Here is an 85,019-nt window from a genome sequence, read left to right on the forward strand (position 1 = left end):
CGAGCCGTGGCTGCTGGCCCGGCGGGGGAAGACCGGCTCCTGAGCGGTTACGGCTTCGCACCTGTCGGCGGTCCGGCGGTCCTGTCTAGGATTCCTGCCGGGTAACGCTCGTTAACGGGCGCCGTCGACCGACAGGGGTGCAGCCATGACCGTCACGTCCGAGCAGCGGTACGGGGAGTTCGTCGTCGTACGGCGGCACGAGGGGCAGGACCACGTCGCCGAGCTGGTCCTCGACCGGCCCAAGGCCATGAACGCCGTCTCCACCGACATGGCCCGCTCCATCGCCGCCGCCTGCGAGGCGCTCGGCGCCGACCGGGACGTCCGGGCCACCGTCCTCACCTCCAGCCACGACCGGGCCTTCTGCGTGGGCGCGGACCTCAAGGAGCGCAACTCCTTCACGGACGCCGACCTCGTACGCCAGCGGCCCACCGCCCGCGCCGCCTACACCGGGGTCCTGGAGCTGCCGATGCCGGTGATCGCCGCCGTGCACGGCTTCGCCCTCGGCGGCGGCTTCGAACTGGCCCTCGCCTGCGATGTGATCGTCGCCGACGCCACCGCCGTGGTCGGACTGCCCGAGGTGTCGGTGGGCGTCATCCCGGGCGGCGGCGGTACGCAGCTGCTGCCGCGCCGGGTGGGTGCGGCGCGCGCCGCCGAGCTGGTGTTCAGCGCCCGCCGGGTCGAGGCGGCCGAGGCGCGCGAGCTGGGCCTGGTGGACGAGCTGGTCGAGGCGGGCCGGGACCGCGAGGAGGCCCTCGCGCTGGGCGGCCGCATCGCCGCCAACTCGCCGGTCGGGCTGCGCGCGGCCAAGAAGGCGCTCCGGCTGGGCCAGGGCCTCGACCTGCGCGCGGGCCTGGAGGTCGAGGACGCGGCCTGGCGGTCGGTGGCCTTCTCCGGGGACCGGGCGGAGGGGGTGGCCGCGTTCAACGAGAAGCGGCGCCCCGACTGGCCCGGCGAGTGACGACGCGCGTGCCTCACGCAGAGTGAGCACAAGGCGAAGGAATAGTTGAAATTAGTTACGCATCAAGCTGATCAAGTCATTCAAAAGGGGACAAATCTACATAAACTGTAGAAATGGGTGGTGACGATGTGCGGCTGCGGGCCGTGGTTTCGCTGGCGCAGACCATGGCCGCGGCCTACACGCCGCGTGATTCGTGGCGGGCGGCGGCGCTGGGCGCCTGCGAGGCGCTGAGCGGCAGTTTCGCCGCGCTCTCCGTGTGGGAGCGGGACCGGGGCAGGCTGCGGGTGCTGGTGAACGCGGGGCAACGGGCCGACGGGGAGGAGGAGTTCCCCGAGGAGGAGGCCTATCCGGTCCATGAGTTCCCGGAGATCACCGAGTTCCTGCACGAGCGGTGGGCCGGCGGCGGCGAGCCCGACGCCTGGGTGGAGACCGCCGACGGCCTGCCCGGCGCGGGCGGTCCGGCGCGCGGGGCCCGCCCGTACTGCCACCAGCGGGTCGCCGCGCTCCGGCGGCGCGGCCGGGGCTGCTGCGTGGTCGCGCCGATCGTGCTGCACGGCCGGGCGTGGGGCGAGCTGTATGTGGCGCGGCCGGCCGGGCAGCCCGTCTTCGACCGGGCCGACGCGGACTTCGCGACCGTGCTCGCCGCCGTCGTCGCCTCCGGGATCGCCCAGACCGAGCGCCTGGAGGAGGTCCGCAAACTGGCTTTCACCGACCCGCTGACCGGTCTCGCCAACCGCCGCGCGGTCGACATCCGGCTCGACGAGGCCATCGAGCTGCACCGCGTCGACGACACCGTCGTCAGCCTCGTCGTCTGCGACCTCAACGGCCTCAAGGCGGTGAACGACACCCATGGCCACGCCGTCGGCGACCGCCTGCTGGAACGTTTCGGCTCGGTGCTGTCGCTGTGCGGGGCGATGCTGCCCCAGGCGCTGGCGGCCCGGCTCGGCGGCGACGAGTTCTGCCTGCTCGCGGCCGGCCCCCCGGCGGACGCGGTGGTCGGCGTGGCCACCGAGCTCTGCGACCGGGCGGCGGTGATCGAGCTGGGCGACGGGGTCGCCTGCGGGGTCGCGTCGACCGGCGATCCGATCGGCCCGGTGCGCTCGGCCCGCCGGCTGTTCCGGCTCGCGGACGCCGCCCAGTACCGGGCCAAGGCGGCGCGCTCGTCGGGGCCCGTGGTGGCCGGGCGGGACGGCGAGGTCATCCGGCTCGCGGACTCCCCGCCGAAGTCCGCGCACGACCGGCGCAGGCTGCGCGGCAACAGGCCGTGAGCGGCGGCGGCCCCGGGCTCAGCGGTCTCGGCGCGACGGCCCGGGGGCTCAGTGCGGCGGCGGCATCGGGGTCAGGGCGTTGCCGATGGTGCAGCCGCCCTCTCCGGGCATCCGCTGGATCCGGGCCGGAGTCCACACCTCGGTGGCGCCGGGCCGCACATGGCCGAGGAGGCAGTCCTGCGGGTCGTGGCCGTCGCCCTTCACCGACAGGAGGACGCCGACCCGGTCGGCGTCGGCCTCCACCTCGGTACGGATCGCCGCGTCCAGGTCCAGCGCGGCGACCGCCCGGCGGACCTCGGCCTCGTCCACCCGGCCGCCCTCCGGCACCCGGGGCAGCTTCGCGCGGAGCTCCTCGTACGGCAGCCGGGGCGGTTCGGGCGGCGGGGCGAAGGTGAGCCGGGGGCCGTCCGGGCAGTCCACGTCGCGCGGATCCTCGCGCCACTTCGACTTCGGCGACACCCGTATCGCGAAACAGCGCCGCACCGTGACCGGATCGGGGTCGAACATCTCGTTGTACGCCGAGCCGGACGTGCGGACGGTCACCTCGATGCCGTCCCCGTCGTGGGCCGAGGCGCCCTTCACCCGCAGCACCTCCACCCCGTCGACGCGGGACACGGCGTACCCGGCCTCCTCCGCCGTACGCGGACGCTGGCCGTGGAGCCGCTCGCCCGCACCCCTGGCCACATCTCGTGCCGCGTCCGTCGCCTCGCCCTCGGAGGACTGGAGCACTCCGCAGCCGGAGACGGTGAACAGCAACAACGGGGCGAGCAGCAGGAGTCGGCGCACGCGTGCGGGATTCCGGCAGCGCGCGCGGCGGGCAAGCCGCCTCCGTGCCCGGCCGGTGCCGTAAGGGGTCCGGCGCGGTACCACTAGTGACATGAAGGGTTTCAGTCCGTACGCTGCTGAATATGGATATGCACACTGTTGTGGTGGGGACGTCCGGAACCACCGCCGAGGACGTCGTCGCCGTGGCCCGCCACGGCGCCCGGGTCGAGCTCTCCGCCGCCGCCGTGGAAGCGCTGGCCGCCGCCCGTCTCATCGTGGACGCGCTCGCCGCCAAGCCCGAGCCGGTCTACGGCGTCTCCACCGGCTTCGGCGCGCTCGCCAGCCGCCACATCAGCCCCGAGCTGCGTGCGCAGCTCCAGCGCAACATTGTCCGCTCGCACGCGGCCGGTATGGGCCCCCGCGTCGAGCGCGAGGTGGTCCGCGCGCTGATGTTCCTCCGGCTGAAGACGGTCGCCTCCGGTCACACCGGCGTACGCCCCGAGGTCGCCCAGACCATGGCCGACGTGCTGAACGCGGGCATCACGCCCGTCGTCCACGAGTACGGCTCGCTCGGCTGCTCCGGCGACCTCGCCCCGCTCTCGCACTGCGCGCTCACCCTGATGGGCGAGGGCGACGCGGAGGGCCCCGACGGCACGGTCCGCCCGGCGGGCGAGCTGCTCGCCGCGCACGGCATCGCCCCGGTCGAGCTCCGCGAGAAGGAGGGCCTGGCCCTCCTGAACGGTACCGACGGCATGCTCGGCATGCTGGTCATGGCCCTCGCCGACCTGCGTAACCTCTACACCTCGGCCGACATCACCGCCGCCCTCTCCCTGGAGGCGCTGCTCGGCACGGACAAGGTCCTCGCCCCCGAGCTGCACGCCATCCGCCCGCACCCCGGCCAGGGCGTCAGCGCGGACAACATGCTGCGCGTGCTGGCGGGTTCGGGCCTGACGGGGCGGCACGCCGACGTCACAGGCGACGCGCCCCGGGTCCAGGACGCCTACTCGGTGCGCTGCGCCCCCCAGGTCAACGGCGCGGGCCGCGACACCCTCGACTACGCGGCCGTCGTCGCGGGCCGCGAACTGGCCTCGTCCGTCGACAATCCCGTGGTCCTTCCCGACGGCCGGGTCGAGTCCAACGGCAACTTCCACGGGGCGCCCGTCGCGTACGTCCTGGACTTCCTCGCGATCGTCGCCGCCGACCTCGGCTCGATCTGCGAACGCCGCACCGACCGGCTGCTCGACAAGAACCGCTCGCACGGCCTGCCGCCGTTCCTCGCGGACGACGCCGGGGTCGACTCGGGCCTGATGATCGCCCAGTACACGCAGGCCGCCCTGGTCAGCGAGATGAAGCGGCTCGCGGTCCCGGCCTCGGCCGACTCGATCCCGTCCTCCGCGATGCAGGAGGACCACGTCTCCATGGGCTGGTCCGCCGCGCGCAAGCTCCGTACCGCCGTGGACAACCTGGCCCGGATCGTGGCCGTCGAGCTGTACGCCGCCACCCGCGCCGTCGAGATCCGCGCGGCCGAGGGCCTCGCCCCCGCCCCCGCCTCGCAGGCCGCCGTGGACGCGCTGCGGGCCGCCGGCGCGGAGGGCCCGGGCCCGGACCGCTTCCTCGCGCCGGACCTGGCCGCCGCCGACACGTTCGTACGGGAAGGGCGCCTGGTCGCTGCGGTGGAACCGGTCACGGGACCGCTGGCCTGAGCCGCCCCCGTACGTACGTAAGAGGGCTGCCGCACCGGGGGGCGCGGCAGCCCTCTCGTGCGTACGGGATCAGAGCGCCGGGCGCGTACCGGCCACGGAGCGGCGGACCGAGTAGGTGACGAAGGCGGTGCCGAGGCCCAACAGGGCGGTGCCGCCGACGAGATACGGGGTGGTGTCCGCGCCGGGACCGGTGTCGGCGAGGCGCGCCTCCGAGGCGTCGTCAGGGGCGCCGGCGGCCTGCTCGGCGGCCGCGCGGTCGGCGGGGGCGGCCGGGACGGACTTCGGGTGGTTTGCCCCGGTCTCCCCGGTCGCGTTGGCCGACGGGACGAACCAGAGAGCGGCCAGCAGCGTGCCTGCGGCGGTGGCGGTCAGCAGTGTGCGACGAGCGACGGACACAGATTCGATCCCCTTGCGACAACCATGAGTTAGCCCCGTGGGCCGATGCTAAGCAAAGCAGCGGGTCGGTGGAAAGTCGTGGCCTCGCCGAGCCTTACGCTCCGGCCTATGAGCACAGAAGAGACATCCAGGTTTGTTCGACTTCGCGTGGAGATGGTGCTGGAGGTCACCGACCTCGACGCCCTGACCGGCACCGCCCTCGAATCCATCGCCGCCGAGTACGGGGATCCCGTGGCGGCGGTCGCCGGAACCGACACCGCCGAGGAGCGGATGCATGCCGAGGCCACGGTCCGGGCAGACGGTGCAGAGGCCCTCGCCTCACTGGTCGACCCCTTCGACCTGGTCAGCGAGGTGCCCGGGGTCGAACTCGCCCAGGCCTCCTGGAGCAGCGAGAGCATCGAGTACGACCCCGACGCGGAGGGCTGGGACGACGCGGACGACGGCGACGAGGACCTCTTCCTGCCACAGGACGAGGGCGACGAGGAGGGGTACGGCGACGCGGTCGCGCACAATGGGAAGAACGACGGCGAGGACGGTGACCCCGCGCAGCGGGTGTGACGTGTGAGAACACCGGCCCCGGCCCCGCTCACCCGCGGACCGGGGCCGCGCCGTGCGGCGACGGAAAACCGGGGCCCGATCGCGGGAACCACCGCCCGCGCGGCCGCGTCGATGAGTGGTGTTCCCCACATCTGTCGTGGATGCGGAACGGAGCACCCTTTCCGGGTGTTCTTGGAACATTGACGGGGAATAGCCGCCTGGCGGCCCCGTCCGGGGATTTTGGGGAATCGGCAACGATGGAGAAGCGTGTGATGACGGACAGCAAGCGGCGCAGGGGCCTTATGGCCATGTCCGCACTGCTCGGCGGCGTGCTGGTGCTTTCGGCCTGTACCGACGACGGCGACAAGGGCGGAAAGACGAGCGCCGGGAGTTCGGAGTCGTCGCAGCAGGAGGTGGACAAGGCGGCGGCCGAGGACGCCTCCGAGGCGCAGATAGCGATCAAGCCGAAGAACGGCGCGACCAACGCCAGCATCAACAACGCGGCCCAGGTCACCGTCGCCAAGGGCAAGCTCACCGAGGTCGTCATGACCACGGCGGACGGCACCCCGGTCGAGGGCACCCTGGCGGCCGACGGGTCCAGCTGGAAGCCCGCGGGCCAGCTGGAGCGCTCCACCACGTACAAGATCGACGCCACGGCTGAGGACTCGAAGGGCCGCAAGGCCCACGAGAACAGCTCCTTCACCACCGTCTCGCCCGACAACAGCTTCATCGGGAACTTCACCCCCGAGGACGGCTCCACGGTCGGCGTCGGGATGCCCGTCTCGATCAACTTCAACAAGGCGATCACGGACAAGAAGGCCGTCCAGGACGGCATCACCGTGACCTCCAGCAGCGGCCAGGAAGTCGTCGGCCACTGGTTCAACTCCCAGCGCCTGGACCTGCGCCCGCAGGACTACTGGCAGGGCGGCTCCACCGTCACCCTGAAGCTGGCGCTGGACGGCGTCGAGGGCGCGGACGGCGTCTTCGGGGTCCAGCAGAAGACCGTGACCTTCAAGGTCGGCCGCAACCAGGTCTCGACCGTCGACGCGAAGACCAAGACGATGACGGTCACCCGCGACGGCAAGACGATCAAGACGATCCCGATCTCCGCGGGCTCCCCCGACAACCCCACGTACAACGGTCAGATGGTGATCTCCGAGAAGCACAAGGAGACCCGGATGAACGGCGCCACCGTCGGCTTCACCGATGACGACGGCAAGGGCGAGTACGACATCAAGGACGTGCCGCACGCCATGCGGCTGTCCACGTCGGGCACCTTCATCCACGGCAACTACTGGGGCAAGGGCATCTTCGGCAACGCCAACACCAGCCACGGCTGCGTGGGCCTCGCCGACGTGAAGGGTGCGAACGACCCGAACGCGCCCGGCGCCTGGTTCTACGACAACTCGATCGTCGGCGACGTGGTCATCGTCAAGAACTCCCCGGACAAGACGATCTCCCCGGACAACGGCCTCAACGGCTGGAACATGAGCTGGGCCGAGTGGACGGCCGGTTCCCAGGCCTGATCCACGGCCTGATCCACCGGACCCGCCCGGTCCACCCGCTTTCCCCTCGCACCACCCCCGTCCCCGCCCGAAGGCGGCGGCCCCGGAACACTCCGGGGCCGCCGCCTTCGGCGTTGGGGGAGGCAGTTCGAGTGGGCATGACCTCCGAGGTAATCGACGCCCTCCGCCCCGCCCGGCAGCATCGTGGGTGTCCCGCAGAACACCCCGCCCCATGACGGAGGACCGGACCATGACCGCGTACGCCATCGCCCACCTGCACCCCGCCGACGGCCCCGTCGAGGACGAGGTGCTGAGCTACATCGAGCGGATCCAGGCCACCATGAAGCCTTACGGGGGCCGCTTCCTGGTGCACGGCACCGAGGTGGAGGTGGTGGAGGGGGCCTGGCCCGGTGGGCTGGTCGTCGTCGGCTTTCCGGGGGTCGAGGAGGCCCACGCCTGGTACGCCTCGCCCGCGTACCAGGAGATCCTGCCGCTGCGTACCCGGCATCTCGGCGGTGACGTGATCATCGTCCCGGGCGTCGGCCCGGAGTACGACGCGTCGGCCACCGCGGCGGCGATGCGGGCGGCCCGGGACCGCACGGCCCGGGACCGTACGGCACAGGAGGCGGAAGACCGGGCTCAGCCCGTACGCTCCTCCGCCACCGCCGCCCGGTAGTACCGCAGGTCGCTGCGCCGCACCTGGCGCACCCCCGCGAGGTCCTCGTGCGGTTCCGCGGGGCGGCCAGAAGGGCGCTCGGCGGGGCCCGGAGCCGTTGGGCCCCGGAGCCGGCGCCAGGGCTGGCACGGCAGCCAGAGGAGCCCGTACAGCCAGCGCAGCACCAGCCGGCGGAACCCCGGACGGCCCGCGTCGGGCAGCCGGATCACCCGGACGCCCATGATCAGCTTTCCGGCGCTCGCGCGGACGGCCATCGTCAGCAGCACCTGGTTGGCGAACGACAGCGCGATCAGCTGCACGACCAGCAGGGCGACCGCGCGCCCCGCCCCGCCGGCGTTCAGGCAGGACCGCACCAGCAGCCCGACGGCCAGCAGGCACAGATAGGCGTCGAGCCCGACCGCCAGATAGCGCCGCATGTCACCCGTGCCCTTGGGGATGCGCGGCTGCCTCCTGGGCGCCGGGGCGGGATACGCCGAGGGGCGGGCGTACGCCGGGTACGCGGCCCGCGGAAGCGTGTGCCCGTACGGCGGCGGGGGCGGTGGCGCGGGTGGGACAGGACGGGGACGCGTGGGGCCGGTCCCGGCCCGGCGCGGTCCGTACAGCGCCCGTAACTCGTCAGGAGGCTGACCTCTCCGATGCCCCCGCGGCTTCGTCATGGGGGCATCATGACTGATCGTCAGGCGGGGTGTCCCTGTTCCTGGCGGGTAACTCCCGTGCCCCGGCCTTGTTTTCACGGGACCCTTACGGTTGCCGGTCCTGGGCCGCGCGGATGCCTCGTTCCCGGTCGGCCCGGGAACGGCGGGGTGTAGCCCGCTCCACCCCCGATACGGGGGCGCTCTCCCTCCCCGCGGCGGGCCCCGGCCGACAGACTCGGAGCATCACCGACCACGGAGGCATCGCCGTCATGAAGTCCCTGCTCTGGCTCGTCCTGTCCGCCGCACTCGCCGCCAACGTCTTCCTGAGTCTCGCCGTCGAGGAGAGCGGCCTCCAGATCGCCCTGAGCGTCGCGGCGGGCGTCACCGCGATCGCCTCCGGGGTCGGGCTCTGGATGCTGCGCGACCCGCACGAGAGCTGATCCGGAATGTGACCTTCGCCACTCGGAGGCCGTGGGCGGGGTGCGGGCCCGGGGTGCGCGGTCCGCCCGCAACGGCGGTTCGGAGGACGGCGCAGCGCCCGGCAGGGCGGTCGGGACGCTGAGCAAAACGCCTGATCATGGTCAATATATGGATGGTCCTCGAAGATCATCGGGCCGCACTGGAGAATCGGACCGTACGACGGTCATGCGTATCGCCCGGCCGGGCGACGGCCGCGCGGTCCTCCCGAGCGGGAGTCCGCGGGGCTCCGGCGGGGGAGGCGGACCGGTGGCGCTCTCCGGGACGGGGGCGCCGACGCGCACGAGCCCGACCACGGAAGGTCAGAATCAGATGCCGGTCATCCCCGACTCGCCCGACTCCGCCCGCACGCACGACGCCGCGGCCCGTGTCATCGAGCCGCTCTACGCCGAGATCCTGCGCCGCAACCAGGGTGAGCAGGAGTTCCACCAGGCGGTCCGCGAGGTCCTGGAGACGCTCGGTCCGGTGCTGGCGCAGCGCCCCGAGTTCGTCGACGCGCGCATCATCGAGCGGATATGCGAGCCCGAGCGCCAGCTGATCTTCCGGGTGCCGTGGTCGGACGACTCCGGCGACATCCACGTCAACCGCGGCTTCCGGGTGGAGTTCTCCAGCTCGCTCGGCCCCTACAAGGGCGGGCTGCGCTTCCACCCCTCGGTCAACCTGGGCATCGTGAAGTTCCTCGGCTTCGAGCAGATCTTCAAGAACGCCCTCACCGGCATGCCCATCGGCGGCGGCAAGGGCGGCGCGGACTTCGACCCCAAGGGCCGCTCCGACGCCGAGATCATGCGGTTCTGCCAGTCCTTCATGACCGAACTCCACCGCCACCTGGGGGAGTACACCGACGTACCGGCCGGTGACATCGGCGTCGGCGGCCGCGAGATCGGCTATCTCTTCGGCCAGTACAAGCGGATCACCAACCGTTACGAGTCCGGCGTCCTCACCGGCAAGGGCCTCGGCTGGGGCGGCGCACAGGCCCGTACGGAGGCCACCGGCTACGGCACGGTCCTGTTCACCGCCGAGATGCTGCGCAGCCGGGGCGAGTCGCTGGAGGGCCAGACCGTCGCGGTCTCCGGCTCCGGCAACGTCGCCATCTACGCCGTCGAGAAGGCCCAGCAGCTCGGTGCGACCGTGGTGACCTGCTCGGACTCCGGCGGCTATGTCGTCGACGAGAAGGGCATCGACCTCGCTCTCCTCAAGGAGATCAAGGAGACCGGCCGGGGCCGGGTCTCGGAGTACGCCGAACGACGCGGCGCACACGCCCGGTTCGTGCCCGGTACGGGCGTGTGGTCGGTCCCCGTGGACGTGGCCCTGCCCTGCGCCACACAGAACGAACTGCACGAGGCGGACGCGCTGGACCTCGTGCGCAACGGGGTCAAGGCGGTCGCGGAGGGCGCCAACATGCCCACCACCCCGGAGGCGGTGCGGGTGTTCCAGGAGGCGGGCGTCGCGTTCGCCCCCGGCAAGGCGGCCAACGCGGGCGGGGTCGCGACGAGCGCCCTGGAGATGCAGCAGAACGCGTCCCGGGACTCGTGGACCTTCGCCCACACCGAGGAGCGGCTCGCCGAGATCATGCGGCACATCCACGACTCCTGCTACACGACCGCCGAGCGGTACGGGAGCCCCGGCAACTACGTGGTGGGCGCGAACATCGCGGGCTTCGAGCTGGTCGCGGACGCGATGCTGGCGCAGGGCCTGATCTGACGGTACGTCCGGCTCCGGCGTCGGCCGGCACCGGCCGACGCCGGAACCGCTACCCCGTGTGGGCGAGCCGCCAGGTGTCGTCTCCCCCGCGCGGGGGAGCGGGTTGGCTCGCGCGGGGGATTCCTCGTCGTGCCTGCTCCGCGAGGGTGGAGTCATGACGCTGAAGATCCTTCACCGCCCGCCGTCCGTCGACGACACCGAGCGGCCCGTTCCCCGCTGGGCGATGCGCCTGGCCTACGCGTTACCGCTGTTACTGCTGCCGGCGTGCCTGTGGCGGCTGCCCTTCGCCGTGCACTACACGATGGGGCAGGAGGCTCAGGACGGCAGCCTGCCGGCCTACTGGCTGAGCATCCCGTACGTGCTCGGGCTCAGCGTGCTGACGGAAGTGATCGCGATCCTGACCATCGGACTGGTCCGGGGCTGGGGAGAGGTGGCGCCCGCCTGGATACCGCTCATCGGCGGCAGACGCGTCCGGCCGATGGCGGCCGTCGTCCCCGCCGTACTCGGCGGCCTGATCCTCACTTTCCTGTTCACCGCCGTCCCGCTGGGCGACAACCGCGACCTCACCCTGCACGGCGTCGTCGACTCCATCGGGTACACCAACGGTGCCTGGAACGGGCTGGCGACGGCTGTCGGCACCCCTCTCGCCGCTTGGGGACCCATCACCATCGCTCTCGCGATCGCCTACTACCGTCGCCGGCGGTAGTACTCCGCGCAGCCTGTGTTCAGGAACAGCACGACGGCGAACACCCCGGCGGCGACCGGGTGCCCCGCCCCGTACACCGCCGCCGCCGCACCACCGCCGAGGACCAGTGTCTTCACCGCCAGCACCCCCGCGAGCGGAGGCCCGAACCGGGCGCGGGGCGCGGCGAACAGCCCCCACAGGGTCACGGCCGCAGCTGGCACCCCGAGACCGAGCAGCACCGATACGAGGACTCCGTCCATGGCGGTGAAGCCCCACCAGGCGAGGCAGCCGATCGCCGCGAGCTCCAGCAGGAAGGCGAGGACTTCGTTGGCGGCGAACCAGGGGCGCTGCCGGAGCACGTGCGGATCGTGGTGCCCCGCACGCCCTGCGGCCTGACGTTCTCGCCTCATCCTGACCCCCCTGAAGAGAACCCGCTGTCGGTCGGGACGATAGCCCGGGCGTGACCACGACGTCCGCCCTTGCCCTTCGGAACCGGCGGGCTGTCACGCGACTTCGCCGTCAGCAGATCCGCCCGGAGCGCAACGCCGGGGCCGTGTTGGGGCGGTGCCGCGCTCCTAGGCTGGGGCGGTGAGCATCCGAGCGACGAACCAGGCCGACGTGATCCCTCTGCGCCCGCTCCCGACGGCGGCGTCTCCGGCGATCCCCGCGACGCCGGAGCTGCCGGGCCTGCCCCGGGAACCGCTCTGGCGTGACCTCGTCGGAGAAGTGCTGCGCCGTGAACGGCTGGCGCAGGGGCGGACGTTGAAGGAGGTGTCCGAGGCGGCCCGGATCTCCATGGCGTACCTCTCCGAGGTGGAGCGCGGCCGCAAGGAGGCCTCCTCCGAGGTGCTGGCCGCCGCCGCCCAGGCGCTCGGCCTGAGACTCGCGGACGTCCTGGCGCTGGCCGGGGAGCGGCTGGTCAGTATCACGGCGGTGCGGTCCCGGTCCCGGTCCGGGGTCGGGTCACTGGGGGCGGCGGGCGGTCACCGGTCGGTGCGGACGACGGGTCCGGCCCGTCCGACTCGTCCGGCCGGTCCGACGGGCCCGATGGGCGGCGTGCTGCTGGCGGCCTGACCCGGGGCGGGTGTGAGGAGGGCGTTACGGGTGGGCCCGCCCAGCAGCCGGGAGGGGTATTACGTGCGGTCGCCCGGCACCCGGGAGGGGTGTTACGGGCGGTCGTGGTCACCCCGGGGTGCCTGGTCCGCGAGGGCTCGTAGCTCGGCGGCGACGGCGGCGTGCCGTTCGCGTGGGATGTCGTGGCCGACGCCCGGCTGGAGGACGAGCCGGGCGTCGCGGATCGCGGCGGCGGTGGCCCGGCCGGCGGAGGGCTTGAGCAGCGGGTCGTCCGTGCCGTGCAACACCAGGGCGGGGAGGCGCAGTTCGGGCAAGGGCGGGCCGTTCCAGGGGGCGCCGATCTGGCGGGACTGGGCGTCCGGGTCGGCGATGCCGGTGTCCACGTCGGCGGTGATCCGCGCCAGGGCCTCCGCCTCGTCGAACGGGTAGCCGGGCGAGGCGCAGAGCCGCGCCACCGCGAGCCCGGTCGCGATCCGCCCCGCCCGGTCCCGGGCGGGCTTGACGCGGGCGAACTTCGCGAGGGTGCCGAGCCGCAGATGGCGGAAGGCGGCCAGCCCGCCGACATCGCTGGGCAGCGCGGCGGACGAGGTGAGCGTGCGCACCCGGTCCGGGTGGCGCAGGGCCACGCGCTGGGCGACGACCCCGCCCAGCGAGTGCCCGAAGAGGTGCGCCGACTCCCAGCCGAGCGCGTCCAGGACGGCGACCGCGTCGTCGGCCATGTCCTCGGCGGTGTAGGCCGCACCGCGGCCGGCGGCCAGTGCGGCGAAGGGGTTGCCCCGGGCGGCGGGTTTCGGCAGCCGGGTGGACTCGCCCGCGTCCCGCTGGTCGTAGCGGGCGACGGCGAACCCGGCGTCGGCGAAGGCCGCGCACAGCTCGCCGGGCCACCAGTGCCGGGAGACCGCAAGACCCATCACCAGGAGCAGCGGCTCGCCGTCCGCGCCCTCCTGGAGCCGGTCGTGGGCGAGCTCGACCGCACCGTTGCGGGCGAAGCGGCGTTCGGTCCAGGTCATGACGGGCTCCTTCGGCGCCGGGCGGCAAAATACTGCGAACGATGTTCGCGGTATTAGACTACAGGCCGGTTCAGAACGACCGAGGGGAAGGTGCGGACCGTGGCCGACCGCGAGACCCGGCCGACGACCGTCTGGTCACGTCCCGTGCGGGGCGCGCGCGGACCCGCACCCGAGCGGAGCCGTGCCGAGATCACGACGGCCGCCCTCGCCCTCGCCGATGCGGAGGGCCTGGCGGCCGTGTCGATGCGCGCGCTCGCACAGCGGCTGGGCACGGGGCCCGCCTCGCTCTACCGCTACGTGGGGAGCCGGGACGAGCTGCTGGACCTCATGGAGGACGCGGTGGCGGCCGAGCTGGACCTCTCCGCGGCCCTCACCGGAGACTGGCTGGACGATCTCGTCGGCCTGGCCCGCCAGTCCAAGGCCGCGCACGTCCGGCACCCGTGGCTGGCCGATCTGAACGACCGGCGCGGCGAGGTGCTGGGCCCGCACGCGATCGACTACCTCGACCACGCGCTCGGCATCCTGGCCCCCGCGCCCGGCACCGCCGGGCAGAAGCTGGAGGTCATCGGCCTCCTCGGCGCCCTGACCACCCTCTTCGCCCGCCGGGAGGCCCTCGCGGCGGACACCGAGGCCCCGCCCGCCCGGGCGGCCCACCTGGCCGCGGTCGCCGCCGAGGGCCGCCACCCGCACCTGCTCGCCGCTCTCACCGCGGCGGACGCCCCGCCCCCGGCCGGCCCCGACGACCGGGACGCCCTGTTCGTACGGCTGCTGCGGCGGGTGGTTCCGGCGATGCTGACCGGCTGACGCAGGGCCCCGGGCAAGCGGCCCGGAGACTCCTGCGGCCGGGCGGCCTGGCTCAGCCCTCGGCCGGGGCCATGCCGATCGGGCGGGAGGCGCTAACGCCAGCCCTCCAGGGCTCGTTCGGCATTGTCAATCAGCTCCTTGTAGGTCACCACTTCGACGCGGCTCATGTGAGTGTTAAGGGTGCGCAGCGCTTCGTTGATTTGCTCTTCGGGTACGTCTGGCTGCAGGGCTGGGTGTCCGATAAGGACGACAGCGCTGGCGCGCCGAGTTTCGATGTTCAATTCCTTCCGAATCCGAATCCGGTGTTCGTCCAAGCCGACTAGGTAGTTCACTGCCTGGCTTACTGCATCGTGCACCTCGGCCGTCGGTACCCAGCATCCTCGGTGCTTCTTGACGAGCGGGCCGTGGAGGCTCATGGAGCGCTTCAGCTCAACGATGTGAAGGGCGCCGTCACCGCGTATCAGAGGAATGTCAACTTCATCCCCTGGGACAAGCCTGCGTTGCACCGCTTGGCCGACGAACTGCCCGCCGAAGATCCAATGCTGGCCGTCCAGTGCTCGTTGCAAGTCGCTCTCACTTGCTCTCGAGTCCTCCGCCACGTCACGGAGCACTCTGATGCCGCGTCGACGGCGCTGCACCTTTGCCGCTTCGATCAGCAGCTGCCCTTCCCTGTCCGCTGCCAGAATCTCCAGAGACTCGGGGGACATCACGATGCGACGGGCGGCTTTCTCAGGGTCCTCCACATCAACTCGCTGCGTGAAAACCTGCTCGAACCATGCTGCAACCTCAGCGCTACCTCGAAGGATCTGATAGCGCCCTTTGCGCTCCTGTGACTGCTGCATGTAACGGGCGTCCCGGCCTATGGCCGCGACGTGCTCCAGAACTTCTCCGGCTGTTGCTTCGGGATGCTCCAGGAGATAGCTGCTGCCGAGCTGCGAGAAGTAATTCAGCGTCGAGGAAAGAGTCCGGGCTGCGTAATCTTGGTGCGAGCTCAGTGGTTGTGTCGACCGCTGGAAGAGGTTGTATTTCTCCTCGAAGTCCGGCCGCAGAATTCTTCCTTCGGCGTAGTCGAGAGAGTCCTGCACGAGGTGCACTATCTGCCACTCGTTCGCAGTCGCTGCTACCGAGCGCACTTCCTTGAGCAGCACCACTAGGGCTTGGCCCCCTTTGCGATTACGACTCGTTCCGGAATTCATGTGTCGGGACACGGAATTGAGTGCGTCCTTGACGCGGGTGTCCCCGGCTCGTTCAGCAACCTGCCTTAGCTGCAACTCCAGTGCATAATCAGATCTGACACTCATGGCACGATTCTGGGGCCTGGCACTGACAGTCGAGGTACGCGCTGCCCACTGCATCAGGACATGCCAGCACCACGTTCCGTGTCGCTGGCATGTCCGGCGAAGGACCCTCAGCCCTCGGCCGGGGCCACGCCGATCGGGCAGGAGACTCCCGTGCCGCCGATGCCGCAGTAGCCGCCCGGGTTCTTGTCCAGGTACTGCTGGTGGTACGCCTCCGCCGGCCAGAACGGGCGGCCCTCGGCCGGGAGGATCTCCGTGGTGATCTCCTTGTGGCCCGAGGCCGTCAGGACCTTCTGGTACGCCTCACGGGACGCGTCGGCGGCCGCTGCCTGGGCGGGGGAGTGGGTGTAGATCGCGGAGCGGTACTGGGTGCCCACGTCGTTGCCCTGGCGGAAGCCCTGGGTCGGGTTGTGCGACTCCCAGAACAGCTTCAGCAGCTCCTCGTACGACACGACGGCCGGGTCGAAGACGACGCGTACCGCCTCCGTGTGGCCGGTCAGGCCCGAGCAGGCCTCGTCGTACGTCGGATTCTCCGTGTAGCCGCCCTGGTAGCCGACGAGCGTCGTCCAGACGCCCTCGGTCTGCCAGAACTTCCGCTCCGCGCCCCAGAAACAGCCCAGCGCGAAGTCCGCCACCTCCAGACCCTCGGGATACGGGCCCACCAGGGGGTTGCCGAGGACCGTGTGGCGGGAGGGGACGGTGAACTCGGGGACGGGGCGGCCGCGCAGGGCCTGCTCCGGGGTGGGGAGCTCGGGGGTGCGGCGGTTCAGGAACATGCGGGGGCTCCTCCGGGGGTCGGTGTTCGGTACGTACAACACGGGAGCGGCCGCCGGGATTCCGAGGCGGGGGCGGGGGCAGGAGCTGGGTGCCTGTTCCGGCCGTTCAGCTGGTAGCCCTGGTGGCCCCGACGCTCATCCCGTGGCCCCGGCGACATCCGCCAGGGCCCGTGCGAAGCCCCGCGTGCGGGCCGTCTCGTGGTTCCGGTGCCACACCAGCGCGAGGGCCGAGTCCGGGAGGCCGGTCACCGGGACGAAGGCCACCGCGTGGCTGCCGTAGTAGTCGGCCGTCGGGTCGCACAGCAGCATCGCGCCCCGGTCCGCCCGCACCAGGGCCAGGCCCTCCTGGAGACTGCTCACCGCCGGACCGGCCGGAATCGCGCGGCCTGCCGGTGTGGCGGCCGGGGCCTGGGCCAGCCGCCAGTACTCCGGGGCCGCCCCCTGGACGCCGATGAGCGGGCTGCCCGCCAGGTCCTCGGCGTCGATGCCGGGGCGACGCGCGTACGGGTGCCGGTCGGAGACGGCGAGGGTCAGCGGACGGGCGGAGAAGACCGGGCCGAGCACCAACTCCTCGTCCCGGACCGGCATCAGCACCACCGCCGCGTCCACCTCCCCGCGGTGCACCGCGCCGAACGGGTCGGAGAGCGGGATCTCCACGATCTCGGCGGCGCAGTCGGGATGGCCGTCCCGGAAGGCCACGACCGCCCGCATGAACGGGTCGTTCGCCGTCCCCTGGAAGCCGACGCGGAACAGCCCGCCGACGCCGCGTGCCACGTCCCGGACCTCGTCGATGGTCGCGACGATCGCGTCGAAGGCGGGCCGCAGCCCGGCGTGGAGCTGTTCGCCGAGCGGGGTGAGCCGGACCCGGCGGCTCGTGCGGTCGACCAGCCGTCCGCCGATCCTGCTCTCCAGCGCCCGCAGCAGTTGGCTGATCCGGCTCTGCGAGAGGTACAGGCGCTCTCCGGCCCGGCCGAAGTGGAGCTCCTCCGCCAGCGCGAGAAAGGCCTCCAGTTCCCGGATCTCCGGATTGCTCACCCGTCTCCTCCCCCTTCTCCGCGCCACCGGCCGGATCCATTGGTCCAGCTCATAGAAGGATGAGAGTTCGGCCGTTGTTCCCGGCCTCCGGCCCCGATTGGCTGAGGACATGACGCAGGTTCAGGAATCCTCAGGCGCCCGGGCCGCCCGCCCGGCTTCCCCGAGCAACGGCTGGTGGGGTGTGGCCGCCCTCGCGCTCGGCACGTTCACCGTGGTCACCTCCGAGATGCTGCCCGTCGGGCTGCTCACCCCGATGGGCCGCTCGCTCGGCGTCCCGGAGGGCGTGGCCGGTCTGACGCTGACCATCACCGGCCTCGTCGCGGCGCTCTCGGCCCCGGCCCTCGTACCGCTGCTGGGCCGCGCCGACCGGCGTACGGCCCTGTGCGCGCTGGTCGCCGTGCTGCTCGTCGGCAATCTCGGGGCGGCCTGGGCGCCGGACTTCGGGACCATGGTCGTCGCCCGCGTGCTGGTCGGCATCGGCATGGGCGGCGTCTGGGCCGTCGCCGCCGGGCTCGCGGTGCGTCTGGTCCCGGCGCGATCCGCCGGCGCCGCCACCTCCCTGGTCTTCAGCGGCATCGCCGTGGCGTCCGTCCTGGGCGTCCCCGCCGGTACGTACCTGGGCGCTCTCGCGGGCTGGCGCGCCGCGTTCCTCGCGGCCGCCGGGCTCGGAGCCGTGGTGCTGGTCGCGGCGGCGCTCCTGCTGCCCCGGCTGCCCGCGGAGCGCGCGGTTCCGTTCGGCGGCGTACTGCGGCTGACCCGCGACCCGGGATTGCGTACGGGGCTTGTCGTCGTCGGCTTCCTGGTCACCGGGCACTTCGCCGCGTACACCTACGTCAGGCCGGTCCTGGAGGACGTCTCCGGCGTCGGCGCGGGCACGATCGGCGTCCTGCTCCTGGTGTACGGCGTCGCCGGTGTGGCCGGGAACTTCCTCGCCGGGGCCGGAGCGGCCCGATCGCCGCGCAGGACCCTGCTGATGATCGGCGCGGTCCTGGCCCCCACCGTGGCCGCCCTGCCCTGGCTGGGCTCTTCCCCCGCCCTCGCGGCCGTACTGATGGCCGTCTGGGGCCTCGGCTACGGCGGTGTCTCGGTGAGCACGCAGACCTGGGTCCTGCTCGCCGCCCCGCACGCCCGCGAGGCCGCCTCCTCGCTGTTCGTCGCGGTGTTCAACGGAGCCATCGCGCTCGGGGCGCTGGCCGGCGGACTGGTGGCGGACGGCATCGGGATCACGGCCGTCACGGCGACGGGCGCGGCGCTCGTGGCGGGCGCGCTGGTGACCGTCGCGGTGGGCCGGGCCCCCGCACCCGCACCCGCCCGCGCCAAGCCGTGAAGCCGTGAAGCCGTGAAGCCGTGAAGCCGTGAAGCGTACGGAGATCAGTGCGGCAGCGTCGCCGGGCTGCCGCCGTTCGCCTCGTACCCCGCGACCGCCAGCGCCCGGTAGACCGTGTACTGCGCGGCCGGGTCCGGGCCCGCCGTCCACGGCAGCGCGCCCACGTGACCGTCGATCCGGACCAGCTGGTGCATCGCCTCCGACCAGCGCTCCATGTGCACCAGGAACAGCACCAGGAGGTGGCGTACGTGGGCCAGCATCGGATCGTCCGGACGCGCCGCGTGCACCGCGAACATCGCGCCCTCGACCGCCTTGGTCACCACCTGACCGCGGTAGAAGCCCTGCACCAGGTTGACCTCCGGCAGATGCTCGTACACCGCGAACAGGGGCAGCGCCGCGAGCAGCGAACCCTGCGGGGCGCGGGCGGCGGCGGCCGTGGCGAACGCGTCGGCGTCCGCGCGCGAGCCGTGCCACTTCTCGCAGTGGAAGTGCAGCGCCGCGATGTGCGCGCCCATGTGCGCCGGGGCCCGGTCGATGATCTTCGCCCAGAGCTGGTCGAACTGCTCGGGGGTGTAGTTCAGGCCCCGGGCCACCGCCAGCTCCACGATGTACGGAACGGGGTCGCCCGGCGCGAGCAGGGCCGCCTCGCCGCAGACCGTACGGGCCTCCTCCAGGATGATCCGGAAGTCGTCGCTGCCCGCCGCCGAGGACCGCCACGCCTGCTGCACCAGGAACTCCGCGTGCACCGCCGCACCGCCCGCGTCCTTCGGCGACTCCGCGCGCCAGGCCCGCAGCCAGGCGCCGCCCACCCCGGGCCGCTGCGCCAGCTCCAGCGAGGCCGCGCCCGCGAAGGCCTGGATCCGCTGCCAGCGCACCTCGCCCTCCTTCGGCGTCCCTGCCAGCAGCTGGGCGGCCGCCCGCCAGTCCTGGGTGCCCTGGACGACGTCGAGCACGTCCAGGAGGTCCTGGTCGGGGCCCGGCATCCGGACGTCCAGCTCCTCCTGGCGGGCGAAGCCGTACGTGTCCGGGTCGGCGGCGTCCGGCGAACCGGGTTCGACCTGGCGGATACCGCCCCGGCGACGCATGACCCAGGGGCCGATGATCGCCGCGAGCATGCACATCGCGAGCAGGAACAACAGAATCTCCATGGCCCCATTGTCCCCGGAGTGGCGAGTGGCCGGTAAGGGCCCTCTTCACGAACTACGCTCGGCCCCATGAGCGACCAGCACAGCTTCGAAACCCTCGCCATCCACGCGGGGAACACCGCCGACCCCCTCACCGGCGCGGTGGTACCGCCGATCTACCAGGTGTCCACGTACAAGCAGGACGGCGTGGGCGGACTGCGCGGCGGATACGAGTACAGCCGCAGCGCCAACCCGACCCGCACCGCCCTGGAGGAGAACCTCGCGGCCCTCGAAGGCGGCCGTCGCGGTCTCGCCTTCGCCTCCGGCCTCGCCGCCGAGGACTGCCTCCTGCGTACGCTGCTGACCCCCGGCGACCACGTGGTCATCCCGAACGACGCCTACGGCGGCACGTTCCGGCTGTTCGCGAAGGTCGCCGCGCGGTGGGGCGTGGAGTTCTCCGTGGCCGACACCTCGGACGTGGCGTCCGTACGGGCCGCGATCACCCCGCGCACCAAGGCGATCTGGGTGGAGACCCCGTCCAACCCGCTGCTCGGCATCACCGACATCGCCGCCGTGGCCCAGGTCGCCCGGCAGGCCGGGGCCCGCCTCGTCGTCGACAACACCTTCGCCTCGCCCTACCTCCAGCAGCCCCTGGCGCTCGGCGCGGACGTCGTCGTGCACTCCACCACCAAGTACATGGGCGGCCACTCCGACGTCGTCGGCGGCGCGCTCGTCGTCAGCGACCCGGAGCTCGCCGAGGAGCTGGCGTTCCACCAGAACGCCATGGGCGCGGTCGCCGGACCCTTCGACGCCTGGCTCGTGCTGCGCGGCATCAAGACGCTGGCCGTCCGTATGGACCGGCACACCGAGAACGCCACCAAGGTCGCCGACCTGCTGACCCGGCACCCCAAGGTCTCCCACGTCCTCTACCCGGGTCTGCCCGAGCACCCCGGCCACGAGGTCGCCGCCAAGCAGATGAAGGCCTTCGGCGGCATGGTGTCCTTCCGCGTCGCGGCCGGCGAGGAGGCGGCGGTCGAGGTCTGCAACCGGGCGAAGCTCTTCACGCTCGGCGAGTCCCTCGGCGGCGTGGAGTCGCTGATCGAGCACCCGGGCCGGATGACGCACGCCTCCGTCGCGGGCTCCCTGCTGGAGGTTCCGGCCGACCTGGTCCGGATCTCCGTCGGCATCGAGAACGGCGACGACCTGCTCGCCGACCTCACCCAGGCGCTGGGCTGACCCTGCGGACATGACAGGGGCGCCCGCCGGCTCCGGCGGGCGCCCCTCGCGTTCAGACGCCCACCTTCTCGTCCTCCAGCATGCCCTTGATCTGTTCGCGCAGTTCGGGACCGTCCTGGTGTCCGTGGACCGAAGCGGCGTGCTCGCTCGCGGCCCGGACGACCTCGTCCTCCTCGCCGACGATGGTGAGGGTGCAGTCCGTCTCGCTCGGATACTTACGGCAGTCCGCGATCTTCCTGGTCATCACGGCCTCCTCGGCTCGTACGACGACCGACCTCTCCAGCGTAGGCCTCCCGCGCCCGGACCCCAACGCCTCACCAGCCCTCCAACGGCGGTGTGACCTGGGCGGGCTCGGTCGCCCACGGCTGCTCGACGCCGACCCAGACGAGGAACGCGGCGAGCGCCAGGCCCAGCAGCCAGGCCGCCGTACGGCCCACCGCCCGGCGCAGCCGCAGCCGCCGTCCGCCGTGCCGGACCGCCCGGGCGACCAGGTCCGGCGGCAGGGCCGGATGCGGGCCGTCCAGCATCCGGCGGACCTGCTCCTCACGCGGATCGCGGCGGTCGGCGCTCACGGCGTCACCCGGAAACCGGATGCTGACGCCTGCCCGGGCCCGCCGGCCGTACCGCGCGCCGCCCCGGTCGTCGTGCCGGTCGTCGTGCCGTTCCCCGCCCCCGTAGCCCCGCGTCGGGGCCCGCCCGCCCGCAGCGACGCCACCGCGCGGGCGCACACCGCGCGGATCCGGTCGGCCGGCAGCCCCAGCAGCGCCGCCGTCTGGTCCTCGCCGACCTCCTCGTACATCCGCAGCACCAGAACGAGCCGCTCGATCGGGGTCAGCCGGTCCAGCAGACCGCCGCGCGGCCGCTGATGGCGCCGGGCCTCCCGGGCGAACCGGAGGGCCAGCTCCCGGCGGGCCAGGTCGTAGGGGTCGCCGCCGCGCAGCCGATCCCAGCCGGCGTAGGTACGGGCGAGCGCCGCGTGCAGCAGCCGCTCGGCCCGTACGTACGCGCCCGGCGGCTCGGCCGGTTCGCCGGTGAGCAGCGTCGCCGTGTGCAGCAGGCGCCCGCCCGCGCCCGCCACGAAGGCCTCGAACTCCAGGGCGCGGAGCCGGTCCCGATGGGTCGCCCGCTCTGCCATGGACCACATACGAGCCCCGGTGCACCGCCCCGGTCAAGAGCCCGGACGCGGCCGGTGCGCGCGGGCCGCGGCCGTCAGTCGGACTGCGGCGGCTGGTGCGCGGCCTGCCGGGCGGCCAGCGAGCCGTTGAACCGGGTGAGCAGGGTGCAGAAAATGTCCCGCTCCTCCTCCGTCCAGCCGTCCGTCACCTGGGACATCAGCTCGCGCCGCGAGGCGCGGACCTCGTTCAGCCGGGCCTGACCGCGCGGCGACAGCTGGAGCACCACGGCCCGGCCGTCCTCCGGGTGCGAGGTGCGCTTGACCAGCCCGGTGTCGACGAGCGGCGCGACCTGCCGCGTCACCGTCGAGGAGTCGATACCCATCCCGGCCGCCAGCGCTTTGACGCCCATCGGACCTTCCCGGTCGAGCCGGTTCAGCAGCAGGTACGCCGCCCGGTCCATCGAGTTGCGGACCTGGCCGACACCGCCGAGGCGGGTCTGCTCGGCACGGCGGGCGAAGACCGCCACCTGGTGCTGGAGCGAGTCCAGCAGGCGGTCGGGGCCCGGGTGTTCGGGGGCGGCGCCCCCGGAAGGAGACGCAGCAGTCGTCATGTCCTGAGGGGGCATGGCCGGGGGCTCTCTTCAGTGCGGTGTCGGATGGGTGGGGGACAGAGTACGCGGCCCCGGGGCAACGCGTACCAGTGCCGCACAAAGCTGCGGACACCACCGCAGGCCGCCATGAGACAAGTCTGCCGCGTGCTCTTCGAGCTGCAAGACTTGCGGACATGAGCTTCCGCGCGACCGCCCCCCACCCGGCCCTGATCCTCGACGACGTCCGGGGCGCGCAGAAAATGCTGTCCGGGGTGGCCCGGGTGACCGCCCTGGAGGGCAGCCGCCATCTGACCGAGCTGGTCCGCGCCCCGGTCCACCTCAAGTGCGAGAACCTCCAGCGCACCGGCTCCTTCAAACTGCGCGGCGCCTACGTCCGCATCTCCGGCCTCACCCCGGTGGAGCGGGCGGCCGGGGTCGTCGCCGCCAGCGCCGGGAACCACGCCCAGGGCGTCGCGCTCGCCTCGTCGCTCCTCGGCGTACGCTCCACGGTCTTCATGCCCGTCGGAGCGCCCCTGCCCAAGGTCGCCGCGACCCGGGAGTACGGGGCCGAGGTGCGGCTGCACGGCCAGGTCGTCGACGAGACCCTCGCCGCCGCCGAGCGGTACGCGGAGGAGACCGGCGCGGTCTTCATCCACCCCTTCGACCACCCCGACATCATCGCGGGCCAGGGCACCGTCGGGCTGGAGATCCTGGAGCAGTGCCCGGAGGTCCGCACGATCGTCCTCGGCATCGGCGGCGGCGGGTTCGCCGCGGGTGTCGCCGTCGCGGTGAAGGCCCTGCGCCCCGACGTCCGGATCGTCGGCGTCCAGGCCGAGGGCGCCGCCTGCTACCCGCCCTCCCTGGCCGTCGGGCACCCCGTATCACTCGACGCCCCGGCCACGATGGCCGACGGCATCAAGGTGGGCCGCCCCGGCGACGTACCGTACCGGCTGGTCGAGGAGCTGGTCGACGAGGTCCGCACGGTCACCGAGGACGAGCTGTCCAGTGCGCTGCTGCTCTGCCTGGAGCGGGCCAAGCTGGTCGTCGAGCCGGCCGGGGCCAGCCCGGTGGCCGCGCTGCTCAGCGACCCGAAGGCGTTCCGGGGGCCGGTGGTGGCGGTGCTGTCGGGCGGCAATGTCGATCCGCTGCTGATGCAGCGGATCCTGCGGCACGGGATGTCCGCGGCGGGCCGCTATCTGAGCCTGCGGCTGCGGCTCACCGACCGCCCGGGGGCGCTGGCCGCCCTGCTGGCCTCGCTGACCGTGGCCGACGCCAACGTCCTCGACATCAGCCATGTGCGCACCGACCCGCGCCTGGGACTGACCGAGGCCGAGGTCGACCTGCATCTGGAGACGAAGGGCCCGCAGCACTGCGCCGAGGTCGAGGCGGCGCTGCGCGCGGCGGGCTACCGCGTGATGGGCTGACCGTCCGCTTCGCGCCGATTGGCCGGATCTCGTTATTCGCCGCGCGGTGGAGCCCCGCGAATCCTAGGATCGCGAATAGGCCACGTACGGGTGCGGTCAGCCGCGATGACGGGGGAGTTCCGCTATGCCAGGTGCGATCCACGCCGAAGGTCTGGTGAAGACCTTCGGCGACGTACGAGCCCTCGACGGCGTCGATCTCGACGTCCCCGAGGGCACCGTCCTCGGACTGCTCGGGCCCAACGGCGCGGGCAAGACCACCGCCGTACGGGTGCTGACCACGCTGCTGCGCCCGGACAGCGGCACGGCCGTCGTGGCCGGGATCGACGTCCTGAAGAAGCCCAACGAGGTACGCCGCTCGATCGGGCTCTCCGGACAGTTCGCCGCGGTCGACGAGTATCTGACCGGCCGCGAGAACCTCCAGATGGTCGGGCAGCTCTACCAGCTGAGCGCCCGGGACGCGAAGGCCCGCGCGGGCGTCCTGCTGGACCGGTTCAACCTCGGCGACGCCGCCGACCGCACCGCCAAGACGTACTCCGGCGGTATGCGACGGCGGCTCGACCTCGCGGCGGCGCTCGTCGTCTCGCCGCCCGTGATGTTCATGGACGAGCCGACGACCGGCCTCGACCCGCGCAACCGGCAGCAGCTCTGGGACGTGATCGAGGACCTGGTGGCGGGCGGCACGACCCTGCTGCTGACCACGCAGTATCTGGAGGAGGCCGACCGCCTCGCGAACGACATCTGCGTCATCGACCACGGCAAGGTCATCGCCCGCGGCACCTCCGACCAGCTCAAGGCCCGCACCGGCGGCGAGCGCGTCGAGGTCGTCGTGCACCGACCCGACGAGATCGAGCCCGCCCGGTCCGTGCTGACCGCCCTCGGCAAGGGCGAGGTCACCGTCGTCCGGCTCTCCCGGAAGCTGACCGTCCCGGTGAGCGGCGGGGCCAAGCTGCTCGCCGAGATCATCCGCGACCTGGACGCACAGGGCGTGGAGATCGACGACATCGCCCTGCGCCGGCCCACCCTGGACGACGTCTTCCTCTCCCTCACCGGCCACGCGGCCGAGATCCCCGAGCAGAGCAAGGAGGACGCCCAGTGAGCGCGATCGCCAAGGACGAGGCCCCGGCGCTGCTTCCCCGCCCCTCCGGAGGCGTCACGCAGTCCGTGAAGGACTCCCTCGTCGTCGCCAAGCGGAATCTGATCCGGATGACCCGGATCCCCGAGATGGTGATCTTCGGACTGATCCAGCCGATCATGTTCGTGGTGCTGTTCACCTATGTCTTCGGCGGCTCGATCAGCATCGGCGGCTCCACCGATCCGAAGCTGTACAAGGAGTTCCTGATGGCGGGCATCTTCGCCCAGACCGTCACCTTCGCCACCGCCGGAGCCGGCGCGGGCATCGCCGACGACATGCACAAGGGGCTCATCGACCGCTTCCGTTCGCTGCCGATGGCCCGGGGCGCGGTCCTCACCGGACGGACGCTCGCCGACCTCGTACAGACCACCCTCACGCTCGTCGTGCTCGCGGGGGTCGCGCTGATCGTCGGCTGGCGCACCCACGAGAACATCGGCAAGGTGCTCTGCGGCTTCCTGCTGCTGCTCCTGCTCGGCTACGCGTTCTCCTGGATCGGGGCGCTGATCGGCCTGTCCGTGCGCACCCCGGAGGCGGCGACCTCCGGCGGGCTGATCTGGCTGTTCCCGCTGACGTTCATCTCGAACGCCTTCGTGCCGGTCACCGGCATGCCGACGTTCCTCCAGCACATCGCCGAGTGGAACCCCTTCAGCGCCACGGTGGCGGGGGCCCGTGAGCTGTTCGGCAACACGATGCCGAACATGCCGAAGTCCGTCACCGGGGCCTGGCCGATGGAGCACCCGATCCTCGCCTCGGTCATCTGGTCGGTGCTGATCATCGTGGTCTTCCGGACCCTCGCGGTCCGCAAGTACCGCTCGGCCGCCGCCTGACAGCCGCCGCCTGACAGCCGCGTCGGGCGGAGCGATGAGTTCCGGCGGCGGTGCGAGTCAATTCAGGGGGATGGGGGACGCAGCAGACACCACGGAGGACACCATGACCACCGCACCCGACGACCCGGCCCCCATGCCGCCCGGCCTCCCGCCCGTCGTCGACCTGGCCGCCTGGCAGGCCGCCCGGGACGAGCTTCTGGTCCGCGAGAAGGCCCACACCCGCCAGGGCGACGCGCTCGCCGCCGCCCGCCGACGGCTGCCGATGGTGGAGATCGACGGGACCGTCGAGGTCGTCGGCCCCGAGGGCCCGGTCCCGTTCCTGGACCTCTTCGAGGGCCGCGACGAGCTCGTCGTCTACCAGCACATGTGGTACGACGGCGCCCCGCACCAGGGCCAGTGCGAGGGCTGCACCGACGCGGTCTGGCACATGAAGGACGCCGTCTACCTCAACGCCCGGGGCGTCTCGTTCGCCGTCGTGACCACGGGGTCCTGGGAGGAGGTGGCCGCCTACACCGCGTTCATGGGCTACACCCAGCCCTGGTATTCGGTGCGCGGCCTGGACGCGCCGATCGGCGGGCCGATGGGGCACCTCCTCTGCTTCCTGCGCGAGGGCGGGCGGGTGTTCCTCACCTACTCCACGACGGGCCGCGGAATCGAGTCGGCCAACGGCTCCTTCGGCCTGCTCGACATCACGCCCTACGGCCGCGGCGAGGCGTGGGAGGAGAACCCCGAGGGCCGGCGGGTGATCGGCAGGGTCCGCGATGGGTATCCGGGCGAGGGCGGCCAGGTCTGCTGGTACTGGCGTACGGACGCGGACGGGACCGCCAGCTGGGGCGAGACCAGCCGCCCCACCCCGCAGTGGACCCGCCCCGGCGCGACGCCCGAGAAGACCCTCGGCCGCACCGGCGACCCCTCCTGACCCGACCGCCGTAACGCCCCTGCCCGCCGGAACGGCCCCGGGGCGGGCGACGACGCACCGGAGCCCCGGCCTCCCTGAGGCCGGGGCTCCCGTGTCGTTCCGTCGTCGTGGGCCGGGTCAGCCGGAGTAGGGCTTCGCCGCCAGGATCTTCACCGTCGCGGTCTTGCCGTTCGGCAGCTCGTAGTCCGCGTCCTCGCCCGTCCGCTTGCCGTTCACGCCGATGCCGAGCGGGGACTGCGGGGAGTACGTCTCGATCTCCGTGCTGGCGTATTCGCGGGAGGCGAGCAGGAAGGTCATCGTGTCGCTCTCGTCGCCGTCGAAGGCGATCGTGACGACCATGCCGGGCTCGACCACGCCGTCGTCGGCCGGCGCCTCGCCGACCTTCGCGTGCTCCAGGAGCTGGGTCAGCTGGCGCACCCGCAGCTCCATCTTGCCCTGCTCCTCCTTGGCCGCGTGGTACCCGCCGTTCTCCCGGAGGTCACCCTCCTCACGGGCCGCCGCGATCTTGACGGCGATCTCCGTGCGCGCGGGACCAGACAGGTACTCCAGCTCGGCCTTGAGCTGGTTGTACGCCTCCTGCGTGAGCCAGGTGACGTTCTCGCTGGTCTGGGTCACAGGTGCTCCTCGTCGGTACTGGGAAGTGCTGGGAAATACAAAGCATCGCCCTACCCAGAAGCATGTGCTTCTCCGGGTGGGCGAAACCACGAGCCTAACAATTCCGCAGGAAAAGGGGGAGAAGGTAAACCGTCACACGCCAGGAACGGCTGCTGTGACCCGTATCGTCGCAGGTCACGCGGGGTGCGGTTCGGATCAGCCGGTCGGGCCGTCGTCGGCGGTGCAGCCCATCGGCTCGACCGCCGTCGCCCGGGACCGGGTCACCACGCTCACGACCTCATCGATGCGGTCCTCGGCCCGGTCGAAGCGGACCTCCTTGCGGCCCACCTCGGAGCCGTCCTCGCTGAGCGCCCGCACCAGGCAGTAGCCGTGGCCCTCGCGGTCCTTGCGGACCTCCAGGTGGACATCGGCCCGGGTGTCGGAGACGACCTTGAACTTGATCATCTCGGCGCTGATGCCCTGGCCGCCCACGTAGTCGAACCCGATCCACCCGATCACGCCGAGCAGAGCGACGCCCAGGACCGATCCGACGATCTTCAGCTTGCGGTCCGCACGCTGATCCTCGGTCCGGCCGTACCGCCCCTCGGGCGCAGCCTCACGAACCGCCGTCATGATCGTTCCCTCCGGACCGGGCATCGAGGAATTTTCCGGTCCCTCGTTCAGTCACTATAGAAGCCGCCCGCCCGTCACCCGACCGCGCCCCAACCGATGTCGCGCGGGCCGGCGCCTCTCTTCGACGACCAGAGCGACCAATGACTGAGGATCGAGCTTTGACTGAGCAGCTGCGACTGATGGCCGTTCACGCCCACCCCGACGACGAGTCGAGCAAGGGCGCGGCCACCATGGCCAAGTACGTGTCCGAGGGGGTGGACGTGCTGGTCGTGACCTGCACGGGGGGCGAGCGCGGCTCCATCCTCAACCCGAAGCTCCAGGGTGACGCGTACATCGAGAAGAACATCCACGAGGTGCGCAAGAAGGAGATGGACGAGGCCCGGGAGATCCTGGGCGTCCAGCAGGAGTGGCTCGGCTTCGTCGACTCCGGGCTGCCCGAGGGCGACCCGCTGCCGCCGCTGCCCGAGGGCTGCTTCGCCCTGGAGGACCCCGAGGTCGCGGCCGGGCGCCTGGTGGCGAAGATCCGCGCGTTCCGGCCGCAGGTCATCACCACGTACGACGAGAACGGCGGCTACCCGCACCCCGACCACATCATGACGCACACGATCTCGATGATCGCGTTCGACGGTGCGGCCGACGCGGAGCGGTTCCCCGAGGACGAGTTCGGCCCGGTCTGGACGCCGCGGAAGCTCTACTACAACCAGGGCTTCAACCGGCCGCGCACCGTCGCGCTGCACGAGGCGCTGCTCGCCCGGGGCCTGGAGTCCCCGTACGGCGAGTGGCTGGAGCGGTGGAAGGAGTTCGAGCGCGTCGAACGCACCCTGACCACGCACATTCCCTGCGACGAGTTCTTCGAGATCCGCGACAAGGCGCTCATCGCGCACGCCACGCAGATCGACCCGGAGGGCGGCTGGTTCCGGGTTCCGATGGACATCCAGCGCGAGGTCTGGCCGACCGAGGAGTACGAGCTGGCGAAGTCTCTGGTCGATACCTCCCTCCCCGAGAGCGACCTCTTCGCGGGCATCCGCGACAATGCCTGATATGTACGCGACCCAGGCACTGACGCACCTCGTCCCGTTCGCCGCCGAAGAGCTCGACAAGAACAAGGTGACCCCCGGCGTCCTCGGCTTCCTCGTCTTCGCGGCGCTCGCCGTCGGCGTGTGGATGCTGATGAAGTCGATGAACCGCCACATGGGCAGGGTCAACTTCGAGGAGGCCCCGGACCCGGCGGCGGTGGCCGCCGAACCCGCAGGCGACGGGGCGGCCGCTCCCAGGAAGTAACCCGCGCCGGGGCCACGCGCGCGCCGAGGGCCACGCGCAGCGACCGCAGGCGTAAGCGACCGCAGGCGCAGGGGAAGGGCGTCCGGCCCGCCGCCGGACGCCCGTTCCCGTACGCGTACGGGAACGGGCGCCGGTCACCCCGTACGTGTACGGGAACGGGCGTCGGTCACCCCGTACGTGTACGGGAACGGGCGCCGGTCTCCCGACGCCCGCCCGGTCACGGCCGTGCCGTCCCCGGCGTCACGGCCGTGCCGTCCCCGGCGTCACGGCCGGGCCGGCTCCGTCGGCACGCCCATGATCTGGCCGGCGCTGCGGGTCGGGGTGAGCCCGAGCCGCCATGCCTGCCAGCCGTCCTCCAGGTCCACACCCCGCTCCAGAGCCACCGCGAACGCCGCTGCGGACTGCTCCAGCTTGCCGTCCCGCGCCGGGTGCCGGGCCTCGATCAGCTCGGCCAGCTCCTGCTGCGCCACCACCGTGCCCACCTCGACGCCCCCGGGCGAGGCGTACGGCAGCAGCGTGCACCGCAGGAACCGGGCCCAGTCGCCGCCCCGCGCGTCCCCGTACGACTCGAACAGCTCGGCCGCCTGACCGCACAGCTCCAGCGCCTGCGGCGCCCGCCCGTTGCCCGCGTCGATCAACGCCAGCTCCACGCACGCCCACGCCTCGCCGTAAGGCACCTTGATCCGCCGGAAGTCGGCCCGCGCGTCCATCAGCAGCTGCCGGGCGAACCCCGAATTGCGCAGGTTGCCCGTCTGCGCGGCCCGCTGGTCCCGGGTCACCCGGCCCGAATGGTGCCGGGCGCACGCCAGCCCGTACACGTCCCGCATCCGGGAGAACATCGTGCGGGACCGCTCCAGCTCACGCACCGCCTGATCGGTGTCCCCGTCCTCCTCCAACGCCTGACCCAGGTAGTACAGGGTCCACGCCTCACCGCGCGCGTCCTCGTTGTCCCGGTGCCGGTCCAGGGCCTCGCGCAACTGCTCCAGCGCGGCCGCCGGATCGCCGTCCAGCAGCCGGGCCCGGGCCAGCTGGGTGATCGCCCAGGCCTCACCGCGTCCGTCGCGGGTGCGCCCGTACAGCTCCAGGGCCGTACTCAGCGCCTCCTCGGCCGCGGCCACCTCACCCGTGCGCAGCCGTACCTGCCCCAGCTGGAACTGCGTCCAGGCCTCACCGTGCAGCGACTCGCCCTCCCGGTGCAGCCGCAGCGCGTCGTCCAGCAGCGCGAGGGCCTTCACCAGATCGCCCCGGTCCCGCTCCACCGCGGCCAGCGCGTGCAGGGTCCAGGCCCGGTCCTCGGCCTGCGCCTCGGAGGACTGGAGGGCCAGCGCCTCGCCGAGCCGGGCCGCCGCCTCGGTCAGATTGCCCTGGTGGTGCAGGGTGATGCCGAGCGAGCACAGCGCCAGCGCCTCGCCCGCGTCGTTCTGCGCCTCGTGGTAGAGCCCGACGACGGAGGACAGCGTGGTGCGGGCCTTGTCCAGCTCGCCGAGCTGCCGGGCCGCGATGCCCGTACGCCACTGCACCGACCGCTCCAGCAGCCCCTGGTCCACGGCCTGCGTCAGCTCGCTGATCTCGCCCAGGCGGTACAGGTCGCCGCGCAGCAGGCAGTAGTCGCACAGGGCGCCCAGCAGATGCAGCACCGTGGCCTGGTCGACGCCCTCCGCGTGCCGCAGCGCCGCCGTGATGAAGCTCGACTCGTCGTCCAGCCAGCGCAGCGCCGAGTCCAGCGAACCGAAGCCGTGCGAGCCGAACTGTCCGGCGCGGGTCGACATCTTCCCGTCGACCATCCGGATCACCGCGTCGGCCAGCTCCGCGTAGTTCGTCAGCAGCCGCTCCTGGGCGGCCGTCCGCTCGGCCGGCTCCTCCTCGTCCAGCAGCCGGGCCAGCGCGAAGGCCCGCACCAGATCGTGCAGCCGGTAGCGCGATCCCCGTACTCGGGTGAGCAGCCCGGCCCTGGCCAGCACGGTCAGCAGCCGCTCCGCCTCCTGCTCGTCGGCGGAGAGCAGCGAGGCCGCAGCCGCCGCGCCCAGGCTCGCCCGGCCCGCCAGTGCGAGCCGCCGCAAAAGCCGCCGGGCCTGATCGCCCTGGTCCGTGTAGCGCAGCCACAGCGCCCGCTCCACCGGGTCCACCGGCCCGTACGCACCCAGGTCCTCCGCCAGCGTGTGCCGGCTCCGCGCGCCCAGCGCGGAACCGGCCACCCGCAGCGCCAGCGGCAGCCCGCCGCACAGCTCCACGATCGCGTCCGTGGACGGATAGTCGTACGGCCCGGTCTCCTCCTCCTCGGCCACCTCGCGCAGCAGCTCCTCCGCGCCCGCCGCCTCCAGCGGGCCGACCGGCAGCTGGTGCACCCAGGCCGGCAGGTCCTCGGGCAGCACCAGCGGCTCCCGGGCGGTGACGATCACCAGACTGTCCGAGCGCTCCGGGACCAGGGTGCGGACCTGCTCGGCGTCCGTCGCGTCGTCGAGCACGATGGTGACCGGCGTCCCGGTGAGGTGCTGGTGGTACAGCTCGGAGAGCCGCCGCACCTGCTGCTCCGCCGAAGCGCCCTCCCGGAACAGCAGTTGCTCGCGCGGCGCGCCCAGCCGGTTCAGCAGGTGCAGCAGCGCGTCCCGGGTCGGCAGCGGGCTCTCCCCGGCCACCTGGCCGCGCAGATCGACCACGCACGCACCCCGGAACTGGTCCTTGAGCGCATGGGCGGCCCGCACCGCGAGCGCGGTACGCCCCGACCCCGGCTCACCGTGCAGCACGACGACGGTCGGCCGGGTCTGCGTGGAGGCGCGTGCCGCGTGCACCCACTGGGCGATCTGCGCCAGTTCGGCCCGACGCCCGGTGAACGGCCCCTCCGCTTGCGGGAGATGGCCGAAGGACTGCTCCAGCACCACCCGGGTGCGGGCCGCGGCGCTGCGGTCGCCGCCGCGCAACTGGCGGCCCGCCGGGGCGGACTGCTTCTTCGGGGTGCGGGTGGCCGGGGTCAGCATGCGCTGCTGGTCCAGGTACGGGCGGATGCCCCGTACCTCCAGGGCGGTCAGCCACTGGAGCCGCAACTGCTCGGCGCCGCCCGGCTGTCCGGCGGCGCCGGCCCGGCGGTGGGCGGCGGGCCAGTGCGAAGCGGTCACCTTCGCCACGGTCGTCGCCGTGCCGGCCACCGCGACGACCGCGCCCGCGCCGAACGCCAGGCCGGTGTTCGCGCCGAGCGCCAGATCGGCGCCGAACGCGGCGGCAGCGGCAACACCGGTCACCAGCAAGGGCGTTCCCAGGGTCGCTCTGCTGAAGCGCTCCGCGAGCGGGCGCTCGCCCGCCGCCGCCGAGTCCAGCGCCTGCGTGTACGCGGCGTACTCCTCGCCCGCGCTGGCGGCCATGGTGTCGAGCGCGGCCCGCGCCCGCGACATCAGCGCACCGGCGTCGGTCCGCCCGCCGGTGCGCCGCGCCTCCTCCTCCACGGCGCGCACCAACAGCCTCTCGGCTTCCGCCCGATGGCTGTCCCGCATATGTGTCCCCCTCCGAGAGCTGCGTTGAACTGCGTTCCGAACCTCGGGTTCCGGAGCGTCAGATGTCAAGCGTCGGATATCAAGCGTCGGGGTCAAGTGTCCTGCGTGGCGCGCTCCGGCGCGAGGGGCGCCGGACAAGGGGAGGGTCAAGGCGCGGCCGGAGAGCGGTGACGGTGGGGGCTGCGAGGGCCCGTTCGCGGCCGCCGCAGAGGGCGGCAGCACTGCCGCTCCCCCCCCGGATCACCGGTTGGCGAAGGTCACCGCCTTCGCGTCCTCCTCGTACTCGAAGGAGCCGGTGAAGCCCCAGTTCTTCCAGCCGCCGTCGCCCCGGTTGGTGATCGTCCCGCTGTCGACGGCGAACACGTCGACGCCGTCCACCACCGCGAGGTGCTCCAGGCCGGACACCCCGGAGAAGGAGAGGTCGTTGAACGACTTGGCGGTGATGATGTTCTTGTCGGGGAAGCTGCGGCCGTACTCCTCCAGCAGCGAGTGCGTCAGCTCGGCCTTGTCGCCGGGCACCTTGCCGGAGTAGTCGGTGCCGGGATAGGGCCCGCCACCGGTGTACTTCGGTGTCTCGTCGTTGAAATGTACGGTGCCGGATCCGGTGGCCGTGGAGTCCGCGTCCAGATCGGCGGGGGCCGGCCGGTCGAAGGTCGCCTCCATGCCGTCGCGCTCGAAGTTCCCGTACATGGCCCAGTTGGTGTAGCCGCCGTCGCCGTCGTTCTTGAACGTGCCCTTCTCGAAGACGTAGACGTCGAACACGGCCCGGCCCGAGGCGATGTCGTCGCCCTTCTCGTCCTCGTGGTACTCGCTGGAGTTCAGCCGGTACCGGCCCTGGTGCACGAAGGAGTCCGGCTCGTCCACCCAGTGCGAGGCCTGCTCGGAGTGCATCGCGACGACGTTGTAGTCGGGATAGCAGCGGCGCATGTCGTTCACCAGCATCCGCACCGCCTGGGTCGATCCCTCGTCGTCCAGCGGCGAGTACGTGTTGTAGTACCGGCTGCGGTCGGGGGGCTCCTGGCCCTCGACCTGGCAGCCCTCGTCGCCCGGCTTCCAGCCCTCCTTCCGCTTCGGCTTGGGCGGCTCCCGGAACGTGACGGTGCGACGGTCCTCGCTGACGTCGAACACACCGTGGAACGCCCGGTTCTTCCAGCCGAGGTCGGCGTCCTCGGCCCAGGTGAACTTCCCGGACCTGAAGGCGTAGACGCGGTAGGTCGTGCCGCTGATCTGCACGGTCTCGATCAGCGCGGTGCCGTCCATCTCCTGGAGATTTCCCTCGTGCGGCTGGGCGATGACGATGTTGTAGTCCGGCAGGCAGTAGGCGAGGTCGTCGAGCGCCAGCTTGACCCGCTTCTCCTTGTTCTTCTCGTTGTCGATCTTGTCGATGACGAAGTTGACCAGCCAGGAGTAGCCCCAGGCGGCGGTGTTGCCGAGCACCCCGCTGCCCGGCACCTTGACCGAGGAATTCGACTCCCGGGGCTCGAAGCACAGGTCGGGCAGCGCGTTCGGGGTGCTGCCGGGAGGCAGCTCGACGGACTTGCGGACCGGCTCGTCGAGCGTCGGTCCGAGGCGTTCGCCGGCTCCGTCGTCGGCTGGCACACCGGAGTCGGCGCCGCTCGGCTTCTCCGCCCGAGCGGTGTCGACATCGTTGTCATCGGAACAGTCGACACCCCCGAATCCCGCCGGGCCGATGCGGCAGACCTGCGCATGGACCGTACGGGAGAGCGAACCGCCGATGCTGGTCGCGACGATCGCACCGACCACGGCGACCACCACGGCGATCAGGGCCAGGTACTCGATGGCGGTCTGCCCGCTGCTCGCGCGCACACCCAGGCGTATCCGGTCGCTGCGTTTCACGCGTCACCTCGTCCTCACCGCTGTATCACCGGGCCGCACGCCCGCCGGGAACGAAGGTAGCGACGCCTCTGTGGGCAGGGGTAGGGTCCGGGGGCCCTGTCGAGGGGCCCAAACAGCCGCAATGGAGGGCCCTGCGGACACCACCAGTCCAGGAGCGCGCCCGGTGCGAGCGTGGCCGACGGCGTACGTGGGCCGCACATGCCCCCCGGGTGTCCTGCAGCGGCCGAACGCCTCGCCTCACCCTCCGTACGTGCGCAGCAGCTCGATCATGTGACGGAGCTTCGGAACGGCGTCATCGCCGACCTTGTCCTTGTCGTTGAAGTGCATCAACTCGTTCCGGACCGCACGCAGCTCATCGAGGTGGGCCGTGAAGGACTTGCGGTCCAGCGGCCAGCCGAGCTTGTCCCACTGATCCTGATTGCTCAGCACCCGTAGATAGTCGCCGTAGGTCAACTGACCGAAGGAGGTGAGTCCGCGGAGTCCTTCCGGATCGCAGAGCTTGATCACTTCCTCAAGGTCGAGGCATTCCGAGATGATCCGGCGCAGTTGCCGGTCGAGATCGCCGATGAGTAGGAACGGCCGGGCCGTGGCACCGTATTCGGCTGCCACGTCGGCGATCGTGATGATCCCGGCGATCTGGTTCGTCTGGTCCCGCACCAGGAGGAAGCCGTGCTGCTCCAAATGCGGAATGACATCGATCAGGTGATCGGCATAGCTGACGGCGTGGGCCTTGGTGATGGCCCGGGAGAATGGAGCGCTTCTGTCCGTGTGACGGGCCAGGGCAACGGATTCCCAGGTGACGGCCCCCTGGAGGTTCCGCGTTCCGTTCAGGACGGGCAGCTGTGAGTACCCGTTGAGCTGCATTTTGGTGAAGACTTCCTCGAAGCTCGCCGATGAAGTCACCGACACCACTCCCCGGAGCGCCGAGGGCAGGTTGCCGACTGTCTGGCCCTGGATCGGCTCGCCCTTGTCCTCGTCGTCGGAGGGCCCTGGCGCACGGATCGTCCTTGGCGTCTCCTTCTCCGTCGTCGCCTCCTGCTCGGGCGCTTCCTTCTCTTCCTCGACGTCCTCGGGGTCTGCGGATGGCCCTGTCAAGGTGACACGGTCGTCGATCCCAACAGCTGCGAAGTCGGGCATAGTGGACAGGCCGTGGTTGGCTAGTTCGGCGGCTATCTGCTCGCTGACCAGGTAGCCGCGCCGGGACGCTTCCCACCAGCCCAGCAGGTCGCGGACGGTGAGGGTGACGGGAGTGCCGGCGTCGGCCTGCTTCCGGGCATCCTTCAGCAGGGCGTGCCGCGCCGCGGAGCTGTCCCCCGCAGGGCTGCCTGGAAGAGGCGGCTCCGCCACCGAGTCCAGGAGCTCCTGTCTGGGAACGTCCAGCAGGGTGCCGTCCTCCAGTTCCCAGGCGGTCCATCCGTCGTAGGGGCCACGCCCGGTGGCTGCCGCGGCCGCGGTGGAAGGGGACTTGAACCGGCGTCCGTCCCTGAGCTCGATCCTGCCGTCCGCGGTCACGTGGGCGATGTGCACCTCCCCAGATCGCCTACGCCGGAAAGCGAGCTGTGCGCCTGCCTTCAGCAACCCGGCGGCGACCAGGTCGGCGACCAGGACCCGTCGCCCTTCGAACAGATAGGAGGCCCGTCCCGGAGGTTCTTCCGTACCGTCGCCCAGCGCGGAATCGGTCATCAGCGTTTCCTCCCGTTTCGGTCTTGCCTCTATACGGCCCGATCATCTCAGAGATGAGCTCCGCGCCGCCGTCCAATTCAGCGTTCCGGAGGGGACTTGGTCGCACGGGGCCACCCCTGCGTTACGATCCGCCCGCGCCCCAGGCTTACATCTGCGGTAAGGGCGACGCCATTGCGCTGTCCGCGATTTCCTGCAGCCTGATGAGCGGCAACTCGCGCCAGGCTGAGATGAAGACGGTGGGCGTCGGCCCTTGCTCCCCGACGCCCACCTGTCTCGCCGCCGACGGCGGCGTCCGCGTACGGTCGGCTTGGTGGAACACGTCAGCCCGTACTCGCCTGCAGTTTCGCGGTTCCAGCAGCGGCCGGCCCGGCAGCGGCATCGACGAACTGCATCTGGATGCCGAGGCGCCGGGGCGATTTTGTAGGCGGCCGCCCTGATTGGTCCGCGAAGAACCGCGGTGCGGGCGCTAACAGTCAAGTGTCAATAGCGGGGCAACTTCTCGCTTCCTTACAAGGCCCCAAGATCGACCATGGTGGAGAAAGACGCAGTGGTCTTCACCTTGCCGGTGAACATCTCGCTGTCTCTGTAAGCCTTGGTGGCGGGATCGAGAACGTAGGTGTAGACGACGGGGATCCCGGTGGCGGCCTGCTCGATCCGCCAGTAGAAGGGGACGCCGGCCTTGGCGTACTGGTCCACCTTCACGATCCGGTCGGTGGTCTCCGAGCCGGGCGATACGACCTCGACGACCAGGAGTACGTGCTCCGGGCGGGTGGGTGTGAGGTCAATGCTCTCCGCCCGGTAGACGGTGACGTCCGGGCGGCGGTTGGTGAGCGGAACGTCCTGCAGGCGGACGTCGAAGTCCGTGTCGGCGTTCCAGTCCGGGCCCGCGGCGGCGTCCAGGGCGTTGGCCAGGATGCGGGCCAGCCGGTTGTGGCGCTTGGAGGCGCTCCGGCTCACGACGACCATTCCGTGCACGATCTCGATGCCCGCACACTACTCCTCGGACCAGGAGTCATACTCCTCCGCGCTGATCTGCGTGTGCATCCACGCGGGGGCCACCATCTCGGCGGTCACGGTATGCCTCCTTCGAGGTGCTTCCGCAGTGTCAGCGCTGCTGGACTCAGCGTACTGCCCTGCGATGTCGGGGCGCTCGACTTCGGAAGCGCTCGGGTGTCCTGGAGGTGGGACAGGACCGTTCTCCTCAACATCGGGTATGCGAGCTGCCACTGCTGCTAGAAGCAACTCCCCTGCGGTCAGGGAGCCCTCTTGGCTGACTGGTTCCATCCGCAGCAGGGAGAGCGTCCACTTCAGGCGCGCCAGATCGGTCATCCCATGCACGGCTTCGATGATGGTCAGCGCAGACACGAGGACGGGAACTCGGGCCTGCCGGGATACCTCGATGCGAGCAGCCATCCTGCCGTCGTTGCGCAGGGGCAGGGAGAGCGCCTCGGAGTCGGGCACGAGAGAGTGGCTGGGTGCTCCGCTAAGTGGCGGACTGCTCGGCGTTCTTGTCTCCGAACAACTCGCGTCGGATGGCTTCGATCTCCTGCTCGGTGAGCGCGCCGTGTACTTCCTCGTGGGCCGTCACGATCCTCGGCCAGCTCGTCCATCGCATGCGGCGTTCCCGGTTTGAATACAAACGTTCGGAAGTGATCAATTTAGGTCTTTGGTGACGTTGCGCCATCAAGGCCCGTACTATCTTAGGGTGGTTATCGATAGCGGGACACCTCAAGATGCGCCAGTACCACGTCTCATTCAGGTCGGTCCGGAGTTGGCAGAGATTTTGCTGTCCCGAGCCGTGGTCAATCGCCGCTTGGACTGGGGGCAAGTAGACTTCTTGGCTGATTCGATCATCCGCGGGGAGTGGCAGTTAACACACCAAGGAATTGCGCTTGACGGGCCGCTTGATACAGGATGCCTACTCGATGGTCAGCACCGCTTGAATGCCATCATTAAGGCCGGGGTTTCGGTGTGGATCTACGTTTTCGAGGGGCTCCTCAAAAGCGCTTTCCCTGTCCTTGACACAGGAAAGCGGCGCAGTGGTGTGGACACACTTTCCTCTACTGGTGAAAAATATCTCCCCTTGCTTCACTCGACTATTCGTCACGTTCTTCTCTTCAAGAACATGCCGGACTTGTCGTGGAGTGGTAATAGGGCCCGCATTGCGAACGGTCGCATTCTGGCGGCATACACTGAAGACAGTGACATGTATCGAGAAGCTGTGGCCACGGGCCGCACCCTTTCCAAGCATGTATTTGCGAGTCAAACCGGCGCGGCAGTGGGGTACTTTGTCACGACCGAGGCGGCTCCCGCAGTGAAGGTGGAAAGCTGGATCGACGGATTGACCTCAGGTGCGAACTTGGAGGTTGGAGACCCGCGGCTCACCCTGACTAAGGTCCCCCATGCGAAGGGAAGAGGTCGCAAGCGTCGATACACCATGCGGGAGCAAGTGGCTATCTATATCAAGGCATGGAACGCCTGGGTGCAGGAAGAAAAAATCGAGAACTTGCGCTTTAGGAAAACGGAGAAAATGCCAATTCCTATAGAGGTGAAGTTTGACCGGTGAATCGATAGTGGGCGCTAGGGGGAGTCGATACCGCCGCGGATCAGCACGTTTCCCGAATCGTTAATCACAACCACTGGCCTTTCCAGAGATTTAGCGATGCGTTCAATGAAATCACGTGACAAGAACGCTTCACTGCCCTCCGGGTGTCGTGCAGTAATGTGCACCTCGGTATTTTCCCACGAAGACTCGATCACCTGCCATCCAATCTTCGCAAATGATGCCAAGATGAACTCATCCTCGCTAATGCGCCGGCTGCGTGACAGTTTCTCCTCCGCTTGATTTGTCTTTCCTTCTAGGTTCGTCCCACGATACTCTTGTTTGCGAACCAGTAGTAGGATCTCTTCAAGCATCTCTGCATCAGACCGCTCGATCGAATGCTGCGTACCCTCCAGTAGGGGCGCTCTGCAGGCATCCAGGAGAGCCTGTTCCAATTCCGGCCAGCTTCGTGTGAATGCCCGTTCCAGGCGGTCTTCTGCCACCATTCGACCCGCTGACGCCCTGTTTATGTCGCCAATCAACTTCCGGACGTCGTCCCGACTTTCGCCTACGGTTGCCTGAAACTTGGAGAGGGGGCCGGTTAGGTCTGCAATCTTCATGTTGATTAGAAATGGAGCAACATGTGCAATTTTGAATTGCTTCGCAAGAGATCCGGCCTCGAAATTGATCCACCGTGATGCTTCGTTCTCTGGGGTTACGCAGATGATTCCGAAGTCTGTCGCGGCAAGTTCATGAGTAATCTCCTCGATCCCTTTTCCGCCTTTGGCGATGTCCTGACTCGAGACCCATGGGTCAATCTCCTGGATGACGTCCGGAATCCAGTCCTTTAGCGCCTCAGCTACTTTTCTGGAGCGCTCTCCGGACCAACTCAGGAACACCTTCATGATGGTTTATCCTCTCCGAGGTTTCGTTGTCAATGGCCTGCGTTCTTATTAGGGTCGGCTCGATTTCAACAATTCTTCTTGCTCGGCTTTCAGGGTGATGTACGACTCGCGTACGTACGACAGGAAGCCGCTTCCCGGGTGACGGATCAGCGTAGAGTCGTTAACAGCAGTAGTGCCCCAGTCCGCCAACAGTGCATCGTAGGTTGCTGCATGGGCACAGAAGTCAAGCACCACTGCCGGCATCTCTCTTTCGATAATGAGATCTCCACGCGCGGTGACGATTTCCCTTATCTGTTGAGCCCTTGGGGCAAAGACCGTCTTAACCCACACGTGCCATCGAATCGAAACCGATTCCGTCAGTGAACCCTCTGGTGGTTCTACCGAATTGGGCAGAAAATATGCTTTCCGGTATTCTCTCCACGCCCGTTCGTTGGTCTCCGCCAAAACTAGAAGCGGGCCGTAAAGGTCTTTTAGCTGGCTACTCACCCAGTTGATCCGTTCCTTTCTGAGGGATCTGCGAACTTCTCCTCGATGATTCAGCCAGTACGCCATGATCGCGATTACGATACCGGCTCCAGCTGTCACGATTGATGTAATCATTTGCGTCCTCCATGGTGATGGTCCGCAAGATATCCAAATGGGGATGGCGTTAAACCTCCCCCGTCAATGGTGTTATTGTAATTTTATCTCCGGGTCTGAGGTCGGAGAGTGATGGCCGCGGGCGATAGTGAATCGCCCTCATGCGGCTGCGAAGCGTTGAAGCTGCTTCGGAATGCTGTTGCAGCAGTCTTGCTCTCGTTGAAGCTCGAAGCAGCCAACGCCAGGGCAGCCCCGCATGGAAGGGGTTCACCGCTGTGCGATTCCGCCCTGCTGCGGAAATGGAGGACACTGCCGAGCAGCTCGCCGCCCAGCTGAACGGACCTGCGCCTGACCGTCCTGCCGTGCACGAAAGGTACGGACTCGCTGGATCCGATCCCGAGGGCTATGAAGCGGGCGAGCCACGCCTGGCTCATGGTCCTTTGCTGGAGCGCCTCGGACTCGAACGGCGGGCGTTCGAAATGAGCGAGTCGGACGCTCTGCCCTGGAGCGTGCATGGGGCCAGTGGGCATCGGGAGATGGGGGAGCACTGGGGGAGCTGTACGCCCCGGTGGGCCTAGACCGAGAGGGGAGCCCTTGCCCTTCTGTCGAGGCTTCTGGTGTTGCGGTCAGCCGCTCTGGGCTCGCCGCCCCAGAGCGTGCAACGATGCCCGTATGAACCGGCTGGCTGGCGTGACCTCGCCCTATCTGCTTCAGCACGCTGACAACCCCGTCGACTGGTGGCCCTGGTCGCCCGAGGCGTTCGAGGAGGCCAGGAAGCGGGATGTGCCCGTGCTGCTCAGCGTCGGGTACGCCAGCTGCCACTGGTGCCACGTCATGGCGCACGAGTCGTTCGAGGACGAGACCGTGGCCGCCTACCTCAACGCGCACTTCGTGCCGGTGAAGGTCGACCGGGAGGAGCGGCCCGACGTCGACGCCGTCTATATGGAGGCCGTGCAGGCGGCCACCGGGCACGGTGGGTGGCCGATGACCGTCTTCCTTACGCCGGATGCCGAACCCTTCTACTTCGGGACCTACTTCCCGCCCGAGGCCCGGCACGGCTCGCCCTCCTTTCAGCAGGTGCTGGAAGGGGTCACCGCCGCCTGGACCGACCGCAGGGACGAGGTCGCTGAGGTGGCGGGGCGCATTGTCGCCGATCTGGCCGGGCGTTCCCTGGTCCATGGTGGGGACGGGGTGCCGGGGGAGTCGGAGATCGCTCAGGCGTTGCTCGGGCTGACCCGGGAGTACGACGAGCAGCACGGCGGGTTCGGGGGTGCGCCCAAGTTCCCGCCGGCCATGGCGGTGGAGTTCCTGCTGCGGCATTACGCCCGTACGGGAGCGGAAGGCGCCCTTCAGATGGCCGCCGACACCTGCTCGGCGATGGCCCGGGGCGGGATCTACGACCAGCTCGGCGGGGGCTTCGCGCGGTACTCCGTGGACCGGGAGTGGATCGTGCCGCACTTCGAGAAGATGCTCTACGACAATGCGCTGCTGTGCCGTGTGTACGCCCATCTCTGGCGCACCACCGGATCGGACGAGGCCCGGCGGATCGCCCTGGAGACCGCCGACTTCATGGTGCGGGAGCTGCGGACGGCCGAGGGCGGGTTCGCCTCGGCGCTGGACGCGGACAGTGAGGACGCGGACGGCAGGCATGTCGAGGGGGCGTTCTATGTGTGGACGCCCGCGCAGCTGCGGGAGGTGCTGGGGGAGGACGATGCCGCCTTCGCCGCCGCCTGGTTCGGGGTGACCGAGGACGGGAACTTCGAGGAGGGGGCCTCCGTGCTCCGGCTGCCGGGGGACGCCGGGCCCGTGGACGCCGCGCGGGTCGCGGACGTACGGGCCAGGCTGCTGGCCGCCCGTGAGGAGCGGCCGCGCCCGGGGCGGGACGACAAAGTTGTTGCCGCCTGGAACGGGCTTGCTATTGCCGCCCTTGCCGAGACCGGGGCCTACTTCGACCGGCCCGATCTTGTGGAGCGGGCCACCGAGGCCGCTGACTTGCTCGTGCGGGTGCATCTGGGCGAGGTGGCCCGGCTGGCCCGTACCTCCAAGGACGGGCGGGCCGGAGACAACGCCGGGGTGCTGGAGGACTACGGAGACGTCGCCGAGGGCTTCCTCGCGCTGGCGGCGGTGACCGGGGAGGGCGCCTGGCTGGAGTTCGCCGGGTTCCTGCTGGACATCGTGCTGGAGCAGTTCACGGGGGAGGGCGGGCAGTTGTACGACACCGCCCACGATGCCGAGCAGCTCATTCGGCGGCCTCAGGATCCCACCGACAGCGCCACCCCGTCCGGGTGGACCGCCGCCGCCGGTGCGCTGCTCTCGTACGCCGCGTACACCGGGTCCGAGGCCCACCGCACCGCCGCCGAGGGCGCGCTCGGTGTGGTGAAGGCCCTGGGTCCGCGCGTTCCCCGGTTCGTCGGCTGGGGCCTCGCCGTGGCCGAGGCGCTGCTGGACGGACCCCGTGAGGTGGCCGTGGCCGGGCCGGTCGGCGGGGAGCTGCACCGTACGGCGTTGCTGGGGCGGGCTCCGGGCGCGGTGGTCGCGGCCGGGGAGGGGCCGGGTGCGGGGGCCGAGTTCCCGCTGCTGGTGGACCGGCCGCTGGTGGGCGGAGAGCCGACCGCGTACGTCTGCCGCCACTTCGTGTGCGACGCGCCGACGACGGATGCGGGGGAGCTGGCCGTGAAGCTGGGCGGCCGGTAGCCGTACGGAGAGAGCGGAGGGGCCGGTCGCTGCCGCGGCCGGCCCCTCGTCCGTACGTCCTGCGTGTGCCCTATCCGTGCTGGTACGCCACCAGCGAGATGCCCACGTAGTGCGCGATGAACGCCGCCAGCGTCAGCGAGTGGAACACCTCGTGGAAGCCGAACCAGCGCGGCGACGGGTTCGGCTTCTTGATGCCGTAGATCACGCCGCCCGCGCTGTAGAGCAGTCCGCCGACGACGACGAGGACCAGGACCGCGATACCGCCGGTCCGCATGAAGTCGGGCAGGAAGAAGACCGCCGCCCAGCCCATCGCGATGTAGCACGGGGTGTAGAGCCAGCGCGGCGCGCCGACCCAGAACACCCGGAAGGCGATGCCCGCCGCCGCGGCCGCCCAGACCGCCCACAGCAGCGGCCGGGCGGTGGACTCGGGGAGCAGGAGGAGCGTCAGCGGGGTGTAGGTGCCCGCGATGATCAGGAAGATGTTCGCGTGGTCCAGACGGCGCAGCACCGCCTCGCCGCGCGGCCCCCAGGTGCCGCGGTGGTAGACCGCGCTGACGCCGAACAGCAGACAGGCGCTGAGGATGTAGACCCCGCAGGCGATCCGGCCCGTCGTGCTGTCGGTCAGGGCGATCAGGGTGATCCCGGCGATCACCACCGCGGGGAACATCCCGGCGTGCAGCCAGCCGCGCATCCGCGGTTTGACGGGGACGGGGTCGAGTACGACGGGGCCCGGGGTCGCGGCGCTAGCGGCGGCGTCAGTCATATCCGCATGCTACCTACGCCACCGTAGGTAGCGGATATGGGGCGCAAATGAGTGGCGATGCTCACGTGTGAGGCCCCCTGGACATATGGGCGGATCGGTCGGATGATCAAATGAGTGCAGTCGGCACCGGATGAGCGCCAGGGGAATTCGAAGGGTACGAAGCATCCGGGTCGCAGCCCCCACGGGGCCTCAGACAACTGACACCCTCAACTAGGAGCGATCGTGGCGCGCGACATCGCGGCTCCCCTCACTGTCCCCACCCACCACCAGGAGCTGATCTCCTGGGTCGACGAGATCGCAGCGATCACCCAGCCGGACCGGGTGGTCTGGTGCGACGGTTCCGAGGCCGAGTACGAGCGCCTGTGCGGGGAGCTCGTCGCCAAGGGCACGTTCACCAAGCTGGACGAGATCAAGCGGCCGAACTCGTACTACGCCGCGTCCGACCCGAGCGATGTCGCCCGCGTCGAGGACCGTACGTTCATCTGCTCCAAGGAGGAGAAGGACGCGGGCCCCACGAACCACTGGAAGGACCCCGCCGAGATGCGGGAGATCTTCACGGGTGAGAACGGTGTGTTCCGCGGGTCCATGCGCGGGCGCACCATGTACGTCGTGCCCTTCTGCATGGGCCCCGTCGGCTCGCCGCTCTCCGCGATCGGCGTCGAGATCACCGACTCCGCGTACGTCGCCGTCTCCATGCGCACCATGACCCGCATGGGCCAGGCCGTCCTGGACGAGCTGGGTACCGACGGCTTCTTCGTGAAGGCCGTCCACACGCTGGGAGCGCCGCTGGCCGAAGGCCAGGAGGACGTTCCGTGGCCCTGCAACACCACCAAGTACATCTCGCACTTCCCCGAGGACCGCGAGATCTGGTCGTACGGCTCCGGTTACGGCGGCAACGCCCTGCTCGGCAAGAAGTGTTACGCGCTGCGCATCGCGTCCGTCATGGCCCGCGACGAGGGCTGGCTCGCCGAGCACATGCTCATCCTGAAGCTCACGCCGCCGCGCGGTGAGTCCAAGTACGTCGCGGCCGCGTTCCCCTCCGCCTGTGGCAAGACCAACCTCGCCATGCTGGAGCCCACGATCTCCGGCTGGACCGTGGAGACCATCGGCGACGACATCGCCTGGATGCGGTTCGGCGAGGACGGCCGGCTCTACGCGATCAACCCCGAGGCCGGCTTCTTCGGCGTCGCGCCCGGCACCGGCGAGCACACCAACGCCAACGCCATGAAGACCATGTGGGGCAACTCCGTCTTCACCAACGTCGCGCTCACCGACGACGGCGACGTGTGGTGGGAGGGCATGACCGAGGAGGCGCCCGCGCACCTCACCGACTGGAAGGGCAACGACTGGACCCCCGAGTCCGGCACGCCCGCCGCCCACCCCAACGCCCGCTTCACCGTCCCGGCCGGACAGTGCCCGATCATCGCGCCCGAGTGGGAGGACCCCAAGGGCGTGCCGATCTCGGCGATCCTCTTCGGCGGCCGCCGCGCCTCCGCCGTCCCGCTGGTCACCGAGTCCTTCGACTGGCAGCACGGCGTCTTCCTCGGAGCCAACGTCGCCTCCGAGAAGACCGCCGCCGCCGAGGGCAAGGTCGGCGAGCTGCGCCGCGACCCGTTCGCCATGCTGCCGTTCTGCGGCTACAACATGGGCGACTACATGAACCACTGGGTGAAGGTCGGCGCGGACAAGGCCGACCAGTCGAAGCTGCCCAAGATCTACTACGTGAACTGGTTCCGCAAGAACGACGCGGGCAAGTTCGTCTGGCCCGGCTTCGGCGAGAACAGCCGCGTCCTCAAGTGGATCGTGGAGCGTCTGGAGGGCAAGGCCGAGGGCGTCGAGTCCCCGATCGGCATCCTGCCGGCCAAGGGCGCGCTCGACACCGAGGGCCTGGACCTCTCCGAGGCCGACCTCGACTTCCTCCTCACCGTCGACAAGAAGGTCTGGCGCGAGGAGGCCGCCCTGGTCCCCGAGCACCTCAACACCTTCGGCGACCACACGCCCAAGGAGCTGTGGGACGAGTACCACGCGCTCGTCGAGCGCCTGGGCTGAGCCGCCGCTCCTCCTGAACCCCGCGGCCGGGTCCATCGGACATCCGCCCTGACCTGTGGGGCCGAACGACCCGCCGCGGTAAGGGGCCTGTCGTCGCTCGTGGCCCGCAGCTCGTTGCTCGCAGCTCGTGGTGCGCAGCCGACAGCCCCGGGGCCGTCCCCGACCACGGACAGCCCCTCCGGCCCCCGGAACCCCCTCACGGTTCCGGGGGCCGTCTTCCTTCCGCTTCCGCGTCTACACCGTGCCGCCCCGGTCCTCCAGATACTTCGTGTGCGACCGCTGGCGCAGCTCCTCCGCCTCGCGCAGCCCATCCACCAGCCGCTGCGCCTCCGCGTGCAGCAGCGACAACTGCCGCTCCAGCTCCTCCTCCGGAGCCCGCCCGCCCGGCGCGAGCCGTGTCCACCACCGGGTCCGCAGATAGGTGTCGACGGACTCCGGAACGTCCCGGCGCACCGCCCGCGCCACCACATGCACGCCCTCCGGGTCGTCCGCCAGCGCCTCGGAGACCCAGCCCGGGGCCAGCAGCCCGTCCAGCAGACCGGTCAGCGCGGCGAGCCGCTCCGTCCCGCCGGGCGGCAGGTCCACCCGGTCCAGGTACGCCCGCAGGGTCGCGAGGTCGGCCCGCAGTTCGTCCAGCCGGGAGGAGGGCTCCTCGAACGCCGGGGCGGGCGGGCGGCGCGGCGGGGCGATCAGGGCGCCCGCCCCGTACAGCCCGCCGACGACCACCGGCCAGTACGCGCCCGCGAACCCGGCGAAGGTGAGGGCGAGCCCGCCGAGGGCCGCGGCGCTGCCGGTCAGATTCCGGGCCGACTCCAGATAGCCGGTCACCCGGGCCGCCACCACCGCCGTACCTGAGGCCAGGGACCTCTTCCCCGCCGGATCCCCGCCGGCAGCCGGCGACGGCCTGTTCCCCGCCCGGTGCCTACTGGTAGCCACGGATCTCCTCGAACGCCCCGTCCAGCGAGCCCGGGCCCTCCTTCTTCGTCCCGTCGAAGAGCCGGCCGCCGGTCAGTTCGGCGATCGCGTCCAGCTCCGAGCGGTCGGAGTCGCCGAACACGATCGGGAACACCGGGGTGACCTGCCGGGCGGCGGGCAGCGCCCGGTAGAACGACGTGAACTCCGCCGCCGACCGGCCCGCCGTGTTCTCGCCGTCCGTCATCAGCACGATGGAGGTGAACGCGGACTCGGTGTCCGGGCCCAGGTGGTCGTAGGCCGCGGCGAGCGAGGAGTAGATCGCCGTGTCCCCCTCGGCCGTCAGCGCCGCCGCGTCCGTCCGGATCGCCGCCGGGCCCGCCTTCGGGTCCGCCGGGTCGACGGTGTGCGTGCGGACCTGTTTGACGGTGGACCCGAACGGCAGCAGCGTGACCTGCTCGCGCTCGCGGAAGTCGCCGGTCAGCCCGTCCAGCGCGGACTTCAGCTGCGCCAGCCGCTCGCCCTTCATCGACCCGGAGGTGTCCAGCACGTACACGGTCCGTGAGGGCCGCCGCAGCCGGTGCTCGTACGAGGACAGCAGCCCGTCCGCGACCGACCGCGTACCGGGGAAGGGCAGTTCGCGGCGCTGCTCGGGCGAGAGCGGATCGGCGGGGCGCGCGGCGGCGACGACCGGGCGGCGCAGCGTCCGCGCGGTGATCTCCCGCTGCACCTCGGTGGACCGGAAGTGCTCGGTCAGCGTCCGCACGGCGTCGCGGGCCTCCGGCGTGGCCCCGCTCAGCGCGCTCAGCGGGTAGTCGGCGGTGACCACCCCGTCGCGCGGGCGGATCACGGTCAGCCCGGCGCCGCTGTCCCGGTTCAGCGACAGCAGCACCGACTCGTAGTTGATCAGCGCGTCCACGGTGGAGCGCCGGGCGTACGCGGAGGCCAGCCAGCCCGAGGAACCGGAGGTCAGCCGCTGCCCCGCGAAGAACTCCTTCAGCTTCGGCCCGGCCTTGCGGACATCGGCGTCGGTGAGCGCCGCCTGGGCGCCGGAGAGACCCGAGGCGATCGAGATCAGGGCGGAGAAACCTGAGTTGGAGCGGTTCGGGTCGGTCATCCCGTACGTCAGGTCACCGGCCGCGACCGCCTGGTGGACCTGCGCCCAGCTGACCGCATCGGCGTCCCAGCCGAGCCGCCGCACCGTCGCGGGCCGCACGCCGAGAGCGACGGGCGAGGCCATCAGCGGGGTCTCGGAGGCGATCCTGCGGGCGGCCTCCGGATCGAGCCGCAGATAGTCGTTGGACGACAGCCACACCGCGTCGAACGCGCCGTCCGCCTTCCCCGACGCCAGGCGCTCCACCGCGTCCAGCGTGCCCGCCCAGGTGGGCCGCACGGTGATCCCGGTCGCCTCGCGGGCCTTCTCCAACAGGGGTTCCATGTCGCTGAGTTCACTGGAGGCCAGGACCCGCACCGTGCCCGTGCGCGCCCGCCCGTCGTCGCCGCCCCGGCCGCTGTCCCGCCCGGCGTCCTTGTCCGTCGTACAGGCGGCGAGCGGGACGAGCAGGACCGCGGCCAGCAGGGGGAGCAGGGTGCGCCGGGCCGCCTGCGCGCGCCGGGCGGGAAGAGCCCTTCTCGGGCGTCGGTCGCTCATGACCGGCCCCCCTCCAGTGCCGAATCCGAGGTGCGGCTGCGGTCCAACCGGGCCCCGGCCTCCTGGAGTTCGGCGGTCAGCGACTGCACGGTGGCCGCCATGGTCTCGGTCGCCCGCGCCTTGTACGTGTCGATGGCGTCGAGCGTCGCGTAGATCTGCCCGAACGCCGTGCGCAGGGTCTCGACGCCGACCGCCGGTTCGGCCGCCAGGCGCTGGATCTCCCCGCTCTGCGTGGCGAGCATCTCCGCGTTCCCCCGGATCAGGTCCTCGGTGGTGGAGCGCAGCACCCGCACCTGCTCGGTCACCCTGCGCTGGTTCTCCAGCGCCGAGGACAGCATCACCGCGATCCGCAGCGCGGACACGGTGGTGGTGGCCGCCCGGTCGACGCCCTTGATCAGCTCCTCGTTGTTGCGCCGCACGACGTCCATCGCCAGATACCCCTGGGCGCAGACCGCGATCTGGGTCAGCAGGTCCTGGTGCTTCTGCCGTACGGGGAAGAGGACGTCGGCGCGCAGCGCGTCCGCCCGCGCCGGATCGCCCGCCGCCTCGGCCTCCGCGACGCGCCGCTCCACGACGCCGTCGAGGGCCTCGGTGAGGACCGCGTATTCCTGGAGTTTGCCCATGGAGCCCCAGAGATGGGTGCGCTCGGTGTGCAACGCGGCGTTGTCGCGCCGCAGTTCGTCCTGGCCGCTGCGGAGCGAGCGCACGATCCGGTCGAGGGTGCCCTTGGCGGAGGCGTACTTCGCGACGTGGTCGCGCAGCCCCCGCCCGCCCGGCAGCCGGGACAGCAGCCGGCGGGCCCCGCGCCTCGGGGCGTCGCGCGGATCGAGGTCCTCCACCGTGCGGCGCAGCTCGACCAGCGAGGCCCCCACACGGGCTGGGGCGTCGCCCTCGCCGGAGGCGAGCGAGCGGACGGTGCGGTCCAGCATCCGGTTGGACTGCTGGGCGGCGCTGCGGATGTCGCTCTGCCCGAGGGCGGTGATCTCACCGACCCGGGCGCCGAACTCCGGGGAGCGGGCGTCGAGTTCGGCGAGGCCGTCGACGTACTCCTCGGCGCGCCGGACCATGTCGGCCCGCACGGCCTCCTCGACCGGGACGAGCCCGGCGGCCTGCTCGGTGCGGATGGGGGCGACGGGTGCGGGCGGGGTGAGGACGAGAGGGGTGGTCGGCGGGTCGTAGGGCCTTCGGGGGTCCTGGGGGCCGGGGTTCTCGGGCCCTGCGTTCCGGGGCCCGGCGTTCTGGGGCATGGTGGAGGTCTCCTGACTGCGGGGAGCTGGGCCGGTTGCGGGCCGGGCGTCGTCAGCCGCGGGCCCGCCGTGCCATCGAGCGCAGCACCTCCGCGGTGGGCACGGGCGCCTGGCGTACGCCGGTCAGCCGCTGGTCGATGTAGGCGGTGTGATCCGCGGTCGCGGCGCCGAACTCGGCCGCCGCGCCCTGCGGCCGGAAGCCGTGCCGTACGGCCAGCTTCCGCAGCCCGGGGTCGGTGGACAGCAGCTCGCCGAGCTCGCGGCCGTGCGCGGTCAGCGGTACGAGGGTGTGGTCGCTGGAGACCGTGGTGTCCGGGTAGAGGACGACGAGGTCGCCGATCTCCTGCCGCTGACTGCTCATCAGGAGGGAGGCCACCTGCGACTCGTAGACCAGCACGAGCGGATTGCCGACCCCGCTGATGAAGTCCCGGAACGGCGCGTCGCTGCTGGTCTGTTGTGCGCCCTGCACCTGGACGAGCTTGCGCAGCAGCGGCGCCGTGCGCTCCACGGCCTTCGCATCCGCGGCGACCCGGCCGCCGTCGGCGACGTACGAGGCGGCGGCGAGGTAGAGGGCGCCGGAGTTGGAGGCGACGGGGTCGGTGCTGGTGATGAACACCGTGCCGCTCAACTCGGCATGCCCGGAAGCCCCCTTGAGCTGCTGCCAGGTCCGGTCGTCCTGCGCCGCCGCCAGGTAGGGGCCCATGAGCAGCGTGCCCTGCGTGGTGAACTTCGATCCGCCCTCGGACCGCAGCCGGGCGAGCCCGTTGTCGGCGAGGACCTCGGCCGCGTTGCGGTGGGCCACCACGACGAGCGGTGAGTAGAACGGCCGCAGCGGGCCGCCCAGGGCCTCGGCTCCCCGGCGCAGCTCGTCGGCCGGGGCCTTGGAGCCGGGGAAGGCGAAGTCGTGGCCCTTCAGGGGGAGTCGGTCCATGGCCCAGGACCCGGAGGTCTCCGTTTGGACGGTGAACCCCTTGGCGGCGAGGGCCTTCACGGTGTCGGGGTCGGCGAAGAACTCGGCCTTCTCCGACCCGATCACCCCGCGCACGGTCTTCGCGGCCGTGCCGCGGTCCCCGCTGTCACGGCCCAGGGCGACGGCGGCCGCCACACCGGCGATCAGCACGACCGCCAGGACGATTCCCACGATGCGTCTCACCCGCGCAGCGTGCTCGCGGAAACCCACATTCCGGGCCGAGTTGGGTGGACGGCAGATGAAGGGGCCATCCCAGAACGCAACGGCCGGTGTCCCGGAGGCCGTGGGCGGGCCGGACCCGGCGTCCGGTGCCGCTCGGGCCGTGGGCGGGTCGTGGCACCCGGTCCGCACGCCTGCGCGGCATGCGGACCGGGGCCGTCAGTGGGCGCCGACCAGCTGCCCGGAGGGGGCGGCGTCGGCGAGCGCGGCCAGGGCCGCGGTGTGGGCGTCCATCCGCTCGGCGGAGAGGATGGCGGCGGTCGTGTCGGCGCGGGACGCGGCCACCAGCAGGGCACGGCCCGCCAGCGCGTGGGCGCGCCGGTGGAGGTCCGCGGGGGCGGCGTCGGTCAGGCCCGCGTGCCGGGCGGGCGGGGCGCCGCGCAGCCGGGCCACCTGCTCGGCGATGCGGTCGCCCGCCGTGCCGAGGCCCAGTTCGTCGGTGACCGCGAGGAGGGCGGCCAGATGCCCGGCGAGCTGGATGTCCAGCTCTTCCTCGCGACTGCGGTGCGGAAAGTCCGCGTCGTCGGCCGGGGTGTGGACCGAGGGGCTGCGGATCGGCTCGTACATGGATGGCCTCCCGATGGTGCGTGGAACCATCCTACATTGGAATGAGTCTAAAGTTGTGCACGATCCGGAACTGTGGTCGCGCTACGGCTGTCCGTAACCGCCGGAAGCCGCCCAGGCGCGCTACGGCTGTCCGTAACCGTCGAGGAACGTGCCGATCCGGGTCACCGCGTCGGTCAGGTCCTCCACCGTCGGCAGCGTGACGATTCGGAAGTGATCGGGCTCGGGCCAGTTGAAGCCGGTGCCCTGCACGACCATGATCTTCTCGGCCCGCAGCAGGTCGAGCACCATCTGCCGGTCGTCCTTGATCTTGTAGACCTTGGGGTCGAGCCGGGGGAAGAGATACAGCGCCCCCTTCGGCTTCACGCAGGTCACCCCGGGGATTGAGGTCAGCAGGTCGTACGCCACATCCCGCTGCTCCAGGATCCGGCCGCCCGGCAGCACCAGGTCCTCGATCGACTGCCGGCCGCCGAGCGCGCTGGCCACCGCGTGCTGCGAGGGCATGTTGGCGCAGAGCCGCATGTTGGCGAGGATCGTCAGCCCCTCGATGTACGAGGTGGCGTGCGCCTTCGGGCCGCAGACGGCCATCCAGCCGGAGCGGTAGCCGGCCACCCGGTAGTTCTTGGAGAGCCCGTTGAAGGTCAGCACCATCAGATCCGGGGCCAGCGAGGCCGTCGGGGTGTGGGTCGCGCCGTCGTACAGGATGCGGTCGTAGATCTCGTCGGAGCAGACGATCAGATTGTGCCGCCGGGCGATCTCGGTGAGACCGCGCAGCATCTCGTCGTCGTACACCGCACCGGTCGGGTTGTTCGGGTTGATGATCACCAGGGCCTTGGTCCGGTCGGTGATCTTCCGCTCGATGTCCGCGAGGTCCGGCATCCAGTCGGCCTGCTCGTCGCACCGGTAGTGCACGGCCGTCCCGCCCGCCAGCGAGACCGAGGCGGTCCACAGCGGATAGTCGGGGGCCGGTACGAGCACCTCGTCGCCGTCGTCCAGCAGCGCCTGCATCGACATCTGGATCAGCTCGGAGACGCCGTTGCCCAGGTAGATGTCCTCGACGTCGAGGTCGATCCCCTTGGTCTGGTAGTGCTGCATCACCGCACGGCGCGCCGACAGCAGGCCCTTCGCGTCGCCGTAGCCGTGCGCGCCCGCGAGGTTGCGCAGGATGTCTTCCAGGATCTCCGGCGGGCACTCGAACCCGAACGCGGCGGGGTTGCCCGTGTTCAGCTTGAGGATGCGCTGACCGGCCGCTTCCAGCCGCATCGCCTCCTCCAGCACGGGGCCCCGGATCTCGTAGCAGACGTTGGAGAGCTTCGTGGACTGGATGACCTGCATGTCCGCGAGCTTACGGCCGCGTTTCGCGGGGTGCGCGGGGATCGCTCCCGCCGTACGCCCTCCGGGGCACGCTCCGGCCCCGGCCCGTCTTCCATCGCCATGCCCGCCACCGCCCCGGACCGTGGGATCGCCCGGTCGGGGCGGCGTCGCGGCTTGGAAAGGAGGTGTGGGCCGCCGGAACGGGTGAGATGCGCCACGCGGGCCACTCCGGCGGCACGGCATACGGCGGGCCTGCGGCGAGACCCGCGGCGGAAGGGTTCACTCCGGCAGCCGTCCGCCGGGGCGGTTACTCCGGCAGGCGGGTGTCCTCCGGGAGCCGGATGTCGAAATCGTCCGCCAGGACCCGCAGCGCCTCGTCGCCGTCCTTCAGCTGCCGCTCCCGGACCGTGCCGTCGTCGGCCGTCTCCACCAGGTCGAGCCCGGACAGCGCGAGGTGCGAGCCGATCCGGGTGCGCTGCGCGTACACCGCCTGCCGGAACGGCGAGCGCGGGTGCGTGGCGATGAACCAGTTGATCACCTCGTAGTCCGGCTTCTCGTACGGATCCAGGGTGAAGGTGTACTGCGGCTCCCACGACCCGCCCTGGTCGGTCTGGAGCTCCCACAGCGGCAGCGGACCGTGGTGCGGCGCGTGGACCAGGCGGTGGCGGCGCGGCGCGTCGAACAGCTCGGCGCCCTCCACCAGCTCGATCGGCTCCAGCAGCGCCCCGACCGTCCCGAATCCGACGTCCGCCAGATACGGGTGCGGCTCGCCCGCCACGTCCACCCGCATCAGCATGTGCGTACGGGGCCGGATGTCGCCCGGCGCCGCGCCCAGCACCACCCGGGCCGTCAGCGGTGTCACGGCGAAGCCGATCTGCCGGAGCGCGGTGGAGAAGAGGGTGTTCTGCTCGTAGCAGTACCCGCCGCGCCCGCCGCGTACGAGTTTCGCCTCCAGGTCGTCGAGCGCCAGCGACGGCGCGGAGCCGAGGACGGCCTCCAGGTTCTCGAACGGGATGCCGAGCAGGTGCGCGCGGTGCAGGGACCGCAGCACCTCCAGCGTGGGGCGGGGCTCCCCGGTCCAGCCGATGCGGGCGAAGTACGCGTCGAGGTCGAGTGTCATACGCCGACCGTACGCAGCCGGGGCTCGGGTGCGCCTCCGGCTGCGGACCGACATGTGCGGCCGGAGGGCCTCGGTCCCGGGACCGAGACCCTCCGGCCGGGCTCCGGGCCGGAGGCACCGGGCGGGGGATGCGGCGCGGCATACGGCAGGGCAGGCGGCTCAGATCTTGCTCAACTCCGGTGAGAGCCGGGCAGGCCGGGGAAGGGTGGGCCCATGAGCCTGTTCCGGAAGCCCCAGCCCCTCGCCGTACTCGTCCTCCACGACGCACCCGAAGTCGTCGCCGGGATCCGGCATGCGCTGGAGACCGCCACGGACGCCGAGCGCCCCGGCCTGGAGCGCGCCCTCGCCCTGGCCGAGGAATCCGCCGGGCGCCCGGACGCGGAGCTGCGCGGCCGGTGGGTGCGGCAGCACCTCGACGCCGCCGGGCACGAGGGCCCGGCGGACTCCGTGGCGGCCATCAAGATCCTGCGCGAGGCCGAACCCGGTCTGACGCTGCTCCAGGCGGTGACGTACGCGAAGGAGGCCGCGGCGGCGGACGCCTGACGCAGGGTGTATGACGCCTGACGCACGTCCGGGTGTCAGATCCCGTTCATCGAGCCCGCCGACGCGATCAGCAGAGCCGTGTCGACGCCCTGCTCCTGGGCGGTACGGAGCAGCGCCGCGTCCCCCGCCTCCGCCACGGCCGCGCTGGTGGGGTCGTCGGGCAGCGGGCCGCCCGCGTACGCCGCCGTTGAGGGGGCCATCGCCGCGAGCCAGCCGGCCACCAGCGCGCCGAACTCCTTCTCGTCGACCCCCGAGTCCGCGACCAGAGCGGCCGCGTGCCGGGCCCCGGCGAACATGGCGTTCATCGCGCTGAGCAGCGCCACGTCGTGGAGTGCGGCGAATCCGGGGTCGGCGCCCACGTACCGGGTGGCGACGGGAACGGACAGCACCTCCTGGTGGGCGTCGAAGACCTCGCGCGTACCGCTGTAGAAGACATAGCCGCCGGCCTCCGGCACGCCGATCATCGGCGGAACGGCCATGATTCCGCCGTCCAGGAAGCGGGCGCCGCGTCCGTTCGCCCAGACCGCGCGGGTGCGCGACTCGGCGGGGGTGGAGGTGGTGAGGTCGACCAGGTCCTTGCCGGTGAGGTCGGCGTCGGCCAGCGCCTCGCGGACCGAGGCGTCGTCCAGGAGGCAGGTGACGACGAGCGGGCTCGCGGCCACCGCCTCGGCCGCCGTGGCGGCCACCCGCGCTCCGGCGGCGGCGAGTTCGGCGCTCCGGCCGGGGCTGCGGTTCCAGACGGTCAGCGGGTGCCCGGCGGCGAGCCAGGTACGGGCGAGCGCGGCGCCCATCGCGCCGAGGCCGAGCAGGGTGAGAGGGGTGGGCGGTGCGGAAGCAGAGGTGTTGTCGGACATGCCGATTAGGCTGGTCGACGGCGCCGGAGGCGACAAGTACGCACTATGGAGTGGGTGGTTACCTCGTGGTCAGTGACCAGGTGGGGGAGGGGCGGGCGATGACACGGATCGTGCGGAGGCCGGGGGCCTTCGTCTGCGGGATCGACGCGGCGATGGACGTGATCGGCGGCAAGTGGAAGGTGCTCATCCTGTGGGCGCTGAACGAGCGGACCTGCCGCTTCGGCGAGCTGCGCCGGGCCGTGCCCGGGGTGACCGAGAAGGTCCTCAGTTCCCACCTCAGGGAGCTGGAGGACGACGGCATCGTGCACCGCGAGGTGTATGCCGAGGTGCCGCCGCGCGTGGAGTATTCGCTCACCCCGCTCGGCCTCTCGCTGAACGCGGCGCTGGAGCCGCTGGGGCAGTGGGGGCGCGATCACATCTGTCGCGGTGTGGACGAGGTCGGCGCCGTGGCCGGAATCGACCCCTTGTGATGGCCTGACATCTGCGCCAACATGCGCATGTCAAAAGCCGGAAGATCTCCGGCCCTTGGCATCACTGGAGGTACCCCCCACATGAACAAGCCTCTCGTCGGTGCGTTTCTTGCTGCCCTGCTTCTGGGAGCGGGTGCCGCGCCTGTCGTCGCGGCCGAACCCGCCGGGAACGCGAGCGAGGTTTCGGCCGAAGCCGCACCGCAGGCAAGCGAAGCCACCCCCGCGGCGAAGGCCGTGACCTTCGCCGGGACCGTCGCACTCAGCAACTGTTCGGGCTCCGTCGTCCGTTCACCCGACGCCGAGCCCAACGACCCCGCCCTCGTGCTCTCCAACGGGCACTGCCTGGAGTCCGGCTTCCCGGGCCCCGGCGAGGTCGTCGTCGACCAGCCGTCCTCGCGGACGTTCACCCTGCTCAACGCCTCGGGCGGCGGTGTCGGCACCCTGAAGGCGAGCAAGATCGCGTACGGCACGATGACCGACACCGATCTCTCGCTCTACGAACTCACCAGCACCTACCAGCAGATCGAGGACAGCCACGGCATCCAGGCGCTGGAGCTGGAGACCGCCCACCCGACGGCGGGCACCGCCATCACGGTCGCCTCCGGCTACTGGAAGCGCACCTACAGCTGCGACATCGACGGCTTCGTCCACCAGCTCAAGGAGGGCCGGTGGACCTGGAAGGACTCGGTCCGCTACACCCCGGAGTGCCAGACCATCGGCGGTACGTCCGGCTCGCCGGTGATCGACGACGCCACCGGCAAGGTGGTCGCCGTCAACAACACCGGTAACGAGAGCGGCCAGGAGTGCACGGACAACAACCCGTGCGAGGTCGACGAGAACGGCGAGGTGACCGTCCGAGAGGGCATCAACTACGCCCAGCAGACCTACAACATGGTTCCGTGCATCGGGGTCGGCAGCAAGATCGACCTGGACGCCGAGGGCTGCGCGCTGCCCAAGCCGTAGCGATCGTCGTACGTGATCCCGGGCGCGCGCCGGGCGGTCCTGACCTTCCTCAGGGCCGCCGGGCGCGCGCCGCCTCGATTCCGTCCAGCAGCACCCCGAGCCCCACCCGGAACGTCTCCCGCGCCTCCCGTTCCGGATACGGCGACGTGTCGTGCCCGCCGCCTTCAGGGTGCGGCTCCGGCGTCCCGTCCCGCTCCAGCCCGATCACCGCGGGAAAGCGTTCCGCGAAGTCCGGGACCAGCTCCGTCAGGGCCGCCGAGCGCGCCGCCCACCACTCCTCGTCGGAGCTCCCGGTCGCCGCCGCGGCCCGTCGGGCGTCCGCCACCGTCCGTGCCGAGCCCCGCACCAGCGGGAACAGCGTCCCCACCAGCCGCCGCACCGTCCGCGCCTCCAGCCCGGTCGCCCCGAGCAGCCGGACGAGCGTGTCCAGGTTCGCGTACTCGTGCGGCCCCAGCACCGGCCGGGCCTGCGAGACCTGGAGCACCCAGGGGTGGCGCACGTAGAACTCCAGCACCTCCCCGGCCCACGCGGTGAGCGGTGCCCGCCAGTCGTCCGACTCCGGGTAGGCGGAGGGGAGTTCGGCGTGGACCGCGTCGTACATCAGGTCCAGCAGCTCGCTCTTGCCCGGGACGTGGGTGTACAGCGCCATCGCGGTCCGGCCCAGCCGGTCGCCGACCGCCCGCATCGACAGGGCCTCCATGCCCTCCTCGTCCGCGACCGCGACGGCCGCCGCCACGATGGCGTCCACGCTCAGCCGGGGCTTGGGCCCGGGGCCGCCGCGCGGCGGGGCGGCGACCTCCGCGCGCCAGAGCAGGGAGAGGGAGCGGCGGGCATCGCCCTGCCCGGCAAAGACCACCACTTGCGACTCCTTACGCCATAAAGTAACTTCGGCCGGGTAATTCTTTACGACGTAAAGGTATCAGGAGAGGGGCGTCGGACCATGGGCCAGGCCATGCCGGTCAGCTATGTGCGGGTCACCGGAGTCGAGCGGATCACCCCGCGCACCGCCAGGGTCGCCTTCACCGGGGACGCGCTGCCCCGCCTGCTGGAGGACCGCCCCGACCAGCAGATGAAGCTGTGCCTGCCGCGCGAGGGGCGGAGCGTGCGGGAGGGGCTGCTGCCGGAGCGGGACGCCGACGACCCGTACGGCATGCGCTGGTACGAGGCGTTCCTCGCGATCCCGGAGGCGCAGCGGCCCTGGATGCGCGGCTTCACCGTCCGCTCCTACGACCGCGAACGCAACGTGATGGCCGTCGACTTCGTGCTGCACGGCGACGGCGGCCCCGCCTCCCGCTGGGGTGCGGCGGCCCGGGTCGGCGACGTCCTCGGCATGGTCGGCCCGTCCTCGCTCTACGCCCGCCCGCTGCCCGCCGCCCGGCGGATGCTGCTCGCCGGGGACGAATCCGCGCTCCCGGCCATCGCCACCGTGCTGGCGGCGCTGCCGGCCGGGACCAGGGCTGTCGTGTACGCCGAGGTCGCGGACGCGGCGGAGGAGCGGGAGCTGCCGTCCGCCGCCGGAGGGGCCGAGATCCGCTGGGTGCACCGGGACCGGGGCGGCTCGCTGGTGGAAGCCGTACGGGAGGCCGGAGCGGACCTCCGCGGAGTGGACGCGGCCTGGGTGGCGGGCGAGGCCTCCGCCGTCCGGGCGCTCCGCCGCCACCTGGTCGAGGACCGTCGACTTCCCAAGGCGGTCGTCGAGTTCAGCGGCTACTGGCGGCGCGCGCTCACCCAGGACGACGCCCCCACCAAGGAGGACCTCGCCTGGGCGGCCGAGCGCGCGGCCGACGCTTCGTAGGGAACCCGGGGCGGCGGACGCTTCCCCGTGCGTCCTCAGGCGGCCCCGGCTCCCCTGACCGCCCTGCCCGCCAGCACCGAGGTCCGCCTGCCGTCCTCGATGACGAACCGGCCGTCGATCAGCACATGCGGGATGCCGACCGGGAGCGCACGCGGCTCCTCGAACGTGGAGCCCGCCGCCACCGCCTCCGGGTCGAACAGCACCAGATCCGCGCGGTACCCCTCGCGCACCAGGCCCCGGTCCGCGAGCCGCAGCCGGGCGGCCGGGCGCGAGGTCAGATGGGCGACGCACTCCTCCAGCGAGAGGATGCCCAACTCTCGTGCGTACCGGCCCAGATACTGCGGGAACGTGCCGTACGCCCTCGGGTGCGGCTTGTCGCCCTGGAGGATGCCGTCGCTGCCGCCGGTGTGCACCGGGTGGCGCATGATCTGCTGAACGTTCTCCTCGTGGCCCACATGCTGGAGGATCGTCGTCCCGAGCCGGTCCTCGGCGAGCAGCCGCCGTGCGGTCACCCAGGGCTCCTCGCCCCGCGCCGCCGCCGACTCCGCCACCGTACGGCCCACGTACTCCGCCAGATGCGGCGCGCTCACGCCGCTGATCTCGATGGTGTCCCACTCGATCGGCACCCCGTGGCAGCCGTCCGAGCCCAGCACCTCCAGGTGGTGCCGGATCTTCTCCGCGCTCGAAGGGTCCGCGAGCCGGGTGAGGATCGACTCCGGTCCGCCCTCGCTCGCCCAACTCGGCAGCATCGCCACCAGTGTTGTGCAGCCGGGGGTGTACGGGTAGGTGTCGAGCGAGATGTCGGCCCCGGCGGCGAGCGCTCCGTCGAGCAGGGCCAGCAGATCGGGCGCCTTGCCCTTGTTCACGCCGAAGTTCATGGTGGCGTGGGCGAGATGGAGGGCGCAGCCGGCGTTCCGGGTGAGCCGCACCATCTCCTCGTACGCGGCCAGCGCGCCGGCTCCGTAACTGCGGTGGTGCGGGCAGTAGTAGCCGCCGTGGCGGGCCACCACCCTGCACAGCTCGGTGAGTTCGGAGTCGTCCGCGTACATCCCGGGGGTGTAGGTCAGCCCGGACGACATGCCGACCGCGCCCTCCCGCATGCCCTGGTCCACCAGCTCCTTCATCCGGGCCAGTTCGGCGTCGGTGGCGGGCCGGTCGTCCCAGCCCACCGCGTACATCCGGACCGTGCCCTGCGGGATGAGATAGGCGGCGTTGACGGCGATGCCCTGACCGCCGAAGTTGCGGTCGAGGCGGTCCAGATAGCCGCCGACCGTGCGCCAGTCGAAGTCGATGTCGGAGCCGTCGCCGTTCCAGCCGGTGATGGAACGGCGGACCTCGGCGAGCGTCCGGTCGTCGGCCGGGGCGTACGACAGGCCGTCCTGGCCCAGGACTTCGAGGGTGACGCCCTGCGCCGCCTTCGCGCTGTGGTCCGGGTCGCGCAGCAGCGCCAGATCGCTGTGGGCGTGCATGTCGATGAAGCCGGGGGCGAGCGCGAGGCCGTCCGCGTCCACGGTGCGGGTGGCGGTGGGGCGGGGGCCGGGGGAGCCCTCGGGGTGGATCTCGGCTATGCGGCCGCCGTCGAGGGCCACGTCGGCGCGGTAGGCGGGCTCGCCGGTGCCGTCGACGACGAGCGCGTCACGCAGGACCAGGTCCATGGTCACCTTTCCGATCGGGAGGGGCGGGGCGGGCGGGGTCCGGGCCTCTGGAAGGTCCGGGCCTCTAGAAGAACGTGCGGATGTAGTCGGTGACCGTGCCGTCCGCCGTGACCAGCGGGATCAGCTGCCACTTGTCGAAGCTGGTGCAGGGGTGCGAGAGGCCCATGCCGACCCAGTCGCCCACCTCCAGCTCCGCGCCCGCCTCCGTGCGCACCCAGGTGTGCTGGTCGGAGAGACCGGTGACCGTGACCCCGGTGGCGGGCCGGACCGAGCCGTCCCGGCCGGAGCGGACCACCTGGGCCTCGGGCAGATCGAGGTCGTACGCCGCGTCCCGCTTGCCCGCGTTCAGGAACGCCTGCTCGCCGGAGGGGCGGGAGACGACCTGCGCCCAGAGCCGGAAGGCGGGCTCCAGCGCGCCTTCCTCGGGGACGCGGTTGAACGGGGTGAGGTGCTTGTAGTGCCCGTCGTCGTGCGAGACGTACGCGCCGGAGCGCAGCAACTTCACCACGGGCAGGCTCAGTTCGGGGATCTCGGCGAAGGCGTCCGCGACCGCGTCGAACCAGGCGCTGCCGCCCGCGCTGATCACGATCTCCTCGGCGCCCGCGAACCTCTTCCCGCCGTCGAAGGAGGCCGCGAGCCCGACGAGCCGCCGCAGCCACGCCCGTACCCGCTCCGGGTCGGCGTCCGGCACCTCGCCCTCGTACCCGGCGACGCCCACCAGGCGCAGCGACCCGGCCGCCGCCACCGCGTCGGCCACCGCGACGCAGTCGGCCTCCGTGCGGGCACCGGTGCGCGCGCCCTCGCCCGCGCCCAGCTCCACGACCACGTCGACCGGGCGGGTGGCGCCCGCCGAGCTCAGGGCCGCCTCCATCAGCTCGACGCCGCGCACGGAGTCGACGTAACAGACGAAGCGGAACTCCGGGTCGGCCGTCATCTCGCCGGCCAGCCAGCGCAGAGCGACCGCGTCGACCAGCTCGTTGGCGAGGAAGATCCGCCCGATCCCGTACGCCCGGTAGACCCGCGCCTGGTGCGGCACGGCGGCCGTGATGCCCCACGCGCCGCGCTTCAGCTGGTCGACGAAGAGCTGCGGCGACATGGACGTCTTGCCGTGCGGGGCGAACGCGAGGCCGTGGCGTTCGGCGTACGTCTCCAGGAGGTCGAGGTTGTGCGCGACCGACTCGGCGGAGAGGGCGAGGACGGGGGTGGTGAACCCGCCGGTGAAGAGGTCGCGCCGCTCGGCGGCCAGGGCTCCGACGGTCAGGCCCGCCGCGTCCGGCGGCAGGGCCTTGAAGCGGTGGTCGACGCGTTCGTCGGCGAGGCCGGACGCCAGGGACGCGGGGGAGACGCCGGGGGCGGAAGGCGCGGGGGCGGGCGTGTGGCCGGTGGGGCGTTCGGCTGCCAAGGGGAGCTCCTCGAGGTTCGTTGCAACATATGCAACACCCATTGCGTATATCGCTCAACGCTGTCTAACATCCGAGCCGATGCCCGGTCAATGGTGACCACCGGCCCGCACGCCGATCAGCGAGGAGCCCTCCGTGTCCGGACCCGCAGCAGGGACGGCCAGCGCCGCCACGACCACCGATGTCGTCTGTCTCGGTGAGTCCATGGTGACGTTCCTGCCCTCGCAGCCCGGCCGCCTCGCCGACGTGCCCTCGTTCGGGCGCGGGATCGGCGGAGCCGAGTCCAACGTGGCCTGCGCGCTCGCCGCCGCCGGGCACCGGGCGGCCTGGGTCGGCCGGGTCGGCGCGGACGGCTTCGGCGAGCACCTGGTCGAGACGATCGCGGGGTACGGGGTCGACACCTCGGCGGTCCGCCGGGATCCGGTCCGGCCCACCGGCATCTACTTCCGTACGGCCACGGACCGGGGCACCGACACGCACGAGGTCGCGTACTACCGGGCCGGGTCGGCCGCCTCCGCGATGTCGCCCGCGAACGTGCCGTACGAGGATCTGCTCGCCGGCCGGATCCTGCATCTGTCCGGGATCACGGCGGCGCTGTCCGGCGACTGCCTGGCTCTGCTGCGGGAGCTGACGGCTCCGCGTCCCGGGCGGCCGCTGGTGTCCTTCGACGTGAACCACCGGCCGCATCTGTGGCGGGGCGGCGACGCGGACGCGTCCGTGCTGCTGGAGCTGGCCCGCCGCTCCGACCTGGTGTTCGTCGGCGAGGACGAGGCGGAGGAGGCGTGGGGGATCGTGGGTGCGGAGGCGATCCGGGCCGCGGTTCCGGAGCCTTCCGTGCTGGTGGTGAAGCGGGGGAGCGCGGGTGCGACGGTGTTCGCCTCGGGGCTCCGCCCCGGACCCCGCTCCTCAAACGCCGGAGGGGCTGAAAATGCCCCGGACGCACGCTCGGCGGAGGGCGGAGGGGCTGAAAATGCCGCTGGACCCCGCTCCTCGAACGCCGGAGGGGCTGATTTTGCCGATACCGTCACCCATGTCCCCGCCCTCCGTGTCGACGTCGTCGCCGCCGTCGGAGCGGGCGACGCCTTCGCCGCCGGGTTCCTCTCCGCGACCCTGCGCGGGCTGCCCGTCCGCGACCGCGCCCGGCACGGGCATCTCATGGCCGCCGCCGTCCTCACCGTCCCCGGCGACCTCACCGACCCGCCCGCCCGCGACCACGCCGACCGCCTCGCCGCCCTCGACGACGACGCCTGGGGGAGACTTCGTCTCGGCCCCGGCTGGACCGCAGCCGACCGGGCCCCCGAGGAGGTACGCACGCCATGAGTCAGACCGTCGACCGGGCACTGAGCATCCTGCCGCTGCTCGCCCAGGGACCCGCCGACCTCGGCCAGGTCGCCGAGCGGCTCGGCGTCCACAAGTCCACGGCGCTGCGCCTGCTGCGTACGCTCCACGAGCACGGCCTCGTCTACCGCCAGGAGGACCAGCGCTACCGCCTCGGCGCCCGGCTCTTCGCGCTGGCGCAGGAGGCCGTCGAGAACCTCGACGTACGCGAGATCGCCCACTCCCACCTGGTCGCGCTCAACGACCGGTGCGGGCACACCGTGCACCTCGCCGTGTACGAGGAGCAGGAAGTGCTCTACATCGACAAGGTCGAGAGCCGCTACCCGGTCCGGATGTACTCCCGGATCGGCAAGCCCGTCGCGATCACCGTCGCGGCCGTGGCCAAGCTGCTGCTGGCCGACCTCACCGAGCCCGAGCGGCGCGTCATCGCCGAGAAGCTCGACTACCCCATGTACACGTCCCGTTCGACGCCCAACGCGGCAGCCTTCCTCAAGGAGCTCGCCGTCGTCCGCGAACAGGGCTGGGCCACCGACCTCGGTGGCCACGAGGAGTCCATCAACTGCGTCGGCGCCCCCATCCGCGGCGCGGACGGGCGGGTCGTCGCGGCCATGTCGGTGTCCGCACCCAATGTGGTCGTCACGGCCGAGGAACTCCTCACCCTGCTCCCGCTGGTCCGGCGCACCGCCGAGACCATCAGCCGGGAGTACTCCGGCACCACCCAACCCAAGAAAGTCTGATCAGCCATGACCGAGAAGACCGCCCTCACCCCCTCCACCCACACCACGCCGCCCGCGAAGTTCTCGCACGGCGTGAAGAAGGGGAACATCCTCCAGGTCGCCGGCCAGGTCGGCTTCCTCCCCGCCGTCGAGGGCCAGGCGCCCACCCCGGCCGGCCCCACCCTGCGCGAGCAGACCCTCCAGACCTTCGCCAACGTCAAGGCGATCCTGGAGGAGGGCGGCGCGAGCTGGGACGACGTGATGATGATGCGCGTCTACCTCACGGACGTGGACCACTTCGCGGAGATGAACGAGATCTACAACACCTACTTCGCCGAGCAGAACCTCAAGGAGGCCCCCTCGGCCCGCACGACGGTCTACGTCGGCCTGCCCAAGGGCCTGCTCATCGAGATCGACGCCCTCGCGGTGCTGAGCTGACGGTCCCCGCACCGCATCGGACCGTCCGGCCCTCTCCCCTCTGAATTCTTTGCTCCGCACGCAGAACCACTCCCGCAGTACGCCGTACGGCGCGGCGCCCCGATCCCCGGGGGCGCCGTGCCGCGCTCCCCCCTGCCCTCCAGCACCACCGGAGTCCCCATGCTGCTCGCCGCCACCCCCTCGCCGGCCGAGACACCACCGCACACCGGTGGTCTGCTCCTCCTGATCGACGGCACCGCCGGTCTGCTGACCGTCGCCGCCCTCGGCATCGCCCTCCTCCTCTTCCTGATCATCAAGGTCAGGCTCCAGCCGTTCGTCGCCCTGCTCGCGGTCTCCATAGCCGTCGGCCTCGGCGCCGGGCTCTCGGTCACCGAACTCTTCGGCACCGTGCAGAAATCCGCCGCCGTATCGGTCATCGAGTCCGGCATGGGCGGCATCCTCGGCCATGTCGCGATCATCATCGGGCTCGGCACCATGCTCGGCGCGATCCTCGAAGTGTCGGGCGGGGCCGAGGTGTTGAGCGCCCGGCTGCTGAACGCCTTCGGTGAGAAGCGGGCCCCGCTCGCCATGGGTATGACGGGCCTCGTCTTCGGTATCCCGGTCTTCTTCGACGTCGGCATCTTCGTCCTCGCGCCGATCGTGTACGCCGCCGCCAAGCGCTCCGGTAAATCGATCCTGCTCTACGCGATGCCGCTGCTGGCGGGCCTGTCGATGACGCACGCGTTCCTGCCGCCGCACCCGGGACCGGTGGCCGCCGCCGGACTCTTCAACGTCTCGCTCGGCTGGGTCATCCTGATGGGCGTCGTCGTCGGCATCCCGTCCGTCATCGCCGCCTGGGTGTACGCCGCCTGGATCGGCAAGCGGATCTTCGTCGACGTACCGCAGGACATGGTGGAGGCCGCCGAGGAGGCCAAGGCCGCCGTCGCCGCCGAACAGCGGGCCGCCGGGGTCACCCCGCACGAGAAGCCGGTCCCGCTCGCCACGGTCCTCGCGATCATCGGCACCCCGCTGATCCTGATCCTCGCCGCGACGTTCTCCTCCATCGCCCTGGACCCGTCCACGCTGCGCTCGGTCATCGAGTTCTTCGGCAACCCGTTCGTCGCCCTGACGATCGCCCTGTTCCTCGCGTACTACCTGCTGGGCATCCGGCGCGGCTGGTCCCGCAAGTCCCTGGAGTCCGTCTCCACGTCCTCGCTCAAGCCGGTCGGCAACATCCTGCTGGTGGTCGGCGCGGGCGGCATCTTCGGCGCGGTCCTCAAGGGCAGCGGCATCGCGGACGCGCTGGCCGACACCTTCAACGACGTCGGCCTGCCGGTCATCCTGCTCGCCTGGCTGATCTCGGTCGTCCTGCGCGTCGCCCAGGGCTCCGCCACCGTCGCGATCGTGACCACGGCCGGGATCGTGGTCCCGCTGGTCGAGGGCCAGGACCTCTCCCAGGCCCACCTCGCGCTGATCATCATGGCCATCTCGGCGGGCTCGATCTTCGCCTCGCACGTCAACGACGGCGGCTTCTGGATGGTGTCGAAGTACTTCGGCATCAGCGAGCGCGACACCCTGAAGTCCTGGACGGTCCTGGAGACGGTCCTGTCGGTCGCGGGCTTCGTCGTCGCGGCGCTGCTCAGCCTGGTGATCTAGCGGTACGAGGGCGGCACCCGGCCGTTCATGCGGCTCAGACTGCCATGACCGCGACGTCGTACTGCGGGATCCACTTGTCCCGGGTGATGATGGTCATCCCCTCGATCTGAGCCTGGGCGACCAGTATCCGGTCGAAGGGATCACGGTGCAGAGGAGGCAGCCTGCCTGCCCGTACCCCATGCCCCGCGGTGATCGGCAGCGTCGTGAACTGGCTGTCGCGCACGCGCTCCGCCAGGTCGTCCGGGCCGTCCAGCTTCCCCAGGGACTGCTTGATGGCGATCTCCCACGCGGAGACCGCGCTGAGGTGTACCGACGGCTCTGTGTCCAGGAGCTCTTTGGCCTGGTCGGAGAGTTCGTCGGAGTCGGCGAGCCACCAGAGGATCACATGGGTGTCGAGCAGGAGGCGCATCAGCGCATCCCGAAGGCGTCGGCGATGTCGTCGGGCAGGTCGTCGAAGTCGTCCGCGATGTGGATGCGGCCCGCCAGCGACCCCCGCCCGGTCCTCCGTACCTTCGGGTGCAGGGGCACCACCTTAGCGACGGGCTCGCCGGCCTTGCTGATGACGATCTCCTCGCCGGTGGCGACCTGCTCCAGGATCCGGGAGAAATGCGTCTTGGCCTCGTGCACGTTGTACTGCCGGGCTGCTTCCATGGCTGCCTCACCAGAGCGCGGAGGGGTGGACTAGGTGCTGGACTAAGGCTACCTCAGGCTACCTAAGGCCACCTTGTGGCGTGCCCCGGCCCGCCCGATCCCCGCACACCCCCTTGTGCCGCCAGGCCGATTGCGCTTCCTTGATCGGCATGGCGGAGACAAGCGCAACCACAGGGACAGGGGAGCCGGCCTCCCGACCACGTAAGTCCAGCTGGAAGTACATCGGCCCCGGCATCGTCGTCGCGGCGACCGGGGTCGGGGCCGGCGACCTGGTCGCGACGCTCATCGCGGGCAGCAAGTTCGGATACACGCTGATGTGGGCGGCGGTGATCGGCTGCCTCGTCAAGATCTCGCTCGCCGAGGCGGCGGGCCGTTGGCATCTGGCGACCGGCCGCACGCTCTTCGACGGCTGGCGCAGCCTCGGCTCCTGGACCACGGTCTACTTCGCGATCTACGTCGTGATCTGGGGCTTCGTCTACGGGGCGACGGCCATGTCCTCCAGCGCCCTGCCCATCGTGGCGCTGTTCCCCGACGGCCCGGGGCTGAAGTTCTGGGCGATCGTGACCGGGCTGATCGGGCTGGCCTTCGTCTGGTTCAACCGGTACGCCGTCTTCGAGAAGGTCATGACGGTCCTGATCGGCATCATGTTCGTGGTGGTCGTGTACGTGGCCGCCCGCGTCGTGCCGGACGTCGGGGCCTCGTTCGCCGGGCTGGCGCCCGTGCTTCCGGACGGCTCGCTGCTCTACACCCTCGGGCTGATCGGCGGCGTCGGCGGCACGATCACCATGGCCGCCTACGGGTACTGGGTCAACGCCAAGGGCTGGAGCAACTCCTCCTGGATGAAGGTGATGCGGCTCGACAACCGGGTCGCCTACATCACCACCGGGGTCTTCGTCGTGGCGATGCTCATCGTCGGCGCCGAGCTGCTGCACGCCTCGCAGGTCGCCCTCACCTCCGGCGACCGCGGGCTGATCGACCTGGGCAAGGTGCTGGAGGACCGCTTCGGCGCGGGCACCGCCAAGCTCTTCCTGGTGGGCTTCTTCGCCACGTCGTTCTCGTCGCTGATCGGCGTCTGGCACGGGGTCAGCCTGATGTTCGCCGACTTCGTGGAGCGGTTCCGGGCCCCGGCGGGACCGGCGGCCTCGGATGCCCCGGCAGGACCGGCGGCCTCGGATGCCTCGGCGGCCTCGGAGGAGGAGCAGGCCGGTCCGGCGGTCACCGACCGGCAGCAGCGCTCGCTGCCGTTCCGCGCCTACCTCCTGTGGCTGACCTTCCCGCCGATGGCCCTGCTCTGGCTGGACGAGCCCTTCGGCCTGGTCATCGCGTACGGGGTGCTCGGCGCGTTCTTCATGCCGTTCCTGGCCGTGACCCTGCTCTGGCTTCTCAACTCCACGCGTACGCCGAGGGAATGGCGCAACGGGTTCATCAGCAACGGCATGCTCTGCGCGGCCGGGCTGCTGTTCGTCGTGCTGTGCGTCCAGCAGGTGCGCGAACTGCCCTGGTGAGCAAGGTTTCCCGGAAACCGGGCATGGGTTCCGCGAACGCCGCAGCGCCGCCGGGGGAGCGGCGGCGCTGCGGGTTCGGAGCATCGCGGGACGATGCGGGGGTTACGGCAGGCCGCGGACGTGCGGGCCGACCGCCTTCGACCAGGCGAACCCGGCCGTCGCGTCCCAGTTCGTCGACCAGGTCATCGCGCCGCGCAGCGACGGGTAGGTCTTCGACGGCTTGAACGAACCGCAGTTGGCGCCCTTGGTCAGGCAGTCCAGCGCCGCGTTCACGATCGACGGGGCGACATAGCCGCTGCCCGCGCCACGGGTGGAGGCGGGGACGCCGATGCCGACCTGGGACGGGTCGAGGCCGCCCTCCAGCTGGATGCAGGCGAGCGCGGTGAGGAAGTCCACCGAGCCCTGCGAGTAGACCTTGCCGTCGCAGCCGAGCATCGAACCGCTGTTGTAGTACTGCATGTTGACGACGGTCAGGATGTCCTTGACGTTGAGCGCCGTCTTGAAGTACTCACCCGACGTCGACTGCATGTCGATGGTCTGCGGGGCCATCGTGATGACCAGACCGCTGCCCGCCTTCGCCGACAGCTGGCGCAGCGCCTTCGTCATGTAGGTGGCGTTGAGGCCGTTCTCCAGGTCGATGTCGACCCCGTTGAATCCGTAGTCCTGCATCAGCGCGTACACCGAGTTGGCGAACGCGGTGGCGGAGGCGTCGTTGTCGACCCGGACCGTGCCCAGCTCGCCGCCGATCGAGATGATGACGTTCTTGCCGGCCGCCTGCTTGGCCTTGATGTCGGAGCGGAACTGCGCCTCGGTGTAGCCGTTCAGCCCGGTGGTGTCCAGGTTGAAGGTGACCGCGCCCTGGGTCGGCGTGGCGTCGGCGAAGGAGACCGCGATGATGTCGTAGTCGGCCGGGACGTCGCTGAGCTTCTGGACGGCCGCGCCGTTGTTGAAGTTCTGCCAGTAGCCGGTCACCGCGTGCTTCGGCACGGCGGGCCCGGGGCCGGGGCCCGTGCCCTGCTTGGCCGTACGGGCGCTGATGGCGGCCGACTTGACCGACTCGCCGGCCGCGTTGGTGGCGCTCACGGAGAACTGGTACGCGGTGTCCGCGGACAGGCCCGTGACGGTCGCCGAGGTGCCGGTGGAGGTGGTGGCCTTCGCGCCGTCGCGGTACACGGTGTATCCGGTGGCGCCGGAGACCGCGTTCCAGGACAGGGCGACGGAGGACGTGGTCGTGGCGCCCGCGGCGAGGCCGCCGGGGGCCGCCGGGATGACCGGGCCGGGCTCCTCGCCGCCCCCGCCGTCGGGTCCGGTGACCTCGAAGTCGTCGGCGAAGTAGGCGGCCTGCCCGTACCAGCCGTGGGTGTAGACGGTCACCGAGGTGGTGTTCGCGCCGGTCGTGAAGCTGGTGGAGAGCTTGGTCCAGGTGGTGGAGCCCGGTGTCCAGGTGGAGACGTCGGTGGTTCCGGTGCCGCTCACGCCGAGGTAGGCGTAACCGCCCTGCACCCAGGAGCTGAGCGCGTACGTCGAGTTGGGCTTCACCTTGACCGACTGCGAACACTTGGCGTTGTCCTGGCCGGCCGGGGTGGCCTTCAGCGCGGACGTACCGCCGTGCACGGGCGTGGAGACGACCGCGCCGCTGCCCCCGGAGCAGGTCCAGTTGGCGAGGCCCGACTCGAAGCCCGCGTTCTTGGCGTTGTTGACGTCGGCGGCCTGGGCGGTGCTGACGAGTCCGGTGACGGTCAGTGCGGCGGCCGCGACGACGGCCATGGTGCCGCCGAGCACGGGCCGGGAGCGACGTCTTCTGCGACTGCTGCCTGCGGAGCGTTCCACTGGTGCCTCCGGGGGGAGTTGGTGTGGCGCATAAGCTGGTCCAGACCAATCGAGTTGTCAAGACCTCTGGCGGTGAAAGCCCGTCCGCGTGGCGAGTGCGAGAGGGCTCCGGCACCCCCGTACGGGGGTGCCGGAGCCGGGATTCCCGGCACGGAAACGACCCCGGGACCGCACGCGGACCCCCGCACGAGTGATCTTGCGGGAGATCTTCGGGCGGTCACGGAAACGCCCTTACGAAAAGGCAGCCGAACGCCCTGGAATGCAGGCTGACGTGCGCGAATGGATACATGATCGAAAACCGGACGCGGACTTCGGTAACGCTCCGCAGTGAAAGGCGAGTTGGGCGGAATCGATTTCATCCCGTTTAGCACCCGGGCCCCGTAGGAACGGTGTTCGCATGGTGGCGTATCGGTCTCCGATAACTGTTCTCTGCCTGGTGAGACGTGGCTAAAGTGCTGGGGCAGGAGCACGGAGCAGGTAGCGATTGCGGCCGACGTCCCCACGTCGGCCGGAGCCGAAACGGGGAAGAGCGTGCCGACCGCAATAGCAGTGACGAGCGCAGACCTGGTGCTGCCGCCCACCGACCAGCAGACGCCGACCGCCGCTCTGCTCCAGGCCCCCGAGGCCCAGGTGCTGGAGCTGGCGATCGGCGACATGCACCTGCTGCTCGAACAGCACGGGTATGTGATCGCCCTCTATCCCTCGGGCATCCGGCCCGAGCACGAGCGCCGTCTGCACTCCATCCGCTCGGTGCTGGAGAGCGACCGGATCGCCCTCGTCAAGGTGGACCTCCCGCCCCTTGGCGTGGCCGTACTGGTGCGCCAGCTCAGGCAGTTGTCCATCTGCGACTTCAGCCCCGGGGTGGTCGCCTCCGCCGCCCGGCTGCTCTCGCACTACATCTACGCGGGCGCCCTGCTCAACTCCGTCGCCCGGCTCGACCGGGTGCCGGTCAGCCTCAAGAGCCACGCCAAGTCCTGGGTCCCCGGCTCCCAGTTCGCCGTGCTCGCCGGCCCCGAGCCGCAGCTGATCAAAGTGGGCCCGACCGTCGAACCGCCGACCGGACCGGATTTCGGTACGCATCTTCTGGTGGCCAAAGGGAATCTGCACTCGGACTGGGTACAGGAGACCCTCGCGCCCGCCTGGAAGGTCCAGGCCATTCACGACACCGCGGTCCCGGCCGACTCACCGCGCTGGTGGGGTACGGGAAAGCTGGTGGAGTTCGCGGCCCATCTCCCGGACCTCTCCGTGCTCTACCAGCTGGTTTCCTCCGTACGCCGGGAAAAGTGTCACTGGTGCGCCATGGAACTCATCGGCGACCGCTGCGCATTCTGTTCCGCACCACTCGCGGCTCCGGAGAACCGCACGCTTCCCGCCGGTGTCCTCCACCACGGGGCCGACGTTTCGCCGGGCCCCTAGGCCACCGCACCACCCCGCTCGCGCCGGTCCTCCCCCGCCGCGACCGTCCCCGTTCCACCCGTCCCCGTAATCGCCCCGGCTTCCGCGCACGTACACCGTCCAGCGCCACCGCTCCCGCCCGCGGGCCGTCTCCTCCACGGCACCGCGCCGCCGCACATGTAAGCGCGTAACCGCCCCATCGCACGGCCGCACCGCTCCGGTGCCGCACCGCTCCACCGCACCTTCTGTCCGCTGTCCGTCCCACGCATCCGATTCGAACGAGGTTGTCCGGACCATGAACTCCCGCCAGCGCCGCGGCGTGATACTCCTGCTCCTGTCGGTCCTGTGCGCCTTCGCGGCCTTCGCTGGCGTGCTCTCGGTGATCAGCGACGTCAACTCGAAGGTCGGACCCGAGGTGACGGCGTACCAGCTGAAGACCAACGTGGCTCCGTACACCGCCCTGAACAGCGGCCAGTTCGAGAAGATCAAGATGCCCAAACGCTGGCTCTCGGAGAACGCCGTGACCGACCTGCGGGAGGTCGAGTCGAAGATCGCGGTCACCGAGCTCCGCGAAGGCTCCCTGCTCCAGTCGGACATGATGGTCCGCAAGCCCGAACTCCGCGCCGGTGAGCAGGAGATCGCCATCATGATCGACGCCTCCACCGGCGTCGCGGGCAAGATCACGCCGGGCGCGACGGTCAACATCTACGCCACGTTCGCCGGCGAGCAGCAGGGCGACTCGGCCCAGTCCAAAGTCATCGTCGCCAACGCCAAGGTGCTGGACGTCGGCGAACTCACCGCCCTGGACCCGAGCGCGGACGACCGGGGCAGCCGGGCGACCGAGGCCGTGCCGATCACCTTCGCCCTGAACACGCTGGACACCCAGCGCGTCGCCTACGCCGAGTCCTTCGCGGAGCACGTGCGCCTCGCGCTCGTCGCCCCGGGCAGCGACGGCACCATCCGTCCCGGTGACCGCACCTACACGCTCGACAAGGACAAGTGAGGATCGGATGACCACCAGAATCCTCCCGGCCGTCGGCGACCTCGACGCGGCCCGCTCCGTCACCACCCTGCTCAGCCAGCTGCCCGACGCCGAACCGGCCACCCCGGTCGGCGACTCCACCCAGCTCATCGACACCCTGGCCCGCCTCGCGGGCGAGGCGCTCGACGAACTGCCCGAGGTGGTCCTGGTCCACGAACGGATCGGCCCGGTGCCCGCCCTGGAGCTGATCCGGGAGGTGTCGCTGCGGTTCCCCTCGGTCGGCGTCGTCATGATCACCGCGGACGCCAGCCCGAACCTCTTCGCCGACGCGATGGACTCCGGGGCCCGCGGCCTGGTCACCCTGCCGCTGAGCTACGAGGAGCTGGCCAACCGCGTCCAGGCGGCCGCCCAGTGGTCCGCCGGCGTACGCCGCCACCTCACCTCCGGCAACGACGTCTTCACCGGCCCCGGCGGCACGGTGGTCACGGTCACCGGCGCCAAGGGCGGCGTCGGCGCGACCGTCACCGCCATCCAACTCGCCCTGGCCGCCCAGGCGTCCGGCAACACCGTGGCGCTGGTGGACATGGACCTCCAGACCGGGGACATCGCCTCGTTCCTCGACGTCCAGTTCCGCCGCTCCCTCGTCGACCTCGCCCTGATCACCGACATATCGCCCCGGGTGCTGTCCGACGCGGTGTTCTCCCACTCCACCGGCCTCGCCCTGCTGCTCGCCCCCGGCGAGGGCGAACGCGGCGAGGAGGTCAGCGACCGCTCGGCCCGCCAGATCGTCAGCGCGCTCCGCTCCCGCTACGAGATCGTCGTCATCGACTGCGGCGGCCAGATGAACGGGGCCAACGCGGCGGCCATCGAGATGGCGGACGTGGCCCTGCTGGTCACGACCCCCGACGTGGTCGCGGTGCGCGGCGCGAAACGCATCGTACGGATGTGGGAACGGCTCCAGATCCGCAAGGCCGAGGAGACCGTCACCCTCGTCAACCGCTTCACCCGCAACACCGAGATCCAGCCGCCGCTGATCCAGAAGATCACCGGCACCCGGGTCGCATCGGCGGCGATCCCCGCGAACTTCAAGGAGCTCCAGGCGTCCATCGACTCCGGACGCCTGCACGAGCTGGACGCCAAGAGCACGGTCAAGCAGGCGCTCTGGGGCCTGGCCGGCGAGCTGGGCATCGTCAAGGAGAGCGCGACGGCGAAGAAGAGCGGCAGCGCCCTGGTCAAGCGGAACAGCGGCGCTCTGAAGAACGACCGGGGCTCGATCGGACGCCCGCGCCGCCGGCGCGACGGCTCCGGCCGCGGCCCCGGAGACTCCGAGGGGACACGTTGAGCGATGACCACCACAAGGACGGCACGAAGCGGCATACGGGGGCGGATCACCGCCCTACGTGAGCGCGGGCATCTGGGCCGGGACCGGGACCGCGGGCAGACCGCGGTCGAGTTCCTGGGCATGACCCCTTTCATCATCCTGATCATGCTCGTGCTCTGGGAGTGCGCCCTGATCGGCTACACCTTCAGCCTCGCGGGCAACGCGGCCGACGTGGGCGCGCGCAAGGGCAGCGGCGCGGAGTTCGCGCCGAGAGCGGCCTGCTGGACGGGTGCGATGAAGGACCTGCCCGACGCCTGGTCGAAGAACGCCGTCGTCGACTGCGACGGGAGTGGCAGCCGGCTGTACGAGACCACGGTGACGCTGAAGGTTCCGGTGCTGGTGCCGGGCCTGTTCGACCTCGACACGGAGATCAAGGGCCGGGCGGGCTCGCCGAAGGAGGACCAGCGATGACGACGTATCCGTACGGCGGCCGGGACCGGGAACGCGGCCAGGTCGCCATGGAATACCTCGGCTTCCTCCCCCTCCTGCTCCTCGTCGCGATGGCGGCCATCCAGCTCGGCCTGGCCGCGTACGCCGCCAACCAGGCGGGCACCGCGGCCCGCGCCGGAGCCCGTACGGAAGCCAGCGTGGACGCCCGGGGCAGCGGCGAGAGCAACGCCCGCGACGCCGTGAGCGACTGGGTGGAGGACGGCGGATTCCGCTACCGCAAGAGCGGCGGCCAGGACATCACGGTCACGGTCCGGGTCAAGGTGCCCTCCGTGGTGCCGGGTCTGAACGGCTGGTGGGCCGAGCGCCGCACGACCATGCCCAACGAGAACTCCCGCTTCGGCTTCTGACCCCTGACCCCCTGACCCGCCTGAGATCACGCCCCCCGACCCCGACCCCGACGACCGACGAGGAGAGTTACGCAGATGAGCCTGCGGGCACGCATGACCGCTCCGGAGGAGCAGGGCGGGGCACGGGAGGACGGCCACATGGTGGCCACCTACCGGGCCAAGCTGCTGGAGGAGATCGACCTCGCGGAGATGTCCTCGCTGGCCGCCGCCGACCGGCGGGCCCGGCTGGAACGCGTCCTCGGCCACATCATCAGCCGCGAGGGCCCGGTCCTGTCCACCGTGGAGCGCTCGCAGCTGATCCGCCGCGTCGTGGACGAGGCGCTCGGCCTCGGCATCCTGGAACCGCTCCTGGAGGACGCGTCCATCACCGAGATCATGGTCAACGGCCCCGACCAGATCTTCGTCGAACGCAACGGCAGGGTCGAACAGCTCCCGATGCGCTTCGGCTCCCACGAGCAGCTGATGCAGACCATCGAGCGGATCGTGTCGACCGTCAACCGCCGCGTCGACGAGTCCAACCCGATGGTCGACGCCCGCCTGCCCAGCGGCGAACGCGTCAACGTGATCATCCCGCCGCTGTCGCTGACCGGCGCGACGCTCACCATCCGCCGCTTCCCGCGCTCCTTCACGCTCCAGGAGATGATCGGCTTCGGCTCGCTGGACGAACAGATGCTGGTGCTGCTCGCCGGCCTCGTCCAGGCCAAGCTCAACATCATCGTCTCCGGCGCCACCGGCACCGGCAAGACGACCCTCCTCAACGCGCTCTCCGGACTGATCCCGAACGCCGAGCGCATCGTCACCATCGAGGACTCCGCCGAACTCCAGCTCCAGCAGAGCCATGTGATCCGGCTGGAGTCCCGCCCGGCCAACGTCGAGGGCAAGGGCCAGATCACCATCCGCGACCTGGTCCGCAACTCGCTGCGTATGCGCCCCGACCGGATCGTCGTCGGTGAGGTCCGAGGCGGCGAGTCGCTCGACATGCTCCAGGCGATGTCCACCGGCCACGACGGCTCGCTGGCCACCGTGCACGCCAACAGCGCCGAGGACGCGCTGATGAGGCTCCAGACCCTCGCCTCGATGTCGGAGGTCGAGATCCCGTTCGAGGCGCTGCACGACCAGATCAACAGCGCCGTCGACGTGATCGTCCAGCTCACCCGGCACGCCGACGGAGCCAGGAAGATCACCGAGATCGCCGTGCTGGACTCGCACGGCCGCGACCCGTACCGCATCGTCACGGTCGCCCGCTTCGACGCCCGGCCGATGTCGGCGGACGGCCGCATCCACGGCGACTTCCAGTACCTCCCGCTGCCCCGGAGGCTCGCCGAGCGCCTCTACCTGGCCAGTCAGCCCATCCCGCAGGCGTTCGGCGTCGCCCAGTCCGCCGAACAGCTCGCCACCCGAGAGGCCAACTAGGTACCGAGCCATGGACAACGTCAACCTCCCCCTGGTCACCATCGGCGTCACGCTGCTGTGCTGCGTGCTCGGCGTGATGGGCCTGTACGCCTACTCCGGCGGCAAGGCCGACCGCGACGCCCTCGTCGAGCGGCTCTCCCACGTCGGCCAGATACCCGAGACGGGCCGGCCCCGCCGCTTCAAGGGCCTGGACCGCAGGCTGCGCGCCACCGCGCTCGGCCGGAAGCTGGAGCTGAAGCTCGCCGCGACCGGCATGGACATCACGCCCGGCGAGTTCTTCGTCTACGCGATCGTCGCGATGGCGGGGCTCTGGATGATCGCCTCGTCCATGCTCGCCGCGTTCTTCGGCCCGGTCGCCGCGCTGATCGGCCTCTGGGGCACCAACGCGTTCCTCAACTGGCAGCGGGTCAAGCGCACCGAGCGCTTCATCAACCAGCTCCCCGAACTCTCCCGCATCCTCGCCAACGCCACCCAGGCGGGCCTGGCCCTGCGCACCTCGCTGTCGATGGCGGCGGAGGAGCTGGAGGACCCGGCGGGGGAGGAGCTGGCGCGGGTGGCCCGGCGGCTGGCTGTGGGCGAGCCCCTGGAGGACGCGCTCAGCGAACTGACGGACCGCTTGCCGTCTCGCGAACTGGTCGTACTCGTAACGACGTTGGTCCTTTCCAACCGGGCCGGCGGTACTGTCGTCAGCTCGCTGCGCAACCTCACCGAGACGCTGGAGGAGCGCAAGGAGACCCGCCGCGAGGTCAAGACGCAGCTCTCCCAGGTCACCGTCACCGCCTACGCGGTACCCATCTTCGGCGTCGGCGCGATGCTGCTCATGAACGCGGTCATGCCCGGGGCGCTGGACCGGATGACGGGCGCGTTCATCGGCCAGGCCGCCGTCGTCGTCGCCATCGCCCTGTACGCGATCGGGTTCGTACTGATCCGCCGCCTGTCCCGTATCGACGTCTGACGAGCTGGGAGAAGAACCGCCATGGACCTGCTGCTAGCCCTGGTCGTCGGCCTCGCCGTCTACGGGGCCATCCACGGCATACGGATGTACCGGGCCGACGCCAAACTCCCCGGCGACCTCGCCGTGGCCCTGGAATCCGGCTCCTCCCGCACCAGCGCGGTCGGCTCCGGCATCGACCGCCTCGGCATCCGCTGGGCCCCCGCGGTCCTGCGGATGATGGGCCCCAAGGCCGTCAACAAGAAACGCCGACAGATCGACCTGGCGGGCAACCCCGGCGGCCTCACCATCGACCGCTACGCGGCCCGCCGAGCGGTCTACGGAGCGCTGGGCCTTCTGGGCGCGTTCTCCATGCTCCTGCGCGGCCAACTGTTCCTCGCGCTCCTGATGGTCGCGTTCGGCCTGTTCTGGGTGGAGGCCGGGATCTGGTCGGCGATCAGGGTCCGCCGCGAGCACATCGAACGCACCCTGCCGGACTTCCTCGACGTCCTGGCCGTCGTCGTCTCCGCCGGGCTCGGCTTCCGGCAGGCGCTGGACCGGGTCGCGGAGAAGTACGAGGGCCCCTGGTCCGACGAACTGCGCATCACCCTGCGGCAGATGGACATGGGCGTCAGCCGCCGCCAGGCCTTCGAGGAACTGCGCAGACGCAACGACTCCGAACAGGTCGCCATGTTCGTCACCACGCTCCAGCAGGGCGAGGAGCTGGGTGCGCCGATCGTCGAGACGCTCATCCAGATCGCCAACGACATGCGCCGCACCGACGCCCAGAACGCCCGCCGCAAGGCGGCCAAGGCGGTCCCGAAGGCCACGTTCGCGGTGACCACGTTCCTCCTCCCCGGCACGCTCGTCCTTCTCACCGTCGGATTCGTGTACGGAGCCGACGTCGACTTCGCGTTCCTCACGGGCGGATGACATGAACGGGGAGCGGGATGGGGACGCAACCTCTGCGCCCCGGAACGCTCTTCGGGCGCCGGCTCCACGGGACACGCGGGATGTGCGGGACGGGCGGGGCGTAAGGGCATTACGGGGCACGAGATGGAGGTGACAGGCACATGGCATACCAGCTCAGCGGTGCCCAGCCGGGACTGACCGCGGAACTGACCCGCGCCCACTCCGGCACTCCGGCCCGCCCGGCCTTCGCCATCCAGGTCAACGCTCTCCAGGCGATGTGCCGCCAGGTCTTCGGCTTCCGCCTGGCGATGATCGCGATAGCGACCCCGTACGCCATCAGCCATACCGCGCCCGGTCTGCCCACCTGGTTCATCGGCACGGCGATCCTGGTCACCTTCATGGGCTCGTACCTCCTGTTCCGGGACTGGGAGCGGTTCGGCCCGGTGCTCCTGCGCCACCCCTGGCTGCTGGCCGTCGACGTGTTCTTCGGCGCCCTGCTGCTGATCACGGCGACCCCCGAGTCGACCCTCGCGTACGTCACCGTCTGCACCCCGCTGCTGGCGGGCCTGGTCCAGGGCTGGCGCGGCGCGGCGGTCTTCGCGGCCCTTCAGGTGGTCATCGTCTTCGGCGTGTACGCCAGCGTCCCGAAGCTGGAGGCGGGCGGCGCGACGGGGCTCCTCCTGCCCGGCTTCTGTGTGATCGCCGGGGCGGTCGGGGTCACCCTGCGCAATCTGCTCCTGCGTTTCGGAACGGCGACCCAGGCGCTCACCGAGACCCGGGCGCGGCTGGCGGTGACCGAGGCGGTGGAGGGCGAACGAACGCGCCTCGCCCGTGAGATGCACGACTCGGTCGCCAAGACCCTGCACGGCCTGGCGCTGGCCGCCGACGGTCTTGCGTGCTCGGCGGACCGGATGGACCCGCCCACCGTGAAGCTCCAGGCGGACCTGGTCGCCCGCGCCGCCCGCCGGGCCGCCGCCGAGTCCCGGGAACTGCTCAGCGACCTCCGCCGGGAACAGGGCCTGGAGGGCGGCGTCGACCTGCTCGCGGAACTGGCGGCCCAGGCCCAGGACTTCACCGCCCGCCACCCGGTCACGGCCACCTTCCGCCGCCTGTCCGAGGAGACCCCGGTGCCACCGGTCCCGCAGGCGGTGGCCCGTCAGCTCCTCACCGTCGCCTCGGAGGCCATGGAGAACGCGAACCGCCACGCGGGCCCGACGTACCTGATCGTCCTCGCGGGCGTGAAGGGCGACATGCTCCGCCTCAGCGTGTACGACGACGGGCGCGGCCTGCCCCCCGGCACGACGCTCGACACCCTCCGCCGGGCCGGCCACTTCGGCCTGGTCGGCATGGTGGAGCGGGCCGCCTCCATCGGGGCCCGCATCCGGATCGGCCGAGGGAAGGCGGAGAAGGGCACGGAGGTGCGGGTGGAGCTGCCGCTGGCGGCGTTGACGGCTACGGCCGCAGAGGAGAACACCGCACCGGCTGCCCTGCCCGCGCCGTCGCCTGAGTCCGCGTCCTCGTCGTCGCCCGTGCCCTCGTACTCGCTGCCGTCACCGACGCTGTCGTCTGTACCAGCACCAGCACCTGAGAACGCCACGACCCCCCACCCGTAACCAACGACCCTGAGAGGAGGTCGCAGCATGCCGGACGATGTCTCCCCCGCACCGAACCGCTACGGGGCGGCGGCCCAGCACCACGCCGCCCAGCCCCCTTCGCCGCACATCCCGCTCACCCGGGCCCCCGGCCCTGCCGGACACCCCGGACCCCAGCACACTGCGATCCAGCCCCCGGCCACGTCGACGCCGTACTCGCCGTTCGGAGGGCCCACCGCGTCCCCGTTCCCACCCGCACCGACGGCCCCCGCACCGGCACGGCTCCGGGTGGTGGTCGCGGACGACAACCCGGTGGTCCGGGCGGGCCTGGGCGTTCTGCTCTCGGGCCGGGCCGACATCGAGGTCGTGGCAGAGGCGGCGGACGGCCGCGAGGCCTACGAGAAGACGCACCAGCACCGCCCCGACGTGGTCCTGCTCGACGTCCGGATGCCCGGCGTGGACGGCATCTCGGCACTGCCGCACCTGGTCGGCCTCGCGCCCGTGCTGATGCTGACGTACAGCCGCGAGAGCGAGATCGTCCACGAGGCGCTGCGCCTGGGAGCGGGCGGCTACCTGGTGCACGGCGAGTTCACGGCGGACCAACTGGTCCAGGCGGTACGCGACACGAAGGACGGCCGCGCCCACTTCACCGCCACGGCGGCGGACGCCCTGCTGGCCCACATGCGCCAGGGGACGACCCCGCAACGGGGCCCCCTGCCCGAGGGCCTGGGCTCGGCACTGACGACGCCGCCCGTGCCCGTGCGCATACCGCCGGGCCCTCTCGAAAATTCGGAAAGTCTTTCGCAACTGCAACCCTCTGTGGGACAGTCTTCTGTGTCCGGGGGGTCGGCGCCCACCCCCAACAGGCAGCAGTACAAGCTGAGTTCGCGGGAGGTGGAGGTCATGGACCTGATTGCGTCCGGGATGAGCAATCAGCAGATCGCCGCCACCTGCTTCATCAGTGAGAAGACGGTCAAGAACCACATCAACCGCATCTTCACGAAGCTCCACAGCGCCACCCGCAGCGAGGCCATCGCCCACTGGCTCGGCACCGCGCCCCGGAACCCCGGGCGGCAGCCATGACCGAGCGGTCGCACAACGAGGGGGCCCAGTACACGCTTTGGGCCCGGGAATGGGCCCACGGGCCCTCTGGGGCAGCGGCGGTTTCCCTCTATGTTTCTCACGTCGCCAACGGCACCGGCCGGGAGGAAGCCGGTATCGAAGGCGGCACCGCAGGAACGTGCGAGTCGGCCGGCAACCGGTCGGCCGAACCAGGAGGGGAACACCATGTCGGACATCACCCTGAAGACCGCCGTCCGCGTCAACGGCTGGGCCAACACCGCCGTCAGCAGCATCCAGAAGCGCTACGCGGCGAAGGACCGGGGGCAGACGGCGTTCGAGTACCTGGGCATCGTCCTGGTGGTCGTGGCGATCATCGGTGCGATCGCGGCCGCCGGGATCGGCGGGAACATCTCGGAGCGCATCGACGGACTGGTGACCGCGATCACCTCTGGCTGATGCGTATCCGTCCTCGCGGCGACGCAGGGCAGGCCTTCCCCATCTACGTCGTGATGGTGGCGGGCCTGCTCTTCCTTGCGTTGGCCTTCTTCGCTGTCGGCAAAGCCTCGGCCTTGCGCAACGGTTCCCAGGGTGCGGCGGACGCCGCGGCGCTGGCCGCGGCCCAACAGGCACGTGACGACTTCGGGACCGGGTTCTACGCCTCGCTCCCCGGCAACATGCTGGACGCCTTCCTCGTCGCGCCCTTCGCCCCGCCCTGCTACGAGGCCCAGCGGCTGGCCGACGCCAACGACGCCGACAAGAAGCTCTGCTACCCGACCCCCGGATATCTGCGCGACCGCATCACGGTCGAGGTCAAGGGCCGTGAGCCGGTGGACTCGCCGGTGATCCCCGGTTCGCGGAACAAGAAGGCGAAGGCCAAGGCCACCGCGCTCATCGAGTTCCGCTGCCCCAACCCCAAAGCTGTGGACTTCAACAGTGACGGAGTCCAGGACCTCTTCATCTTCACGTGCCGGAACGGCAAGATTCTCGAAATCGCGCCCGGCAGCCCGCCACCGTGGGAGAGCGTGAGCAGAACTCTCTTCGATGTGCGGTTGGTCGACCAGTGACAGCGAAGCGAACGACGAGTAGAGGAATCTGACCATGAGCATGCGGCGGACCACGACGACCAGAAGGGCGATGACGGCTGTCACGGTGACGGCTGCCCTCGCCCTCGCGCTCGCCGGCTGTGGCGACGACGGAGGCGAGAAGCCCGGCAACGAGGGCTCCAGTGCTCCGTCGGCGCCGGCCAGCCCCTCCGCGGAGGACAAGGGCGAGCCGCAGCAGGAGGACACGGCTGCGGGCGAGAACGTGGATCCGGACGTGAAACTCGCGGAGGCGCGGGGGCAGGGCGGGCTCGTCCTGGTGATCAACGAGGTCAAGCGCGACTCGGGCGGATTCCTCACCGTTCAGGGTGAAGTCACCAATGAGGGGGACCAGGCGCGGATCACCACGGCGTGGTCCGGGTCAGAGGTGAACATCGTGAACAAGAACCCCAACTCCGTCGCCGGCGCGACGCTCGTGGACAAGGTGGGGAAGAAGCGCTACTACGTGCTCCGGGACACGGACTCCCGCTGCCTCTGCACCACGGCGATCTCATCCCTCGCTCCGGGCAAGAAGGCGCCGATCTTCATGCAGTTCCCCGCCCCGCCGCAGAGTACGACCGAGGTCGACTTCACCCTCCCGACCTTCGCCACCACCTCGCTCAAGATTTCTGGGTGAGTGCGGCCATGAAGACCACCCACCGCCCCCGGGTCGCACACAACCTGGGACAAGCCGTCGCGGTCGTCGTGCTGATCGCCGGCACCACGCTGCTCGGCGCGTCACCCTCGTACGCCGACGACGGGCCGAGCGTCCCGCCCGGCACGGAAGCGACGTCGGAGCCGCCCGTACCCGTCGACCCGAACGACCCCGACCTGAAGATGCCGGAGGGCGGCACCCTCGCCCCCGGCCGCGTCCTCGACATCGTCCAGGTCGTAGAAGACCTCGGTGGCGAGGAACGCCGCGAGGACAGCAACGCCGACATCAAGTTCGCGCTCCAGGCCGAAGTCCTCTTCGGCAAGGACAGCGCGAAGCTCAGCTCGGCGGCCAACGCCCGTATCGCCGCCATCGCCGAGGAGATCAAGAAGCAGAACGCGACCAAGGTCCGCGTCTTCGGCTTCACCGACAACCTCGGCTCCTCGGCCCACGGAGACGTCCTGTCCAAGCAGCGCGCCGACGCCGTGCACGGGGTCCTGTCGAAGCAGCTCGGCCCCACGATCACGTACGAGATCCGGGGCTACGGCGAGCAGTACCCGATCGCCAGCAACAGCAACGAAGAGGGCCGGAAGAAGAACCGCCGCGTGGAGGTGTCCTTCCCGCGCGGAGAGGGGTCCTGACTCCTTCTCCACTCGCCGGCCACCGCACCCGTCGTCGCTCTCCCGGCGATGGCGGGTGCGGGCGTGTGTGCACCGGGTGAGTTCGCGTGCCCGCGAGCACGGCTGTCGTGTCAGTCCGCTGTCGTATCCTTCCCGCCACCACACGCCGACCGGGAAGATCCAGAGAATTGACCAGCCTGTCCGCTTTTCCGCTGCCCTTTCATGTTTCCCGTTCCGTTTCGTTCGCGACCCCCCGAACGCTGCGGGAGCTCCAGATGATGCAGTGCAGCGCACACATCCGGTCGAAGCCCGAATGGTTCGACAAGATGAATGACGCCGACATCGTCGCCAGGTGGACGCAGGAAGCGATAGCCCAAGGACTCACCGAGGCGCAGGTGCGTTATGTTCTCGCCGAACTCGCGCACTACGCCGCGCTACGGGACCGGCGGACCGGTATGGAGGTGTCCGCCGTCGACGGGGTGTGGCAGTCGGACACGCTGGTCGACGACGAGCTCGGTTCCCGGCTGCGCGCGGCGGTCCGGGTTCTGGAGGAGGTGCCCGAAGCACAACGGGACTGGCATCCAGGATCCGGCGGCCAGGTGCTGGATCTGGTCCACCCCTCGCTGTTCTGCCTGGTGCGGGAGGCGAGCGGCGCACCCGAGCGGGCTTGGCAGAACCCGACGGACCGCTACACCGCCTACGAATTCTCCGAGAAATTCCAGTGGCTGCCCACGGACGTCGACGTCAGCGCCGAGGGCGATGTCGCCTTCCGCTCGTACGTGAACAACGTCCACCCGGAGAACCATCGCGAACTCGCCTCCGTCCTGCCGGACTTGTTCGCGCGCATGCGGCCCCTGCTGGAGAACGTACTCACCGATCTGCGCCATCCGCGGCCCCTGCGGATCGAGGCCGATCCTTTCGGGTGGTACGGCGACTCCGAGCCGGAGCATCCGGACAAGTCCTCCTACAGCGATGACGAGGCCTACGCGGAAGCCCTGAGCGCTTGGGAGACGGCCCAGGACGACTGGTGGGTCAATCGCAGTCCGGTCGTTCCGGACGCCCCGGCCTACACTCCGCCCGAGCTGCCCGACGCATCCGCCCGGGTCGATCTGCGCGGCCGCCGCCTCCAGGTCATCGTCAAGCTCGCCACCATTCATCTCACCCCGGACAAGCCCGATTACGACGGCGGTTCCTGGCATGTCGAGGGGATGCTGAACGAGCGGATCGTGTCGACCGGCATCTACTACTGGGAGAGCGAGAACATCACCGAAAGCCGGCTGAGCTTCCGGGCGGCGCTCGACTACCCGCGCTACGAACAGAACGACGACAACGGTCTGCGTGAGGTCTACGGCCTGGAGGACGAAGACGCGCTGAACCAGACGCTGGGATCGGCGTCGACCCCGGCCGGCCGTTGTCTGGCGTTCCCGAACATCCTGCAGCATCGCGTCGGTTCCTTCCGTCTCGCGGACCCCACCCGCCCCGGATATCGCAAGATCCTCGCGTTCTTCCTGGTCGATCCGTCGAAGAAGATCGTCTCGACCTCCGATGTGCCACCGCAGCAACCCTGGTCCGAGACCTCGACCATGACGCTCGAACAGGCCAAGCACTATCGCGAACAGCTCATGCGGGAACGCAAGTTCTTCGTCGACGAACACAACGAACAGCTCTACGAGCGGGAATTCTCCCTCTGCGAGCACTGAGCGTCTCCTGCCCGGCATGGCAGCAAACCGGCCAGATGCTCTCCGGGCCCGTCACCCGAACGGCCGGCCGTCGTTTGCGTTGTGGGTTCTTGTGGGTGGGGTGCTGCGGGACCGGGGTGCCGAGGCGCACATGCGAGCAGGCGGCGAGAAAGGTGTGATGGGTGTGGAGGCCCAGGCGACGAACGAACGGGTGACGGGGCGCACATGGACGGTGCGGCTGGATCCCGTCGGTCGCGGTCGTGCGGACGTACGTGTCTCGTGCAGTCGGCCGGCCTGCGCCGCGCAGGTGCTGCCCTCCGCGGCCGTCGGCCGCACGGCGGCCGTCGAGCATCTCAAGGCCCACCTGCGCGCCGGCCCGGCGCCCCGCTCCTCGGCGTACTGCGCCTGCCGGGCCGCGGAGTGCCACACGCACATCCGGCCCGCGGGGCCGCGTGAGCGCCCCGCGCCCTGGCGGTGCGGGGGCGCGGTCGTCCTGGTGGTCGTCACGGACCGGGAAGGGCGCTGGTGGCAGGTCATGGAGTGCTGCGCGCGGTGCGCGGCCGCCCATCCGACCGCGAAGGTCGTCGCCACCGCCCCGGCCCCCGACCGGCCGGCCGCGAGCGCCTCCTTCCGGGTCAACGGCACCGCACCGGCCGCCCCGACCGCCGCAGCC

The 85,019-nt window shown here is 70.8% G+C and carries 85 protein-coding genes and 1 pseudogene (1 of these 86 cut by a window edge); 48 read left to right on the forward strand and 38 right to left on the reverse strand.

Going from position 1 to position 85,019, the window contains the following annotated elements:
• The 3 genes from G3I54_RS23720 to G3I54_RS23730 form a co-directional block, all read left to right on the forward strand.
• Positions 1 to 43: the end of an adenylate/guanylate cyclase domain-containing protein gene (locus tag G3I54_RS23720; RefSeq protein ID WP_164616882.1), read on the forward strand. It extends 1,157 nt beyond the left edge of the window; only the last 43 of its 1,200 coding nucleotides appear in the window; the start codon falls outside the window, past its left edge; its stop codon occupies positions 41 to 43.
• 102 nt (positions 44 to 145) lie between these two features.
• Positions 146 to 958, forward strand: coding sequence for an enoyl-CoA hydratase-related protein (locus tag G3I54_RS23725; RefSeq protein WP_137232022.1), 813 nt, complete (start codon positions 146 to 148; stop codon positions 956 to 958).
• A 113-nt stretch (positions 959 to 1,071) separates the two neighbouring features.
• Positions 1,072 to 2,226 (forward strand): diguanylate cyclase, encoded by a 1,155-nt coding sequence (locus G3I54_RS23730; protein WP_164616883.1) that lies wholly within the window; start codon positions 1,072 to 1,074, stop codon positions 2,224 to 2,226.
• 48 nt (positions 2,227 to 2,274) lie between these two features.
• On the opposite strand, the gene G3I54_RS23735 is transcribed toward G3I54_RS23730, so the two are convergent.
• A complete protein-coding gene (locus G3I54_RS23735) occupies positions 2,275 to 3,012 on the reverse strand; it encodes a translation initiation factor IF-2 (RefSeq protein ID WP_164616884.1) in 738 nt (245 codons plus the stop codon).
• A 122-nt stretch (positions 3,013 to 3,134) separates the two neighbouring features.
• Here G3I54_RS23735 and hutH point away from each other — a divergent pair, with 122 nt between their 5' ends.
• Positions 3,135 to 4,694: a histidine ammonia-lyase gene (gene hutH, locus G3I54_RS23740; RefSeq protein WP_164616885.1), complete on the forward strand. Its 1,560-nt coding sequence runs from the start codon at positions 3,135 to 3,137 to the stop codon at positions 4,692 to 4,694.
• Positions 4,695 to 4,763: 69 nt separating this feature from the next.
• Here hutH and G3I54_RS23745 read toward each other — a convergent pair whose 3' ends face one another.
• Complete coding sequence (locus tag G3I54_RS23745; protein ID WP_164616886.1) at positions 4,764 to 5,090, reverse strand: hypothetical protein; 327 nt, start codon at positions 5,088 to 5,090, stop codon at positions 4,764 to 4,766.
• 108 nt (positions 5,091 to 5,198) lie between these two features.
• Here G3I54_RS23745 and G3I54_RS23750 point away from each other — a divergent pair, with 108 nt between their 5' ends.
• The 3 genes from G3I54_RS23750 (at position 5,199) to G3I54_RS23760 (ending at position 7,808) form a co-directional block, all read left to right on the forward strand.
• The gene (locus G3I54_RS23750) at positions 5,199 to 5,648 is read left to right on the forward strand and encodes a hypothetical protein (protein ID WP_239144525.1); all 450 of its coding nucleotides are present in this window, start codon (positions 5,199 to 5,201) and stop codon (positions 5,646 to 5,648) included.
• A gap of 236 nt (positions 5,649 to 5,884) precedes the next feature.
• The gene (locus G3I54_RS23755; RefSeq protein WP_164616887.1) at positions 5,885 to 7,153 is read left to right on the forward strand and encodes an Ig-like domain-containing protein; all 1,269 of its coding nucleotides are present in this window, start codon (positions 5,885 to 5,887) and stop codon (positions 7,151 to 7,153) included.
• Between the two features lie 229 nt (positions 7,154 to 7,382).
• The gene (locus G3I54_RS23760) at positions 7,383 to 7,808 is read left to right on the forward strand and encodes a DUF1330 domain-containing protein (protein WP_164616888.1); all 426 of its coding nucleotides are present in this window, start codon (positions 7,383 to 7,385) and stop codon (positions 7,806 to 7,808) included.
• Here the strand turns inward: G3I54_RS23760 and G3I54_RS23765 are convergent.
• The gene (locus G3I54_RS23765; RefSeq protein WP_164616889.1) at positions 7,772 to 8,224 is read right to left on the reverse strand and encodes an RDD family protein; all 453 of its coding nucleotides are present in this window, start codon (positions 8,222 to 8,224) and stop codon (positions 7,772 to 7,774) included. The two genes, G3I54_RS23760 and G3I54_RS23765, sit on opposite strands and share 37 nt — an antisense overlap.
• A 488-nt stretch (positions 8,225 to 8,712) precedes the next feature.
• Between G3I54_RS23765 and G3I54_RS39060 the strand changes: the two genes are divergently transcribed.
• The 3 genes from G3I54_RS39060 (at position 8,713) to G3I54_RS23775 (ending at position 11,327) form a co-directional block, all read left to right on the forward strand.
• Positions 8,713 to 8,883: a hypothetical protein gene (locus G3I54_RS39060; RefSeq protein WP_203687071.1), complete on the forward strand. Its 171-nt coding sequence runs from the start codon at positions 8,713 to 8,715 to the stop codon at positions 8,881 to 8,883.
• A gap of 349 nt (positions 8,884 to 9,232) precedes the next feature.
• The gene (gdhA, locus tag G3I54_RS23770; RefSeq protein ID WP_164616890.1) at positions 9,233 to 10,621 is read left to right on the forward strand and encodes an NADP-specific glutamate dehydrogenase; all 1,389 of its coding nucleotides are present in this window, start codon (positions 9,233 to 9,235) and stop codon (positions 10,619 to 10,621) included.
• A gap of 154 nt (positions 10,622 to 10,775) precedes the next feature.
• A complete protein-coding gene (locus tag G3I54_RS23775; protein ID WP_164616891.1) occupies positions 10,776 to 11,327 on the forward strand; it encodes a hypothetical protein in 552 nt (183 codons plus the stop codon).
• On the opposite strand, the gene G3I54_RS23780 is transcribed toward G3I54_RS23775, so the two are convergent.
• Positions 11,309 to 11,716: a YrdB family protein gene (locus G3I54_RS23780; RefSeq protein WP_164616892.1), complete on the reverse strand. Its 408-nt coding sequence runs from the start codon at positions 11,714 to 11,716 to the stop codon at positions 11,309 to 11,311. The two genes, G3I54_RS23775 and G3I54_RS23780, sit on opposite strands and share 19 nt — an antisense overlap.
• A 178-nt stretch (positions 11,717 to 11,894) precedes the next feature.
• On the opposite strand from G3I54_RS23780, the gene G3I54_RS23785 reads away from it, so the two are divergent.
• Positions 11,895 to 12,380, forward strand: coding sequence for a helix-turn-helix transcriptional regulator (locus G3I54_RS23785; RefSeq protein ID WP_164616893.1), 486 nt, complete (start codon positions 11,895 to 11,897; stop codon positions 12,378 to 12,380).
• A 92-nt stretch (positions 12,381 to 12,472) separates the two neighbouring features.
• Here the strand turns inward: G3I54_RS23785 and G3I54_RS23790 are convergent, their stop codons facing one another.
• Entirely contained in the window at positions 12,473 to 13,390 is a 918-nt protein-coding gene (locus G3I54_RS23790) for an alpha/beta hydrolase (protein ID WP_164616894.1), read from the reverse strand.
• 99 nt (positions 13,391 to 13,489) lie between these two features.
• Here G3I54_RS23790 and G3I54_RS23795 point away from each other — a divergent pair, with 99 nt between their 5' ends.
• On the forward strand, positions 13,490 to 14,194 hold the full coding sequence (locus G3I54_RS23795) for a TetR family transcriptional regulator (RefSeq protein WP_164616895.1): 705 nt from the start codon (positions 13,490 to 13,492) through the stop codon (positions 14,192 to 14,194).
• Positions 14,195 to 14,286: 92 nt separating this feature from the next.
• On the opposite strand, the gene G3I54_RS23800 is transcribed toward G3I54_RS23795, so the two are convergent.
• From G3I54_RS23800 to G3I54_RS23810, 3 genes are all read right to left on the reverse strand, one after another.
• Positions 14,287 to 15,495, reverse strand: a complete 1,209-nt coding sequence (locus G3I54_RS23800) for a Shedu anti-phage system protein SduA domain-containing protein (protein WP_164616896.1) — start codon at positions 15,493 to 15,495, stop codon at positions 14,287 to 14,289.
• A gap of 107 nt (positions 15,496 to 15,602) precedes the next feature.
• Positions 15,603 to 16,268, reverse strand: a complete 666-nt coding sequence (msrA, locus tag G3I54_RS23805) for a peptide-methionine (S)-S-oxide reductase MsrA (protein WP_164616897.1) — start codon at positions 16,266 to 16,268, stop codon at positions 15,603 to 15,605.
• A 135-nt stretch (positions 16,269 to 16,403) separates the two neighbouring features.
• Entirely contained in the window at positions 16,404 to 17,303 is a 900-nt protein-coding gene (locus tag G3I54_RS23810; RefSeq protein ID WP_164616898.1) for a LysR family transcriptional regulator, read from the reverse strand.
• Between the two features lie 109 nt (positions 17,304 to 17,412).
• Between G3I54_RS23810 and G3I54_RS23815 the strand changes: the two genes are divergently transcribed.
• Positions 17,413 to 18,630: an MFS transporter gene (locus G3I54_RS23815; RefSeq protein WP_164616899.1), complete on the forward strand. Its 1,218-nt coding sequence runs from the start codon at positions 17,413 to 17,415 to the stop codon at positions 18,628 to 18,630.
• A 44-nt stretch (positions 18,631 to 18,674) separates the two neighbouring features.
• Here the strand turns inward: G3I54_RS23815 and G3I54_RS23820 are convergent, their stop codons facing one another.
• On the reverse strand, positions 18,675 to 19,778 hold the full coding sequence (locus tag G3I54_RS23820) for a hypothetical protein (RefSeq protein WP_164616900.1): 1,104 nt from the start codon (positions 19,776 to 19,778) through the stop codon (positions 18,675 to 18,677).
• A gap of 66 nt (positions 19,779 to 19,844) precedes the next feature.
• Between G3I54_RS23820 and G3I54_RS23825 the strand changes: the two genes are divergently transcribed.
• Entirely contained in the window at positions 19,845 to 20,990 is a 1,146-nt protein-coding gene (locus G3I54_RS23825; protein WP_164616901.1) for a cystathionine gamma-synthase, read from the forward strand.
• A gap of 52 nt (positions 20,991 to 21,042) precedes the next feature.
• Here G3I54_RS23825 and G3I54_RS23830 read toward each other — a convergent pair whose 3' ends face one another.
• From G3I54_RS23830 to G3I54_RS23840, 4 genes are all read right to left on the reverse strand, one after another.
• Complete coding sequence (locus tag G3I54_RS23830; RefSeq protein ID WP_164616902.1) at positions 21,043 to 21,234, reverse strand: DUF1059 domain-containing protein; 192 nt, start codon at positions 21,232 to 21,234, stop codon at positions 21,043 to 21,045.
• A 70-nt stretch (positions 21,235 to 21,304) separates the two neighbouring features.
• Positions 21,305 to 21,562, reverse strand: a complete 258-nt coding sequence (locus G3I54_RS39710) for a hypothetical protein (RefSeq protein WP_343240402.1) — start codon at positions 21,560 to 21,562, stop codon at positions 21,305 to 21,307.
• Positions 21,559 to 22,125 (reverse strand): sigma factor-like helix-turn-helix DNA-binding protein, encoded by a 567-nt coding sequence (locus G3I54_RS23835; RefSeq protein WP_239144526.1) that lies wholly within the window; start codon positions 22,123 to 22,125, stop codon positions 21,559 to 21,561. Before G3I54_RS23835 ends, G3I54_RS39710 begins: the two co-directional genes overlap by 4 nt.
• 74 nt (positions 22,126 to 22,199) lie before the next feature.
• On the reverse strand, positions 22,200 to 22,730 hold the full coding sequence (locus G3I54_RS23840; protein ID WP_164616903.1) for a MarR family transcriptional regulator: 531 nt from the start codon (positions 22,728 to 22,730) through the stop codon (positions 22,200 to 22,202).
• Positions 22,731 to 22,888: 158 nt separating this feature from the next.
• On the opposite strand from G3I54_RS23840, the gene ilvA reads away from it, so the two are divergent.
• The 4 genes from ilvA to G3I54_RS23860 all read left to right on the forward strand — a co-directional run bounded on the left by ilvA (position 22,889) and on the right by G3I54_RS23860 (position 26,996).
• On the forward strand, positions 22,889 to 24,118 hold the full coding sequence (gene ilvA / locus G3I54_RS23845) for a threonine ammonia-lyase (RefSeq protein ID WP_164616904.1): 1,230 nt from the start codon (positions 22,889 to 22,891) through the stop codon (positions 24,116 to 24,118).
• 124 nt (positions 24,119 to 24,242) lie between these two features.
• Positions 24,243 to 25,214 carry an ATP-binding cassette domain-containing protein gene (locus G3I54_RS23850; protein WP_164616905.1) on the forward strand — a complete coding sequence of 324 codons (972 nt, stop codon included), beginning with the start codon at positions 24,243 to 24,245 and terminating at the stop codon, positions 25,212 to 25,214.
• Complete coding sequence (locus G3I54_RS23855) at positions 25,211 to 26,077, forward strand: ABC transporter permease (protein ID WP_164616906.1); 867 nt, start codon at positions 25,211 to 25,213, stop codon at positions 26,075 to 26,077. The genes G3I54_RS23850 and G3I54_RS23855 overlap by 4 nt, the downstream gene beginning before the upstream one ends.
• 103 nt (positions 26,078 to 26,180) lie before the next feature.
• Positions 26,181 to 26,996: a DUF899 family protein gene (locus G3I54_RS23860; protein WP_164616907.1), complete on the forward strand. Its 816-nt coding sequence runs from the start codon at positions 26,181 to 26,183 to the stop codon at positions 26,994 to 26,996.
• Positions 26,997 to 27,113: 117 nt separating this feature from the next.
• Here the strand turns inward: G3I54_RS23860 and greA are convergent, their stop codons facing one another.
• Both greA and G3I54_RS23870 read right to left on the reverse strand, forming a co-directional pair.
• A complete protein-coding gene (greA, locus tag G3I54_RS23865; RefSeq protein WP_164616908.1) occupies positions 27,114 to 27,611 on the reverse strand; it encodes a transcription elongation factor GreA in 498 nt (165 codons plus the stop codon).
• A gap of 195 nt (positions 27,612 to 27,806) precedes the next feature.
• Entirely contained in the window at positions 27,807 to 28,223 is a 417-nt protein-coding gene (locus tag G3I54_RS23870) for a DUF4307 domain-containing protein (RefSeq protein ID WP_164616909.1), read from the reverse strand.
• 158 nt (positions 28,224 to 28,381) lie between these two features.
• Here G3I54_RS23870 and mca point away from each other — a divergent pair, with 158 nt between their 5' ends.
• Together mca and G3I54_RS23880 are read left to right on the forward strand one after the other, a co-directional pair.
• A complete protein-coding gene (gene mca / locus G3I54_RS23875; RefSeq protein WP_164616910.1) occupies positions 28,382 to 29,263 on the forward strand; it encodes a mycothiol conjugate amidase Mca in 882 nt (293 codons plus the stop codon).
• 1 nt (position 29,264) lies between these two features.
• Complete coding sequence (locus G3I54_RS23880) at positions 29,265 to 29,504, forward strand: hypothetical protein (protein ID WP_164616911.1); 240 nt, start codon at positions 29,265 to 29,267, stop codon at positions 29,502 to 29,504.
• A gap of 263 nt (positions 29,505 to 29,767) precedes the next feature.
• Here G3I54_RS23880 and G3I54_RS23885 read toward each other — a convergent pair whose 3' ends face one another.
• The 6 genes from G3I54_RS23885 to G3I54_RS40025 all read right to left on the reverse strand — a co-directional run bounded on the left by G3I54_RS23885 (position 29,768) and on the right by G3I54_RS40025 (position 38,144).
• Positions 29,768 to 32,989: a tetratricopeptide repeat protein gene (locus G3I54_RS23885; RefSeq protein ID WP_164616912.1), complete on the reverse strand. Its 3,222-nt coding sequence runs from the start codon at positions 32,987 to 32,989 to the stop codon at positions 29,768 to 29,770.
• Between the two features lie 240 nt (positions 32,990 to 33,229).
• On the reverse strand, positions 33,230 to 34,846 hold the full coding sequence (locus G3I54_RS39065; protein WP_203687072.1) for a hypothetical protein: 1,617 nt from the start codon (positions 34,844 to 34,846) through the stop codon (positions 33,230 to 33,232).
• A gap of 237 nt (positions 34,847 to 35,083) precedes the next feature.
• Positions 35,084 to 36,529 carry a CBS domain-containing protein gene (locus G3I54_RS23895; RefSeq protein WP_164616913.1) on the reverse strand — a complete coding sequence of 482 codons (1,446 nt, stop codon included), beginning with the start codon at positions 36,527 to 36,529 and terminating at the stop codon, positions 35,084 to 35,086.
• Positions 36,530 to 37,036: 507 nt separating this feature from the next.
• Positions 37,037 to 37,504, reverse strand: coding sequence for a Uma2 family endonuclease (locus G3I54_RS23900; RefSeq protein ID WP_343240403.1), 468 nt, complete (start codon positions 37,502 to 37,504; stop codon positions 37,037 to 37,039).
• A gap of 18 nt (positions 37,505 to 37,522) precedes the next feature.
• Positions 37,523 to 37,942 carry a hypothetical protein gene (locus G3I54_RS39715; RefSeq protein ID WP_239144540.1) on the reverse strand — a complete coding sequence of 140 codons (420 nt, stop codon included), beginning with the start codon at positions 37,940 to 37,942 and terminating at the stop codon, positions 37,523 to 37,525.
• Positions 37,943 to 38,012: 70 nt separating this feature from the next.
• Positions 38,013 to 38,144 (reverse strand): hypothetical protein, encoded by a 132-nt coding sequence (locus G3I54_RS40025; RefSeq protein ID WP_275408012.1) that lies wholly within the window; start codon positions 38,142 to 38,144, stop codon positions 38,013 to 38,015.
• Between the two features lie 90 nt (positions 38,145 to 38,234).
• Here G3I54_RS40025 and G3I54_RS23910 point away from each other — a divergent pair, with 90 nt between their 5' ends.
• Positions 38,235 to 39,095, forward strand: coding sequence for a hypothetical protein (locus G3I54_RS23910; RefSeq protein WP_164616914.1), 861 nt, complete (start codon positions 38,235 to 38,237; stop codon positions 39,093 to 39,095).
• 14 nt (positions 39,096 to 39,109) lie between these two features.
• On the opposite strand, the gene G3I54_RS23915 is transcribed toward G3I54_RS23910, so the two are convergent.
• Complete coding sequence (locus G3I54_RS23915) at positions 39,110 to 39,976, reverse strand: TIR domain-containing protein (protein ID WP_164616915.1); 867 nt, start codon at positions 39,974 to 39,976, stop codon at positions 39,110 to 39,112.
• Between the two features lie 48 nt (positions 39,977 to 40,024).
• Positions 40,025 to 40,576 (reverse strand): hypothetical protein, encoded by a 552-nt coding sequence (locus G3I54_RS23920; RefSeq protein WP_164616916.1) that lies wholly within the window; start codon positions 40,574 to 40,576, stop codon positions 40,025 to 40,027.
• A gap of 651 nt (positions 40,577 to 41,227) precedes the next feature.
• On the opposite strand from G3I54_RS23920, the gene G3I54_RS23925 reads away from it, so the two are divergent.
• Entirely contained in the window at positions 41,228 to 43,249 is a 2,022-nt protein-coding gene (locus G3I54_RS23925) for a thioredoxin domain-containing protein (RefSeq protein WP_164616917.1), read from the forward strand.
• A gap of 70 nt (positions 43,250 to 43,319) precedes the next feature.
• On the opposite strand, the gene G3I54_RS23930 is transcribed toward G3I54_RS23925, so the two are convergent.
• A complete protein-coding gene (locus tag G3I54_RS23930; RefSeq protein WP_164616918.1) occupies positions 43,320 to 44,012 on the reverse strand; it encodes a hemolysin III family protein in 693 nt (230 codons plus the stop codon).
• Positions 44,013 to 44,234: 222 nt separating this feature from the next.
• On the opposite strand from G3I54_RS23930, the gene G3I54_RS23935 reads away from it, so the two are divergent.
• On the forward strand, positions 44,235 to 46,061 hold the full coding sequence (locus G3I54_RS23935) for a phosphoenolpyruvate carboxykinase (GTP) (RefSeq protein WP_164616919.1): 1,827 nt from the start codon (positions 44,235 to 44,237) through the stop codon (positions 46,059 to 46,061).
• A gap of 234 nt (positions 46,062 to 46,295) precedes the next feature.
• Here G3I54_RS23935 and G3I54_RS23940 read toward each other — a convergent pair whose 3' ends face one another.
• The 7 genes from G3I54_RS23940 to G3I54_RS23970 form a co-directional block, all read right to left on the reverse strand.
• The gene (locus G3I54_RS23940) at positions 46,296 to 46,901 is read right to left on the reverse strand and encodes a hypothetical protein (protein WP_164616920.1); all 606 of its coding nucleotides are present in this window, start codon (positions 46,899 to 46,901) and stop codon (positions 46,296 to 46,298) included.
• Positions 46,902 to 46,983: 82 nt separating this feature from the next.
• Positions 46,984 to 48,624, reverse strand: a complete 1,641-nt coding sequence (locus G3I54_RS23945) for a substrate-binding domain-containing protein (protein ID WP_164616921.1) — start codon at positions 48,622 to 48,624, stop codon at positions 46,984 to 46,986.
• Complete coding sequence (locus G3I54_RS23950) at positions 48,621 to 49,871, reverse strand: toxic anion resistance protein (RefSeq protein ID WP_164616922.1); 1,251 nt, start codon at positions 49,869 to 49,871, stop codon at positions 48,621 to 48,623. Before G3I54_RS23950 ends, G3I54_RS23945 begins: the two co-directional genes overlap by 4 nt.
• A 52-nt stretch (positions 49,872 to 49,923) precedes the next feature.
• Positions 49,924 to 51,051, reverse strand: coding sequence for a hypothetical protein (locus tag G3I54_RS23955; protein ID WP_343240404.1), 1,128 nt, complete (start codon positions 51,049 to 51,051; stop codon positions 49,924 to 49,926).
• 168 nt (positions 51,052 to 51,219) lie between these two features.
• Positions 51,220 to 51,627 (reverse strand): hypothetical protein, encoded by a 408-nt coding sequence (locus G3I54_RS23960; RefSeq protein WP_164616923.1) that lies wholly within the window; start codon positions 51,625 to 51,627, stop codon positions 51,220 to 51,222.
• 120 nt (positions 51,628 to 51,747) lie between these two features.
• A complete protein-coding gene (locus G3I54_RS23965; protein ID WP_030086931.1) occupies positions 51,748 to 52,959 on the reverse strand; it encodes a pyridoxal phosphate-dependent aminotransferase in 1,212 nt (403 codons plus the stop codon).
• Positions 52,960 to 53,245: 286 nt separating this feature from the next.
• Positions 53,246 to 54,058, reverse strand: coding sequence for an arylamine N-acetyltransferase (locus tag G3I54_RS23970; RefSeq protein WP_164616924.1), 813 nt, complete (start codon positions 54,056 to 54,058; stop codon positions 53,246 to 53,248).
• 213 nt (positions 54,059 to 54,271) lie between these two features.
• Between G3I54_RS23970 and G3I54_RS23975 the strand changes: the two genes are divergently transcribed.
• A complete protein-coding gene (locus G3I54_RS23975; RefSeq protein ID WP_164616925.1) occupies positions 54,272 to 54,601 on the forward strand; it encodes a hypothetical protein in 330 nt (109 codons plus the stop codon).
• 35 nt (positions 54,602 to 54,636) lie between these two features.
• Here G3I54_RS23975 and G3I54_RS23980 read toward each other — a convergent pair whose 3' ends face one another.
• A complete protein-coding gene (locus tag G3I54_RS23980; protein ID WP_164616926.1) occupies positions 54,637 to 55,455 on the reverse strand; it encodes an NAD(P)-binding domain-containing protein in 819 nt (272 codons plus the stop codon).
• A gap of 98 nt (positions 55,456 to 55,553) precedes the next feature.
• Between G3I54_RS23980 and G3I54_RS23985 the strand changes: the two genes are divergently transcribed.
• Positions 55,554 to 55,925 carry a helix-turn-helix domain-containing protein gene (locus tag G3I54_RS23985; RefSeq protein WP_164616927.1) on the forward strand — a complete coding sequence of 124 codons (372 nt, stop codon included), beginning with the start codon at positions 55,554 to 55,556 and terminating at the stop codon, positions 55,923 to 55,925.
• Between the two features lie 81 nt (positions 55,926 to 56,006).
• On the forward strand, positions 56,007 to 56,888 hold the full coding sequence (locus tag G3I54_RS23990) for a serine protease (protein WP_164616928.1): 882 nt from the start codon (positions 56,007 to 56,009) through the stop codon (positions 56,886 to 56,888).
• Positions 56,889 to 56,937: 49 nt separating this feature from the next.
• On the opposite strand, the gene G3I54_RS23995 is transcribed toward G3I54_RS23990, so the two are convergent.
• Positions 56,938 to 57,747 carry a TetR/AcrR family transcriptional regulator C-terminal domain-containing protein gene (locus G3I54_RS23995; protein WP_164616929.1) on the reverse strand — a complete coding sequence of 270 codons (810 nt, stop codon included), beginning with the start codon at positions 57,745 to 57,747 and terminating at the stop codon, positions 56,938 to 56,940.
• A gap of 81 nt (positions 57,748 to 57,828) precedes the next feature.
• Between G3I54_RS23995 and G3I54_RS24000 the strand changes: the two genes are divergently transcribed.
• On the forward strand, positions 57,829 to 58,683 hold the full coding sequence (locus G3I54_RS24000) for a siderophore-interacting protein (protein WP_164616930.1): 855 nt from the start codon (positions 57,829 to 57,831) through the stop codon (positions 58,681 to 58,683).
• Between the two features lie 35 nt (positions 58,684 to 58,718).
• Here the strand turns inward: G3I54_RS24000 and G3I54_RS24005 are convergent, their stop codons facing one another.
• Positions 58,719 to 60,338 carry a D-aminoacylase gene (locus G3I54_RS24005; RefSeq protein WP_164616964.1) on the reverse strand — a complete coding sequence of 540 codons (1,620 nt, stop codon included), beginning with the start codon at positions 60,336 to 60,338 and terminating at the stop codon, positions 58,719 to 58,721.
• 64 nt (positions 60,339 to 60,402) lie between these two features.
• The gene (locus G3I54_RS24010) at positions 60,403 to 61,740 is read right to left on the reverse strand and encodes an alanine racemase (RefSeq protein ID WP_164616931.1); all 1,338 of its coding nucleotides are present in this window, start codon (positions 61,738 to 61,740) and stop codon (positions 60,403 to 60,405) included.
• A gap of 133 nt (positions 61,741 to 61,873) precedes the next feature.
• Between G3I54_RS24010 and G3I54_RS24015 the strand changes: the two genes are divergently transcribed.
• The 4 genes from G3I54_RS24015 to G3I54_RS24030 all read left to right on the forward strand — a co-directional run bounded on the left by G3I54_RS24015 (position 61,874) and on the right by G3I54_RS24030 (position 65,865).
• On the forward strand, positions 61,874 to 63,058 hold the full coding sequence (locus tag G3I54_RS24015; RefSeq protein ID WP_164616932.1) for a sugar kinase: 1,185 nt from the start codon (positions 61,874 to 61,876) through the stop codon (positions 63,056 to 63,058).
• On the forward strand, positions 63,055 to 63,813 hold the full coding sequence (locus tag G3I54_RS24020) for an IclR family transcriptional regulator (RefSeq protein ID WP_164616933.1): 759 nt from the start codon (positions 63,055 to 63,057) through the stop codon (positions 63,811 to 63,813). The genes G3I54_RS24015 and G3I54_RS24020 overlap by 4 nt, the downstream gene beginning before the upstream one ends.
• 6 nt (positions 63,814 to 63,819) lie before the next feature.
• Positions 63,820 to 64,230 carry a RidA family protein gene (locus G3I54_RS24025; protein WP_103509953.1) on the forward strand — a complete coding sequence of 137 codons (411 nt, stop codon included), beginning with the start codon at positions 63,820 to 63,822 and terminating at the stop codon, positions 64,228 to 64,230.
• Positions 64,231 to 64,389: 159 nt separating this feature from the next.
• Positions 64,390 to 65,865 (forward strand): gluconate:H+ symporter, encoded by a 1,476-nt coding sequence (locus tag G3I54_RS24030; RefSeq protein ID WP_164616966.1) that lies wholly within the window; start codon positions 64,390 to 64,392, stop codon positions 65,863 to 65,865.
• A 34-nt stretch (positions 65,866 to 65,899) separates the two neighbouring features.
• Here G3I54_RS24030 and G3I54_RS24035 read toward each other — a convergent pair whose 3' ends face one another.
• Together G3I54_RS24035 and G3I54_RS24040 are read right to left on the reverse strand one after the other, a co-directional pair.
• Positions 65,900 to 66,274: a type II toxin-antitoxin system VapC family toxin gene (locus G3I54_RS24035; RefSeq protein ID WP_164616934.1), complete on the reverse strand. Its 375-nt coding sequence runs from the start codon at positions 66,272 to 66,274 to the stop codon at positions 65,900 to 65,902.
• The gene (locus tag G3I54_RS24040) at positions 66,274 to 66,516 is read right to left on the reverse strand and encodes a type II toxin-antitoxin system prevent-host-death family antitoxin (RefSeq protein WP_164616935.1); all 243 of its coding nucleotides are present in this window, start codon (positions 66,514 to 66,516) and stop codon (positions 66,274 to 66,276) included. The genes G3I54_RS24035 and G3I54_RS24040 overlap by 1 nt, the downstream gene beginning before the upstream one ends.
• A 149-nt stretch (positions 66,517 to 66,665) precedes the next feature.
• Here G3I54_RS24040 and G3I54_RS24045 point away from each other — a divergent pair, with 149 nt between their 5' ends.
• Positions 66,666 to 68,021, forward strand: coding sequence for an Nramp family divalent metal transporter (locus G3I54_RS24045; RefSeq protein ID WP_164616936.1), 1,356 nt, complete (start codon positions 66,666 to 66,668; stop codon positions 68,019 to 68,021).
• A gap of 102 nt (positions 68,022 to 68,123) precedes the next feature.
• Here the strand turns inward: G3I54_RS24045 and G3I54_RS24050 are convergent, their stop codons facing one another.
• On the reverse strand, positions 68,124 to 69,851 hold the full coding sequence (locus tag G3I54_RS24050; RefSeq protein ID WP_343240405.1) for a glycoside hydrolase family 18 protein: 1,728 nt from the start codon (positions 69,849 to 69,851) through the stop codon (positions 68,124 to 68,126).
• A gap of 549 nt (positions 69,852 to 70,400) precedes the next feature.
• On the opposite strand from G3I54_RS24050, the gene G3I54_RS24055 reads away from it, so the two are divergent.
• The 16 genes and pseudogenes from G3I54_RS24055 to G3I54_RS24130 all read left to right on the forward strand — a co-directional run.
• Positions 70,401 to 71,267, forward strand: coding sequence for a hypothetical protein (locus G3I54_RS24055; RefSeq protein WP_343240406.1), 867 nt, complete (start codon positions 70,401 to 70,403; stop codon positions 71,265 to 71,267).
• Between the two features lie 274 nt (positions 71,268 to 71,541).
• Positions 71,542 to 72,249: a Flp pilus assembly protein CpaB gene (gene cpaB / locus G3I54_RS24060; protein ID WP_030082561.1), complete on the forward strand. Its 708-nt coding sequence runs from the start codon at positions 71,542 to 71,544 to the stop codon at positions 72,247 to 72,249.
• A gap of 7 nt (positions 72,250 to 72,256) precedes the next feature.
• Positions 72,257 to 73,570, forward strand: coding sequence for an AAA family ATPase (locus G3I54_RS24065; protein WP_164616937.1), 1,314 nt, complete (start codon positions 72,257 to 72,259; stop codon positions 73,568 to 73,570).
• Between the two features lie 3 nt (positions 73,571 to 73,573).
• Positions 73,574 to 74,020, forward strand: a complete 447-nt coding sequence (locus tag G3I54_RS24070) for a TadE family protein (protein WP_164616938.1) — start codon at positions 73,574 to 73,576, stop codon at positions 74,018 to 74,020.
• Complete coding sequence (locus G3I54_RS24075; protein ID WP_164616939.1) at positions 74,017 to 74,406, forward strand: TadE/TadG family type IV pilus assembly protein; 390 nt, start codon at positions 74,017 to 74,019, stop codon at positions 74,404 to 74,406. Before G3I54_RS24070 ends, G3I54_RS24075 begins: the two co-directional genes overlap by 4 nt.
• Positions 74,407 to 74,481: 75 nt before the next feature.
• Positions 74,482 to 75,819, forward strand: coding sequence for a CpaF family protein (locus tag G3I54_RS24080; protein ID WP_137231975.1), 1,338 nt, complete (start codon positions 74,482 to 74,484; stop codon positions 75,817 to 75,819).
• A gap of 10 nt (positions 75,820 to 75,829) precedes the next feature.
• Positions 75,830 to 76,774 (forward strand): type II secretion system F family protein, encoded by a 945-nt coding sequence (locus G3I54_RS24085; protein WP_164616940.1) that lies wholly within the window; start codon positions 75,830 to 75,832, stop codon positions 76,772 to 76,774.
• A gap of 21 nt (positions 76,775 to 76,795) precedes the next feature.
• A complete protein-coding gene (locus G3I54_RS24090; protein WP_164616941.1) occupies positions 76,796 to 77,683 on the forward strand; it encodes a DUF5936 domain-containing protein in 888 nt (295 codons plus the stop codon).
• Between the two features lie 140 nt (positions 77,684 to 77,823).
• Positions 77,824 to 79,275: a histidine kinase gene (locus G3I54_RS24095; protein ID WP_164616942.1), complete on the forward strand. Its 1,452-nt coding sequence runs from the start codon at positions 77,824 to 77,826 to the stop codon at positions 79,273 to 79,275.
• Between the two features lie 27 nt (positions 79,276 to 79,302).
• Positions 79,303 to 80,337, forward strand: a complete 1,035-nt coding sequence (locus G3I54_RS24100) for a response regulator transcription factor (RefSeq protein WP_164616943.1) — start codon at positions 79,303 to 79,305, stop codon at positions 80,335 to 80,337.
• A gap of 204 nt (positions 80,338 to 80,541) precedes the next feature.
• Positions 80,542 to 80,772, forward strand: coding sequence for a hypothetical protein (locus G3I54_RS24105; RefSeq protein WP_164616944.1), 231 nt, complete (start codon positions 80,542 to 80,544; stop codon positions 80,770 to 80,772).
• Complete coding sequence (locus G3I54_RS24110; RefSeq protein WP_164616945.1) at positions 80,772 to 81,380, forward strand: pilus assembly protein TadG-related protein; 609 nt, start codon at positions 80,772 to 80,774, stop codon at positions 81,378 to 81,380. The genes G3I54_RS24105 and G3I54_RS24110 overlap by 1 nt, the downstream gene beginning before the upstream one ends.
• A 34-nt stretch (positions 81,381 to 81,414) precedes the next feature.
• Positions 81,415 to 82,032 carry a hypothetical protein gene (locus tag G3I54_RS24115; RefSeq protein ID WP_164616946.1) on the forward strand — a complete coding sequence of 206 codons (618 nt, stop codon included), beginning with the start codon at positions 81,415 to 81,417 and terminating at the stop codon, positions 82,030 to 82,032.
• Between the two features lie 8 nt (positions 82,033 to 82,040).
• Positions 82,041 to 82,688 (forward strand): OmpA family protein, encoded by a 648-nt coding sequence (locus G3I54_RS24120; RefSeq protein WP_164616970.1) that lies wholly within the window; start codon positions 82,041 to 82,043, stop codon positions 82,686 to 82,688.
• Positions 82,689 to 82,855: 167 nt separating this feature from the next.
• Positions 82,856 to 84,367, forward strand: coding sequence for a DUF4246 domain-containing protein (locus tag G3I54_RS24125; RefSeq protein WP_164616947.1), 1,512 nt, complete (start codon positions 82,856 to 82,858; stop codon positions 84,365 to 84,367).
• A 157-nt stretch (positions 84,368 to 84,524) separates the two neighbouring features.
• Positions 84,525 to 85,019 (forward strand): annotated as a pseudogene (locus G3I54_RS24130) (hypothetical protein); the annotation flags it as partial.

This window comes from Streptomyces sp. SID14515 (genome assembly GCF_010548505.1).
GTDB classification, from domain to species: domain Bacteria; phylum Actinomycetota; class Actinomycetes; order Streptomycetales; family Streptomycetaceae; genus Streptomyces; species Streptomyces caviscabies.

Bases quoted from the DNA above. Each gene is read 5' to 3' on its own strand.
- G3I54_RS23775 (WP_164616891.1), top strand. From the start codon at position 10,776: ATGACGCTGAAGATCCTTCACCGCCCGCCGTCCGTCGACGACACCGAG.
- G3I54_RS23930 (WP_164616918.1), bottom strand. From the start codon at position 44,012: ATGACTGACGCCGCCGCTAGCGCCGCGACCCCGGGCCCCGTCGTACTC.
- G3I54_RS39715 (WP_239144540.1), bottom strand. From the start codon at position 37,942: ATGGCTGCTCGCATCGAGGTATCCCGGCAGGCCCGAGTTCCCGTCCTC.
- G3I54_RS24030 (WP_164616966.1), top strand. From the start codon at position 64,390: ATGCTGCTCGCCGCCACCCCCTCGCCGGCCGAGACACCACCGCACACC.
- G3I54_RS23925 (WP_164616917.1), top strand. From the start codon at position 41,228: ATGAACCGGCTGGCTGGCGTGACCTCGCCCTATCTGCTTCAGCACGCT.
- G3I54_RS23850 (WP_164616905.1), top strand. From the start codon at position 24,243: ATGCCAGGTGCGATCCACGCCGAAGGTCTGGTGAAGACCTTCGGCGAC.
- G3I54_RS24025 (WP_103509953.1), top strand. From the start codon at position 63,820: ATGACCGAGAAGACCGCCCTCACCCCCTCCACCCACACCACGCCGCCC.
- G3I54_RS40025 (WP_275408012.1), bottom strand. From the start codon at position 38,144: ATGCGATGGACGAGCTGGCCGAGGATCGTGACGGCCCACGAGGAAGTA.
- G3I54_RS23825 (WP_164616901.1), top strand. From the start codon at position 19,845: ATGAGCGACCAGCACAGCTTCGAAACCCTCGCCATCCACGCGGGGAAC.
- G3I54_RS23920 (WP_164616916.1), bottom strand. From the start codon at position 40,576: ATGATTACATCAATCGTGACAGCTGGAGCCGGTATCGTAATCGCGATC.
- G3I54_RS39060 (WP_203687071.1), top strand. From the start codon at position 8,713: ATGAAGTCCCTGCTCTGGCTCGTCCTGTCCGCCGCACTCGCCGCCAAC.
- G3I54_RS23965 (WP_030086931.1), bottom strand. From the start codon at position 52,959: ATGCAGGTCATCCAGTCCACGAAGCTCTCCAACGTCTGCTACGAGATC.
- G3I54_RS24115 (WP_164616946.1), top strand. From the start codon at position 81,415: ATGAGCATGCGGCGGACCACGACGACCAGAAGGGCGATGACGGCTGTC.
- msrA (WP_164616897.1), bottom strand. From the start codon at position 16,268: ATGTTCCTGAACCGCCGCACCCCCGAGCTCCCCACCCCGGAGCAGGCC.
- G3I54_RS23960 (WP_164616923.1), bottom strand. From the start codon at position 51,627: ATGTACGAGCCGATCCGCAGCCCCTCGGTCCACACCCCGGCCGACGAC.
- G3I54_RS23760 (WP_164616888.1), top strand. From the start codon at position 7,383: ATGACCGCGTACGCCATCGCCCACCTGCACCCCGCCGACGGCCCCGTC.
- G3I54_RS23945 (WP_164616921.1), bottom strand. From the start codon at position 48,624: ATGAGCGACCGACGCCCGAGAAGGGCTCTTCCCGCCCGGCGCGCGCAG.
- G3I54_RS24080 (WP_137231975.1), top strand. From the start codon at position 74,482: ATGAGCCTGCGGGCACGCATGACCGCTCCGGAGGAGCAGGGCGGGGCA.
- G3I54_RS24035 (WP_164616934.1), bottom strand. From the start codon at position 66,274: ATGCGCCTCCTGCTCGACACCCATGTGATCCTCTGGTGGCTCGCCGAC.
- gdhA (WP_164616890.1), top strand. From the start codon at position 9,233: ATGCCGGTCATCCCCGACTCGCCCGACTCCGCCCGCACGCACGACGCC.
- G3I54_RS24120 (WP_164616970.1), top strand. From the start codon at position 82,041: ATGAAGACCACCCACCGCCCCCGGGTCGCACACAACCTGGGACAAGCC.
- G3I54_RS24065 (WP_164616937.1), top strand. From the start codon at position 72,257: ATGACCACCAGAATCCTCCCGGCCGTCGGCGACCTCGACGCGGCCCGC.
- G3I54_RS23790 (WP_164616894.1), bottom strand. From the start codon at position 13,390: ATGACCTGGACCGAACGCCGCTTCGCCCGCAACGGTGCGGTCGAGCTC.
- G3I54_RS24020 (WP_164616933.1), top strand. From the start codon at position 63,055: ATGAGTCAGACCGTCGACCGGGCACTGAGCATCCTGCCGCTGCTCGCC.
- G3I54_RS24070 (WP_164616938.1), top strand. From the start codon at position 73,574: ATGACCACCACAAGGACGGCACGAAGCGGCATACGGGGGCGGATCACC.
- G3I54_RS23755 (WP_164616887.1), top strand. From the start codon at position 5,885: ATGGAGAAGCGTGTGATGACGGACAGCAAGCGGCGCAGGGGCCTTATG.
- G3I54_RS23725 (WP_137232022.1), top strand. From the start codon at position 146: ATGACCGTCACGTCCGAGCAGCGGTACGGGGAGTTCGTCGTCGTACGG.
- G3I54_RS23815 (WP_164616899.1), top strand. From the start codon at position 17,413: ATGACGCAGGTTCAGGAATCCTCAGGCGCCCGGGCCGCCCGCCCGGCT.
- G3I54_RS23860 (WP_164616907.1), top strand. From the start codon at position 26,181: ATGACCACCGCACCCGACGACCCGGCCCCCATGCCGCCCGGCCTCCCG.
- G3I54_RS23885 (WP_164616912.1), bottom strand. From the start codon at position 32,989: ATGCGGGACAGCCATCGGGCGGAAGCCGAGAGGCTGTTGGTGCGCGCC.
- G3I54_RS24105 (WP_164616944.1), top strand. From the start codon at position 80,542: ATGTCGGACATCACCCTGAAGACCGCCGTCCGCGTCAACGGCTGGGCC.
- G3I54_RS23835 (WP_239144526.1), bottom strand. From the start codon at position 22,125: ATGGCAGAGCGGGCGACCCATCGGGACCGGCTCCGCGCCCTGGAGTTC.
- G3I54_RS23830 (WP_164616902.1), bottom strand. From the start codon at position 21,234: ATGACCAGGAAGATCGCGGACTGCCGTAAGTATCCGAGCGAGACGGAC.
- G3I54_RS24100 (WP_164616943.1), top strand. From the start codon at position 79,303: ATGCCGGACGATGTCTCCCCCGCACCGAACCGCTACGGGGCGGCGGCC.
- G3I54_RS23800 (WP_164616896.1), bottom strand. From the start codon at position 15,495: ATGAGTGTCAGATCTGATTATGCACTGGAGTTGCAGCTAAGGCAGGTT.
- G3I54_RS23980 (WP_164616926.1), bottom strand. From the start codon at position 55,455: ATGTCCGACAACACCTCTGCTTCCGCACCGCCCACCCCTCTCACCCTG.
- G3I54_RS23880 (WP_164616911.1), top strand. From the start codon at position 29,265: ATGTACGCGACCCAGGCACTGACGCACCTCGTCCCGTTCGCCGCCGAA.
- G3I54_RS24090 (WP_164616941.1), top strand. From the start codon at position 76,796: ATGGACCTGCTGCTAGCCCTGGTCGTCGGCCTCGCCGTCTACGGGGCC.
- cpaB (WP_030082561.1), top strand. From the start codon at position 71,542: ATGAACTCCCGCCAGCGCCGCGGCGTGATACTCCTGCTCCTGTCGGTC.
- G3I54_RS23840 (WP_164616903.1), bottom strand. From the start codon at position 22,730: ATGCCCCCTCAGGACATGACGACTGCTGCGTCTCCTTCCGGGGGCGCC.
- G3I54_RS23730 (WP_164616883.1), top strand. From the start codon at position 1,072: ATGGGTGGTGACGATGTGCGGCTGCGGGCCGTGGTTTCGCTGGCGCAG.
- G3I54_RS23950 (WP_164616922.1), bottom strand. From the start codon at position 49,871: ATGCCCCAGAACGCCGGGCCCCGGAACGCAGGGCCCGAGAACCCCGGC.
- G3I54_RS24075 (WP_164616939.1), top strand. From the start codon at position 74,017: ATGACGACGTATCCGTACGGCGGCCGGGACCGGGAACGCGGCCAGGTC.
- G3I54_RS23990 (WP_164616928.1), top strand. From the start codon at position 56,007: ATGAACAAGCCTCTCGTCGGTGCGTTTCTTGCTGCCCTGCTTCTGGGA.
- G3I54_RS23970 (WP_164616924.1), bottom strand. From the start codon at position 54,058: ATGACACTCGACCTCGACGCGTACTTCGCCCGCATCGGCTGGACCGGG.
- hutH (WP_164616885.1), top strand. From the start codon at position 3,135: ATGGATATGCACACTGTTGTGGTGGGGACGTCCGGAACCACCGCCGAG.
- G3I54_RS23765 (WP_164616889.1), bottom strand. From the start codon at position 8,224: ATGCGGCGCTATCTGGCGGTCGGGCTCGACGCCTATCTGTGCCTGCTG.
- G3I54_RS24040 (WP_164616935.1), bottom strand. From the start codon at position 66,516: ATGGAAGCAGCCCGGCAGTACAACGTGCACGAGGCCAAGACGCATTTC.
- G3I54_RS24085 (WP_164616940.1), top strand. From the start codon at position 75,830: ATGGACAACGTCAACCTCCCCCTGGTCACCATCGGCGTCACGCTGCTG.
- G3I54_RS23820 (WP_164616900.1), bottom strand. From the start codon at position 19,778: ATGGAGATTCTGTTGTTCCTGCTCGCGATGTGCATGCTCGCGGCGATC.
- G3I54_RS24005 (WP_164616964.1), bottom strand. From the start codon at position 60,338: ATGGACCTGGTCCTGCGTGACGCGCTCGTCGTCGACGGCACCGGCGAG.
- ilvA (WP_164616904.1), top strand. From the start codon at position 22,889: ATGAGCTTCCGCGCGACCGCCCCCCACCCGGCCCTGATCCTCGACGAC.
- G3I54_RS23780 (WP_164616892.1), bottom strand. From the start codon at position 11,716: ATGAGGCGAGAACGTCAGGCCGCAGGGCGTGCGGGGCACCACGATCCG.
- G3I54_RS23975 (WP_164616925.1), top strand. From the start codon at position 54,272: ATGAGCCTGTTCCGGAAGCCCCAGCCCCTCGCCGTACTCGTCCTCCAC.
- G3I54_RS24045 (WP_164616936.1), top strand. From the start codon at position 66,666: ATGGCGGAGACAAGCGCAACCACAGGGACAGGGGAGCCGGCCTCCCGA.
- G3I54_RS23895 (WP_164616913.1), bottom strand. From the start codon at position 36,529: ATGACCGATTCCGCGCTGGGCGACGGTACGGAAGAACCTCCGGGACGG.
- G3I54_RS23915 (WP_164616915.1), bottom strand. From the start codon at position 39,976: ATGAAGGTGTTCCTGAGTTGGTCCGGAGAGCGCTCCAGAAAAGTAGCT.
- G3I54_RS24110 (WP_164616945.1), top strand. From the start codon at position 80,772: ATGCGTATCCGTCCTCGCGGCGACGCAGGGCAGGCCTTCCCCATCTAC.
- G3I54_RS24000 (WP_164616930.1), top strand. From the start codon at position 57,829: ATGGGCCAGGCCATGCCGGTCAGCTATGTGCGGGTCACCGGAGTCGAG.
- G3I54_RS24095 (WP_164616942.1), top strand. From the start codon at position 77,824: ATGGCATACCAGCTCAGCGGTGCCCAGCCGGGACTGACCGCGGAACTG.
- G3I54_RS23870 (WP_164616909.1), bottom strand. From the start codon at position 28,223: ATGACGGCGGTTCGTGAGGCTGCGCCCGAGGGGCGGTACGGCCGGACC.
- G3I54_RS23985 (WP_164616927.1), top strand. From the start codon at position 55,554: ATGACACGGATCGTGCGGAGGCCGGGGGCCTTCGTCTGCGGGATCGAC.
- G3I54_RS23750 (WP_239144525.1), top strand. From the start codon at position 5,199: ATGAGCACAGAAGAGACATCCAGGTTTGTTCGACTTCGCGTGGAGATG.